The organism is Bacillus sp. ILBB4, assembly GCF_035064545.1.
GTDB lineage: Bacteria > Bacillota > Bacilli > Bacillales > Bacillaceae_H > Priestia.
In genome coordinates, this window is the sequence record NZ_JAIQVD010000001.1 from 518,652 (window position 1) to 633,994 (window position 115,343).

115 protein-coding genes and 1 other annotated feature (2 of these 116 cut by a window edge) are annotated in these 115,343 nt (G+C 39.6%); of the genes, 6 read left to right on the plus strand and 109 right to left on the minus strand.

What is annotated here, in order from left to right:
- The 10 genes from fabG to LAV82_RS02855 form a co-directional block, all read right to left on the minus strand.
- Positions 1-608, minus strand: the 5' portion of a protein-coding gene (gene fabG / locus LAV82_RS02810; protein ID WP_013058906.1) for a 3-oxoacyl-[acyl-carrier-protein] reductase. The gene continues 133 nt to the left of window position 1, outside the view; only the first 608 of its 741 coding nucleotides appear in the window; it begins with the start codon at positions 606-608; its stop codon lies beyond the left edge, outside the window.
- Position 609: 1 nt separating this feature from the next.
- On the minus strand, positions 610-1,554 hold the full coding sequence (gene fabD / locus LAV82_RS02815) for an ACP S-malonyltransferase (RefSeq protein ID WP_098901226.1): 945 nt from the start codon (positions 1,552-1,554) through the stop codon (positions 610-612).
- A 3-nt stretch (positions 1,555-1,557) separates the two neighbouring features.
- Positions 1,558-2,562: a phosphate acyltransferase PlsX gene (gene plsX / locus LAV82_RS02820; protein WP_028410795.1), complete on the minus strand. Its 1,005-nt coding sequence runs from the start codon at positions 2,560-2,562 to the stop codon at positions 1,558-1,560.
- A gap of 20 nt (positions 2,563-2,582) precedes the next feature.
- Positions 2,583-3,146, minus strand: a complete 564-nt coding sequence (fapR, locus tag LAV82_RS02825; RefSeq protein WP_013058909.1) for a transcription factor FapR — start codon at positions 3,144-3,146, stop codon at positions 2,583-2,585.
- A gap of 501 nt (positions 3,147-3,647) precedes the next feature.
- A complete protein-coding gene (gene recG, locus LAV82_RS02830) occupies positions 3,648-5,696 on the minus strand; it encodes an ATP-dependent DNA helicase RecG (protein ID WP_029320554.1) in 2,049 nt (682 codons plus the stop codon).
- On the minus strand, positions 5,689-6,576 hold the full coding sequence (gene sdaAA / locus LAV82_RS02835) for an L-serine ammonia-lyase, iron-sulfur-dependent, subunit alpha (RefSeq protein ID WP_014458410.1): 888 nt from the start codon (positions 6,574-6,576) through the stop codon (positions 5,689-5,691). The genes recG and sdaAA overlap by 8 nt, the downstream gene beginning before the upstream one ends.
- A gap of 99 nt (positions 6,577-6,675) precedes the next feature.
- Positions 6,676-7,338 (minus strand): L-serine ammonia-lyase, iron-sulfur-dependent subunit beta, encoded by a 663-nt coding sequence (sdaAB, locus tag LAV82_RS02840; protein ID WP_013058911.1) that lies wholly within the window; start codon positions 7,336-7,338, stop codon positions 6,676-6,678.
- Positions 7,339-7,552: 214 nt separating this feature from the next.
- Positions 7,553-8,581: a PTS sugar transporter subunit IIC gene (locus LAV82_RS02845; RefSeq protein WP_016765419.1), complete on the minus strand. Its 1,029-nt coding sequence runs from the start codon at positions 8,579-8,581 to the stop codon at positions 7,553-7,555.
- Positions 8,582-8,776: 195 nt separating this feature from the next.
- Positions 8,777-10,444: a DAK2 domain-containing protein gene (locus tag LAV82_RS02850; RefSeq protein ID WP_029320552.1), complete on the minus strand. Its 1,668-nt coding sequence runs from the start codon at positions 10,442-10,444 to the stop codon at positions 8,777-8,779.
- Positions 10,445-10,460: 16 nt separating this feature from the next.
- Positions 10,461-10,823 carry an Asp23/Gls24 family envelope stress response protein gene (locus tag LAV82_RS02855; RefSeq protein ID WP_013058913.1) on the minus strand — a complete coding sequence of 121 codons (363 nt, stop codon included), beginning with the start codon at positions 10,821-10,823 and terminating at the stop codon, positions 10,461-10,463.
- 314 nt (positions 10,824-11,137) lie between these two features.
- Between LAV82_RS02855 and rpmB the strand changes: the two genes are divergently transcribed.
- Positions 11,138-11,326 carry a 50S ribosomal protein L28 gene (rpmB, locus tag LAV82_RS02860; RefSeq protein ID WP_013058914.1) on the plus strand — a complete coding sequence of 63 codons (189 nt, stop codon included), beginning with the start codon at positions 11,138-11,140 and terminating at the stop codon, positions 11,324-11,326.
- A 57-nt stretch (positions 11,327-11,383) separates the two neighbouring features.
- Here rpmB and spoVM read toward each other — a convergent pair whose 3' ends face one another.
- From spoVM to LAV82_RS02945, 17 genes are all read right to left on the minus strand, one after another.
- Positions 11,384-11,464, minus strand: coding sequence for a stage V sporulation protein SpoVM (gene spoVM / locus LAV82_RS02865; protein ID WP_016765421.1), 81 nt, complete (start codon positions 11,462-11,464; stop codon positions 11,384-11,386).
- A gap of 79 nt (positions 11,465-11,543) precedes the next feature.
- Complete coding sequence (locus LAV82_RS02870; RefSeq protein ID WP_013058915.1) at positions 11,544-12,191, minus strand: thiamine diphosphokinase; 648 nt, start codon at positions 12,189-12,191, stop codon at positions 11,544-11,546.
- Between the two features lie 116 nt (positions 12,192-12,307).
- Positions 12,308-12,964 carry a ribulose-phosphate 3-epimerase gene (rpe, locus tag LAV82_RS02875; protein WP_013058916.1) on the minus strand — a complete coding sequence of 219 codons (657 nt, stop codon included), beginning with the start codon at positions 12,962-12,964 and terminating at the stop codon, positions 12,308-12,310.
- 2 nt (positions 12,965-12,966) lie between these two features.
- A complete protein-coding gene (gene rsgA, locus LAV82_RS02880) occupies positions 12,967-13,848 on the minus strand; it encodes a ribosome small subunit-dependent GTPase A (RefSeq protein ID WP_013058917.1) in 882 nt (293 codons plus the stop codon).
- 13 nt (positions 13,849-13,861) lie between these two features.
- Entirely contained in the window at positions 13,862-15,907 is a 2,046-nt protein-coding gene (gene pknB, locus LAV82_RS02885) for a Stk1 family PASTA domain-containing Ser/Thr kinase (protein WP_028410789.1), read from the minus strand.
- A 5-nt stretch (positions 15,908-15,912) separates the two neighbouring features.
- Complete coding sequence (locus tag LAV82_RS02890) at positions 15,913-16,656, minus strand: Stp1/IreP family PP2C-type Ser/Thr phosphatase (RefSeq protein ID WP_013058919.1); 744 nt, start codon at positions 16,654-16,656, stop codon at positions 15,913-15,915.
- A gap of 4 nt (positions 16,657-16,660) precedes the next feature.
- Positions 16,661-17,752 carry a dual-specificity RNA methyltransferase RlmN gene (gene rlmN / locus LAV82_RS02895; RefSeq protein ID WP_013058920.1) on the minus strand — a complete coding sequence of 364 codons (1,092 nt, stop codon included), beginning with the start codon at positions 17,750-17,752 and terminating at the stop codon, positions 16,661-16,663.
- Between the two features lie 2 nt (positions 17,753-17,754).
- On the minus strand, positions 17,755-19,095 hold the full coding sequence (gene rsmB / locus LAV82_RS02900) for a 16S rRNA (cytosine(967)-C(5))-methyltransferase RsmB (RefSeq protein WP_499715642.1): 1,341 nt from the start codon (positions 19,093-19,095) through the stop codon (positions 17,755-17,757).
- Complete coding sequence (fmt, locus tag LAV82_RS02905) at positions 19,088-20,026, minus strand: methionyl-tRNA formyltransferase (RefSeq protein ID WP_013058922.1); 939 nt, start codon at positions 20,024-20,026, stop codon at positions 19,088-19,090. Before fmt ends, rsmB begins: the two co-directional genes overlap by 8 nt.
- A 10-nt stretch (positions 20,027-20,036) precedes the next feature.
- Positions 20,037-20,510 (minus strand): peptide deformylase, encoded by a 474-nt coding sequence (gene def, locus LAV82_RS02910; RefSeq protein WP_013084828.1) that lies wholly within the window; start codon positions 20,508-20,510, stop codon positions 20,037-20,039.
- Between the two features lie 70 nt (positions 20,511-20,580).
- Positions 20,581-22,995 carry a primosomal protein N' gene (gene priA, locus LAV82_RS02915; protein ID WP_499715643.1) on the minus strand — a complete coding sequence of 805 codons (2,415 nt, stop codon included), beginning with the start codon at positions 22,993-22,995 and terminating at the stop codon, positions 20,581-20,583.
- Positions 22,992-24,209, minus strand: coding sequence for a bifunctional phosphopantothenoylcysteine decarboxylase/phosphopantothenate--cysteine ligase CoaBC (coaBC, locus tag LAV82_RS02920; RefSeq protein WP_013058925.1), 1,218 nt, complete (start codon positions 24,207-24,209; stop codon positions 22,992-22,994). The genes priA and coaBC overlap by 4 nt, the downstream gene beginning before the upstream one ends.
- Positions 24,210-24,389: 180 nt before the next feature.
- Entirely contained in the window at positions 24,390-24,611 is a 222-nt protein-coding gene (gene rpoZ, locus LAV82_RS02925) for a DNA-directed RNA polymerase subunit omega (protein WP_013058926.1), read from the minus strand.
- A gap of 2 nt (positions 24,612-24,613) precedes the next feature.
- Positions 24,614-25,228 carry a guanylate kinase gene (gene gmk / locus LAV82_RS02930; RefSeq protein ID WP_013058927.1) on the minus strand — a complete coding sequence of 205 codons (615 nt, stop codon included), beginning with the start codon at positions 25,226-25,228 and terminating at the stop codon, positions 24,614-24,616.
- A 13-nt stretch (positions 25,229-25,241) separates the two neighbouring features.
- On the minus strand, positions 25,242-25,502 hold the full coding sequence (locus LAV82_RS02935) for a DUF370 domain-containing protein (RefSeq protein ID WP_013084831.1): 261 nt from the start codon (positions 25,500-25,502) through the stop codon (positions 25,242-25,244).
- 46 nt (positions 25,503-25,548) lie between these two features.
- A complete protein-coding gene (locus LAV82_RS02940) occupies positions 25,549-26,424 on the minus strand; it encodes a YicC/YloC family endoribonuclease (RefSeq protein WP_029320527.1) in 876 nt (291 codons plus the stop codon).
- A 153-nt stretch (positions 26,425-26,577) separates the two neighbouring features.
- Positions 26,578-29,256: a cation-translocating P-type ATPase gene (locus LAV82_RS02945; RefSeq protein ID WP_499715644.1), complete on the minus strand. Its 2,679-nt coding sequence runs from the start codon at positions 29,254-29,256 to the stop codon at positions 26,578-26,580.
- 141 nt (positions 29,257-29,397) lie between these two features.
- Here LAV82_RS02945 and LAV82_RS02950 point away from each other — a divergent pair, with 141 nt between their 5' ends.
- The gene (locus LAV82_RS02950) at positions 29,398-31,110 is read left to right on the plus strand and encodes an Rqc2 family fibronectin-binding protein (protein WP_499715645.1); all 1,713 of its coding nucleotides are present in this window, start codon (positions 29,398-29,400) and stop codon (positions 31,108-31,110) included.
- Positions 31,111-31,159: 49 nt separating this feature from the next.
- Here the strand turns inward: LAV82_RS02950 and pyrE are convergent, their stop codons facing one another.
- The 42 genes from pyrE to LAV82_RS03160 all read right to left on the minus strand — a co-directional run bounded on the left by pyrE (position 31,160) and on the right by LAV82_RS03160 (position 77,962).
- On the minus strand, positions 31,160-31,798 hold the full coding sequence (gene pyrE / locus LAV82_RS02955; protein WP_013058931.1) for an orotate phosphoribosyltransferase: 639 nt from the start codon (positions 31,796-31,798) through the stop codon (positions 31,160-31,162).
- Positions 31,795-32,517 carry an orotidine-5'-phosphate decarboxylase gene (gene pyrF / locus LAV82_RS02960; protein WP_013058932.1) on the minus strand — a complete coding sequence of 241 codons (723 nt, stop codon included), beginning with the start codon at positions 32,515-32,517 and terminating at the stop codon, positions 31,795-31,797. The genes pyrE and pyrF overlap by 4 nt, the downstream gene beginning before the upstream one ends.
- The gene (locus tag LAV82_RS02965; RefSeq protein WP_013058933.1) at positions 32,489-33,430 is read right to left on the minus strand and encodes a dihydroorotate dehydrogenase; all 942 of its coding nucleotides are present in this window, start codon (positions 33,428-33,430) and stop codon (positions 32,489-32,491) included. Before LAV82_RS02965 ends, pyrF begins: the two co-directional genes overlap by 29 nt.
- Positions 33,427-34,200, minus strand: a complete 774-nt coding sequence (locus LAV82_RS02970; RefSeq protein WP_013058934.1) for a dihydroorotate dehydrogenase electron transfer subunit — start codon at positions 34,198-34,200, stop codon at positions 33,427-33,429. Before LAV82_RS02970 ends, LAV82_RS02965 begins: the two co-directional genes overlap by 4 nt.
- Positions 34,197-37,409, minus strand: a complete 3,213-nt coding sequence (gene carB / locus LAV82_RS02975; RefSeq protein WP_499715646.1) for a carbamoyl-phosphate synthase large subunit — start codon at positions 37,407-37,409, stop codon at positions 34,197-34,199. The genes LAV82_RS02970 and carB overlap by 4 nt, the downstream gene beginning before the upstream one ends.
- Entirely contained in the window at positions 37,409-38,494 is a 1,086-nt protein-coding gene (locus LAV82_RS02980; RefSeq protein ID WP_499715647.1) for a carbamoyl phosphate synthase small subunit, read from the minus strand. Before LAV82_RS02980 ends, carB begins: the two co-directional genes overlap by 1 nt.
- The gene (gene pyrC, locus LAV82_RS02985; RefSeq protein WP_499715648.1) at positions 38,479-39,768 is read right to left on the minus strand and encodes a dihydroorotase; all 1,290 of its coding nucleotides are present in this window, start codon (positions 39,766-39,768) and stop codon (positions 38,479-38,481) included. Before pyrC ends, LAV82_RS02980 begins: the two co-directional genes overlap by 16 nt.
- A complete protein-coding gene (locus LAV82_RS02990; RefSeq protein WP_499715649.1) occupies positions 39,731-40,669 on the minus strand; it encodes an aspartate carbamoyltransferase catalytic subunit in 939 nt (312 codons plus the stop codon). Before LAV82_RS02990 ends, pyrC begins: the two co-directional genes overlap by 38 nt.
- Before the next feature lie 148 nt (positions 40,670-40,817).
- Positions 40,818-42,125: a uracil-xanthine permease family protein gene (locus LAV82_RS02995; RefSeq protein WP_025750364.1), complete on the minus strand. Its 1,308-nt coding sequence runs from the start codon at positions 42,123-42,125 to the stop codon at positions 40,818-40,820.
- 156 nt (positions 42,126-42,281) lie between these two features.
- Positions 42,282-42,824: a bifunctional pyr operon transcriptional regulator/uracil phosphoribosyltransferase PyrR gene (gene pyrR, locus LAV82_RS03000; RefSeq protein WP_013058940.1), complete on the minus strand. Its 543-nt coding sequence runs from the start codon at positions 42,822-42,824 to the stop codon at positions 42,282-42,284.
- A 191-nt stretch (positions 42,825-43,015) separates the two neighbouring features.
- Positions 43,016-43,930: an RluA family pseudouridine synthase gene (locus tag LAV82_RS03005; RefSeq protein ID WP_013058941.1), complete on the minus strand. Its 915-nt coding sequence runs from the start codon at positions 43,928-43,930 to the stop codon at positions 43,016-43,018.
- Positions 43,927-44,394, minus strand: a complete 468-nt coding sequence (gene lspA, locus LAV82_RS03010; protein ID WP_013058942.1) for a signal peptidase II — start codon at positions 44,392-44,394, stop codon at positions 43,927-43,929. The genes LAV82_RS03005 and lspA overlap by 4 nt, the downstream gene beginning before the upstream one ends.
- A gap of 80 nt (positions 44,395-44,474) precedes the next feature.
- On the minus strand, positions 44,475-44,762 hold the full coding sequence (locus LAV82_RS03015) for a conjugal transfer protein TraR (protein ID WP_013058943.1): 288 nt from the start codon (positions 44,760-44,762) through the stop codon (positions 44,475-44,477).
- Between the two features lie 170 nt (positions 44,763-44,932).
- Positions 44,933-47,698, minus strand: a complete 2,766-nt coding sequence (gene ileS, locus LAV82_RS03020) for an isoleucine--tRNA ligase (RefSeq protein WP_499715650.1) — start codon at positions 47,696-47,698, stop codon at positions 44,933-44,935.
- 70 nt (positions 47,699-47,768) lie between these two features.
- Positions 47,769-47,989: a binding site (T-box leader), on the minus strand.
- Between the two features lie 69 nt (positions 47,990-48,058).
- Positions 48,059-48,553: a DivIVA domain-containing protein gene (locus tag LAV82_RS03025; protein WP_013058945.1), complete on the minus strand. Its 495-nt coding sequence runs from the start codon at positions 48,551-48,553 to the stop codon at positions 48,059-48,061.
- A gap of 84 nt (positions 48,554-48,637) precedes the next feature.
- Positions 48,638-49,411, minus strand: a complete 774-nt coding sequence (locus LAV82_RS03030; RefSeq protein ID WP_499715651.1) for a YlmH family RNA-binding protein — start codon at positions 49,409-49,411, stop codon at positions 48,638-48,640.
- A gap of 51 nt (positions 49,412-49,462) precedes the next feature.
- A complete protein-coding gene (locus LAV82_RS03035; RefSeq protein ID WP_013058947.1) occupies positions 49,463-49,732 on the minus strand; it encodes a YggT family protein in 270 nt (89 codons plus the stop codon).
- Positions 49,733-49,735: 3 nt separating this feature from the next.
- Positions 49,736-50,200, minus strand: a complete 465-nt coding sequence (locus LAV82_RS03040) for a cell division protein SepF (protein ID WP_013058948.1) — start codon at positions 50,198-50,200, stop codon at positions 49,736-49,738.
- Between the two features lie 16 nt (positions 50,201-50,216).
- Entirely contained in the window at positions 50,217-50,900 is a 684-nt protein-coding gene (locus tag LAV82_RS03045) for a YggS family pyridoxal phosphate-dependent enzyme (protein WP_053487709.1), read from the minus strand.
- A 7-nt stretch (positions 50,901-50,907) separates the two neighbouring features.
- Positions 50,908-51,729 (minus strand): peptidoglycan editing factor PgeF, encoded by an 822-nt coding sequence (gene pgeF / locus LAV82_RS03050; RefSeq protein WP_029320498.1) that lies wholly within the window; start codon positions 51,727-51,729, stop codon positions 50,908-50,910.
- A gap of 74 nt (positions 51,730-51,803) precedes the next feature.
- Positions 51,804-52,058: a YlmC/YmxH family sporulation protein gene (locus LAV82_RS03055; RefSeq protein WP_013058951.1), complete on the minus strand. Its 255-nt coding sequence runs from the start codon at positions 52,056-52,058 to the stop codon at positions 51,804-51,806.
- 349 nt (positions 52,059-52,407) lie between these two features.
- Complete coding sequence (gene sigG / locus LAV82_RS03060; protein WP_013058952.1) at positions 52,408-53,187, minus strand: RNA polymerase sporulation sigma factor SigG; 780 nt, start codon at positions 53,185-53,187, stop codon at positions 52,408-52,410.
- Positions 53,188-53,335: 148 nt separating this feature from the next.
- A complete protein-coding gene (gene sigE, locus LAV82_RS03065) occupies positions 53,336-54,055 on the minus strand; it encodes an RNA polymerase sporulation sigma factor SigE (protein ID WP_013058953.1) in 720 nt (239 codons plus the stop codon).
- A 30-nt stretch (positions 54,056-54,085) separates the two neighbouring features.
- Entirely contained in the window at positions 54,086-55,009 is a 924-nt protein-coding gene (spoIIGA, locus tag LAV82_RS03070; protein ID WP_053487710.1) for a sigma-E processing peptidase SpoIIGA, read from the minus strand.
- 276 nt (positions 55,010-55,285) lie between these two features.
- Positions 55,286-56,443 (minus strand): cell division protein FtsZ, encoded by a 1,158-nt coding sequence (ftsZ, locus tag LAV82_RS03075; RefSeq protein ID WP_013058955.1) that lies wholly within the window; start codon positions 56,441-56,443, stop codon positions 55,286-55,288.
- Between the two features lie 41 nt (positions 56,444-56,484).
- Complete coding sequence (gene ftsA / locus LAV82_RS03080; protein WP_013058956.1) at positions 56,485-57,780, minus strand: cell division protein FtsA; 1,296 nt, start codon at positions 57,778-57,780, stop codon at positions 56,485-56,487.
- 425 nt (positions 57,781-58,205) lie between these two features.
- On the minus strand, positions 58,206-58,964 hold the full coding sequence (locus LAV82_RS03085; protein ID WP_029714594.1) for a cell division protein FtsQ/DivIB: 759 nt from the start codon (positions 58,962-58,964) through the stop codon (positions 58,206-58,208).
- A 153-nt stretch (positions 58,965-59,117) separates the two neighbouring features.
- Positions 59,118-60,023, minus strand: a complete 906-nt coding sequence (gene murB, locus LAV82_RS03090; RefSeq protein WP_098622908.1) for a UDP-N-acetylmuramate dehydrogenase — start codon at positions 60,021-60,023, stop codon at positions 59,118-59,120.
- 540 nt (positions 60,024-60,563) lie between these two features.
- Entirely contained in the window at positions 60,564-61,664 is a 1,101-nt protein-coding gene (gene spoVE / locus LAV82_RS03095) for a stage V sporulation protein E (RefSeq protein WP_013058959.1), read from the minus strand.
- A gap of 61 nt (positions 61,665-61,725) precedes the next feature.
- Positions 61,726-63,075 carry a UDP-N-acetylmuramoyl-L-alanine--D-glutamate ligase gene (gene murD, locus LAV82_RS03100; RefSeq protein ID WP_499715652.1) on the minus strand — a complete coding sequence of 450 codons (1,350 nt, stop codon included), beginning with the start codon at positions 63,073-63,075 and terminating at the stop codon, positions 61,726-61,728.
- Positions 63,076-64,050, minus strand: a complete 975-nt coding sequence (gene mraY / locus LAV82_RS03105) for a phospho-N-acetylmuramoyl-pentapeptide-transferase (protein WP_013058961.1) — start codon at positions 64,048-64,050, stop codon at positions 63,076-63,078.
- 61 nt (positions 64,051-64,111) lie between these two features.
- The gene (locus tag LAV82_RS03110; protein WP_074677357.1) at positions 64,112-65,575 is read right to left on the minus strand and encodes a UDP-N-acetylmuramoyl-L-alanyl-D-glutamate--2,6-diaminopimelate ligase; all 1,464 of its coding nucleotides are present in this window, start codon (positions 65,573-65,575) and stop codon (positions 64,112-64,114) included.
- Positions 65,576-65,786: 211 nt separating this feature from the next.
- Complete coding sequence (locus LAV82_RS03115) at positions 65,787-67,703, minus strand: stage V sporulation protein D (RefSeq protein ID WP_013084856.1); 1,917 nt, start codon at positions 67,701-67,703, stop codon at positions 65,787-65,789.
- A 69-nt stretch (positions 67,704-67,772) separates the two neighbouring features.
- Positions 67,773-70,031, minus strand: coding sequence for a penicillin-binding protein (locus tag LAV82_RS03120; protein ID WP_074677359.1), 2,259 nt, complete (start codon positions 70,029-70,031; stop codon positions 67,773-67,775).
- A 5-nt stretch (positions 70,032-70,036) separates the two neighbouring features.
- Positions 70,037-70,396 carry a cell division protein FtsL gene (ftsL, locus tag LAV82_RS03125; RefSeq protein WP_028410764.1) on the minus strand — a complete coding sequence of 120 codons (360 nt, stop codon included), beginning with the start codon at positions 70,394-70,396 and terminating at the stop codon, positions 70,037-70,039.
- Positions 70,397-70,429: 33 nt separating this feature from the next.
- Positions 70,430-71,365, minus strand: coding sequence for a 16S rRNA (cytosine(1402)-N(4))-methyltransferase RsmH (gene rsmH, locus LAV82_RS03130; protein ID WP_028411477.1), 936 nt, complete (start codon positions 71,363-71,365; stop codon positions 70,430-70,432).
- Positions 71,366-71,698: 333 nt separating this feature from the next.
- Positions 71,699-73,324, minus strand: coding sequence for a bacillithiol biosynthesis cysteine-adding enzyme BshC (gene bshC / locus LAV82_RS03135; protein ID WP_499715653.1), 1,626 nt, complete (start codon positions 73,322-73,324; stop codon positions 71,699-71,701).
- A gap of 90 nt (positions 73,325-73,414) precedes the next feature.
- The gene (locus LAV82_RS03140) at positions 73,415-73,798 is read right to left on the minus strand and encodes a DUF3397 domain-containing protein (protein WP_499715654.1); all 384 of its coding nucleotides are present in this window, start codon (positions 73,796-73,798) and stop codon (positions 73,415-73,417) included.
- 1 nt (position 73,799) lies between these two features.
- The gene (locus LAV82_RS03145; protein WP_499715655.1) at positions 73,800-74,681 is read right to left on the minus strand and encodes a 2-dehydropantoate 2-reductase; all 882 of its coding nucleotides are present in this window, start codon (positions 74,679-74,681) and stop codon (positions 73,800-73,802) included.
- A gap of 158 nt (positions 74,682-74,839) precedes the next feature.
- Entirely contained in the window at positions 74,840-76,381 is a 1,542-nt protein-coding gene (locus tag LAV82_RS03150; protein ID WP_078082151.1) for an acyl-CoA carboxylase subunit beta, read from the minus strand.
- A 19-nt stretch (positions 76,382-76,400) separates the two neighbouring features.
- Positions 76,401-76,613 carry a biotin/lipoyl-containing protein gene (locus LAV82_RS03155; RefSeq protein ID WP_013058971.1) on the minus strand — a complete coding sequence of 71 codons (213 nt, stop codon included), beginning with the start codon at positions 76,611-76,613 and terminating at the stop codon, positions 76,401-76,403.
- On the minus strand, positions 76,610-77,962 hold the full coding sequence (locus tag LAV82_RS03160; protein ID WP_013058972.1) for an acetyl-CoA carboxylase biotin carboxylase subunit: 1,353 nt from the start codon (positions 77,960-77,962) through the stop codon (positions 76,610-76,612). The genes LAV82_RS03155 and LAV82_RS03160 overlap by 4 nt, the downstream gene beginning before the upstream one ends.
- Before the next feature lie 313 nt (positions 77,963-78,275).
- Here LAV82_RS03160 and LAV82_RS03165 point away from each other — a divergent pair, with 313 nt between their 5' ends.
- Complete coding sequence (locus tag LAV82_RS03165; RefSeq protein WP_013058973.1) at positions 78,276-78,746, plus strand: N-acetyltransferase; 471 nt, start codon at positions 78,276-78,278, stop codon at positions 78,744-78,746.
- A gap of 81 nt (positions 78,747-78,827) precedes the next feature.
- On the opposite strand, the gene LAV82_RS03170 is transcribed toward LAV82_RS03165, so the two are convergent.
- From LAV82_RS03170 to LAV82_RS03185, 4 genes are all read right to left on the minus strand, one after another.
- On the minus strand, positions 78,828-79,430 hold the full coding sequence (locus tag LAV82_RS03170; protein ID WP_013058974.1) for an RsfA family transcriptional regulator: 603 nt from the start codon (positions 79,428-79,430) through the stop codon (positions 78,828-78,830).
- A 178-nt stretch (positions 79,431-79,608) separates the two neighbouring features.
- Entirely contained in the window at positions 79,609-80,376 is a 768-nt protein-coding gene (locus tag LAV82_RS03175) for an enoyl-CoA hydratase/isomerase family protein (RefSeq protein ID WP_013084864.1), read from the minus strand.
- Between the two features lie 177 nt (positions 80,377-80,553).
- Positions 80,554-80,727 (minus strand): 50S ribosomal protein L32, encoded by a 174-nt coding sequence (gene rpmF / locus LAV82_RS03180; protein ID WP_013058976.1) that lies wholly within the window; start codon positions 80,725-80,727, stop codon positions 80,554-80,556.
- 65 nt (positions 80,728-80,792) lie between these two features.
- Positions 80,793-81,311, minus strand: a complete 519-nt coding sequence (locus LAV82_RS03185; RefSeq protein WP_013058977.1) for a YceD family protein — start codon at positions 81,309-81,311, stop codon at positions 80,793-80,795.
- 179 nt (positions 81,312-81,490) lie between these two features.
- Between LAV82_RS03185 and LAV82_RS03190 the strand changes: the two genes are divergently transcribed.
- Entirely contained in the window at positions 81,491-82,690 is a 1,200-nt protein-coding gene (locus tag LAV82_RS03190; RefSeq protein WP_499715656.1) for a nucleotidyltransferase, read from the plus strand.
- Positions 82,691-82,717: 27 nt separating this feature from the next.
- Here LAV82_RS03190 and LAV82_RS03195 read toward each other — a convergent pair whose 3' ends face one another.
- Together LAV82_RS03195 and LAV82_RS03200 are read right to left on the minus strand one after the other, a co-directional pair.
- A complete protein-coding gene (locus LAV82_RS03195) occupies positions 82,718-83,734 on the minus strand; it encodes a SepM family pheromone-processing serine protease (protein WP_499715657.1) in 1,017 nt (338 codons plus the stop codon).
- The gene (locus LAV82_RS03200; protein ID WP_211077352.1) at positions 83,724-84,521 is read right to left on the minus strand and encodes a patatin-like phospholipase family protein; all 798 of its coding nucleotides are present in this window, start codon (positions 84,519-84,521) and stop codon (positions 83,724-83,726) included. Before LAV82_RS03200 ends, LAV82_RS03195 begins: the two co-directional genes overlap by 11 nt.
- Positions 84,522-84,987: 466 nt before the next feature.
- Between LAV82_RS03200 and spoVV the strand changes: the two genes are divergently transcribed.
- Positions 84,988-86,196 (plus strand): dipicolinic acid transporter SpoVV, encoded by a 1,209-nt coding sequence (gene spoVV, locus LAV82_RS03205; protein WP_499715658.1) that lies wholly within the window; start codon positions 84,988-84,990, stop codon positions 86,194-86,196.
- 59 nt (positions 86,197-86,255) lie between these two features.
- Here spoVV and coaD read toward each other — a convergent pair whose 3' ends face one another.
- Positions 86,256-86,750, minus strand: a complete 495-nt coding sequence (gene coaD / locus LAV82_RS03210; protein ID WP_013058982.1) for a pantetheine-phosphate adenylyltransferase — start codon at positions 86,748-86,750, stop codon at positions 86,256-86,258.
- A gap of 35 nt (positions 86,751-86,785) precedes the next feature.
- Positions 86,786-87,355: a 16S rRNA (guanine(966)-N(2))-methyltransferase RsmD gene (gene rsmD / locus LAV82_RS03215; protein ID WP_013058983.1), complete on the minus strand. Its 570-nt coding sequence runs from the start codon at positions 87,353-87,355 to the stop codon at positions 86,786-86,788.
- Between the two features lie 612 nt (positions 87,356-87,967).
- Between rsmD and LAV82_RS03220 the strand changes: the two genes are divergently transcribed.
- Positions 87,968-88,354 carry a DUF7147 family protein gene (locus LAV82_RS03220; protein ID WP_014458362.1) on the plus strand — a complete coding sequence of 129 codons (387 nt, stop codon included), beginning with the start codon at positions 87,968-87,970 and terminating at the stop codon, positions 88,352-88,354.
- Positions 88,355-88,433: 79 nt separating this feature from the next.
- On the opposite strand, the gene LAV82_RS03225 is transcribed toward LAV82_RS03220, so the two are convergent.
- From LAV82_RS03225 to spoIVA, 32 genes are all read right to left on the minus strand, one after another.
- Positions 88,434-88,709 carry a YlbG family protein gene (locus LAV82_RS03225; RefSeq protein ID WP_013058985.1) on the minus strand — a complete coding sequence of 92 codons (276 nt, stop codon included), beginning with the start codon at positions 88,707-88,709 and terminating at the stop codon, positions 88,434-88,436.
- A gap of 397 nt (positions 88,710-89,106) precedes the next feature.
- Complete coding sequence (locus LAV82_RS03230) at positions 89,107-89,553, minus strand: YlbF/YmcA family competence regulator (protein WP_013058986.1); 447 nt, start codon at positions 89,551-89,553, stop codon at positions 89,107-89,109.
- A 100-nt stretch (positions 89,554-89,653) separates the two neighbouring features.
- Positions 89,654-90,040 (minus strand): carbohydrate-binding protein, encoded by a 387-nt coding sequence (locus tag LAV82_RS03235; protein ID WP_048019818.1) that lies wholly within the window; start codon positions 90,038-90,040, stop codon positions 89,654-89,656.
- A 99-nt stretch (positions 90,041-90,139) separates the two neighbouring features.
- Positions 90,140-90,376 carry a YlbE-like family protein gene (locus tag LAV82_RS03240; protein ID WP_013058988.1) on the minus strand — a complete coding sequence of 79 codons (237 nt, stop codon included), beginning with the start codon at positions 90,374-90,376 and terminating at the stop codon, positions 90,140-90,142.
- Between the two features lie 5 nt (positions 90,377-90,381).
- Positions 90,382-90,792, minus strand: coding sequence for a YlbD family protein (locus LAV82_RS03245; protein WP_013058989.1), 411 nt, complete (start codon positions 90,790-90,792; stop codon positions 90,382-90,384).
- Between the two features lie 82 nt (positions 90,793-90,874).
- A complete protein-coding gene (gene lhaT / locus LAV82_RS03250) occupies positions 90,875-91,462 on the minus strand; it encodes a lipoprotein heptaprenylglyceryl N-acetyltransferase LhaT (protein WP_013058990.1) in 588 nt (195 codons plus the stop codon).
- A 133-nt stretch (positions 91,463-91,595) separates the two neighbouring features.
- The gene (locus LAV82_RS03255) at positions 91,596-92,363 is read right to left on the minus strand and encodes a menaquinol-cytochrome c reductase cytochrome b/c subunit (RefSeq protein WP_013084877.1); all 768 of its coding nucleotides are present in this window, start codon (positions 92,361-92,363) and stop codon (positions 91,596-91,598) included.
- Positions 92,364-92,473: 110 nt separating this feature from the next.
- Entirely contained in the window at positions 92,474-93,148 is a 675-nt protein-coding gene (qcrB, locus tag LAV82_RS03260; protein ID WP_013058992.1) for a menaquinol-cytochrome c reductase cytochrome b subunit, read from the minus strand.
- Between the two features lie 3 nt (positions 93,149-93,151).
- Entirely contained in the window at positions 93,152-93,652 is a 501-nt protein-coding gene (locus tag LAV82_RS03265) for a QcrA and Rieske domain-containing protein (RefSeq protein ID WP_013058993.1), read from the minus strand.
- A 204-nt stretch (positions 93,653-93,856) separates the two neighbouring features.
- The gene (locus tag LAV82_RS03270) at positions 93,857-94,315 is read right to left on the minus strand and encodes a YpiF family protein (protein WP_335390941.1); all 459 of its coding nucleotides are present in this window, start codon (positions 94,313-94,315) and stop codon (positions 93,857-93,859) included.
- A gap of 117 nt (positions 94,316-94,432) precedes the next feature.
- Positions 94,433-94,978, minus strand: coding sequence for a ReoY family proteolytic degradation factor (locus tag LAV82_RS03275; RefSeq protein WP_013058996.1), 546 nt, complete (start codon positions 94,976-94,978; stop codon positions 94,433-94,435).
- Positions 94,979-95,075: 97 nt separating this feature from the next.
- On the minus strand, positions 95,076-96,338 hold the full coding sequence (locus LAV82_RS03280) for a tetratricopeptide repeat protein (protein WP_199866381.1): 1,263 nt from the start codon (positions 96,336-96,338) through the stop codon (positions 95,076-95,078).
- Positions 96,339-96,672: 334 nt separating this feature from the next.
- Positions 96,673-97,962 carry a 3-phosphoshikimate 1-carboxyvinyltransferase gene (aroA, locus tag LAV82_RS03285; protein WP_029320453.1) on the minus strand — a complete coding sequence of 430 codons (1,290 nt, stop codon included), beginning with the start codon at positions 97,960-97,962 and terminating at the stop codon, positions 96,673-96,675.
- A gap of 21 nt (positions 97,963-97,983) precedes the next feature.
- Positions 97,984-99,084, minus strand: a complete 1,101-nt coding sequence (locus LAV82_RS03290; protein ID WP_013058999.1) for a prephenate dehydrogenase — start codon at positions 99,082-99,084, stop codon at positions 97,984-97,986.
- Positions 99,085-99,156: 72 nt separating this feature from the next.
- Positions 99,157-100,260: a histidinol-phosphate transaminase gene (gene hisC / locus LAV82_RS03295; protein ID WP_211077348.1), complete on the minus strand. Its 1,104-nt coding sequence runs from the start codon at positions 100,258-100,260 to the stop codon at positions 99,157-99,159.
- A 4-nt stretch (positions 100,261-100,264) separates the two neighbouring features.
- On the minus strand, positions 100,265-101,080 hold the full coding sequence (gene trpA, locus LAV82_RS03300; protein WP_013059001.1) for a tryptophan synthase subunit alpha: 816 nt from the start codon (positions 101,078-101,080) through the stop codon (positions 100,265-100,267).
- Positions 101,067-102,281 (minus strand): tryptophan synthase subunit beta, encoded by a 1,215-nt coding sequence (gene trpB, locus LAV82_RS03305; protein ID WP_013059002.1) that lies wholly within the window; start codon positions 102,279-102,281, stop codon positions 101,067-101,069. Before trpB ends, trpA begins: the two co-directional genes overlap by 14 nt.
- Positions 102,278-102,904: a phosphoribosylanthranilate isomerase gene (locus tag LAV82_RS03310; protein WP_499715659.1), complete on the minus strand. Its 627-nt coding sequence runs from the start codon at positions 102,902-102,904 to the stop codon at positions 102,278-102,280. The genes trpB and LAV82_RS03310 overlap by 4 nt, the downstream gene beginning before the upstream one ends.
- Positions 102,894-103,661 carry an indole-3-glycerol phosphate synthase TrpC gene (gene trpC, locus LAV82_RS03315; RefSeq protein WP_499715660.1) on the minus strand — a complete coding sequence of 256 codons (768 nt, stop codon included), beginning with the start codon at positions 103,659-103,661 and terminating at the stop codon, positions 102,894-102,896. The genes LAV82_RS03310 and trpC overlap by 11 nt, the downstream gene beginning before the upstream one ends.
- Positions 103,651-104,676, minus strand: coding sequence for an anthranilate phosphoribosyltransferase (gene trpD, locus LAV82_RS03320; protein WP_013059005.1), 1,026 nt, complete (start codon positions 104,674-104,676; stop codon positions 103,651-103,653). Before trpD ends, trpC begins: the two co-directional genes overlap by 11 nt.
- Positions 104,669-106,183, minus strand: coding sequence for an anthranilate synthase component I (trpE, locus tag LAV82_RS03325; RefSeq protein ID WP_013059006.1), 1,515 nt, complete (start codon positions 106,181-106,183; stop codon positions 104,669-104,671). The genes trpD and trpE overlap by 8 nt, the downstream gene beginning before the upstream one ends.
- 283 nt (positions 106,184-106,466) lie before the next feature.
- Entirely contained in the window at positions 106,467-107,549 is a 1,083-nt protein-coding gene (gene aroB / locus LAV82_RS03330) for a 3-dehydroquinate synthase (RefSeq protein WP_499715661.1), read from the minus strand.
- Entirely contained in the window at positions 107,549-108,721 is a 1,173-nt protein-coding gene (gene aroC / locus LAV82_RS03335; RefSeq protein ID WP_013059008.1) for a chorismate synthase, read from the minus strand. Before aroC ends, aroB begins: the two co-directional genes overlap by 1 nt.
- 134 nt (positions 108,722-108,855) lie before the next feature.
- Positions 108,856-109,638 (minus strand): CheR family methyltransferase, encoded by a 783-nt coding sequence (locus tag LAV82_RS03340; RefSeq protein ID WP_211077342.1) that lies wholly within the window; start codon positions 109,636-109,638, stop codon positions 108,856-108,858.
- Positions 109,639-109,848: 210 nt separating this feature from the next.
- Positions 109,849-110,298 (minus strand): nucleoside-diphosphate kinase, encoded by a 450-nt coding sequence (gene ndk, locus LAV82_RS03345; protein ID WP_013059010.1) that lies wholly within the window; start codon positions 110,296-110,298, stop codon positions 109,849-109,851.
- Positions 110,299-110,413: 115 nt separating this feature from the next.
- Positions 110,414-111,379 (minus strand): heptaprenyl diphosphate synthase component II, encoded by a 966-nt coding sequence (hepT, locus tag LAV82_RS03350; protein ID WP_013084891.1) that lies wholly within the window; start codon positions 111,377-111,379, stop codon positions 110,414-110,416.
- Positions 111,380-111,460: 81 nt separating this feature from the next.
- Complete coding sequence (locus LAV82_RS03355; protein ID WP_013059012.1) at positions 111,461-112,165, minus strand: demethylmenaquinone methyltransferase; 705 nt, start codon at positions 112,163-112,165, stop codon at positions 111,461-111,463.
- 4 nt (positions 112,166-112,169) lie between these two features.
- The gene (locus LAV82_RS03360) at positions 112,170-112,961 is read right to left on the minus strand and encodes a heptaprenyl diphosphate synthase component 1 (RefSeq protein WP_244856518.1); all 792 of its coding nucleotides are present in this window, start codon (positions 112,959-112,961) and stop codon (positions 112,170-112,172) included.
- Between the two features lie 281 nt (positions 112,962-113,242).
- Positions 113,243-113,473, minus strand: a complete 231-nt coding sequence (gene mtrB / locus LAV82_RS03365; protein ID WP_013059014.1) for a trp RNA-binding attenuation protein MtrB — start codon at positions 113,471-113,473, stop codon at positions 113,243-113,245.
- Positions 113,474-113,498: 25 nt separating this feature from the next.
- Positions 113,499-114,065 (minus strand): GTP cyclohydrolase I FolE, encoded by a 567-nt coding sequence (gene folE / locus LAV82_RS03370; RefSeq protein WP_013059015.1) that lies wholly within the window; start codon positions 114,063-114,065, stop codon positions 113,499-113,501.
- Between the two features lie 148 nt (positions 114,066-114,213).
- A complete protein-coding gene (hbs, locus tag LAV82_RS03375; RefSeq protein ID WP_013059016.1) occupies positions 114,214-114,486 on the minus strand; it encodes a non-specific DNA-binding protein Hbs in 273 nt (90 codons plus the stop codon).
- A gap of 373 nt (positions 114,487-114,859) precedes the next feature.
- Positions 114,860-115,343, minus strand: the 3' end of a protein-coding gene (gene spoIVA / locus LAV82_RS03380; RefSeq protein WP_013059017.1) for a stage IV sporulation protein A. The gene runs 995 nt beyond the window's last position; only the last 484 of its 1,479 coding nucleotides appear in the window; its start codon lies beyond the right edge, outside the window; its stop codon occupies positions 114,860-114,862.

Genomic DNA, 115,343 nt, shown 5'->3' on the forward strand with positions numbered 1-115,343 from the left:
ATTTCCGCCTGCACTTCTTCATTCAATTTATCCGTCATGTCTGTTGCAATGAAACCAGGAGCAACTGCATTCACTGTAATATTGCGGCTTGCTAATTCTTTGGCAGTTGTTTTTGTTAAACCAATCACGCCTGATTTTGCTGCTACATAATTTGCTTGTCCAGCATTACCGCTGACGCCGACAATTGATGAAATATTAATGATACGTCCTGCGCGCTGCTTCATCATTTGACGAGTAACCGCTTTTGTACACAAAAATACGCCTTTTAAGTTTGTATTAATAACATCATCCCATTCGTCTTCTTTCATACGCATAAGAAGATTATCACGTGTGATGCCCGCGTTGTTCACTAAAATATCTACTGAACCAAATGTAGAAATCGCTTCTTTTATCATTGCTTGTACAGAATCACTTTCTGCCACATTTGCTTGTACAGCAATTGCATCCGTTCCTAATCCTTTAATTTCATCCACAACTTCAAGAGCTTTCGCTTCGCTGCCAGAATAGTTTACAACTACTTTAGCACCAAGCTTTCCCAGCTCAATTGCAACGGCACGACCAATTCCGCGAGAAGCGCCTGTTACAACCGCAACTTTCCCTTGTAACATGTTATTCTCCCCCTTTTAGTGCGTCAATCGTTGATTTTAATGATGTAAGATCATTAACAGCATACACAGTCGCACGGCGATTTACTTTTTTCACAAGACCTGATAATACTTTTCCTGGTCCAATTTCAACAAATGTATCTACACCTTCTGCAAGAAGTGTTTCAACTGTTTCTTCCCATCTCACTGGAGAATACAATTGTTCCACTAGCTTGTTTTGAATATCTTGACTGTCAGTAACCGGCTTTGCTGTTACGTTTGCTATAACTGGAACCTTCGCATCGCTAAAGCCCACTGTTTCTAGCGTATCACGTAGTTTTTCAGCAGCTGGCTTCATTAAACTAGAGTGAAACGGACCGCTTACCACTAGAGGAATCACGCGTTTTGCACCTTTTTCTTTGGCAAGAGCTCCTGCTTTTTCTACGCCATTTACCGTACCAGAAATAACAATTTGACCCGGACAGTTAATATTTGCAAGCTGAACAGCGTCGCCTTCGCTTGTAATTTGAGCGGTAACGGCTTCTAGATCTTCCGCTGACATGCCAAGCACTGCTGCCATTGTACCTTGACCTGCTGGTACAGCTTCGTCCATATAGCGACCTCTTTTGTGTACAGCAATAACGGCATCTTTAAATGATAAAACCTCAGCAGCCACAAGCGCACTGTATTCTCCTAGACTGTGACCCGCAACAAAATCGGGTGTAATTCCGCTCGTTTTAAATGCTTCAAGCAGCATTGTACTCGTTGTTAAAAGAGCAGGTTGAGCGTGATAAGTTAAAGTCAATTCTTCTTGAGGCCCTTCAAAAATAATGTTTGAAAGACTGAACCCTAAAGCTTCGTCAGCTGTATGAATCAGCTTTTTCGCTTCCTCTGTTCCATCATATAAATCTTTTCCCATACCAACAGTTTGTGACCCTTGGCCTGGAAAGATAAAAGCAATTTTCCCCATTTCTTATCTCTCCTTTTCTTCATTAGCAGTTTGTTCGATTGCTTTTTGAATAGTGGAAGACACATTGTTTTCCACCATATTCACAGCTTGCTTAATCGCGCTAAATACTGCATTCGCATCCGACGAACCGTGCGCTTTGATAACAGGCGCATGCAATCCAAACAGCCCTGCTCCTCCATATTCACTGTAATCCATTTTCGCTTTTAAGCCCTGCAGCTGAGGCTTTAGCACCGCTGCGGCTAACTTGCTTTTTAACGTGCTCATTAATTCTTGTTTAATCATAGAAAACAATGAAAGCGCCGTTCCTTCAATGCTCTTAAGAGTCATATTCCCTGTAAAACCATCTGTTACAACCACATCCGCTACGCCGTTTAGCAAATCACGGGATTCCACGTTGCCTACAAAATTGAGATCAGCATTCTTTAGCAGCTGAAAGGCTTGCTTTGTTAAATCATTTCCTTTTTTATCCTCAGTTCCAATGTTCAGCAGCCCCACTCTAGGAGCTTGAATGCCGCGTACTTTTTCGGCATACACAGACCCCATCACAGCATACTGGAGCAAATGTTCAGGCTTGGCATCAACGTTTGCACCAACGTCTAGCATTAAAAAGCCTTTTCCATCTAGTGTCGGAAGCGTCGGAGCAAGTGCTGGACGTTCAATGCCTTTGATGCGACCTACAATAAAAAGTCCCGCTGTCATTAACGCCCCTGTATTTCCTGCTGAAATACAAGCATCAGCACGACCTTCGGCTACTTCATTTGCCATTAATACCATAGATGCTTGTTTTTTACGGCGCACAGCTCGCACTGGCTCATCAGTTGCATCAATGGTTTCTTCTGTATGAATAATCGAAATACGATCTGAATTTGTTAAATACTTTTTTATTTCTGATTCGTTTCCAATTAACGTAATATGTAATTCTTTAAATTGAGCAGTAGCTTTTTCTACACCTTCAATAATGGCTTTCGGTGCATGATCTCCGCCCATTGCATCAATAGCTAGTTTCATGTTGCGTCTCATCCTTTTTATTATTTATCCTTTGTAGAACGATACATTTTAAAAGTACCAGAGAACACTTGCTCTTGCCCTACATAGCTGTTTACCTCAACGGTGGTTCGCACTTCACTAGTTGACAGAACTTTCGCTTTTGCTATCACTCGTTCATGAAGCTTAACAGGGCGATGATAACGGATCGACGCATCTGCTGTGAGCGCTAGTTCGTTGTTAATAACAGCGACAGCTAACGAATTAGCTTGCGCAAAAAGGTGGTGACCACGAGCAATTTGATTACGCTGAAACACATGCTCTGTTTTCACATCAAAAATAGATATCGCTGATTGATCTAGTTCAATGTCGATAACTTCTCCAATTACTTCTTCAATCGGAAGCGAACGCACTTCCTCGTCTAGTTGTTTTGAAGCTACATGCTTAATGCGTTCTCGCAGTTCAGGAATCGACAACTCTAGGCGGTCTAATCGAATTGTTTGAACGCTCACTGAAAAACGGTCTGCTAGTTCTTCATCCGTAATAAATGGGTTTTCTTCAATTGTCGTTTTTAATAGCTGCTGTCTTTCTTTTTTACTGCGCTTCATTCTCCACCATCCGAACTTTTAATACTAGGTACTAATAGCAGTATATAATCATTACCTTCTAATTGCAACATTTTTCACATGCTGGATTCTGCGCATTAACGTAGTATTAATGGCCACCAGCCGCTAACTCTTTCACTCTAAGCCGTTTTTTATCTTTATAGACGAAAAGAGATTGAGACATAACTAGATCACTTCAATCTAAAGATGAACAAATGGGATAAAGGAGCTCGTATAGATTGCTTGTTACACCGCTGCTGATTTCCGTGCAAGACTTTGCTTTCCGCGGCCGGCCGGTGATTCTCCTCGTCCCTTACGCTTCTGCGGGGTCTCATCTATTCGGCTTTCCCCGCAGGAGTGCCTTGCCCTTCACTCAACAGTTAAAAGCACCTGCATACCCATCACATACATGAAATCTACGTTCATCATCACAATGAAAAAAATCCGAACGATTGATCGTTCGGATTTTCCTTCAACTAAAATACTTTGTTTCAGTCTCTTTTACTAATCAAATTTTTCTCCAGTTAATACGCCCGTTGCTTCTAGTTGTATTCTCAGCAGTGCAAACTGATCTTCTGTCCAAAAGCTGTCGGAATTTACAAGCTTAGCAGCATCTTCTCGAGCTACTTCAAGCGCACGGTAATCGTGCACCATATCGGCTACTTTAAACTCAGGCATCCCGCTTTGTTTTCTACCAAAGAAATCACCAGGTCCACGAAGCTCTAAGTCTCTTTCTGATAATACAAATCCATCGTTTGTTTCCGTCATAATGGTCATTCGTTCTTTTCCAACTTCTGATTTTGGATCCGCGAGCAGAATACAATACGACTGTGCATCTCCTCGTCCTACGCGTCCTCTTAGCTGATGAAGCTGAGATAACCCAAAGCGCTCTGCATCATAAATGACCATCACGGTTGCATTCGGAACGTTCACTCCTACTTCTACAACCGTTGTTGATACTAAAATCTGCACGTCATTTACGCTAAACTGTTTCATCACTTCTTCTTTTTCATCAGGTGACAATCTTCCGTGCATGAGACCAACGCTTGCTTTTCCATTAAAATAGTGAGTGAGTGTTGCATGTACATCAATTGCATTTTGAACATCCAGCTTGTCCGATTCTTCAATCAACGGACAAATAACGTAAGCTTGTCTGCCGTCATGTATTTCTTTTTCAACGAAATGTAAAATACGTTCAAGCATATCATGTTTTACCCAGTATGTTTCAATTGCCTTACGTCCTGCTGGCATTTCATCAATAATGGACACATCCATTTCCCCAAACACCGTAATAGCAAGGGTTCTTGGAATAGGAGTCGCCGTCATAAACAGTACATCCGGACTCTCTCCTTTTTCACGTAAAACCCGGCGCTGCCCAACTCCAAAGCGGTGCTGTTCATCCGTAATGACGAGCCCTAAACTATTATATATAACTTCGTCTTGAATTAAGGCATGTGTACCTACTAATACATGAACATCTCCGTCTTTCACTCGCTGAAGCAGCTCTCTTCTTGCTTTTCCTTTAACAGACCCTGTTAGCAAGCCTACGCTGATTCCTACCTTTTCAAGCATCGCAGTCAATGACTCAGCATGCTGTTCAGCTAAAATTTCAGTCGGTACCATTAAAGCACCTTGATGCCCTGCTAAAACAGTAGCGTATAAAGCAACCGCTGCGACGACTGTTTTACCTGACCCTACATCACCTTGCAGCAAGCGATTCATGCGATAAGGCGATTTCATATCGTGCGTAATTTCGTTTACTACACGTTTTTGAGCGTTTGTTAACGGAAACGGCAGCAAGTTCGTGAAGTTTACCAGCTCAGTTGAATCAAATACTTGCTTCATTCCAGGCGTTTCTTCTCTTTCGCGCTTTCTAAGCGCCTGCATTTTTAATTGAAAAAGTAGAAATTCTTCATAGACAAATCGACGTCTTGCTTGTTTTAAATCTTCATGATCACGAGGTAAGTGAATACTTCTAACCGCTTCTTCACGCGTTACTAGTTTGTATCTAGAACGAATAGAGGCCGGGAGCATATCCTGAATGCTACTGCCATAATTCTTCAACGCAAGAGAGACAAACTTCCTCATTCCTTTGACCGTTAAGCTGCCTTTAACTGAGTAAACAGGCTCAATCGTTTGATTTTTAACAAACGGAGAAAATTGAAGCTCCTGCAAGTTAATCGTTTGCCGATGCTGATCCCATTTCCCCGTAACCGTAACAGTTTGATCGATTTCTAACTTTGATTTATAGTAAGGGCGATTAAAACAAGTAACCGTAATTAAATAGCGGTTTACTAGCAGCCGAAACGTAAGGCGCGAACGTTTTTTTCCGTAATACGTAAGCGAGGGGACGCTGTGAACCTTTCCTTCTACGGTGACCTTTTCGTCATGCTTTGCTTCAGCCAAATCTTTTAACTCATAATCTTCATAGCGGTATGGGAAATGTTCTAACAAGTCATGCACACTGTGAATATGCATATCCTCTAATGCTTGTGCTGTTTCCTCTCCAATACCTTTAATGGTTTTAATTGAAATAGTTGTTAGTTCATTCACTTTTATTTAATGCAATACCAAAGATCTTTGCTTCAAGCTCGCGACCTGTTGGTGTTGCCGCTAAGCCTCCTTGTGCAGTTTCTCGTAATGCAACCGGCATTGTTTGACCAATTTTATACATAGCATCAATGACTTCATCACATGGAATACGACTTGTAATGCCTGCTAAGGCCATATCTGCTGCAATCATTGCATTCGCCGCTCCCATTGCGTTTCGTTTCACACATGGAACTTCTACTAGCCCCGCTACTGGGTCACATACTAATCCTAGCATATTTTTGAGAGTAATTGCCATTGCTTCAGCTGCCTGACTCGGTGTACCTCCTGCCATTTCAACAATCGCTGCAGCTGCCATACCTGAAGCTGAACCAACTTCTGCTTGACATCCGCCTGCTGCTCCTGAAATAGACGCATTATTGGCTACAACAAACCCAAAAGCACCTGATGTAAATAAAAATTCAATCATTTCTTTACGAGTTGGGTTTAGCTTATTTTGCACTGCAAACAGCGTTCCTGGCACTACTCCCGCAGATCCAGCAGTAGGTGTTGCACAGATTGTCCCCATTGCCGCATTTACTTCGTTTGTCGCTACAGCTTTGCTGACTGCATCTAAAATTAAATTTCCAGATAAAGATTTTCCACTTTGAATATAGTTTTGAAGCAGCACTGCATCTCCGCCTGTTAAACCTGTAACAGACTGTACCCCTTTTAATCCGCGTTCAACCGCTTCTTCCATAACCGTTAAGTTCCGGTCCATTTTTTCCATGATTTCTTCACGAGTAACTCCCGTGATATCTATTTCCTGTTGAATCATAATCTCTGCAATTTTTACATTTTGACTTTCTGCTAATTCTACTAGTTCTGCTACGTTTCGAAACATAGTAACCTCCGCTATCATTCTGTCTTATTTTCACTTTAGAATCATATACAATCACTCGGCCTCTGTTATTTTTTGCAGGCCGTTCACGTTCGTTCTATCCTATTCAACCATTCTTGTTACTTGAATAATGTGAGGCAATGTTTTTAACTCTTCAATGACATCATCTTCAATATTCGTATCCATTTCAATTGCCATAAGCGCTACTTCTCCGCGCTCTTTACGAGATACTTCCATATGTCCGATATTAATTGAATGTTTCATCAAAATATTCGTAACGGTCGCAATGGCACCAAATCGGTCATTATGCACAACGAGAATAGCTGGATTCATGCCTGATAAATTTAATTCAAATCCGTTCAGCTCCGTAATTTGAATTTTCCCTCCGCCAATTGAAATTCCAACAACTTCAATTTCCTTTAATCCGTCGCTCATTTTGATGCGAGCAGTATTCGGATGATCTGTGATTGCCGCTTCCTCAACAAATGTGACGTCCATTCCTTCTTTTTTAGCTAAGTCCAAAGATTGCGGAATACGCTGGTCGAACGTATCAAAATCTAAAATACCGCCAATCAGCGCTACGTCTGTTCCGTGCCCTTTATACGTTTGAGCAAAAGAACCGTACAGTGAAACCACAACTTTTGTGGGCTGCTTGCCAAAAAGCGTTCGGGCAACGCGTCCAATACGCGCTGCACCAGCTGTATGTGAGCTAGATGGTCCAATCATTACCGGACCAATAATATCAAAGACAGATTTATATTTCATAAGGATTTTCCCCCTGCTATTTAGACATTGTTATTACTTATATGTTACTTGAGCTTTTGACTTTTTGGAAGCTTTGTTTCACGCTCTTAAAAAATTTAAAAATTCTCATTTTTATTAGGGATTCACGCATAAAAAAAGCGGTGTATTTATCCATAAAAAATAAGATAAGCACACCGCTTTTTTTTGCTATATTATGCAGGAAAAGATGAATTACTTAAGCTGCTTCTTGCTCGGAAGCTACATCGTCTACTGTTTTAATTTTAAAGTTTTTAAAAACAACTGAACCTATAAACCCAGCTAATGCTCCCGCTAGTGCGCAAAGTACTGCACAAATTGTGACCTTCATAGGGTCATTAAACCCAAACATCACTGCAAGTCCTGCGATTGGCGTTGCCGTGCCTGCAGCATCATTTACCAATCCGAACAGAGCCACAACTACACCGGCTAGTGCACCTCCAACAAAGTTTGTAATGTAGATAGGAATCGGATTTGCTGAAATAATATTCGCTTGTGTTAAAGGTTCAACTGCAACTGAAATAGTTGTACGACGATCCCCAATTTTTAATCGATCAAACAGCACATAGTTCATGAAAGAAGAACCAAACACAGCAAGAGCTCCAATCGCCATAGGCAATCCCGTTAACCCTAGCATAGCCGTTAAAGCCATTGAGCTAAGCGGAGCCGTTGCTACTACTGTAATCACTCCCCCTAAAATAATTCCCATCAAAATAGGGCTAGCACTTGTTGTATCTTTGATAATTCCTCCAATATTTAAAAGCGTCGCATCTACAATAGGTGAGAATGCATTACCAATTAACCTTGTTAAAGGTGCTGCAATTAAGATGTTGCCTAATAAGTCTAGACCAGCAGGTGCCTTTTTCTCAATAAATTTCACTACAAATGCCATGAGGTATCCCGCAAAAAATCCAGGGAGCAAGCCTAGCCCTGAACACACCACCCCCATCATAAGAGCATATACAGGAGATACTCCTAACGCCAAAGCAACTAGTGCTGCCGCCGCAACTCCTCCCATTCCTCCTGCAGCCTTTCCTACTTCACCTAGGAATGAAATACCTAGTAAATCTCCTCCTACATATGACTGAAAGGCCTCTACGAGAAACGCAGCTACCGCTCCGCTTGCCAGAGCCCCCATTGCTTTCATGCCATAAGGTGCCTTGTTGCTAAACAACCAAAATAAAAATAAAACTAATAATAATAAACCTGTTCCTTTTAAAATATCCACTGTTGTCTCCCCTCTCATGCTGTTTTCTTTCACATTTGACTCAATCAGTTTTCAAAACTACCATACAAACGGGTTCTTTTCAACTAATATACCTAACATACCGAACAATTACAACATTTAAAAGTAAAATAGTTCGTATTTAACTTAAAAAACACAAAAAATAAGCACCCCTCAGGAGGGATGCTTCTTTTTTTGTTATTCAATTGCAAAAATGTAAGAATATAAAGGTTGATCTCCTTTATGAAGCTCTACCTCAACTTCTTCAAACGTTTCTTCTACAAACGATGTTAGCGCTTCAGCTTCATCATCTGAGACATCCTCTCCTTGAAGAATCGTAAGGATTTCCGCTTCGTCATCAATCATATAAGTCAAAAGCTTTTTCGCTGCTTCTAATTTCTCTGAATCTTTTACGACGATTTTCTTTTCGGCAATACCCATAAAATCACCTTTAGCTAATTCAAGACCATCAATATTTGTATCGCGAACTGCATACGTTACTTGTCCTGTTTTCACGTGCTGTAGAGCTTCTGTCATTACTTCCTCGTTTTCTTTTAAGCTTTGCTGAGGATTAAATGATAGCAGCGCTGTCATTCCTTGAGGAACCGTTTTAGACGGGACAACCGAAACGTGACTGCCGGCAACAGCAGCCGCTTGGTTAGCAGCCATCACAATATTTCCGTTATTAGGTAAAATCAGTACCTGTTCAGCATTTGTTTCTTCAATCGCTTTGACAATATCCTCCGTACTTGGATTCATTGTTTGTCCGCCTTCAATGACAACCGTTGCCCCAAGGCTCTTGAACAATTCAGCAATTCCTTTTCCCATTGACACAGTAACAATGCCAAAGGGCTGTTTTTCAGCATTTTTTACTGCAGGCTTTTCTTCACCTGAAACAATGCTGCTATGCTGTTCTCTCATGTTTTCAATCTTCATTTTAATTAAACTTCCATATTGCTGCCCGTAGTTTAACACTTCTCCAGGATGCTCAGCGTGAATATGAACTTTCACGATTTCATCATCAGATACTACAAGCAATGAGTCGCCCCATTTACTTAAGTCTTGACGAAACGTTTCTTCAGAAAATGTTTTAGCTGCAGGCTTATCCTCTTCCAGCCTTACCATAAATTCTGTACAATAGCCAAATTCAATATCTTCTGTATTCATATGGCTTTGCGCATGCTTATGATGCTCAGCATTTACGAGTTCATTCATCGAAGGAGCTGACATGGGTACACCCGGAAGTTTTTCACCTTTTAATTCAGCTAAAAACCCTTCATAAATTAAAACAAGCCCTTGACCTCCGCTATCCACTACGCCTACTTCTTTTAACACGGGTAAAAGATCTGGCGTGCGATTTAACGAAGCATTAGCTTCCTTAAGTACTTCTTCCATGAACAGAATCATATCAGATTGCTTTTTAGCAACAGCCGCTGCTTTTTTAGCAGTATCCTTAGCTACTGTTAAAATAGTTCCTTCGATTGGTTTCATAACAGCTTTATAAGCAGTTTCTACCCCAAGCTCAAGAGCTTCAGCAAACTCAACTGTTGTAATCGCTGACTTTTGCTCAACCGATTTCGCAAAACCGCGGAATAATTGAGATAAAATAACTCCTGAATTACCCCGCGCCCCCATCAATAAGCCCTTAGACAAAGCTTGACTCACTTGGCCGATGTGATCAGATAGTTTATTTTTCACTTCTTTAGCACCAGACGTAATCGATAAGTTCATATTTGTTCCAGTATCACCATCTGGTACAGGAAAAACGTTCAGCGCATCTACATAATCTGCATTGTTAGATAGATGCTGGGCTCCTTGAAGCACCATTTCTCTAAACCGCTTTCCGTCCAACGTTGTCATTGACACGAATCTTCCTCCTTAATTAAACGTTCGTTACACGAACACCCTGCACATAAATATTTACTGAATCAACCGTTAAACCAACCGTTTGTTCCAGTGTGTATTTTACTTTTGTTTGCACATTATGAGCAATTTCAGAAATTTTTGTTCCATAGCTTACGATAATGTACATGTCGATATGTACGTCATCCTCTTCTTGTCTTACCACAATACCTCGTGTAAAGTTTTCTTTGCGAAGAATTTCTGTAAGACCATCTTTAAGCTGATTTTTTGAAGCCATTCCGACAATCCCGTAACAATCAACAGCTGCTCCTCCAGCAATTGTGGCAATTACATCTGTAGAGATATCAATTTGACCATATTTCGTTTTCATTTCGATGGACATACTCGTTCCCCTTTCTACTTTCATAGGTTATAAATATTCTACTATAATCAATCTCGTTTTAAAAGAGGCGTCCAGCTTGTCCCTTTTAAAGATGACAGTATTAGGTATCAACTTATCTTAAAATAAGTAATAGCCCAGGTTATACCTATTTCTACTCTCTATATTATTGAACATAGATTCATTTTATATGTCAAGGAAAATTTCTTGAAAGCTTTTCTCCAGAACTATTGCATTCTCTGTAAGGCTGTGATAAATTAATATAGTATTTCTCAAAACAGAATTGAGTAGTTTTTTTGGTGTTAGGAGGGAAAATCATGGCACGCAAATGTGTAGTAACTGGTAGAAAAGCTCGTTCAGGTAACGCACGTTCTCACGCAATGAACGCTACTAAGCGTAAATGGGGTGCTAACGTTCAAAAAGTACGTATCTTAGTGAACGGTAAACCAAAACGTGTGTACGTTTCAGCTAGAGCCCTTAAGTCTGGTAAAGTTCAACGCGTTTAATCTTTATAATGAAAAAGCACCATATTTTATGGTGCTTCTTTTATTATTCCGGCGTTGTTAATCTTTTTTGAACGAATTAAGCATGACCTTTACGATGCCACCTAAAAACTTTGGAAGTTTGATTGTATAGAATTTCATACTGTCCCTCCTAACCGTCTCCACACTTTATCTCCTTTTAAAGAAAGCCCTATGTCCTGCTCTCATTTTCCATACTTCATCACAAGCAACGTTTATCATTGCTTCTTACCATCATTAATATGCCTTTTGTAAATGAAAAAGTACCTCTTTGTTGAATAAGTTCATTGCTAATACATAAAGTTGAGCCGAGTTCTACTTCATGCTTATTGAGCGGATATTTGAAACCTTCTAGCGTAAGCTCTTTTACACCGCCTGCAAAAGGAACGAATGAAATATAGTGAAACTCCTTTAAACGATCAACATGATAAGTGCCTGGTTCAAACAATTGAATGATATTTTGATTGTCAATCATTTGTACATTCGCTTTCTTTTTTAACCCTTTGTACAGAAGCTGAATGCTTCCAAACATGTGGTCAAGCCTTCCACCTGTTGCTCCAAAGATACAAATACTGTCCGGTTTTTGCCCTATTGCCCACTCAAAAGCAAGTTCCAAATCCGTTGCATCTTTTTCTGCAGGATACAATTCAACATCTTGTAATGCTTCTCTCACTAGCTTAAGCTGCGCATTTGTAATGGAATCAAAATCTCCGAATGCTTTTACGGGCAAAATGTCTTGTTGAAGAAGAAGGAATACGCCACGGTCTACTCCTACCCACTTTACATCATTTGATTGGTGCAGGGGTGGCATATGTTCATCCGGTCCCCCTGCTAGAATATGAATTTTCATTATGTATATGCTCCTTTTCTATTAAAAAATGGACGAAATAAATATGTTTTCTTTATCCTAAAAGAAAAAGCTGCTGTGTACAAGTTCTACTCGTTGTACACAGCAGCTTTTATTACTTACGCTTGAACAGTTGTGCGAATTTGACTAATTGCGCCAGCTCGATCTTCTTGATTATAAATAGCTGAGCCAGCCACTAAGACATTCGCTCCTGCTTCCACACATTTTCTTGCTGTTTCTTCATTAATTCCTCCATCAACCTCTACTTCAATAGAAAGGTGACGAATTTCAATAAGCTGAGAGATTTGCTCAATTTTTGGCAATACACTTGGAATAAAGTTTTGTCCTCCAAAGCCTGGGTTCACCGTCATTAATAAAATAAGATCGATATCTTCTAAGATATGCTTTACCACGTCAATTGGCGTTGCAGGATTTAAAGCAACGCCTGCTTTCATGCCGTGCTCTTTAATTAATTGAATGGTGCGATGCAAATGAGTACACGCTTCAGCATGTACCGTTAAAATATCAGCACCTGCCTTTGCAAACATTGGAACGTATTGATCTGGGTTTTCAATCATTAAATGCACATCTAATGGCAGTGTTGTGACAGGGCGTACAGCCTCAACGATAAGCGGTCCAATTGTAATATTAGGAACAAAATGGCCATCCATAACGTCTATATGGATGTAGTCTGCTCCACCTGCTTCAACTTCACGAATTTCTTCAGCAAGCTTTGAAAAATTAGCAGATAAAATGGAAGGTGCGATTTTTGTCATTTTTAATACCTCGGCTTTCTTTGCTTAATTTCCTCAATAAATTGCAAGTAATGTTCGTAGCGATAACTCGGAATTTCTTTTTGTTCGTATGCTTCTTTCACCGCACATTTTGGTTCTTTCACATGCAAACAACCTCGAAATTTACACTGTTCACTCAAACGCGACATTTCAGGAAAACAATCGGTTAACTCTTCTACTTCTAATGTTAAAAATTCTAGTGAGCTAAAGCCTGGCGTATCGGCTACTAAACCTTCACCAAACGAAATCAGTTCTACATGACGTGTTGTATGCTTTCCTCTTCCAAGTGACATTGAAATATCATTTGTCTTTAATTCAAGCTCTGGTTTAAGTGTATTTAACAGTGAAGATTTACCTACACCTGACTGTCCGGCAATAACCGTTACGCGATCTTCAAATAACGGCTGAATTTGTTCCATGCCTTTTTCTGTGACTGTCGACGTTAAAATGACCTCATATCCTATTTTACGATATTCTTCGGCATATTGCTCGATTTCTTGCTTTTGCTGCTGTGATAAAAGATCTACTTTTGAAATACAAATAATAGGTTCAATATGATTAGACTCCACTAACACTAAAAATCGGTCAAGAAGCATTGTGCTAAAATCAGGTTCAATCGCTGAAAAAACAAGCAGCGCCTGATCAACATTTGAAATAGGGGGACGAACTAATTCATTTTTACGTTCTTTAATTTCAAGTATATATCCTTCAAGCTTATTTTCCGCCTGAAATACTACATTGTCACCGACTAAAGGCGTTACCTTCTTTTTACGAAAAACACCTCGTCCTCGACATTGCGTTACTTGTCCGTCATGAAGAACATAATAAAATCCGCTAAGGGATTTAATAATTCTTCCTTCTGGCATAACCTCACTCCTATCACTCTGGATATTCAACGTCTTTTTCTTCAATAACTTCCCCGTCTCGGACAATTTTATAAGACGCTTTTTCATTTTCATCAACTAAAACATCGAACGATTCTTTTGTTGTTTCAGTAATCGTTAGTTCTTTAGCAGGAACGGACATATCGTTATCTGCATCTTCGATATAAATTTGTACTTTTTGCGGCTTTGGCTTTTCTTCTTCTGTTCCGGTGGCATCGCCTGTTTCTGTTGCGTCGCCTTGTTCCGTACTTGCTTCGGTGTCAGTCTCTTCTTTATACGGAATAGTCACATCCACTGACACCGTTTGAGGAGCTTTTGGCTCCTTGCCCATTGAGACTGTAATGGTGAGCTTATCACCTTGCTCGATACTCTGCTCCGCTGCAGGCTTTTGAGACATCACAAGACCTTTTTCAACAGTGTCGGAATACGCTGTTTTTACGTCCACTTCAATATCTTCATCTGATGCATAATCTTTTACGCTTTTTTCCGTCCAGCCCGAGAAATCCTTTAATGTAATCTTCGGCGGACCCTTACTTACCCATAGCGTAACCGTTGTATCTTCCGGCACGACTTGTTCGGTTTCTTTAGGCGTCTGATCTGTAATATTGCCTTTCGGTTCTGTGCTTTCAACTTCGATGGATTGGATATCTTTATAATTCTGCTTTTCTAACAGACTTTTTACTTCCGTAAAGCTTCTTCCAATGTACCGGTTAAATGCTTCTTTTTTCTTTCCTGTACTTCGATAAATAATGACATTAGATCCTTCTTTGATAACGTCTCCGGCTTCTGGCATCGTTTTAACCACGTCGCCTTCTTCCACCTCATTATCGGATATATCTTTAGGATTCTTCACTTTAAAGCCTAAAGAAACTAAATCGGTTACTGCTGATTCATAATCTTGATTATGTAAATCAGGAACCTTTACGTCTTTTGGCAGTAATAAAGCCGGAATAAATGTAACAGCGGCTACACTAGCAGCTGCCAGTAGCAAAAAAATTAAAACAAGCGTTACAATCAGCTTGCTTTTGCCTTTTTTCTTTTTCTTCTTTTTTTTCTTCGGCTTTAACTCTTCTTCCTCTTGTTCTTCCCGCTCTAAGTGAGGTGGTTTTCTCACAGGTACGTGCGTTTCTTCGGATTCAACAAAATCCTCCTTAATAACTGGAATGGCTTTTGTCACTTCTTCATCATCAGGCACCGTAAACCTTTGTTCATTATAACGATTTGGATGAACAGCAGACTGTAAATCCGCTTCGAGTTCTTCGACGGAACTGTATCGGTAAAATGGATCTTTAGTTGTTGCTTTTAATACAACATTCTCCACGCTTTGAGGGATAGATGGATTCCATCTTTTTGGAGAAGGTGTTTCTGTCTGTAAATGTTTTAATGCAATTGACACAGCCGATTCCCCAGAAAAAGGGACTCGACCCGTTAGCAATTCAAATAGGACGATGCCAAGCGAATAAATATCAGACCGCTTATTCGCAAGCCCTCCCCTTGCCTGTTCAGGAGATAAATAATGAACAGAGCCCAAAACAGAATTAGTATGCGTAATGGTTGTAGAACTTAGTGCTACGGCAATGCCGAAGTCAGTAACTTTAATGGTATCATCATGATCAATTAAAATATTTTGAGGCTTAATATCCCGGTGAATAATTCCGTACTGATGAGCATGGGCAATAGCTGATGTAATCTGCGTCATAATATGTATGGCTTTATCAAGAGATAGTGGTGATTCTTGCAGAATGTATTGCTTTAATGTCATACCCGGTACATATTCCATGATGATATAGTAAATATCTTCTTCTTCTCCAACATCATAAATGCTGACAATATTAGGATGAGCAATACTCGTAGCAGATTGTGCTTCTCGATGGAAACGCTTTATAAACGCATCGTCACTTGCAAAGTCTAAACGAAGCACTTTAATTGCCACATCACGATCCAAAATCATGTCGCGACCTAAATAGACGTTTGCCATTCCGCCTCCACCAATTACTTGCAATACCTTATAACGGTCGTTTAGCCGTCTACCTATTAGCAACACTCTCACCCACTTTCAGATGTAAAGTCCACAATTGCAAGTGTAATATTGTCTTCTCCACCAAGCTCATTTGCTAATTGAATCAGGCTCGTACCCTTTTCGTGAAGTGATGAACTTGTTGATAACGTTTCGTTCAGCTTTTGTTCCGTTACCTTATTTGTCAGTCCATCTGAACATAATAATAATCGATCTTCTTTTTCCACTTCAATTGTTTTTACATCTAAACTAACATTTTCTTCGGTACCTAGTGCTCGCAATAAGATATTTTTTCGTGGATGATGCTCAGCATCTTCTTTTGTGATTTGACCATTTTTTACGAGTTCATTCACAAGAGAATGATCTTCTGTTACTTGTTGAAATCCATATTCATTTGAAATATAGCATCTGCTGTCTCCTATATTACCAATCGCACAAAACGTATCGGCGCATAGAGCAAGTACAACTGTTGTACCCATACCTTTACACTCTTCATGCTCCTGAGCATACTGATAAATATCTTGATTAATTTGCGAAACATGCGTACGAATCCACTGCGTTGCCTCATCAGGAGACGTTACTTTGTCCGCTTCTTCCCACGCTATTTGCAATTTTTGAACCGCCATCTCACTGGCGACGTCGCCAGCTCGATGACCTCCCATACCATCAGCCACAATTGCAAGCAGCTGATTGTGTTGGTTCAAAAATACCCCTCCGTTATCTTCATTGTGTTGTCTAACTCTCCCTCGGTCTGTCATGAAGACAGTTGCCATACAATCACCTCGTCTCTTCTTTACGCTCCTTCGCACGTAATTGGCCACAAGCTGCATCGATATCATGACCTTGCTCACGTCGAATAGTCACGTTAACGCCACGCTTTTTAAGCGTACGTTCAAATGCAAAAATCTGTTCACGCGGTGTACGAACATAATCACGCTCAGGCACATAGTTTACCGGAATCAAGTTCACGTGACATTTAACGTCTTTAATCAAATCCGCTAATTCCTCGGCATGCTCTACTTGATCGTTTACTCCTCCGAATAGACCATACTCAAAGCTAATACGTCTTCCCGTTTTATCCGTATAATATTTAATAGCTTCCATCAAATCAGGAAGTTTGTACGCACGGTTAATTGGCATTAAGCGTGAGCGGATGTCATTGTTTGGAGCGTGAAGTGAAATTGCAAAATTGATTTGCATTTTTTCATCAGCAAACTTATAGATTTTCGGAATGATTCCACTTGTCGATACTGTGATATGACGTGCACCAATATTTAATCCATCATCACTGTTAATTGTTTTTAAGAAGCGCATCATTTCATCATAGTTATCAAACGGCTCCCCAATACCCATAATTACGACAGAGCTCACGCGTTCTCCTTGTTCATCTAGCGCTTTTTGTACTTTTACTACTTGCGCTACGATTTCTCCAGCTTCTAAATTACGCTTTAAACCTCCAAGAGTAGACGCACAGAACGTACAGCCGATACGACAGCCAACTTGAGTCGTTACGCAGACAGAATTTCCGTATTCATGACGCATAAGCACTGTTTCAATCGTATAACCGTCATGGAGTTCGAATAAAAACTTCATCGTGCCGTCCCCAGACGTTTGCTGAACAACTGTTTTTAATGTCGTTAATGCAAATTTGTCTTTTAATTGTTCACGTAATCCTTTAGATAAGTTTGACATATCGTCAAAGTCCGTTACGCGTTTAACATATAACCAGTCAAAAATTTGTTTAGCACGGAACTTCTTATCTCCGTGTTCTACTAACCAATTTTCTAGGTCGTGCATTTCTAATGAATAAATAGATGGTTTTTGCGGTTTTTCTTCTGCTTTTGCTTTTCTTTTAGCTACTTCTTCCATTTTTACACCTTCTTCTGTAAACATGCAATATAAAATCCATCGCTTTGTGCATCTGGCAGCAATTGAATTTCACCATGTTTTACGTTTTGTTTAAGCCTTTGCGGCATCCGTGCAGCAAGTGTTTCATCTTTTTGGAAATCAGCATGATCTGTTAAAAATGCTGCTACAACATCCCCATTTTCATCTCGGTCAATTGTACATGTACTATATACAAGGGTCCCACCTTTTTTTAATAAAGGCGCAACCGCATTTAAAATATCTTGTTGAATACGCGCCAGCTGCTTTACATCTTGCTCAGTTTTTGTATATTTCAAATCAGGTTTTCGTCTCATTACACCAAAACCTGAGCACGGGGCATCTACTAAGATGCGGTCAAACATTTCTTTATCAAACTGTTCGCCCGCTTTGCGGCTGTCTTGAACCGTCGGCTCAATATTGGTAAGATGCAGACGCTCTGCCTGCTGGGCAATCAGCTTTACTTTATGGTCATGAATGTCCAAGGAAATAACTTTACCACTGTTTTTAAGCTGCTCTGCAATATGAGTTGATTTTCCTCCCGGTGCAGCACAGCTATCTAAAATTAGCTCTTCTGCCTCTGCACCGAGCGCATGAGCCACTAACATAGAGCTTTCATCTTGAACGGTAAACATTCCTTCACGAAATGCTTGTGTATGAGCTGCATTTCCTTTTTGAACTTCTAGCGCTTCTTCTACAAAATGGCCTGGTTCTACAACAATCCCTTCTTTTTCAAGCGCTTCTTTTACTTCATTTTGCGTAAAGCGTGCACTGTTTACTCGGATTGTTTGTTTGGGGGCCATTAAATTAGCTAAACAGATTCCGCGTGTTTTGTCCAATCCATATTGTTCCACCCAGCGTTTTACAAGCCACAATGGATGACTCGTTTCAATCGCCAAGCGCTCCACAGGACTTTGTATTTCTTCTAAAGAAGGCGTGCCGCTGCGCTGAATATTTCGTAAAACGCCGTTTACCATTGAGGCAATTCCTTTGTGACCGCGTTTTTTGGCAATTTCTACTGCTTCATGAAGGATTGCCCGGTCCGGCACCCGGTCTAAATATACCATTTGGTAAAGAGATAAACGAAGCAGCACTCGCACCCAAGGCTGAAGCTTTTTTGGATTTTTCAAGAAAGGCGCTAACCCGTAATCTAACGTATCACGTCTTTGAATCGTTCCATACACAATTTCCGTTAACAGTCCTGCATCTTTTCCTTGAATACCCCGTTTTTGTATGCTGTTATTTAACAATAGATTGCTGAATGCCTGATTTTTTTCAATAGCTAGTAAAATATCTAAAGCTATGTCTCGAACGTTGTACTTACTCATTGACATCCCCTAATACTGTTCCGACTTCAACGGATGTACCTCGTAAATACTGCGCTGCATCCATACGTTTTTTTCCAGCCGGCTGAAGTTCCGTCACTTTAATAGCTGTTTCATTTCCAGTTGCTACTATAAATCCATCCTCTTCAAGTGATAAAACGGTACCCGGTTTGCCTGATGCGGATACTTTCTCTCCCCACCAAATTTTCATGACCTGACCGTCTGCTGTTGTATAAGCAACGGGCCAAGGGTGAAGTCCGCGGATATGGTTATAAATTTCTTCTCCTGTACGGGCCCAATCAATTTTCTCTTGTTCACGCTTAATGTTAGAAGCAAATGTCGCTTCGTCATCGTTTTGTTTAACCGGCGTAATTTCACCTTTTACAAGAGAAGGAATGGTTTCTGAAAGCAATTTTGCACCAGCAGCGCTGAGTTTATCATGAAGTGTGCCAACGTGATCACGTTCTTCAATCGGAACTTCTACCTGTGTTAAGATATCACCTGCATCTAATTTTTCTACCATATACATAATTGTAACACCAGTTTTCGGCTTACCTTGTAGAATTGAATAATGAATCGGCGCGCCTCCGCGCAGTTCAGGTAACAGAGAAGCATGCACGTTAATACAGCCGTATTTAGGCGCTTCTAAAATAGGTGTTGGTAAAATTTGACCAAAAGCCGCTGTTACAATTAGGTCAGGCTCATACGCTAACACTTGCTGATATTCTTCTTCTAAACGAATCTTTTCTGGCTGCAGTACAGGTATTTCATGCTTTAACGCCTCAACTTTTACAGGAGGAGGTGTTAATACGCGCTTGCGTCCTTTTGGTCGGTCCGGCTGTGTAACCACTGCGACCACTTCATATCCATCTTTAAGTAATGTTTGTAAAACCGGCACTGAAAAATCCGGCGTTCCCATAAATACGACTTTCATCGTGTAAAACCTACCCTTCTAGTTCATCCTCTTCGTAATACTTTGTTACTTTTTCCGTGAACAATACACCGTGTAAATGATCAATTTCATGCTGAATTGCTCGTGCTAAAAAACCTTTTGCTTCTATAAAATAAGGTTTTCCTTTACGGTTTTGCGCACGTACTTTCACATAATCAGCTCGAGCCACGTCACCAAAAAGGCCCGGAAAACTTAGGCAGCCTTCTGGACCGATTTGTTCGCCTCGTTGCTCAATAATTACCGGATTAATTAACTCAATTTTACCGTGTCGGTCATCCACGTCTACCACTGCCACTTGCTGCAGAACTCCTACCTGAGGAGCAGCTAGACCCACACCGTCTGCTTCAAGCATTAAATCATACATGCCGTTTAGTAATTTCGCTAATTTATTATCAAAGTTTTTAACGACTTCACATTCTTGTTCAAGTACTTCATTAGGATGGTAAACAAGCTTAAGCTTAGCCAAATAGGCACCTCCTTTATTCTTTCTATTTATATCCAAAAAGCTTCTTCTTTAACGCCATCAAGACGACTAGTTACATCATCGAGTATGGATTCAAATCAATAGTGATCGTTAAATTCTCCTTCTGCATTTCCGCTTGATAACGTTCTAATATATATTTCAACAGCGGAATCAGGCTTGGTTCCAGCTTGTATTTTAACATGCATTGATAGCGATATCTATCTTTTATCTTAGCAATCGGAGATCCGACTGGCCCTAAGATCGTTGTTTGCGGCGAAAGTTTCTGACTCAGATACTGCGAAATTTTGTCTGTAACAGACACCACTTTTGCAATATTTTCATGAGATACCGTTACAAGCGCCAAGTAAAAGAAAGGCGGATATTTATGCATTTTACGAATTTCCATCTCCTGCTTATAAAACGCATCGTAATCATGCTGACTCGCAAGTTGAATGCTGTAGTGTTCAGGCGTGTACGTTTGAATCACTACTTCTCCTGGAAGTTTGTGGCGTCCTGCTCTTCCGCTTACTTGTGTTAAAAGCTGAAACGTTTTTTCAGATGCACGAAAGTCAGGTAAATTCAGCATCGTATCTGCTGTTAAAACGCCTACAAGCGTGACGTTTGGAAAGTCGAGTCCTTTCGCAATCATCTGAGTCCCTAATAAAATTTGCGCTTCTCCACTTGCAAACTTATTCAGGAGCTTTTCATGCGCGCCTTTTCGGCTTGTCGTATCAACATCCATTCGAACGACCCTAGCCTCGGGCAGCACTTTTGTTAATTCTTCTTCCACTTTTTGTGTACCAGATCCGAAAAAGCGGATATGTTCACTGTGGCATTCTGGGCAATCAGTGTGGACATGTTCTTCGTGTCCGCAGTAATGGCATTTTAATTTATTTTGATAGCGGTGATACGTTAGTGAAATTTCACAGTGCTCACATGTCGGAACGTAACCGCAGTCTCTGCACATAACAAAAGAAGAATGACCTCTTTTATTTAAAAATAAAATGATTTGCTCCCCTTTTTCCAAACGGTCTTTCATCTTTTCAAACAGCATAGTTGAAAACATAGAGCGATTGCCGCTGCGAAGCTCTTCTCTCATATCAACGATATCCACCGACGGCATTGATGACTTATTCATTCTTTGCTTTAACGTCAGTAGCTTATACACACCTTTTTGCGCTCTTGCAAAGGACTCAAGCGTTGGGGTTGCACTTCCTAAAATGACTGGACACTGATGATGCTGCCCTCGGTAAATGGCTACATCTCTAGCATGATAACGAGGGTTTTCTTCTTGTTTGTAACTCGTCTCATGTTCTTCATCGATAATAAGAAGGCCCAAATTTTCAAATGGCGCAAATACAGCAGAGCGGGCCCCTACTACAACGGATACTTCTTTTCGCTGAATTTTTCGCCATTCATCGTATTTTTCTCCAGTAGACAAGCCGCTATGGAGCACAGCAACTTTTGAGCCGAATCGCTCTTTAAAACGCTTGACCATCTGAGGGGTAAGTGAAATCTCCGGAACAAGCATAATCGCTTCTTTCCCTTTTTTTAGCACTTGATCAATTGATTGGAGATACACTTCTGTTTTTCCGCTTCCGGTTACTCCGTACATTAAAAACACATCGTGAAGATTTTCTTCGATGTCATGCAGAATCGGTGCGATTGCCTCAGCTTGTTCATCGGTCAATTGAAATGGCTGTGATGGTGTAAAGTATCGATCTTGATAAGGATCACGGTATATTTCAATTTCCGTTTCCGCTAAGAGTCCTTTGTTAATCAGCGCTTTTATAGGAGCGGAGGTAATCTGCAAATCTTCCGCTATTTCTTTTATAGCTACTTCTTCATTTCGATTCAGCATAAAAGACAGCACTTGTTTTTGCTTTTCTGCCTGCTTATTTAACTCGCTCATAAACTGCTGAATTTCTTCAAGGCTTTGATTCAGTTTTACGCCTTTTGCCGTTTTTTTGTTTCCTTTGTTTTTAACGACGTAGACGACTTCAATTAGACCTTTTTGAATATCACGGTGAAAAGCAGGAGCAGCGGCTGTTTTTTCTACTTCACTCCACTTCAGCGAGGATCTTGACTGAAAAAACGGCTTTACTTGCTCATGAAGCTGTTCGTGTGCCTCTTTTGAAAGGAGTGACAGTTCTTTATCATATTTTGCTTTCATCGCCGCAGGCAGCATAACTTGAAAAGCCGATATCATAAAACAAAGCGTTTTTTCGGTTAGCCAGTGCCCAATCTCTAACAGTTCGGGAGTCAGAACCGGCGTTAAATCAAGCAGGTCAGCGATTGGTTTAACACGCTTAACTTCAGCCTCTTCTTTAAGAGCCACCACAAACCCTTGAACTTTTCTAGGACCAAACGGAACGACAACTCGCATACCCGGAACAATAATTCCTTTCCATTTGTCGGGAATAGCGTAGTCAAAAGCTCGATCTGTTTGCTTAGCAGCCACGTCCACAATTACACTAGCTACACTCATTTTTTCAGCCCTTCTAACATTTCCTTCACTTCTTTTAACACCTCGGTAGCTACATCGTGTTTTGAAAGAATGGGAAGTTCTTTAGACTCTCCGCTTCGCTTATAGAGCGTTACAATATTTGTGTCCGTCCCAAAACCTGCTCCTTCTGTCGTCACGTTATTGGCTACAATCATATCCAAGTTTTTAGATGCAAGTTTCTTTTGTGCATATTCATCCACTTGTTCTGTTTCTGCTGCAAAGCCGACTAAAAGCTGGTGTTCTTTTCGCTCTCCAAGCGTGCGTAAAATATCTGTTGTTCTCTCTAGCTCTAGTACTGCTTCACCAGGCTGCTTTTTCATCTTTTGATCAAACACATGCTTTGGTCGGTAATCTGCCACTGCGGCTGATTTAATGACAACATCTGCTTCATGATAACGCTGCATAACAGCTTCAAGCATCTGCTGTGCACTTTCAATTTGAACAACCTGCACTCCTTTTGGATACTCTAAATTCGTCGGTCCCGTTACAAGTGTTACGGATGCGCCTAATTTAGCAGCTTGTTCTGCAAGGGCATAGCCCATTTTCCCAGTAGAGCGATTGGTAAAAAATCGGACGGGATCAATGCGTTCTACCGTAGGTCCTGCTGTAACCAATACATTAACACCTTCAAGGATCTTTTGTGTATGTGATGCTTGTGAAAAATAAGATCCGATTAGTGAAACAATTGTTTCTGGCTCTTCAAGACGACCTTTTCCTACATAACCGCATGCCAAATACCCTTCTCCAGGTTCTACAAAAGAGTAACCAAACGATGAAAGAGTGCTCATATTTTTTTTAACAGCTGGATGATCGTACATATGAACATTCATTGCAGGTGCAATCCACACAGGTGCAGTAGCAGCCAGCAGCGTTGTGGAAATCATATCATCTGCAAGACCATTTGCTATTTTCCCTATCATATTTGCCGTAGCAGGAGCTACTAAAATTAAATCAGGCCAATCTGCTAAATCAATATGTGCAATCACAGATGGATCTTTTTCATCAAACGTATCTGTATAAACTGGGTTTCGAGACAGAGCTTGAAACGTAAGCGGCGTTACGAACTCGCATGCTGAAGCAGTCATCATTACTTTAACTTCCGCTCCCGCTTGTACTAATTTACTTGTTAAAGCTGCAGCTTTATATACGGCGATTCCGCCGCTAACACATAATAAAATTCGTTTTCCCTTCATCATTATGCCCCCATCTATTTATCCCGCTCAACCAGCATCCGCTTGTTTACTCGGGTAACTATCTAAAGCTTTTCAATTTAATTATTATACCATTTTTGTAGTGAGACATTCACTATCCTGCTTGAACACAGATAAAAGCACCAAAAAAATAACAACCTATAAAGTAGGTTGTTATTTTTTCACTTACTGATGTTTAGAATCTTCTTCTGCTACACCTTGCTTATAGCTTAATTGTTCAGCATTAATTTCTTCTAAAGCACAGCCTACAAACTTATAAGAAACCGGCTTTTCAATCGGCGTATCATTGTGAAGCTGTAATTGACGTGCACGTTTTGCAGCTACTGTCACAAGCGTGTACTTAGAATCTAATTTTTCCATTAGGGAATCAATTGATGGATAAAGCATGTTTATTCTACCTCCAGCATTCTTTTATAGCGCGCAGAAATACGATCACGACGGCAGTGTTCAGCCGTTACGATAGCACGGATGCGAGCACAAGCATTTTCTACTTTGTCATTTTCTACAACATAATCGTAGGCGTCCATAAGTTCAATTTCTTCTTTTGCCACGCGCATACGGTTATTGATTAAATCTTCTGTTTCAGTACCGCGGTTTACGATACGACTTTTAAGCTCTGACAAACTCGGCGGTGCCAAGAAGATGAACAAACCTTCTGGAAACGCTTCTTTCACTTGAAGAGCACCTTGCACTTCAATTTCTAGAAATACGTCTTTTCCTTCAGATAACGTTTGTTCTACATAATCAACCGGGGTACCGTAGTAGTTACCTACGTATTCAGCCCACTCTAATAATTTCTTGTTTTCAATCATGCGCTCAAACTCTTCGCGTGGTTTGAAGAAATAGTCAACACCGTCTACTTCACCTTCGCGGGGCTTTCTTGTTGTTGCAGAGATAGAATACTGCAATTTAATGTCTTCTTGCTCAAACAATGCTTTTCGTACCGTTCCTTTTCCAACACCTGATGGTCCGGAAAGAACAATTAATAAACCTCTTTCAATCATCGGTTCAAGTGACCTACCCTTCTAATAATTCTTCTTTGTTTATAAGTCGCTGTGACACAGTTTCTGGCTGTACAGGAGCTAAAATAACATGATCGCTATCCATAACAATAACAGATCGTGTTTTACGTCCTTGCGTTGCATCTATTAAAGAGCCTCGATCTTTTGCATCTTGAATAATGCGTTTGATTGGAGCTGATTCAGGATGAACGACAGAGATTATACGATTAGAAGAAATAAAATTTCCAAATCCAACGTTCACTAATTTACCGCTCATAAGAAGCCTCCTGCTATACCAATATAATCTTTATCTTACACGAAGGCTATTCAATATTTTGAACCTGCTCTTTTATGCGTTCTAATTGTGCTTTCATACTAATAACATACTGAGCAATAGTACCATTATTTGCCTTCGCACCGATTGTATTCATTTCACGATTCAGCTCTTGAACAAGAAAATCCAGCTTGCGTCCTACTGAATCAGGTGTATTTAATGCTTGAATAAATTGTGAAACATGACTTTGAATTCGCGTAAGTTCTTCGCTAATATCTGCTTTTTCAGCAAAAATAGCTACTTCAGTCAGCACTCGCTGCTCATCGAAAGTACCTTCTAAATAGTCGCTCAGCTTTCTTTTAATACGCTCGCGATATTGTTCAGCTACTTCAGGAGCAAGCTGTGTAATTTTTTCGCGAATGTCTTGAATGTCCTGTAAGTACCCCATCAAATCGTGATACAGCTCTGATCCCTCTCGTTTCCGCATATCCACTAACTGATGCACAGCAGCGTCAACGGCTTCAAAGATTGCACCATGAATACTCGTCTGATCAGCTTCTTCTTCATAAGTTGTCATCACTTCAGGCATGTGTAAAATGTCTTGAATTTGAACAGATTGTGACAGCCCATGCTTTTCTTGTACTTGCTGCAACGCATTCATGTATTCCTCAAGCAGCTGCCAATCCGTCTGCAGTTTCTTTTTTGCCATTTCTTCACCTGAAATAGTAACAAATACTTCTACTCTACCACGTTTTATGTATGTTTGAACGATTTTTTTTATTTTATCTTCAATTTCAATTAATTGTCTTGGCATACGAATAACAATTTCACAAAAACGATGATTAACAGACTTCATTTCCACTGTCACTGATCGATTTTCCACTTCCGCTTTTCCGCGGCCAAAACCAGTCATACTTTTTATCATTATCATCACATCCACTATGTACATCTTACATAAAAAGTATCATAAAAGAAAGTGTTAGCAAAAAAAAGAAATCTCTCTTCTTTATTCAACCTGTAAAGGCTGCCTTCATGAGTTTTCTCATTTGGGACAGCCTGTATTAAAGTATAGCACAATTTATGAAGGTTTTCTTGTTAAAAGTGAACCGGCAAGTAAAAAAGTTGGAAGGCTTGCAAGTCCTAAAATAACGAGCCATTCCCGCGGTGCAATGGCCATTGTATGAAAAATAGGCTGCAGCGGCGGATAGTAGATGGCCACCAGCATAAGGATAATAGATGAAATAACGGCTCCTACAAGATATAAGTTCTGAAATGGATTGCGATCAAAGATTGATTTTTCACTTCGACAGTCAAATACGTGAATAAGCTGTGCCATAACAAGTGTGGCAAATGCAATCGTCTGTGCATACTGCAGCCGATCTGGGTCATTGTCATAAACAATCATGAATGCAGCAAGTGTAGCAGCTCCAATTAAAAATCCGCGGCTGACTACTTTCCACCCTAACCCTCTTGCAAAGATACCTTCACGCGGATGCCTTGGATGGCGCTTCATCACGTTATCTTCTGGCTGGTCTAAGCCAAGAGCCATCGCAGGCAAACCGTCTGTTACTAAGTTTACCCATAGTATTTGAATGGGCACTAGCGGAAGCGGAAGTGCTAAAATCATCGCAAAGAGCATAACTAAGATTTCTCCTACATTTGATGCAAGCAAGTAACGGATAAACTTTCGAATATTTTCATAGATGTTTCGTCCTTCTTTGATTGCTGATTTAATAGTAGCAAAATTATCATCAAGCAAAACGAGTGAAGACGCTTCTTTTGCTACGTCTGTCCCGGTGATGCCCATCGCGATGCCTATGTCTGCTGCTTTAATAGCAGGTGCATCATTTACGCCGTCACCCGTCATGGCTACAATGTGATCTTTTGCTTGAAGAGCTTTAACAATTTTAAGCTTATGCTCAGGTGATACCCTGGCATATACGTAAACATCATCCACTACTTCTTCTAGCTCTTCCTGCGTCATTTTGGATAAATCCGTTCCTTCCAAGACTTGACCGTTTTTCGGTAGAATGCCTAGCTGTTTTGCAATCGCCTGTGCTGTAATGACGTGGTCACCTGTAATCATAACGGTTTTGATTCCTGCGTCTCGGCATTCTTTGACCGCTTGCTTGACTTCTGGTCTTGGCGGATCAATCATTCCTTGAAGCCCGAGGAAAGTCAGGTCTTTTTCCGCTTCGTTCTCTGTATGAACGCTCTCATGGTCTCCTAACGGACGATAAGCAATAGCAATGGTTCGAAGCGCTTGGCTAGCTAACTGATCAATCGCTCCTTTTACTTCATTATGAACCGTTACCGACAGCGTTTGTTTTCTGCTTTCCCACAAAATATTTTTGCTGTTTACAAGCAGCACATCGGGAGCACCTTTTGTTATGACATAGCGCTTATTAGATGCGTCTTCAATGACTACACTCATCATTTTACGCGTTGAATCAAATGGAAACTCTTCAATAATCGTAAACTGCTTTTGAATGTTTTCTTTTGTCAGCCCCGCTTTCATTGCGGCAACAAGCAAAGCCGCTTCAGTAGGATCCCCGTCGATGACATATTCTTTATCTTTTCTCGAAATGGACGTTTGATTGCAAAGCAGACCAAACACCAAAAGCTGCTGAAGCGGTTTTTCACTCCGTGTATCAACTTCTCTTTCCTCTCGCGAAAATACGCCCGTAGGTTCATACCCTGTCCCTGATACCCTCCACGTCATTCCTCCTGACCAGAGGTGAGTAACTGTCATTTTATTTTGCGTTAATGTGCCCGTTTTGTCTGAGCAAATGACTGACGCGCATCCTAGTGTTTCAACAGCAGGAAGTTTGCGAACAATGGATCTTTGCTTAATCATGCGCTGTACACCAAGAGATAGCGCCACGGTTACGATGGCAGGAAGACCTTCGGGTATGGCAGCAACAGCTAAGGAAACTCCCGCTAAGAACATACTATATAAATCATGGCCTTGCAGCACGCCAATCCCGACCACTAATACAGTAAGTGCAAGCGCTACAACGATTAAAATTTTACCTAATTGCTCTAACTTCCGTTGAAGAGGGGTAATCATGACTTCAGCATTTTGAAGCAAATCAGCAATTTGCCCCATCGCTGTTTTCATTCCAATCCCTACAACGATACCTGTTCCGCTTCCTCGCGTCACAAGCGTACCCATAAAAGCCATATTGTCCTGATCTCCAAGCGGCACTTCATCTCCTGGCAAAGCTTTTATTTGCTTGGCAACTGGCAAAGACTCTCCCGTAAGCGCTGATTCTTCAATTTCTAGACTTTTGGCTTCCATAATCCGAAGGTCAGCCCCGATGCGGTCTCCGCTCGAAAACTTTACAATGTCTCCTACTACCAGCTCTTTAGATGGCAACTTAACCCATTTCCCTTCACGCATAGCTGCTACTTGAGGAGCAGAAAGCTCTTTTAATGCATGAAGAGATTTCTCTGCTTTTCTTTCTTGAAAAAAACCTAGAAATCCATTAATTACTACAATGGCAATAATAGCAATCGCATCGATGTATTCGCCTAAAAGACCTGAAATAAGCGTAGCAGCTAGTAAAACCAGCACCATAAAATCTTTAAACTGCTCTACAAACACAAGAATGGCCGGTTTTTTCTCTCCTTCAGTCAATTCATTAAATCCTTGCTGCTGCTGACGTGCTTTTACTTCTTTGTGTGTAAGACCATGCTGTCTGTCTGTTTTTGTTACTTCTACTATTGCTTTTTCACCTAATTCATACCATTTCATTGCATCTTTTCACACCCTTTTATTTGTAAATGCACCTATTAGATTGTTACAATCTTATATCGTATGCTTATTCAGACTCGTCCTAAAAAATGCTATACTTTTCTATAGGACAATTTTCAATTACTTAAGGATGTGAGCACTATGTCATTTGATGGTATTTTTACATATGGCATTTTACAAGAATTATCTGAGACCTTGGTTTCAGGACGAATTTCAAAAATATATCAGCCGTTTCCAAACGAGTTGATTTTACAAGTACGCGCTAAAGGTGAAAACCGCAAACTTTTAATCTCAGCTCACCCTAACTATTCACGCGTTCATTTTACAAATGAGCCTTATGAAAATCCATCTGAGCCTCCTATGTTTTGTATGCTTCTTCGCAAACATTTAGAAGGAAGCATTATTGAACAAGTATATCAGCTTGGATTAGACCGCATTTTAGTCATTGAAACAAAAGGACGAAATGAAATTGGCGACGTGACGTACAAGCAGCTTATTATTGAAATCATGGGAAGACATAGTAATGTTGTGCTTGTAGATAAAGAAAAACAAACGATTATCGACAGCATTAAACACGTTCCAATGGCCTTGAACAGGCACCGTACGCTTCTACCTGGAGCACCTTACGTACTGCCTCCTAGTCAAGATAAGCTTCATCCATTTGAAGCGGATGAAGAAACCGTGGTTAAAAAAATTGATTTTAATAGCGGAAAGTTAGCCACCCAGCTAGTGCAGACCTTCTCGGGGCTTTCTCCTTTAATTGCAAATGAAGTGGTGTTTCGCTCTGGCTTAGCGAATCGTTCTACCCTCCCAAAATCATTCGTCGAAACGATGACGCTGATCAAAGAAGGTCAGTTTACACCAACTCTGACAACCGTTAATCAAAAAGACTACTTTTATTTACTGGAATTAACGCATTTAGAGGGTACGAAAAAAACGTATGCAACCATCAGCGAGCTTCTTGACCGCTATTACTACGGGAAAGCAGAGCGAGATCGTGTAAAGCAGCAAGCGCATGACTTAGTACAGTTTATTTCTACCGAGAAAAAGAAAAATGAGAAAAAAATAAAAAAACTTGAGCAAACGCTGCAAAATGCAGAAAAAGCATCTGATTATCAGCTAGCCGGTGAACTCCTTACCGCAAATTTACACCTTGTCAAAAAAGGAGATGCGAAAGTGGATGTTATTAATTATTATGATGAAAATAGCGGTACACTTACGATTTCATTAGATCCGCAAAAATCACCGTCTCAAAATGCTCAAAGCTATTTCACAAAGTATCAAAAAGCGAAAAATTCCGTTTCGATTGTAATCGAACAAATTGAAAAAGCAAACGAAGAAGTACAGTATTTTGAATCACTTATTCAGCAAATGGATACTGCTACTCACAAAGACATTGCAGAGATTCGTGAAGAGCTTGTGGAAGAAGGATATTTGCGCAACCGTCAGCAAAAACAAGCGAAAAAACAAAAAAACACCACGCCTACACTTGAACAATACGTTTCAAGCGACGGCACGAAGATTTTAGTTGGAAAAAACAATAAGCAAAATGAGTATTTAACAAATCGCCTTGCTGCTCGTGATGACGTTTGGTTTCATACAAAAGATATACCGGGTTCTCACGTTGTTATCCGCAGCCAAGAGCCTTCAGAAGAAACAATTTTAGAAGCGGCTCATCTTGCTGCTTACTTTAGTAAAGCCAAGAATTCAAGTTCAGTACCCGTGGACTATACAAAAATTCGCCACGTAAAAAAACCAAGTGGTGCCAAGCCTGGTTTTGTGACGTACGATAACCAGCAAACGGTGTACGTAACGCCTAGCGAAGAACTTGTACTGAAGCTGCGTCAGTCATAATAAAACCCCCTTTCTCTATAGAAAGGGGGTTTTATTATATAGATCTAGTTTAGTTCATCCACGAAGGGTCTGAAGGATTTTCACGCCATTTAAATAGTTTGTCCATAGCTTCTTCTTCAATGTATCCCGCTTCGTTTGCCGCTTCTACTAGCGTAGAGTAGTCTGTTAGCGAATAAACTTGAAGTTCTTTTTCTTTAAACAGCTGACGCGCTTTTTCCAGCTCATATGTAAAGATAGACACAACTCCCAGCACTTCACACCCCTGCGCTTTTAATGCATCGACTGCGGTAAACACACTTCCGCCAGTTGAAATCAAATCTTCAATCACAACAACTTTTTGACCTTTTGTTACTTTTCCTTCGATCTGATTTCCTTGGCCATGTTCTTTTGCTTTGCTTCGCACATAGCACATTGGAAGCTCTAGCGCTTCACTTACCCATGCTGCATGAGGGATACCAGCTGTAGCGGTACCAGCAATCACTTCTGCATTGGCAAAATACGTTTTAATTAAATGCTGCAGACCTTTTGCAATTTCTTTTCGCACTTTCGGGTAGCTAAGCGTTAGACGGTTGTCACAATAAATAGGCGACTTAATTCCAGAGGCCCACGTAAACGGCTCGTTTGGTTGAAGGCTTACTGCCTCAATATCAATTAATTGTTTAGCAATTTCTTTTCGTAGTTTTGTCATCGCGTAATACGCTCCCCTTTCCACTGCTGTAACATCTCATAATATGCTTTAAGCGGGTCTTTTGCTTTAGTAATAGAACGTCCAACGACAATGGCACTTGAGCCATATTCTCTCGCTAGCTGAGGTGTTGCCACACGGACTTGGTCATCTACTGAATCTGTGCCCATACGAATACCCGGCGTTACGGTCAAAAAGTCTTCTCCTGCTGCTTTTCGAATCGAAGGCACTTCATGAGTAGAACATACAACGCCGTCAAGTCCACTTTTTTTAGCAAGTGCTGCATAATGCGTAACCACTTCTTGCATCGAATGTGTAATGAGCTGCTGCTCTTTTAGCATTTCATCAGATGTACTCGTTAGCTGAGTAACCGCAATACAATCCGGGCGCTTTTTGCCGGCAGCGGTTCCTAAGTCAAGTCCTTCAACGGCTGCTTGCATCATGTTCATTCCGCCCGCTGCGTGAACGTTAACCAAATCCACTTCAAGAGAAGCTAAAGACTTCATCCCTTGCTTTACCGTATTGGGAATATCATGAAGCTTTAAGTCTAAAAAGATTTGGTGGTTTTGCTCTTTTAATGCAGAAATAATGGATAACCCTTCTTTATAAAACAGTTCCATGCCTACTTTCACAAATAATGACTCTTGTTGAAAAGGCATTAAAAACTGCTGTACATCGTTAATTGATGAAAAATCAAGAGCAATGATTAACGGTTGCTTCACGCTTTTTCCAGCTCCTTCCGATACATTCTGAAACATGCTCGTATCCTAATGATGTTAATAGCCTTGGCAGTTCGTCAATGATGGTTGGGCATACATATGGGTCAACAAAGTTTGCTGTACCAACCGCCACTGCACTTGCACCTGCATATAGGAACTCGAGTGCATCTTCAGCAGTCGTCACTCCGCCCATACCGATAATTGGAATGTTCACTTTTTGGCTCACTTCATATACCATTCGAATCGCTACCGGTTTAATTGATGGGCCTGACAGTCCGCCTGTGCCGTTCGCTAAAACCGGCTGAGCTGTTTTCAAATCCAGACGCATCCCGAGAAGCGTATTGATCATCGTTAAGCCATCCGCACCAGCTTCTTCAACAGCCATCGCCATGTCTACAATATTGGATACGTTTGGTGATAGTTTAACATAAACTGGAACATTTGAAACATCTTTTACTGCTTTCGTTAAACGAGCAGCAATGACAGGATCTACGCCAAACGCAATTCCGCCTTCTTTTACGTTAGGACATGAAATATTCAATTCAAGTGCTTTTACATTTGATACGGTTGAAATTTCTTTTGCCACGTGCACATATTCTTCAATTGAAGCACCGGCTACGTTCGCGATAATCGGCACATCATATTGCTGAAGCCAAACGAGCTCTTCATTCATTACTTTTTCTAAGCCAGGATTTTGTAATCCGATTGCATTTAACATTCCTGCAGATGTTTCCGCTACGCGAGGAGTTGGATTGCCAAAACGAGTTTCAGCAGTAGTCGCTTTAATCATAATGGCTCCAAGTGCATCAAGTGAATAAAATTGAGCATACTCACGTCCAAATCCAAAACAGCCGGATGCTGGCATAATTGGATTTTTCAAATCTAATCCTGGCAATGTCGTTTTTAGCATGCTCATAGAAGCACCTCCCCTGCTTGAAAGACGGGACCGTCGCTGCAGATTTTTTTATACGCCGTAGAATCTTCACTTTCTCTGCATACACATGCAAAACAAGCGCCGATTCCACAACCCATTCTTTCTTCTAAAGAAATGTAAAGCGGCTTGTTTGTATAATTATTTTCTAGTGCTTTCAACATCGGAGTTGGACCGCATGAAAACATAACATCATATGAAAACTGCTGCTCGTCAATCACCGTTGTGACAAAACCTTTTGTTCCGTAAGAGCCGTCTACCGTTGCAATATATGTTTCTCCTAAAGCTAAAAACTCTCGCTCATAAAATACGTCTGCTTTTGATTGAAAGCCTAAGACGTGAATAACCTGCACGCCTTTTTCACGAAGTCTTTTTGAAAGCTCATAGAGCGGAGGCACTCCAATGCCTCCCCCTACTAATAAAGCGGTTTGACCTGCCTCTATGGTATCTAATGGAAAACCGTGGCCAAGCGGACCTAACACGTCAATCGACTGTCCGGCTTGCTTTTCGGCAAGCAGCGATGTTCCCGCCCCTTCTGCACGGTAAATCATCGTAAATTGTTCGTGCGTTTGGTCAATTTCTGCAATACTGATTGGTCTGCGAAGCAGTGGCAAATAGTCGTTGTTGACGCGGATATGCACAAACTGCCCCGGCTCATTCATGAAACGAACAAGCTCGCCTTGAAGGGTTAATTCATATACATTGTGTGTTAACGGTCGCTGACTGACGACTTGCATCATTTCATGTTTGATCATACGGTTGTCACCTCTTTAGTTGGACGAACTTTTTTCATTGGTGTTGTATGGAAGCTGATCGTTTCAAGCACTCGTAAAATCGCTTCTGCTGTATCAAGTGATGTTAAGCAAGGTACACCATTTTCAACTGCTTCACGGCGAATTTTAAATCCGTCACGCGCAGGCTGTTTTCCTTTTGTTAGCGTGTTGATGACAAGCTGCGCCTCACCTTTTCGTATCACATCTAAAAGATTGTGATCTTCATGATGAATTTTATTTACTACTTTTACGCGAATGTCTTCTTTTGTAAACGTTGAAGCTGTTCCTTCCGTTGCAATCACCTGGTAGCCAATGTTAGCAAAACGCTTCGCTAGCGCTGTTGCCTCTTCTTTATCTTTATCCGCTACTGTCATAAGTACTGAACCGTACGGCTTAATGGACATACCTGACGCAATTAGTCCTTTATATAATGCTTTTTCGTACGTTGAATCTTGCCCCATTACTTCTCCAGTAGATTTCATTTCAGGTCCAAGCGTAATATCTACGCGACGCAGCTTTGCAAATGAGAAGACCGGCACTTTTACGTAGACACCTTCTTCTTCAGGGTGCATGCCTGATTCATAACCAAGCTCTCGCAAACTTGTTCCTAAAATAACTTTTGTTGCCACATTCGCCATCGGAATACGCGTAATTTTACTTAAGAACGGCACCGTACGGCTTGAACGAGGATTTACTTCAAGAACAAACACTTCTCCTTTTGATAAGACGAACTGAATGTTGAGCAGTCCAATAATGTTTAAGCCTTTTGCAATACGTGTTGTGTAATCAATGATTGTATCTTTTACATCCTGTGACAGAGTTTGCGGTGGATATACAGCAATGGAGTCACCTGAGTGTACACCCGCGCGCTCTACATGTTCCATAATCCCTGGAATAACCACTGTTTCACCGTCTGAAATGGCATCGACTTCAATTTCTTTTCCAGTTAAGTAGCGGTCGATTAACACAGGGTGATCAGCGTGTACTTTTACCGCGTGTTTCATATAGTGAAGCAGTTCTTCTTCTTTATACACAATTTCCATTGCGCGTCCGCCTAGTACATATGAAGGTCGTACAAGCACCGGATAACCAATTTCTTTTGCCACAACTACTGCTTCTTCTACGGATGTGACCGTCTTTCCAAGAGGCTGAGGTACTTCTAAACGCGCTAGCGTCGCTTCGAATTTTTTACGGTCTTCCGCTGCATCTAAGCTTTCAAGCGACGTTCCTAAAATCTTGACCCCTCTTGCTTCTAGCTCGTCTGCTAAGTTGATTGCTGTTTGACCACCGAACTGTACGACCACACCTTCTGGTTTTTCTAAATCAATGATATGCATCACATCTTCAATCGTCAGCGGCTCGAAGTATAATTTATCTGAAATACTGAAGTCAGTTGATACTGTTTCTGGATTGTTATTGACAATAATCGCCTCGTATCCAGCTTCTTTAATCGCCCACACGGAGTGAACTGTTGCATAGTCAAACTCAATTCCTTGCCCGATGCGGATTGGACCTGACCCTAACACTACAACGCTTTTACGATCTGTAACAATCGATTCGTTTTCATCTTCAAATGTACCGTAGAAATATGGTGTTGTAGATTCAAATTCAGCTGCACATGTATCTACTGTTTTGTACACTGGCATCACGCCATTTTGTTTGCGGAAGTTATATACTTCACGCTCTGTTTGATTCCATAGCTTAGCAATCGTACAGTCTGCAAATCCCATTTCTTTTGCTTCCTGTAAAACTTCTACGTTATGAATCTCTTCTTTTAACACATTTTCAAAAGCAATCACTTTTTCAAGTTTTACTAAGAAGAAGAGATCGATTTTGCTCCACTCGTGAATTTGCTGAATCGTTATGCCGCGGCGAATCGCTTCTGCGATGTAGAATAATCGCTCATCACCAGCTTTGCGAATACGTTTTTCAATAATTGCATCATCAAATTCATGCGCATCTTTCAGCTCTAAGTGATGAACGTTTGACTCTAGTGAGCGTACGGCTTTTAAAATTGACTCTTCGAACGTGCGGCCAATTGCCATTACTTCACCTGTTGCTTTCATCTGTGTACCGAGTTTACGGTTAGCTGATTCAAATTTATCAAACGGCCAGCGTGGAATTTTAGATACGATGTAATCTAGTGCCGGTTCGAAACATGCGTATGTCTTCCCAGTTACCGGGTTCATCATTTCATCTAATGTTAAGCCTACCGCAATTTTTGCTGCTAATTTTGCAATTGGATACCCTGTTGCTTTTGATGCTAAAGCCGATGAGCGGCTTACACGAGGGTTTACTTCAATTACGTAATACTGGAAGCTTTCTGGGTCTAGTGCTAGCTGAACGTTACATCCGCCTTCGATTTTAAGCGCTCGGATAATTGTTAGTGAAGCATTTCTAAGCAGCTGATACTCACGGTCGCTTAGCGTTTGGCTTGGTGCTACAACAATTGAATCTCCCGTATGAATACCGACCGGATCAAAGTTTTCCATATTACATACTACGATGGCATTATCGTTTGCATCGCGCATTACTTCATATTCAATTTCTTTAAAGCCTGCAATGCTTTTCTCAAGTAAGCACTGTGTTACAGGACTGTGTTTTAATCCACTTGTTACAATTTCAATCAACTCTTGCTCGTTGTTACAAATTCCGCCTCCCGTACCGCCAAGCGTATAAGCAGGACGCACGATTACCGGATAGTTTACTTGTTCAACAAACGCATAAGCTTCGTCTAACGAATGAATGATTTCACTTGCTGGGACAGGCTGATTTAGTTCATTCATTAGTGAACGGAACTGCTCACGGTCTTCAGCTTGTTCAATCGCCGATAATTTTGTCCCGAGAATTTCTACATTAAATTCTTCTAAAATACCCGTTTCGTGTAATTCTACCGCTAAGTTCAGTCCCGTTTGACCGCCAAGCGTTGGAAGCAGTGCATCAGGGCGTTCTTTACGAATAATTGAGCTTACAAATTCAACCGTTAGAGGTTCAATATATACTTTATCTGCCATTTCTGAGTCTGTCATGATTGTTGCAGGATTGGAGTTCACAAGAATAACTTTGTATCCTTCTTCTTTTAGCGCAATACACGCTTGCGCTCCTGCATAGTCAAACTCTGCCGCCTGTCCGATGACGATTGGTCCTGATCCGATTACGAGAATTGTGTTAATATCTTGACGTTTTGGCATTAGCAATTACCTACTTTCTGATTGTTTTTCATAAGATCCATAAATTCGTTGAACAATCCGTTTGCATCTTCAGGTCCCGGTGATGCTTCAGGGTGATATTGAACCGTAAATGCCGGATATTCTTTATGCTTTACTCCTTCAACTGTTCCATCGTTAAGCGCAACGTGCGTCACTTCTAATGGCGTGTTGACAAGAGATGGCTCACATACTGTATAGCCGTGGTTTTGAGATGTAAGAGCTACTTTATTGGTTTTTAGATCCTTTACAGGATGGTTGGATCCACGATGACCAAATTTCATTTTTTCTGTATCTGCTCCGCATGCTAGCGCAAACAGCTGATGTCCTAAACAAATTCCGAAAAGAGGAACCTTTCCTAAAACCCCTTGAATCATCTCGATTGCTTCAGGTACGTCTTTTGGGTCTCCAGGTCCGTTGCTCAACATGATGCCATCTGGATTTAATTGAAGAATTTCTTGCGCAGTTACGTTATAAGGAACCACAATCACGTCGCATTGACGAGCTGTTAATTCGCGTAAAATTCCGTGTTTCATTCCAAAGTCAACGAGTACCACTTTTTTACCTCTGCCTGGGCTTGGGTAAGGCTTCACTGTTGATACTTTTTTAACTGAGTCAGTCGGAAGTTCATGATTTTGAAGCTGTGATACCACTTCTTCTACATTGACTTCCATGTTGCACACGCGTCCGCGAAGCGCACCGTGCTGACGAATTCTTCTCGTTAATTTTCTTGTGTCGATTCCAGCTAATCCTGGAATATCTTTTTGTTTTAAAAATTCATCTACTGATAGTTCGCTTCTGAAGTTTGAAGGAGCATCACAAATTTCTTTTACAATCAAACCGTGTACAGCTGGTTCAATCGACTCAAAGTCATCGCGGTTAATACCGTAGTTTCCGATTAAAGGATATGTTAATGTCACAATTTGTGCACAGTATGATGGATCAGATAGAATTTCTTGATATCCTGTCATTCCCGTGTTGAAAACAACTTCTCCTGTCATTTCTTTGTCGCTGCCGAATCCTTTTCCGATAAATACTGTTCCATCTTCTAAAATTAGTTGACGTTGCATGCTTTAACATCCTCCCATACTCGTTTACCTTCTACTAATGTCATTACCGGCCAACCTTTGCATACCCAGTTAGCAAACGGCGTATTTTTACCTTTTGATACAAATTCTTCTGGATTAATTGCTTTTTCTGTTTCAAGATCAATGATAGTTAAATCTGCTGGTTTCCCTACTTCGATGGTGCCATAAGGAAGGTTGAACGTGTCAGCAGGCTTGTTTGTTAAATATGATACTAGCTGCTCTAGCGTCATTACTTCTTTTAATACCAAGTTTGTATAAAGAAGCGGGAAAGCTGTTTCAAGTCCCACAATCCCAAACGGCGCAAGCTCCATGCCTGCTGATTTTTCGTCCGCTGTGTGCGGTGCATGATCAGTGGCGATAAAATCAAGCGTTCCGTCTAATAAAGCTTCAATTAATGCCTGTTGATCATCTTTTCCTCGAAGCGGCGGATTCATTTTAAAGTTTGAATCAAGCCCAGGGATGTCTTCCTCATTTAGCAGTAAATGATGAGGCGTTACTTCTGCGGTTACGCGAGTTCCTGCTTTTTTTGCATCCCGAATGGCGCGAATGGATTCTTTTGTACTTACGTGACACACATGGTAGTGACAGTTTGCTGCTTCAGCAAGCAGTACATCTCGTGCAATTTGAACGGCTTCACAGATAGAAGGGATACCGTTTAGTCCATGTTCTTTTGCAAATTTTCCGTCGTGGACGCAGCCTTTGTTGATTAAATCATTATCTTCACAGTGTGCAACGATTGCTTTATTTAATGAAGCGGCTTTTTTCATCGCTTTCAGCATCATTCCTGTTGACTGAACGCCTACTCCATCATCTGTAAAAGCAAATGCGCCCGCTTCTTTTAAGCCTTCAAAGTCCGTTAGTTCTTTTCCTAATTGGCGAGTGGTAATCGATGCGTATGGTAATACGCGAACATGTGCTGTTTCTTCAATACGCTTGTTTACCCACTCCATTTGTTCAACAGTATCCGGAACTGGACGCGTGTTTGGCATTGCAGCAATTGCTGTAAAACCGCCCTTTGCCGCTGCTAGAGTACCCGTTTCAATCGTTTCTTTCTTTTCTCCCCCTGGCTCCCGCAAGTGAACGTGGACATCGATTAAACCCGGTGATAAGAAGTTCCCGCCTGCATCAATGACTTCTTCATTCTCTACGTCGATGTGTGAAGCTATTTCAGCAATTACACCATTTTCAATTTTCAGTTCGACTTTTTCAATTTTTCCTTCATTTAACCATGTAGCATTTTTGATAATTGTTGTCATTATTAAGTCCCCTTTCAATTGGTTGTAGCGCTCTTGCTAATACTGCCATGCGAATGTACACGCCATTTTGCATTTGTTTAAAAATTCTTGATCGTTCACATTCAACGAGCTCATCTGCAATTTCGACTCCTCTGTTTACAGGAGCTGGATGAAGGATAATGCTATGTGATTTCATTTTCCGCTCTCGTTCAACGGTTAATCCGAAGCGGCTGTGGTAGTTCTGTGCAAGCTCTGAAGTGTTCTCTTCGTGCCTTTCAAATTGAATACGCAGCAGCATCACAACATCGACCGTTTCGATTGCTTCATCGATATCAAGATATGTACCGTGTCTGTTCTCTTCATCTTTCCATTCTTCAGGTCCCGCAAAATATACGGTCGCCCCTAGTTTTGTCAGCATTTCAGCATTCGATCTCGCTACGCGGCTATGTCGCAAATCTCCGACTATTGCGACTTTTAATCCTTTAAACGAGCCGAACTCTTGGCGAATCGTCAGTAGATCAAGCAGACACTGAGTTGGATGCTGACCGCATCCGTCTCCTGCATTAATGATGGGAATCGATACTTTTTCCTGCAGTACTTCATAATAACGATCTTGCGGGTGGCGAATAACAACTGACTGAACGCCGATTGAAGCTAATGTTTCAATCGTGTCATAAAGCGTTTCTCCTTTTTGGACGCTTGAAGTTGTTACTTCAAACGGAATTGTTGTTAATCCTAGCTGCTGTTCTGCCATTTCAAAGCTGCATCGAGTACGCGTGCTCGCTTCAAAAAATAAGTTGGCAACAAACATTTTCTCTTCCGGTTTCCATCCTTGTTTATTCGTTCGATAGTTTTCAGCGCTGTCTAAAATCTCTAGAATTTCATTTGTTTCTAGTGTTGAGACTGTCACTAAATGTTTCATATCGATTCCCTCCATTTTTGCTTTCCTCGCATTTCTTTATAAAAAACACCCTTTCTAACTTAGAAAGGGTGTAAGAAAACAAGCTTCGTCTATAACGCGCTTTTCACACACCCTTAGAAACCTCTCTGGATTTCAATTAAAAGGCGTTCTATGAAATTTTTCGTGCTGACGTTTGTTGAACGTTTTCTGCTTCTTTTATCTTCTCTTTCGGCAGAACTAGATTCAGCAGAACTCCCATGATAGCAGACAGTGCCATGCTATCAATCTTTACATGTTCTGAGATATCTAAGTGTGCTCCTCCGATTCCTAACACTAAGATAATCGAAGCAATCATTAAGTTTCGTTTTGATCCAAGGTCTACCTTTGCATCCACCATCATGCGCAAGCCTGATGAAGCAATGATTCCGAATAAGAGAATTGAAATCCCGCCCATGACCGGCGTTGGTATACTTGAAATAAGAGCGTTGATTTTGCCGACAAACCCGAACAAAATCGCGAAGACTGCTGCTCCTGCTATCACAAATACGCTAAGCACCTTTGTGATGGCTAACACTCCGATGTTCTCACCGTATGTTGTATTTGGCGGTCCGCCGATCAGCGCAGCAAGCATAGTTGCTACTCCGTCTCCTAAAATCGATCTGTGCAGCCCTGGCTTTTCAATATAGTTTCGATCCACAATCTTATTTAAGACGAGAATGTGTCCGATATGTTCTGAGAGTGTTACGACTGCTACAGGTACCATGATAAGCACAATCCCTAATGAAATGGACGGCGTGTATGTGACGAACGGCACGTAGAAGTGAGGTACTTCAATCCACTCTGCTTTCACTACCTTTGAAAAGTCTACCAATCCTTGTGTATAAGCGAAGATGTATCCGCCGATAATTCCCATCAGTACCGGAATCAGACTGATAATATTTTTAAAGAAGATTGAGCAAGCAACTGTTATCGCTAGTGTCACAAGGGCAACCATCAGGTAAGTTAAGCTGTAATTTCCTTTTGCATCGTTCATAGCCATGCCTACTGCTGTATTAGCTAGTCCTAAGCCTATAACCATAATAACTGGTCCTACTACAACCGGAGGAAGCAGCTTCATAATCCAATTAATTCCTGTTCCTTTTATAATCAAAGCAACAATTCCATAAACAAGTCCGGCTAAGAAACAGCCAACCATCGTTTCTTCAGGTCCAAACGAAGCTTTTGCGAAAATGATTGGCGTGATGAACGCGAACGATGAACCAAGATAAGAAGGAATTTGACCTCTTGTAATGAGCAGGAAAGCAAGAGTTCCTACCCCGCTTGAAATCAAAGCAATTGCCGGGCTGAACCCGACTAGGAACGGCACTAACACCGTCGACCCAAACATTGCAAACAAATGCTGTAGACTCAATGTTAACCAATTTACTGCTTTTGGTTTATCATGTATATCAAGTACAAAATCTCGTTGTTGACTCATATGTTTTTCCTCCTATCACTATTAAAAAACCTCTTTACGCAGAGGCAAAGAGGTTTTCAGCATACAAGAAAGACGCTATACCGCAGTATAGTTTTCCTTGTATAGTGACCCCCCTTTTGCAGCCTCACGGGACTACCATTTAAAAGGGTATATAATTTATTTTTCGTAAATAGACACGTGGTCTTTTTCGTCTACTTCCATTAAATGCACCGCAATTTTTTCACTTTTAGCTGTCGGTACGTTTTTGCCAACATAGTCTGCTCGAATCGGCAGCTCGCGGTGCCCTCTATCCACTAAAACAGCCAGCTGAATGAGTTCAGGTCGGCCGATATCAATCAGTGCATCAAGTGCTGCTCGAACCGTACGACCCGTATATAACACATCGTCTACTAAGATGACGTTCTTATTTGCAATATCTGTCGGAATATCTGATCCTTTTACGAGAGGCTCATCATTGCTTGTCACTTTCGATAAATCATCTCGGTAAAGCGTGATGTCTAGTTCTCCGACTGGCAATGTATTTCCTTCAATTTGTGCAATTCGTTCTGCTAAACGTTTTGCGATATAAATACCTCGCGTTTTAATCCCCACTAGCACACAATTTTCGATTCCTTTATTCTTTTCAATAATCTCATGTGCAATTCGAGTTAAAGCGCGGCGAATAGCCTGTTCGTCAAGTACGGTAGCTTTTACGTTCACTGTTTTTCACCTCAGGTTGTTGACATAAAAAAATCCTCTTGCCTTGAGGCAAGAGGATTTGGTTTTAGACATATTTCTTCAAAAAGGCTATAAGTATGCCTTTTCTGCACCGTTTCCTTCTCAGCCTCTCTGGACTGTTCTTAAAGGTTCTTATTAAGTTAATACAAGTATGCCATCACTTATGGCAGTTGTCAACTTCTTTTTTCAATAAGCTCTAGCATCTCATTAAACTCTTTTGGAGCCGGTGCTTCAAATTCCATATATTCATTTGTACGAGGGTGAATAAAGCCTAATACGCCTGCATGAAGCGCTTGTCCGTCAATCGGAAGCGTTTTTTTCGGTCCGTACTTCGGATCCCCGGCAAGCGGAAAGCCAATATACTTCATATGAACGCGAATTTGATGTGTTCGCCCCGTTTCTAGCTTACATTCGACCAGTGAAAAATCTTTAAAACGCTGCAATACAGTAAAGTGCGTCACTGCATCACGACTGTTTTCATCAGTCACCGTCATGCTTTGACGATCTTGCTTATCTCGGCCGATTGGCGCATCAATTGTACCGTGATCGTGCGCAATTACTCCGTGAACGATAGCTTTATAACGACGCGTCACTGTTTTAGCTACAAGCTGACTAACTAATGATTCATGGGCTAAATCATTTTTTGCAACCATAAGTAAACCGGATGTATCTTTATCAATTCGATGAACGATACCAGGGCGCATAACGCCGTTAATACCGGATAAATCTTTACAGTGAGCCATTAGGCCGTTTACAAGCGTGCCGCTATGATGACCAGGAGCTGGATGTACAACCATGCCGCGAGGTTTATTTACAACAAGCACATCTTGATCTTCATAATAAATATCTAAATCCATTTCTTCCGCTACCACATCAAGCTCTTCTAGTTCCGGCACTTCAATAATAATAGCGTCTCCTGTTTTACATTTATAGTTTCCTTTGACGGTTTTATCGTTCACTTTTGCGTGACCTTCTTTAATCCACTGCTGCACTTGTGAACGTGACCATTCTGCATTTACAGTCGAAAGTACTTTATCAATACGTTCTCCTGCTTGTTCTTCATTTATAACTGTTTCAATTACATTCATTCTTTGTGCTCCTTCTTCATTTTCCCTTCAAACAGCGTCATAATAAACATGATGATTACTCCGACGACAAGTGCCGAATCAGCTACGTTAAAAATCGGAAAATCATACGTAAAGATGTATGTATTTACGAAATCAACTACTTCTTTACGGACCACTCGATCAATAAAGTTTCCAATGGCGCCGCCTAACATTAATGCTAGCGCAATACCGAACCATTTATCTTGTTTTTTGAGCTTTTGAATATAAATTATTAAACCGATTACCACAACCACCGTAATGAGATAAAAGAACCACATCTGTCCTTGTAAAATCCCCCACGCGGCTCCTCTGTTACGATGAGAGGTAATGTAAAGAAAGTTTTCAATTACGGTGATGCTTTGTCCATAATACATTTCTTTTACAATCATCCATTTTGTTACCTGATCAATAAGTATAACAGCTAAAGCGATAAGATAATAAAACACAAACGTTTTCCTCCCGCAATAAAATCAAACGAATCCATACTAAAGCATTTTAGCACATAATTCATTTTTTTTCTCGCTTCTCACCATAAAACAAATAAATCTTCGTTTGTGCGGGCCGTCGGCATTACTTTTAATTTATGAATAGACATCACTTCGCCAGTTAGTTCATCAATTCCGAACGCACCAACGTCAAGCTTTGCTAACGCGTGTTCTACATCTTTTAAATCTGCTTTAATCATTTCTATTACATAACGTTCCTTTTCATCTATATAACCAGATTGTTCTGTAGCATATCTCACTAGGCGATCTTGTAATTCTTCTTTAATAAGAGCTAATTCCTGTCCAATGGAAAGATAATTTTCATACATGCAAACGCCTCCTGTGCTGATAAGATGAAGTATTAATGATGTTAGGTTTACCGAGTTTTCCATCGAATCTACAACACAAGTTTTTCCTAAGGCTTTAAATGCTTTATACCATTGTATTTGGGAATTTCGTACAGCAAAAAACACGCCCAAAAAGGACGTGTTTTTGTTAATTACTGCTGAACGTAGTGATTTTTCACAACATCCGCACAGCGTGTACATAAAGTCGGGTGATCTTGATCTTCGCCAACTGTTGGTGATACAACCCAGCAGCGCTCACACTTCTCACCTTCTGCTTTACTTACAACAATTGAAGCATAGCTGAATTTTTGTGCTTCAGCAGGTGCTTCACCTTCCGCTACCTCAAGATCTGAAACGATGAAGAGTTGACCTACATTTTCAGAAATAGATGCTAACAGTTCTTTCGTATCTGCTGTTGGATACAGCGTTAATTTTGCTTCTAAAGACTTACCGATTACTTTTTCATTACGAGCTTGTTCTAGCGCTTTTAATACTTCATCACGAAGCCCCATGAATGCATCCCATTTTTCTACTAATTGATCTGCTCCTTCGATTTCTTGAACCTCTGGCATATCAACTAGCTGCACGCTTTCTTCCGTTACATTTGGAATGTGAACCCATACTTCGTCTGCTGTATGAGAAAGAATTGGAGACACTAATTTCGTTAACGATAATAACGTTTCATAAAGGACCGTTTGAATGCTGCGACGCTCTACATTATTTTCTGCTTCGATGTACAATACATCTTTTGCAAAGTCTAAGTAGAATGAACTCATATCAATTGTACAGAAATTATGCACTGCGTGATAAATGCTTGAGAATTCATATGAATCATAAGATTTTTTCACTTTATCAATTAATTTGTTCAGCTTCACAAGCATGTAGCGGTCTACTTCACGAAGGTCTTCAACGGCTACAGCATCAGTTGTTGGATTAAAGTCCGCTAAGTTTCCTAGTAAGAAACGGAACGTGTTGCGGATTTTACGATATACTTCTGCTACTTGTTTTAAAATGTTATCAGATACACGAACATCAGCTTGGTAATCTACAGAAGCTACCCATAAACGTAAAATATCTGCACCTAGTTGTTTCATTACTTTTTCTGGAATTACAACGTTTCCTAATGACTTACTCATTTTGCGACCTTCACCGTCTAAAGCAAACCCGTGGCTAAGTACCCCTTTATAAGGTGCTTCACCCGTTACAGCTACACTTGTAGAAAGACTTGAATTAAACCAGCCGCGGTATTGGTCAGAACCTTCTAAATACAAATCAGCCGGACGCTGTAAGTCTTCACGCTCTTCAAGAACAGCTTGATGTGAAGAGCCAGAGTCAAACCATACGTCCATGATGTCTGTTTCTTTTGTGAAGCGGCCATTTGGGCTTCCTTCATGAGTAAAGCCTTCTGGAAGCAAGTCTTTTGCTTCACGCTCAAACCATACGTTTGATCCATGCTCTCTAAATAGATTTGATACGTGTTCGATTGTTTCATCCGTAATGATTGGCTCATCATTTTCAGCATAAAATACCGGAATCGGAACGCCCCATGCACGTTGACGAGAAATACACCAGTCTCCGCGGTCACGCACCATGTTATAAAGTCGCGTTTCACCCCAAGTAGGCACCCATTTTGTTTTTTCTACTGCTTTTAATAAATCTTCACGGAAATCTTTAATAGACGCAAACCACTGTGCCGTTGCACGGAAAATTGTTGGTTTCTTTGTACGCCAGTCATGTGGGTATGAGTGGGTAATGAAACTTAATTTTAACAGCGCGCCTTCTTCTTCTAGTTTGTCTGTAATCGGCTTGTTCGCTTTATCATAGAATAATCCTTCAAATCCTGGCGCCTCATTCGTCATGTGACCCTTACTGTCGACTGGACAAAGAACTTCCAAACCGTATTTTTGACCAACGATAAAGTCGTCTTCCCCGTGTCCCGGTGCTGTATGAACACACCCAGTACCAGCATCAGTTGTTACGTGATCGCCAAGAACAACTAAAGAATCGCGCTTGTAGATTGGATGCTCAGCTACTACACGCTCAAGTTCTGAACCTTTTACCGTACGAAGCGTCTTATAGTCAGCCCATTCAATTTCTTTAGCAACTGTTTCAATCAGTTCAGTTGCCACTACATATTTCGCTCCATCTGCTTCAACTACGCTGTACTGAAGCTCAGGATTGACAGCAATCCCTTGGTTAGCTGGCATTGTCCATGGTGTTGTCGTCCAAATGATGAATTTTTCATCTTGTTCAAGCACACCTTTACCATCTTTTACGTTAAACGCTACGTAAATAGAAGCTGAACGCTTATCATAGTATTCGATTTCCGCCTCTGCTAAAGCAGACTCACTTGAAGGGGACCAGTACACAGGTTTTAACCCTTTGTAGATGTAGCCTTTTTTCGCCATGTCACCAAACACTTTGATTTGCTGCGCTTCGTACTGTGGCTGAAGCGTTACATATGGATTATCCCAATCTCCGCGTACGCCTAAACGCTTGAACTGCTCACGCTGGCCGTTTACTTGTTCCCAAGCATACTGTTCACAAAGCTTACGGAACTCAGCTACCGTCATTTCTTTGCGGTTTACTTTTTTATTTTTTGTTAAAGCTGTTTCAATTGGCAAACCGTGTGTATCCCAGCCTGGTACATAAGGTGCGCAGAAGCCTGACATCGACTTATAGCGAACGATAAAATCTTTTAAAATTTTATTTAATGCATGTCCCATGTGAATATCGCCATTCGCATATGGAGGTCCATCATGCAGGACAAATAGCGGACGGCCTTCCGTACGTTTTTGTACTTTTTCATAAATATTCATTTCAGCCCACTGTTCTTGCATTTTAGGCTCGCGGTTCGGTAAATTTCCACGCATCGGAAATTCAGTTTTTGGCATCAATAATGTATCTTTATATTCCATGTTTTACCCTCCAAAAAAAACGTAAATTTCATATCTTTTTGTACCATAACAAAAAGACCTCCTCATCCCAAAAAGGGACGAGAAGGCCTCCCGCGGTACCACCCTAGTAGATTTGCTGCACGCAAATCCTCTTTGCATTCGTAACGTGAATAAACCGCCACTGCTTACTATCATCAGTTCAGCAATGGTACTCTAGGGTGATTTTCACTTTTTTGTTTGTTATCGAGCTCACACCATCCTCGATTCGCTTTGACAAACTAAAAAAGCTACTGTCCCTGTCTCCGTACTGTTAGATATGAAATTTCATCTGTTACCAAATTATATGACAACAAAACGTGAGAAGTCAAGATGATGTCTTGACTAGTCAATTTTTTCTTCTAGCGCTGGCATCTCATAATCCATCAACTGATCCCAGTCGTCGCTGTTTAACATTTCAAGCTGTGCTTCGATTAACATTTTGAAACGTGTTCTAAATACTTTAGACTGCTTTTTCGTCTCCTCAATGTCCATCGCAATTTTACGAGACTTAGACAGTGCTTCATTAATAATACGGTCCGCATTTTTTTCTGCTTCTTTTATAATGAGCTTCGCTTCTTTTTCAGCGTTTCGCTTCACATCTTCCGCTGCTTCTTGAGCAATTAAAATTGATTTATTTAACGTTTCTTCGATGTTAGTAAAATGTCCAAGACGATCTGTTAATTCAGATACTCTTCCTTCTAACTCCTTTTTATCACGCATTACCAGCTCATAGTCTTTAATTACTTGGTCAAGAAACTCATTTACTTCATCTTCATCATATCCGCGAAATCCGCGATTAAACTCTTTGTTATGAATATCCAAAGGGGTTAAAGGCATCTAGGCCACCTCCGTGTTGTCTCATTACGTCATTAGTAATGGTTTATTCGACATAATTTTAAAATTTCCTGCTAGTAGATTTCTTTATTTCTGCTTTCCTACAACAATTCGCCATTTTTCTTTTTTTGTTTTACCTTCAAGTGAAACGATACGACTTCTGCCGTGACCACGAAGTGACAAAATATCACCTTCATGACATTCAAAAGAAGGCTGTTCAATGACTTTAAAATTTACTTTTACCGCTCCATTTGCAATAAACGGCTGGACTTTTTGTCTTGATAAATTGTGAATGGTCGACAGCAAAACATCAAGCCTCATTGAAGAAACTGTATAAACGTGTTCAATCAGCTCTTCTTTTACCACATGCAGCTGTTCCCTTTGAATAGAAGAAAGTGAAACTTTGGCTTTTCCAATTGATGTTAAATTCATCTCAATATAAGAAGAAATTTCCTCTGCAGCTACAAGCTGAATATCGTCTCCCGCGACCAAAATATCGCCAAATTTTGAACGGCGCAGTCCTAAGGACATCGCCGAACCAAGAACTTGAGGGTGTTCAATCGCCACAAACTTTTTAGGATAATTGAGCTCGTACATACGCAACTGAAAATCCTCGCTTTCAGGTACATAGTAATCCGGATATAGCAGCGCACGCTTGCGTTCAGCAAACGGTTGTCCACCATCAAATGAAACTTGAACCTCTCCTTCAGTCCCGACAATAGCCGTCACAATCTGCTGCTCTCTTGGATCTAAAAAGTCCGTTAGCTTTGGGCTGTATTGATGTAGGACATCTTCTTTCCACTGAAGAACCTGGTCAATAAATCCATGTTCTTCTTGCCTAAAATGTTCATAAATAGACATATTATTACTCCTACTATTGGTATGTAAAAAAGGAATCCAGCGATTCCTTTTTTAAATAAACCCCACCACATTATTAAGTGAATACACGCCTCTTTCCGCAAACCGCAATAAAAAGATTGCGACAAGAGGTGAAATATCAATCATGCCAATAGGCGGAATGATTTTACGAAAAGGCTCTAAGTAAGGCTCACAAATACTGCCAAGCAGCTGACCAAACTTAGACGCCCTTACATCGGGTACCCAAGACATCAAAATGTAAATAATCAGTGCCCATGAGTAAAGCCCAATTAATTTTCCAAGAATCCCAAAAACGATGTCCAAAAACTACCACCTCTTTACGTTTGTTGTATCATGTTCTCCCATCATATCTGAAATGCTTCCGCTTACGTCTACATTATCAGGTGTACATAAAAAGATGTCGGTTCCAATTTTTTGAATGTCCCCGCCTAAAGCATAAACTGTACCACTTAAAAAGTCGACAATTCTCACTGCTTGATCTCGTTGAATGCGCTGTAAATTCACAACTACGACTTTACGATTTTTTAAATGATCCGTAATTTCTTGTGCTTCGGCATAGACGCGAGGTTCGCAAAGCATCATTTTTGATGATTTTTGAACGCTTTGCAAGCTAATCACGTTTTGCTGCTGATTCGGCTGCTGACTAGCTTTCGCTGGTCTCGACTGCTGTACAGGCTCTTCTACCGACTCTTCTTCTTCGTAATGTTCTTCTACATATTCAGTATCGTCATCAAGAGCAAAAAAACTTCTAAAGCGATTTTTCATACTCATCTTGAATTACACCTCCTTAACGTTCATTCCCAACTAACGTGGTTCCTAGTCGAATGAATGTTGCTCCTTCTTCAATTGCAATTGCATAATCGTTTGACATTCCCATTGATAGCTCTGTACACGGTGCATATGGCAAGTTTAGTTCTTGTATGCGATTCTGCAATTTCTTTAGACCTTTAAAACAGCTGCGAAGCGTAGACTCATCATCTGTGTGAGGGGCCATTGTCATCAATCCGACCACTTGGATATTTGCAAATGCTTCAAGAGATTGAATAAATGGAATTACATCTTCTACAGCAAGGCCATGCTTTGATTGTTCTTCGGCAACATTAACTTGTACAAAACATTTTATACGATGTTCTGCACGTTTATCAATTTCTTTTGCTAAAGATAATCGGTCTAGTGAATGAATATAGTCAACTTTATCAATCACATTTTTTACTTTTCTTGTTTGTAAGCTTCCGATAAAATGCCAGGTCGCTTTCTCACCGATTGATTCATACTTTTCTAGAAGACCTTCATCCCTGTTTTCTCCGAGATGTAAAATACCTGCATCCACTGCTTCTGCTGCTCGTTTTGTGGAAACGTATTTTGTTACAGCAATCAGCTCTACATCTTCTCGATTTCGATTAACTTTTTTACACGCTTCAGCAATTGTTTGTTGAACTGCTTCTAGATTTTCACTTACGCTAGCTGTCACTATGTAATTACTCCTCCTTAAAGCCTATGAAGTTAAACATGCGTCCTGTTTTCCCTTGGTCGCGGCGATGTGAGAAGAACAGGTCATCTTCACAGCTTGTACAATACGACGATGTTAAAATTCGTTCCGGCAATACGCCTGCGTTTTGAATCAGCAGCTTATTGACTTTTTTTAAATTAAGCGCGTATTGTCCAGGGCTTACTTCTTGATATCCATTTTGGCCAACTACTTCGTTTACTTGTGTAATGACGCGGTTATCGACAACATAACAGCAATCTTCAATCGAAGGGCCAATCGCCACGTAAATATCTTCAACCGGAACATTTTCTTGCTCTACCCAACGTCGAATCATATTTCCTGCAATATCTTTCACTGTTCCCTTCCACCCAGCATGAGCAAGACCAACTAAATGGTGATCAGGCGCATAGAAGTACAGCGGAACACAATCTGCATAACATAAAGCTAACAAAATATCAGATTCATTTGTATAAATGCCATCCGTTGCTTTTATGCCCTCTTCATACTTGTAGATTCCTTTTGCACAGTCGGCTTTTGTTACTTTTTGAACAGTTGCTTCATGTACTTGTTCAGCACATACAAAGCTTTCAAAAGACATGTCTAGTTCGGCTGCTAAAATTTTTCTATTTGTAATAACATCTTCTACGTTATCGTTTACGTGAAGCCCTAGGTTAAAAGAAGCAAATGGAGGTTTACTCACACCACCATTTTTTGTGGTGAAACCAGCAACAAGCATATCATTCTTTTCTACCCAAGGGCTCAGCCACATAAACGACTCGTGATGACTTTTTTTTAATGGCTCAGGATTCATGTATGTGACACATCCCTTGTTTCATTTGTTCTCACATATTGTACCACAGATTGCTAGGTGCTGTTGACAAAAAACTAATTCTCTTCAGGCTGAAATGCGTCTTTATAACGTACTAAAATGACATCAGAACCAATTTTCACAATATTTTTCCACGGAATCACAATTTCATCATCTTTTCCAAAGAAGCCCAATACACGAGAGCCTCCGATAATGACGGCCTGTATTTTTCCCGTTGTTAAGTCAATATCAATATCCCCTACATTTCCAAGTTTTTTGCCATCAGCTACATTCACTACATCTTTCAGCTGAAATTCTGAAATCTTTAACATGCTCTCTCCTCCTATAGCCAACTTTATTCCTTAGCCTATATATATTTTCAAATTTTCATTTCATGAAGGAAAAGCTTATTTTTTTCTCTGCCATTCTCTTTCTATAGGCATTTTGTTTACTAATTACACAGTTTTTTAGCAAGAGACATTCTCAATGAGTAGCTAGAAGTCCTCACAGCAATAGGAAATCTGATATGAACATCTTTTGGTCATGTATTATACATCGATACATACAAAATAAGCACCGTGTCTGTTTTTATAGACACGATGCTTATTAAGTTGAACATCAAATAAAGTGGATGGTATTAATTGTATGAACGCGAGCAGCTGCCAGTTTAGATAGCTTTTGTTAACTTTGAATATTTTTATTCATCTGTTTAATAGCAGCTTTTTCTAAACGAGAAACCTGCGCTTGAGAAATACCAATTTCTTCAGCCACTTCCATCTGTGTTTTACCTTGAAAGAAGCGCTTTCGTAAAATTAGTTTTTCTCGCTCGTTCAATCTTCTCATACCTTCTTGCAAAGCAATTTCTTCAATCCAAGTTGAATCACGGTTGCGTTCATCGCTTAGCTGATCCATGACATAGATTGGGTCTCCACCATCATTGTAAATAGGTTCAAATAGAGAAACCGGATCTTGGATAGCATCTAAAGCAAACACAATTTCTTCATGCGGTACTTCTAGGACTTTTGAAATTTCCTCAGCTGTAGGTTCCTTGGATGTTTCACTCATAAGTCTTTCACGAACTTGAAGAGCTTTATAAGCAATATCACGAAGGGAACGAGAAACACGGATTGGATTATTGTCACGTAAATAGCGGCGAATTTCCCCTATAATCATTGGGACAGCATATGTAGAAAACTTCACGTTTTGACTTAAATCAAAATTGTCAATGGATTTCATTAATCCAATACATCCAACCTGAAATAAGTCATCAACAAATTCTCCACGATTGTTAAAACGTTGGATCACGCTGAGTACGAGACGTAAATTTCCGCTTACTAGCTTTTCTCTTGCTGTTCCATCTCCAGCCTGCATTTGTTTAAACAACTTTCGCATTTCTTCATTTTTTAATACGGGAAGTTTCGAAGTATCTACTCCACAAATTTCTACTTTATTTCTTGTCAACTCTTTCCCTCCTAACAGGAGATGATGTTCTGAATTCAGTATCTCCTCAGAAGGAAAAAATATGCACTTTTACAATTCTGACAATTCTCCACTAAAAAAGCTGATTGTATAAGATGCTTCTCAGCCCTTATACAATCAGCTTTTTTACTTAAACCATTTTATTAAATTCTTTTCGCAGCCGTTTAATAATTCGTTTTTCAAGCCTTGAAATATAAGACTGAGAAATGCCTAGCATATCAGCTACATCTTTTTGCGTTTTTTCTTCCCCGCCGGCTAGCCCAAAACGCAGCTCCATAATTTGCTTTTCACGATCATTTAATTGGTGCAGTGCTTTCAACAAGAGTTTTCGATCTACATTGGCTTCTAGGTCTTTTGTGATGATATCTTCTTCGGTTCCCATCACGTCAGACAATAACAGTTCGTTTCCATCCCAATCAATATTTAACGGCTCATCAAATGAAACTTCAGATCGAATTTTATTGTTGCGGCGCAAATACATTAAAATTTCATTTTCAATACAGCGAGAGGCGTACGTCGCTAGCTTAATTTTCTTTTCAGGATTAAACGTGTTTACTGCTTTAATTAAACCAATGGTGCCGATGCTAATTAAATCCTCAATATTGATTCCCGTATTTTCAAACTTGCGGGCAATATAAACAACAAGTCGCAAATTACGCTCAATCAACAGCGAACGTGCTGCTTCATCTCCTGATGGAAGTTTTTTTAAGAGCACTTCTTCTTCATCTTTTGTTAAAGGGGGTGGAAGAGCTTCACTTCCTCCTATATAGTACACTTCATCTGTTTTTAGCTTAAGTTTAATTAATAATTTGTACCACCATAATTGAAATCGAATTCGATATGTAGCCATTCTGTATCCTCCTTTATTTGTTCACACCTTTTACGATGCGGAACTTACTTCTCCAATAACAATAAGCTTCGGATGAACAATACACTCATATTGCTTCTCCACTGAAAGCGTTGTATGACTAATACCTACTAATACTTTAGTGACTTCAATCGTATTGGACTGATGCACAAGCCTTACCATATCTGGCTTTAGAGCAAGCAGCAGCTGATTGGCTTGGCCCACGCTTCGATAAGGGACAAAGCGGACTTTTGAATACCACTCTTGATCAATATCTTCGCTGTGTGAAAAGGATTGGACATTTTTGCTTAATTCCATTAAGCCTTCAGGCAATATTTCTTTTAAAGAATCTGCTGTAACAATCATAACCGGGGTTTTCGTCAGCGGATCTACAAGCTGGTTTCCACTATCAATAAGTCCTTTCATCGACAGCGTCTGTTCGTTTAAAATAATTTCCACATCTACCAGCTGATCAAATGTAATATTTTTCATTCGCAAATCATCAACTCGTGTTTTTGAAAAATAAGATAATAGCGGAAAACCGATAAGAACAAATATCCAGCTAATAGGATCACCAAACTGTGGAGATTTCGTATCAACCATTTGATTAAGAACAAGGAACTGATCTTGAAATAAAAAGTGAACGCCCATTAATCCTCCACCCACAACAAAGGTTGCAAAATAAAACGTTAATAAATTCTCAAAGAAAAAGCGCAGTCGTTTATAACCAAACGTCATCAATACCATAAAAAAAGAGAATAAAATTTTAATAGCAGGGTGAACCATAAGATGAGAAAAAGGCGTAAACATAAGAAGGACAATCAATGAACCGATAAAGCCCCCAAGCAAAAGCCGCCACCACTTGTAATTCCGTTTAAGTACAACTGCACATAACATTAGTAAAATCGTATCTAACCCAAAATTCAGCATCCATATTAAATCTAAATAGATTGGCAATGTTTATAACCTCTCCATTCTTTCTGAATTTTTCTGTTAAAAATTAGTATATAGTACATCCTATTAGAAAGTCTGTCAGTTCATGCCGAGAAACAAGCAGTATTTTTGAGGAAATCATTCGATATTTGTCACACCACTTTTAGAAAGAAAACACAAACCCTTTGAAGGCATCATATTGACCATGTCGAATGTTTTTTATATTCTTTTGGAGTTTTCTAGCTTCATGGCATAAAAAAAGACCTCTGTATAAAACAGAGGTCTTGGCTTTTTATTTTCTTAGCGTCTACGATTACGGTTTCGTAAGAATGTTGGAATATCTAGCGCATCTTCAGACTGTGGCTGAGATGGACGCGTATATTCTTGCTGTACAGGTTCTTCACGCTTTACTTCACGCTTCGGCTGTGGGGCCGGCTGCTGTGTCGATTGCTGCATGCGATTCGCCGATAACGAAGGACGACCTGGTTTTGGCTGTGATAAATCTTGGTCACTAAAGCCAGTTGCAATAACTGTAACAACAATCTCGTCTTTTAGGTTTTCGTTAATAACAGATCCAAAGATCATGTTCACTTCTTGGTCAGAAGCCGAAGCAACGATATCTGCAGCTTCTTGTACTTCGTAAAGACTTAGGTTTGTACCGCCTGTGATGTTCATTAATACACCTTGAGCTCCATCGATAGATGTTTCAAGAAGTGGACTTGAAATAGCTTTTTTAGCCGCTTCAGCAGCGCGGTTTTCACCAGTTGCAATACCGATCCCCATAAGTGCAGATCCTTTGTTAGACATAATTGTTTTCACGTCAGCGAAGTCTAAGTTAATTAATCCAGGAACTGCGATTAAATCTGAAATACCTTGCACACCTTGTCGCAATACGTTATCCGCTTCACGGAACGCTTCTAGCATTGGCGTGTTTTTATCAACGATTTCCAATAAGCGATCATTTGGAATAACAATCAGCGTGTCCACTGCTTCTTTCATTGACGCAATGCCGCCTGCCGCTTGAGTAGAACGCTTACGGCCTTCAAATGTAAACGGACGAGTAACAACACCTACCGTTAGTGCTCCTAGCTCACGAGCAATTTGGGCAATGACTGGAGCTGCACCAGTTCCAGTTCCTCCACCCATACCAGCTGTTACGAAAACCATATCTGCACCTTTTAGTGCTTCTTGGATTTGTTCCTTACTTTCTTCAGCTGCTTTTTTACCAACTTCTGGATTAGCACCTGCACCTAATCCTCTTGTTAATTTAGCGCCGATTTGCATTTTTGTTTCAGCTTTTGATAAATTTAATGCTTGTGCATCTGTATTAACTGCAATAAATTCTACACCTTGGACGCCATGTTCAATCATTCGGTTAACCGCGTTGTTACCGCCGCCTCCGACACCGATTACTTTAATCGTCGCTAATTGGTCTACACTTGTATCAAACTCCAACATGATAGTTCCTCCTAATTCTTCGAAATTACCAATCCGTAACGTTAATCAAAGAAGTATCCAAAAAACTTCTTCATTAAATTTTGGTCATTTTTCTTTTTCGGCTGCTCAGCTGATTGTTGCGGCTGCTGTGGTTTCGGGCTAGGTTTGATCATTTCTTGCTCAATCGGCTCTTCTTCCACAACTGGCGCTCCAATTTCCCGGCCTTGTATTTTAGCATTTTTGTATGCAAATTTTATTAATCCTACGCCTGTTGTATAATGCGGCTCACGTACTCCAATATAATCAGGCACTGCTATGCGCACGTTATTCTTTAAAATTACTTGAGCTAGCTCAAGAATACCAGGCATCGCTACTACTCCGCCTGTTAAAACAAACCCTCCTGGAATATCTTTGTATCCTAGGCGATTTACCTCCTGCGTAATCATATCTAAAATCTCTTCTAATCTAGCTTCAATAATATCAGAGATTTCGAGCTGATTAAACTGCTGATGCTGATCGCTTCCAATGATCGGTACACTAAATACTTCTTCTTCAGAAGCATGATCGTAGAAAGCATGTCCATGCTTTATCTTAATATTTTCCGCATCTTCAGTCGATGTGCGAAGGCCAATCGATAAATCCTTGGTAATGTGCTCTCCGCCAACAGCTAGTACATTTGTTACTTTCAAATGTCCTTGGTCAAAGATCGCAACCGTTGTCGAACCTCCACCGATATCTACCAGTGCGACACCTAAGTTTTTTTCATCACGAGATAATGCAATTGAACCAGCGGCTAGAGGCTGTAAACAAATATCACTGATTTCTAAACCAGCTCTTTCTACACAGCGTAATAAGTTATGTAAAACCGTTCTAGATCCCGTTATGATTGTGCCTTCCATTTCTAAACGTACCCCAATCATACCTCTAGGATCATTAATACCTTCTAAGCCATCTACAATAAATTGCTTTGGAATAACATCAATGATTTCACGATCTGGCGGGATAGACATGACTTGAGCAGCATCAATTACTCGATGAATATCTTCGTTTGTAATTTCACGATTCTCGCTTGACACGGCTACTACTCCGTGACAATCCTGTAAAAATACATGATTTCCGCTTATGCCCACTACAACCTTTTTAATTGTAATACCTACCATTCGTTCAGCTTGTTCTACTGCTTTTCTAATAGATTGAACTGTTGCATCTATATCAACGATAGAACCTTTTTTTAGTCCGTGTGATTTAACATTCCCTACACCAATGATATTCAATGAATCGTTACTCATCTCTCCGATGATTACTTTCACACTGGATGTACCGATGTCTAAACTAACGTATATTTCATTGCTGTTCATTCTTTGGCACCTCCTTTTTCTTTCTGCACATGTCATCTTAATAAATTAAGAAGAACAACAATATTAATTTTTTATTATATGAAAATATTCCACAAATACATCTGTTTCCCTTTTGTAAAATCAATTTTTTTCAAGTTTTTCACAGACTTTATCTCTTTCAAAGAACAAAACGTTCTGGTTTTGACTTTTTTTTAGATTTAAGCCTAAAATTCACTGAAAAAAGCTATTTAACTACAAGTCTACACTAAGATGTACACTGAGAAAAGCGAAACTTACCTAGAACAAATATTACATTTCCATTTCACAGCAACGGAGAAGAAAATCATATGTATGCAGAATACTTGCATGTGATTATACAATGTACGAGGGCTAGTTTGCCAGTCTCAACTCATCTATTTCCTTTAATTAACACTTATAAAAAATAATTACTGCTTGCTCTTTTTATAAGGTTTAAATGCATATCCTTCTTCTAAATCAATAATACCTTTTTGATCCTCACTCAATTTACTTGCAATAGCTGGGTAATGAACAATTTTATCAGAGAAAGTGCTAATTTTCCCGCTTACTTCACGCGTATCGTTCATAAACACCTCGATGTGAAGAGGTTCTGATTTTGTCGGCGCGTAGTAAATCTCAGAAATAGCCCCTTTTATGCTCTTAGGCGTTTTAGCTAATTCTTGAACCATGCTTTGTATAGCGTCTCCGTCTTTCCAGTCAATTAGCAGCGGAGCGTCGGATGACACTTTCTTAGCACTTACTTCATTTAAAACTTTTCCATTTTCATTCACAGGGAAATATTTATTCCCCGAGGTTACATATGCAATTCTTGCGTACTCTTTTACGTCGATTACGACCTTATTAGGAAATGTTTTGTGAATGACAGCTTCCTTTACCTCAGGGTTTTTTTCGACTTTTTCTTGAATTTGATCAGCATCAGCTTTCCAGTAGCTGGTTTTTTTGGACAGACCACTCGCTTTGACAATATCCTTATCACTTACATGTTTATTCCCTTGTACTTCAATGTTAGAAACATTACTCAGAGAAGATTGAGAATATACAATAAATAAAATAAGGATGAAAAAGAGTGATAAATACAAAATAAGCCGTCTATTTGCTTTTTGCTTTCGCTGTTCTTGCAACTTCGGTACCCGATCTTCTAAAACAATTAACTTACCTTTTTCCATTTTTTTCACCCTTATCCATTTGAGAAAATAAACGAAGAATTACCATCTATTTATTTCCAATCTTTGCTTCATGAGAATATCCCCATTATAGCATAGAATAAACACATAAAAGCTACCTTTTCACGCATAACCATACAGCGACGGGCTGAGTAATTAGCGGCCGATAATCTCAACTTCTGTATGAATATCAATATCGAATTTCTCTTTAATTGTTTTCTTAACATGAGCAATTAAATTCAGCACGTCTGAAGCCGTTGCATCTCCTGTATTGACAATGAAGTTCGCATGCTGCTCACTAATTTGCGCACCGCCTACTGAAAAACCTTTTAAGTTGGACTTTTCAATTAAGTCTCCCGCATAATTTGGAAGCGGATTTCTAAAAATACTTCCCGCACAAGGGAAATTCCAAGGCTGTGTTTCGCGGCGATAGTCTTTATTTTTCTGCATGACCGCCACAATATCATCTTTCGTTCCCTTTTTCAAACGCAGCACGGCTTCTACACATACTCCAGGACGGTCTTTTTGTAGAATTGAATGACGATACGAAAATTGAAGCTCTTCATTTGTCAGCCACTCAAGAGTGCCATCTTCAAATAAAATCAGCGCTTTTTCGACTACATGAGACATATCAGAACCATGGGCACCTGCATTCATATAAACAGCGCCTCCCACAGATCCAGGAATTCCACTTGAAAACTCCAGTCCAGACAGACCTTGTTTTGTAATAACTGTTGCAAGCTTGATGCTAGGGTATCCCCCACCTACAGTAACCGTCTCTCCATCTACTGTTAAATCATCTAATCCGGCTCCGAGCTTAATGACCACGCCTTCAATTCCCTTATCAGAGACAAGAAGATTAGATCCTCGACCAATCGCTCTCCATTTCACGCTATGTTTTTTAATAATATCCATTGTAACTTTTAAGTGATCAACAGAATCAGGTTCTACAAGCACATCTGCTGGACCACCAATTTTCATTGTTGTATGTTTTGCTAGCGGTTCATTTTCACGAACCTTTCCAATATTCGCTTCGACTAACTCTTTTACTAACGCTTCCATAAGAACCTCCTAAAACCCTCTTTGCTGTTATAAAACTTTCATGTCAATGCGCCCTTACTTCTAATGCATAAGAATAATAAGAACAGATTCATAACTAAGCAGCAGCACCTTGTAAGATACATTTTTTCTACGAAGGCACTCTATTCTGTTGTCAATTTCATCATTTTTATTTATCGTATGACATTCACCCATAGAATGTACGTTCATCTGCTATATAAAGTAATTTTGATTGTTTTTTTATCGTTTTTCATTTAGAAGTTAAACACATGCTGACAGTCATAAAAAAACGCTACGCTCATAAGTGCACATACGTTCACCTACTCACTAAGATAAAACATTTAACCTTACACATCATACCATAGTTGGACTCAAAATTGGTTATCACAACATTACATTTTAAAAACATTTCATACAAAAATATCATCTACCTGTAAAAAATCGAAAATAAACCGCCAACAAAATCCGGCGTGCACTTGGATTTAAGATGACGGTTTACTTCAGTAGACCATTGCCTACTTGACATTATACAATTTTTTTCAATTAATAGCGAGAATATCTACTAACATTTAACAAAACTCCAACTGCTGCCAGCATGAGCGTCAGCGACGATCCGCCGTAACTTAAAAATGGAAGCGTAATTCCCGTAACAGGCATAAGACCCGTTACCACGCCTATATTAATCATAACTTGAATCGCAACCATTGAAATAATTCCTAAGGCTAAAAACGTTCCGTAAAGATCAGGTGCTCCGAGCGCTACTTTAATTCCTCTCCAAAGCAATAAGCTAAACAGAAGTAGAACAAGTGTTCCGCCGATGAAACCGAGCTCTTCTGCCAGAATAGCAAAAATAAAATCAGTTTGAGGCTCCGGCAGATAAAAGAACTTTTGTCTACTTTGCCCTAACCCTAATCCAAGCAATCCCCCCGGCCCAATTGCATAAAGAGATTGAATGATTTGAAATCCGCTTCCAAGCGGATCTTCCCAAGGATTTAAAAATGAGGTGATGCGTTTAATCCGATAAGGAGCCGATAAAACAAGCCCTACAAAACCGGCAACGCCAAGCAACCCAAGACCTGCAAAGTGACTTACTTTTGCTCCTGAAACAAAAATCATGACTAAACAAGTTCCAACAAGCACCGTTCCAGTTCCTAAATCCGGCTGCATCATAATAATGCCAAACGGTAAGAAAACCAGTAATAACGCCGGTAACATTCCTTTTCTAAAGGATGTAATTTTCTTCTGGTTTTCTGATAAATATTTCGCTAAAAATATAATCATAGCAAACTTCATAAATTCTGAAGGCTGAATCGAAAACGCTCCAACTCCTATCCAACTTTGCGACCCATTCCGTACTAGCCCTACTCCCGGAATTAATACAAGTACCAGCATAACAAAGCAAATGATTACAATTGGCTTTGCCCACGTACGCCACATCCAATAATCAATATTCATGATAACAAACATCGCGCATACTCCAAGCCCTGCAAATAAGAGCTGGCGTTTAGCAAAGAAAAAAGAATCATTAAACTTGTATGTAGCCCATACCGCACTTGCGCTGTATACCATGATAAGGCCGATGGTTAGCAAGGAAAGCGTAACGATTATGAGAAAAAAATCTGGGGTAGACCTTTTTGTCGACACTGTCACACACCTCTAAAAATAGATTAGGGCTAGTGTATTTTCTAGGTGTTTAGACAAGCCCTTATTTCAGTTTATGCACAGATTCAATAAAGATGTCACCACGTTCTTCAAAAGTTTTAAATTGATCCCAGCTTGCACAAGCAGGAGATAATAAAATAACATCTTCTTCATCTGAACAAGCATATGCTTCTGAAACTGCTTGTTTAACATTATCGACACGTTTTACAATTTGTATTCCCTCTTCTTTGGCTACGCGTTCAATTTTAGGAGCCGTTTCACCAAACGTAATAACAGCTTTCACATTTTTAAACTCTTCTTTTAAATCATCAAACTCATTGCCGCGATCGAGTCCGCCTGCAAGTAGAATCGTCGGCTGCGAAAAAGCGGAAAGAGCCACTTTTGTAGCAAGCATATTCGTAGCTTTAGAGTCATTATAAAACTTACGTTTATTAATTGTCGTGACGTATTGAACGCGGTGTTTAACACCAGCAAACGTTGTGAGCACACGGTAGATAGCTTCATTCGAACAGCCGTACAGCTTCACAACGGATACAGCTGCTAAAATGTTTTCTTGATTATGTTTGCCTGGCAGCACTACATCTTTTAACGACATCACTTCTTCATCTTTAAAGAAAATCGTTTCGTTTTTAATATACGCTCCTTCTGTCGTCTGAGCTGTAACCGAAAAAGGTACTTTTGTAGCTTTAACATCTGCACTAGCTTTCATCACTAGCTCATCATCCGCATTAATAACGGCAAAGTCTTCACTTGTTTGATTGTTAAAGAGATTTGCTTTCGCTTTGATATATTCCTCTTTTGTGCCATGATAGTCTAAGTGAGCATCAAACAAATTCAATAATAAAGAGATTTTCGGACGGAATTTTTCAATTCCCATCAGCTGAAAAGAAGAAAGCTCCGTTACAATGACATTGTCCTTTGTTGCTTTTTGCGCCACTTCACAAGCTACTGTTCCAATATTTCCAGCAATCAACGGCTGTTTTTGGTCTTCTTCTAACATTTTATAAATTAGCGTTGTTGTTGTTGTCTTCCCATTGCTTCCCGTAATTCCGATAAAAGGAGCTTCGCTAATTTCATAAGCTAATTCTACCTCTGTTAAAATCGGAATATTTCGCTTTAATGCTTCTTGCAATAGAACATTTGAATACGGAATCCCAGGGTTTTTTACAATAACATCCGCTTTGTCTAACAGCTCAAGCGGATGATGTCCACAGACAACTTCAATGCCCGTATTTTCTAATTCCTGTGCTGCTGCGTTCTCTTCGTACGGTTTTTGATCATTAACGACTACTTTAGCACCAAGCTGTTTAACTAGCTGAGCGGCTGCTAAACCGCTCTTGGCTAATCCTAAAATAAGTACTTGTTTACCTTGATACGTATTGACTGATTTCATTTAAATCCACACCTCGATATAAATTCCAAGCATTGCAAATAATAGTCCTACAGCCCAAAAAGTCATAACTACGCGCCATTCCGACCAGCCGCTTAGCTCGTAATGGTGATGAAGCGGGCTCATTTTAAACACACGTTTTCCTGTTGTTTTGAAAGATGCGACTTGAATAATAACCGATAGTGTTTCAATGACAAACACACCACCGATAATAACAAGCAAGAATTCCATTTTCATTAAAACTGCTACCGTAGCGATAGCTCCTCCTAGCGCTAAAGAACCCGTATCTCCCATAAATACTTTTGCAGGATGGGCATTAAAAACTAAAAATCCTAACACAGCTCCCACTACAGCAACTGAGAAAATAGATAGTTCAAACTGCTCTGCATTCCATGCGAGAACTGCAAATGCACCAAAAGCAATCGCACTTGTACCAGATACAAGTCCGTCTAATCCATCCGTTAAGTTGACCGCGTTTGAAAAACCAACAAGCCAGATGATGAGGAAAACAACATAAAACCAACCTAAATCGATTGGGTCTTTAATTCCTGGAATCGTCACTTCAGTTGAAAACTCAAACTGTCTTGCAATAAAGTAAAAAATAATTGAAATGACAACCTGACCTAAAAACTTTTGTTTAGATGTTAATCCAAGGTTACGCTTTAACACTACTTTTATAAAATCATCTAAAAATCCTAATAAACCAAATCCAATTGTGACAAATAATAATAGAAACGTCTTATATGTAAGTTCTGCATATTGATTGACCATAATAAGAGTTGCCACAATAATAGATAATAAAATCATGATACCGCCCATTGTAGGTGTACCTGATTTTTTCTGGTGAGATTTCGGGCCTTCATCACGAATACTTTGACCAAACTTTAATCTTCTTAAGAAGGGAATAAAAATCGGCGACAATACAACCGTAATCAAAAAGGCTACGCCGATTGTCAATAAAATTGATTGTTCTAGCACGATGTCCCCTCCTTAACTTCCAACTCATTCCGACTCATTTTGTTCTCTACCCATTTCATTACTACTTTCGCTCCTCAATCATTTTGCGTGCTACTTCTCGATCGTCAAAATCAAATACTTTTTTACCAATAATTTGATAGGTCTCGTGCCCTTTTCCAGCAATGACAATAACATCATCTGCATGCGCTGCTTCCACTGCATAGCGAATCGCTTCTGCCCGATCAGCAATCGTCACATAGTTATCTGTACCCAAACCTTCTTCCATATCTTTTAAAATAGCCAATGGATCTTCACTTCGTGGATTATCAGATGTCAAAATAGCTTGTGTACTGTATTCAGCTGCAATCCGAGCCATGATTGGTCGTTTTGTACGATCTCGATCTCCGCCACAACCAACAATAACATATATATTGCGTTTTGCGAATTCTTTTACAGTTTTTAACACGTTCTCTAAGCTGTCCGGCGTGTGAGCATAATCAACGATAACCGTAAAATCCTGCTCCGCATCGACCACTTCAAAACGCCCAGACACACCTTCTAACACTTTTATTTCCTCGACAATAACTGACAGAGGAATACCTGACACTAAACATGAAGCTGTAGCCGCTAATACGTTGTAGACGCTGAATTTCCCAATAAGCTTCATTTCTACGCGAACCGTTTCTGTCGGTGTTGTCAAGTCGAACGTTGTGCCGCTGTTTGTAATTTGAATATTTGTTGCACGAATATCACTGTCACGGTCAATACCATACGTAATCACTGTAGCAGCCGTGTTTTTAATATATTCCTCGGTTGCCGCATCATCAGCATTAAGAACAGCAAATTTAGGACGGTTATGGTTATAAGCGTTTCCTAACTGTGCAAATAGCAACCCTTTCGCACGACGATAATCTTCCATTGTATGATGATAGTCCAGGTGATCTTGCGTTAAGTTACTAAATACCGCCACGTCAAAGTCGCACCCGTGTACGCGTCCTAAGTCAAGCGCGTGAGATGATACTTCCATCATCGCTACTTCTACATTCTCCTCCACCATTTGATTAAATGTTTTTTGAAGAGTCAGCGATTCAGGCGTTGTGTTTTTCACATCATAAGACGTATCACCAATACGAATTTCAATCGTTCCAATTAGACCCGTCTTTTTACGTTGTGATTTAAAGATATGCTCAATTAAATGTGTAATCGTTGTTTTTCCGTTTGTGCCCGTTACACCAATTAAATGCATTTTTTGTGTGGGCTGGTTGTAGAAAGCATCCGCTAGCACTGCCATTGCTCGCTTTGTACTCTTCACGCGTACAACGGGCACTTCTACATCCACAGGTTTTTCTGCTAAGATTGCTACTGCCCCTTTTTCCACAGCCATCTGTGCAAAGCTATGACCATCAACCGTATAGCCGTCTATACAAATGAACAATGCTCCGGGCTTAACTTCTCTTGAATCCATTTCAATTGACGTAATATCAATATTCTGTTCAGGAAGCTGAACAAAATCATGTAAATGTGTTAGTAGTTCTCGTAAATCCATTCCTACCATGTCCTCTCTATTTGTAAAGTGAAACGTTTGTTATAAGACGCTATGGCAACTATTCTTCTTTTTCTAGCACCTAACCTATTACATTTTACAGAAAAAGAAGCCCGGAGGGAACACCCCCAAGGCTTATTTGTTGATTTCATGTTCACACGCAGAGTAACCTGCTGATTATCATGCAAGGAAGAATAATGGTTTATAGAGATTTTTATTTTCCCATATAAATTCTAACCGTTTCGCCTTCTTTAACTTTCGTTCCGGCTGCAGGAGACTGCTTGACCACTTTATCTCCTTCGCCACTCACATCTAATTTTAAATTAAGTAGCTGTTCTTGTAACTCTTTTTTTGACATTCCTACGACATTTGGTACTTTTATCATTGGTGTGTCCAGCCACGTTAACTCTTTTTCAATTTGTCCTTTACGCGGTTTAACGTCCATCACACGCAAACTGTCTTCAATCATTTTACCTACAATCGGAGCTGCTACAACTCCACCAAACTGAATGGTGCCTTTTGGATTATCAACCGCAACATACACGACAATTTCAGGGTTATCTGCTGGTGCAACACCGATAAAAGAAACGATGTGATTGTTTTTTAAATACTTTCCATTTTGAGCTTTCTGCGCAGTACCCGTCTTTCCTCCAACGCGGTACCCTTCCACAAAAGCTCCTTTTCCGCTTCCTTGTGCTACTACACTTTCAAGAGCAAAACGCACTTGCTTAGACGTTTCCTCGGAAATAACTTTTCGCTTAGCAACCGGTTTATGACTGCTTACAACTTTTCCGGTAGTTGGATCCACCCACTCTTTTGCAATATAAGGTTCATAAAGCGTTCCACCGTTTACGGCTGCTGAAACAGCAGCTACTTGTTGAATAGGCGTAACAGCAACCCCTTGCCCAAAAGCTGTTGTAGCTTGTTCAACCGGACCTACGCGCTCAAGCGGGAACAAAATTCCTTTTGCTTCCCCTTGTAAATCAATACCTGTTTTTTGACCAAAGCCAAATTCTTTAATGTATTTGAACAATTTCTCTTTTCCTAAACGTTCCCCAAGCTCCACAAAGCCAGGGTTACATGAGTTCTGTACAACTTCTAAAAAAGACTGCTGTCCATGTCCGCCTTTTTTCCAGCAGCGAAGTCTCGCTCCTCCAACTTCCGCGGCTCCATCATCGTAAAATTGATCTTTTAGTAAATCCACTTTCTTTTCTTCAAGAGCAGCTGCCAATGTAATAATCTTAAACGTTGATCCAGGCTCATATACGCTCCAAATTGGAAGATTGCGATTATACACCTCGGGCTTCACATTTTTAAAATCCGTCGGATCAAAGCCCGGACGACTTGACATACCTAAAATTTCACCGTTTTTAGGATTCATGGCAATGGCAATCATACCATCTGGATTATAAGCTGTCTGAGCATTATCCAACTCACGCTCCATGATCGTTTGAACACGTGAATCAATGGTCAATCTCAAATCCAGCCCGTCCACAGGCGCTGTGTAGTCATCGGCTATATTGGGCATCTTTTTACCTTTAGCATCAGAATACAATTTAACTGAACCTTTTTGTCCTTTTAGCTCTTTATCATAATATAATTCAAGGCCCGTTAACCCTTGATTATCTACTCCCGCAAAGCCTAATACATGCGACAAATAACTCCCAAACGGATAGTACCGCTTCGAATCCTCAGCTATATATACGCCTTTTAAATTTAAATTTCGCACTTCATTTGCTTTCGCATGTGAAATTTTTCTTCCTTCAGGACGCAAATATACGCTAGAAGAAGCTTTTGTTATTTGTTCATATACTTTTTCTTTTGATGCTCCCAGCACTTTTGCTAACTTTTCAGCCGTAACAGCTGGATTTTCAACTTGTCTTGGCATAACTAAAACAGTCGGTGCACTTTTATTTGTAGCAAGTGCCACATCATTGCGATCTAGTATCTTTCCTCTTTCAGGTTCAAAAGGAATATTCCGACTCCATAAGTCTTTGGCTTTTTCAGTTAGCGTATCCCCAGTCAGCAACTGTACATATCCAAGCCTTGTATCAATAATCAAAAACACAATAAAACCGACAAACAAAACAATGGCTAGCCTTTTACGAACTGTGACTCCTGATACCCGCATATATTAGAACCTCCTCTGAATCGGCTCGTTCCAATATATGCTTGTACAGGATTCACTAGAACTTATTTTCTAGTCAAGCTGCTTATCGTCTTTTTTACTGTCAGATTCACTTTTTTCCGTTTCTTTTAGCTTATTTAACGTGCTTGAAAATTCTTTAGGCGTTTCAAGTTCCACTTTCAGGTACGTTCCTGCTTTTAGCGGATCTCCTGCTTTAATACTTTGACTTACAACATAACCATTTTCAAGTGCGCTAGGTCGAACGTTGACAAATTCACTAAAACGAATAACGTCACGATGTGAAAAACCTGTTAGATCAGGCATTGTGGCTTTTCCGTTTGTCTTAATGAACACGCGTTGACCAGTAACAATGGTATCAGAAGTCGGTGATTGGCTTTCTACCGTATCTCCTTTACCTATTACAACAGGAACAAGCCCTTTTTGTTTTAAGTCTTTCACGGCACTATCAACTGATTCATTAACGTAAGATTTAAGCGTGATTTCTGAATCCACTTTCTTTTCTTTCGTTTCTTTTCCGTCTTCATCCGTTTTTTGAGGCTCCACTCCTAAATACTGCAGGCTATTTTTCATCACCGGATTAAATACAGCTGTAAGCGGCGCAGTACCCGTCTCTTGAGGCGTGAGAGTTGGATTTTTAACGGCTACATAGACAAGGAGCTTTGGATCCTTAGCAGGTGCAAAGCCCATAAAGGAAATGAAATTTTTCCCGTGTCCATGCAGGTAACCTCCGGTAGGCCCAGGAATTTGAGCTGTTCCCGTCTTTCCAGCGACATCGTATCCTTCAATCGCGTAAGGTTTCCCTGTTCCATCATCAGAAGAAACAACGGTTTCTAAAATACCTAGCGTTTCGTTCGCTGCTTTTTTAGAAATAGGCTGGCCTACTACGGTAGGTTTTGTTTTCTTAATCGTTTTCTTATTTGTTTCATCAACTACTTGTTTAATCACGTAAGGCTTCATCATTTTCCCGTCATTTGCAATCGCCGTAGCCGCTTGAATTTCTTGAATAGGCGTAAAAGCAGACGCCTGTCCAAACGCAGTGGTTACGCGGTCTCTCGGGTACTTCGTCACTAACTTGCTAGAAGCTTCATTTGGCAAGTCAATTCCCGTCTTATCCATAAAGCCAAACTTGTCCAAGTATTTATACAAACGGTCGGTACCTAATTTTTCGTTGGCTAAAATGGCAACTGCTACATTTGAAGACCTTTGAATTCCTTCATTAAATGTAATAGCTCCCCAGCCGACTCCGCCGTTGTGATCGTTAATCGGAACGCTGTTTTTCGTTACTTTATAAGATCCCGACTGATAGCGGTCTTCGCCGTTATAGACGCCTGCATCAATCGCGGCTGCTAGCGTAAAAATTTTCATCGTTGAACCAAGTTCATAGCTGTTTTCAACAAACGGATTACGATAAGAAGTGATATCACGAATATTCGGGTCAAATGAAGGTCGGTTTGACATCGCCAAAATTTCACCGGTTTTCGGATTCACTACTGTTGCCATTAGCTCTTCTGGTTTATATTCTTTAGCAGCAGCTGTCATCGCATCCTCTAAAAACGTTTGAATTTTTTCATCAATCGTAAGCGTAACGCTGTCTCCGTTTTTAGGAGCTACAATTGACTCTTTTGGATCCGGAAGCTTAATTCCATTTTTAGCAGCTTCGTATTTTACATATCCATCTTCTTCAGAAAGCTGCTTATCAAATACTTTTTCAATTCCCATTTTCCCTACGATTTTACCCGTATCATCTTTTTGCGCGTATCCTAAAATACTTGAGGCGAAGACACCGTTTGGATAGAAGCGCTTCGAATCGCGTAAAAACGTGATGCCCGGGAGATTTAGTTTCTCAATTTTTTGCTTTAGCACGTTATCAATATCACGTCCGCCTGGGCCAAGTTCGACTTGGAAGGTACCACGTTTAATTCCTCTCGTTAACATGCTTTCAATTTTCGATTCGTCCATATTTAATAATGGGGCTAATTTTTCAGCCGTTTTTTCTGGGTCTACCACATGTTGCGGGTGATCTTTGTCTTTTGTTTGTTTTTTATCTAAAATCGCCACAACCGTATAAGCACCCGTGTCTTGGGCGATTGCCTCTCCGTTTCGATCGTAAATCGTACCGCGCTGTCCTTCAATTTTAGACGTTCGCGTATGCTGTTTTTGTGCAATTTCGGCTAAAGCTTCTCCGTCTGCTTTGCCCGTCGCTTGGATGTAAAAGAACCTGATGGCTAATACAAAAAAGAGCAATGCAAATATTAAAATTAATATTGCTGCTCCTGTACTAATATTGCTATTTTTTCTTGGCGTAGTCATCGCAATTAATCGTTAACGACTTTTACGTTATTTTCATTCAATTTTAGTCCAAGTTCTTTTGCTTTTGTCCAAATACGATCGTATGCACTTAATTCTGTTACCTGTAATTTTAACTCATTGTTTTTTGCTTCTTGCTTGTCAATCTTTCCATCGAGTGATTGCACTTCTTCACTGATGCTATAAAGCGAAGATTGATTTGAAATGATTTGCACAGACCCAAACAGCATGAGTGCGACAAACCCAGAATACACAATCTTTTCACCAACCGTGATTTTTCTTTTTGTCTTTCGAACAACTTGACGTACCGTCTTTTGCTGCTTCTGCTGCTGATCTTGCTCTCTTACTTTGTATGCTGCATTGTTCATTCTCGTCCCCTCCTCTTTGATTAAACCCTTTTATTAGACTAATTTCTCAACAATTCGAAGCTTTGCCGAACGCGCTCGCTTATTTTCTTCTACCTCTTCTTCTGAAGGTAAAATAGGTTTTCTTGTAATGACTTTCATTTTAGGTTTAAATTCTTCTGGAATAACCGGCAGTCCATGCGGAAGCTGCGGAACCGTGCTTGCATTTTTAAACGCTACTTTACAAATTCGGTCTTCAAGTGAATGGAAGGTAATAACACTTACACGTCCACCTTTTTTGATCACATCCATAGCCTGTTCAATTGCATCTTCAAATACTTGAAGCTCATCATTTACAGCAATGCGAATAGCCTGGAAAATTCGTTTTGCCGGATGTCCGCCCGTTCGTCTAGCTGGCGCTGGAATACCATCTTTAATAAGATCAACCAGCTCTAGCGTTGTTTCAATTGGTTTAGACTCTCGATATGCTTCAATTTTGCGGGCAATTTGTTTCGAAAACTTTTCTTCTCCGTATTGGAAAAAGATTTTTACAAGTTTTTCATAAGGCCATTCATTTACTACGTTGTACGCAGAAAACTTTGAGTTTTGATCCATGCGCATATCAAGCGGGGCCTCATGATGAAAGCTGAACCCTCGCTCTGGTGTATCCAACTGAGGAGACGAGACGCCTAGGTCAAACAATACTCCATCTACTTCTTCAATTCCATGTTTCATTAGCTGCTCTTTTAAATAGCGAAAATTACTTTTGATTAGAATAACTCTGTCTAGATACGGGGCTAATTTTTCTTTTGCATTTTCAAGAGCAACATCGTCTTGATCAAACGCAATTAATTTCCCTTTTTCTGATAGCTGTTTTACGATATATTCACTATGACCTGCTCCGCCAAGCGTGCAGTCGACATATACTCCATCCGGCTTAATATTTAAGCCTTCCGCTGCTTCTTTAAGCAAAACAGTTGTGTGATTAAACATTATGACACCTACTTCTTTCTAAACTACTTAGTTATGTATACAAAAAGCAAAAAACGGTGTTTTTCTTTGATATATATACACGTTTATATTATATATCAAAGTTCAACATTATTTCAGCTATTTATATAAGAATTAAGTAGAATTTTGTCTTTTTGTCACAAATAGTGTCATTTTGTTAAAAGTAGGACATATTCGTAGAATAAAATGTAAGGAATATAAGGTTTTTTGTGTAATTAGAAATAAATACCTTATAAGGATTCAATTGGTTGACATTCACCTTGTAAACTTGTTCTCTTTTCCAAAATAAAAATCCTGCTTTTCAGCAGGATTTTATTAGACATAGCAGACTTTTAACTGGTGATTTAATTCGACTTCAGCACTTAGTAAATCTGACACAAATTGCATACCATAGCCATTTAAATAATACATAATATTCCACATGCGTTCTTGTGGAGCATTGTAGGGACGAAGAGCAAGTTCAATTTGAGCATATTTTGAATGCTTCACATCGTGCTTAATTAGCTGTTTGGATTCGACAATCTTTTGAATGGTTTCAAACTGCTTTTGAATAATCGCTCGATTTTTAAGCATGACTTCATCAAATGTTTTGTCTTCTTTTTGAATATTTTCACGAAGAGTTTTATGAATTTTTTCAAAATCTTCTTTCGCTTTTTCAAAATACATTTCGTACGGGTTGTGAACTTCTGTCTTAAGCCAGTGCTCCCTCTCTGCATCTACGCCTTCGTTCATTACGTTCGAAAGGTCTAACTGAAGTTCATCCATATACTTTTCGATATGTCTTTCTACGATTGCATAGGATAACCTCGGAACCACGGGAGGCATTTTAAAGCTAAATAAAGAAAATGCTTTTTCAAGCTCTGCCCAATACGCTACTTCCCCTGGACCTGCAATAAACGCAAGGGTAGGAAGTAAGTACTCCTGCATAAGGGGTCTAGTCACAACGTTATTACTAAGAAGCTCTGGCGTTTGTTTAGCAATTTGAACCAGCTCTTCTTTAGACAGCGCAAGTTCATTTTGCTTTCCAACAAACTGCTCTTGCTCTGCATCTCTTTCTAAAAGTACTCTGTTTTCGTTGTGTGAATAAAAGAGATGAGCCGTTTCTTCTCCCACTTCAATCATTCGTTTGTACTGTTTTTGAATCTCTGTTTGCTGTTCCATAACCGCTGACGATAATTTGTCATTTTGTTCAATTAACGTCACAAAGAAAGAAGATTCAATGCTGCGCACTTCTTTAGAAGCTGCATCCATTAAAATAAGACCTGACTCTGCGAATATTGTGGTAACCAAATGAGCAAAGAAATCGACATAGGTACGTGATTTATCTAACGCCTCTAAAACAAAGTGTAATACCTGGTTTGTATGCGCCGTTTCGTTAAACGTTTGAAATACATCACGAACCCAGCTTCTACAGGCTTCATGGTCTAGTTCGATTTGAGAAACCATTTGCTTTTTCTTTAAAGAATGCTTTAGCGTTTTCTTTAAAAGCTGGTTTTTATGCTCTGTGTATACATGGTTGATCTCAGCAAAATCATGATCTTCTCCAGCAATCCAAAACACCGGAAGCACGGGCACGTTTAAAGCTTCCTCTTGTTGTTTAGCTAGGAGCACAATTGAAATCACTTTATGAATGGTGTACAAAGGACCCGTAAGCAGCCCCGCTTGCTGACCTCCAACGACCACTACGCTGTTAGGATCTTTTAGCTTTTCAATATTTTCAATCGTCTTAGAAGATGCTTCGTAGCGCTTATTAAAATCAAGTAGATACTCAGCAAGCTGTTCTCTTGGATAAGACTGCTTTTGAACATCCGCTAAACGTTTTTCATATACGTCTTTTTCGTGTATATTATAATGAAAAAAGGAAAGTGCTTGCTTTTCACCTTTTATGTAATCGTTCGTTAGTTTGTTTCCCGCCTTTAAAGAGACGTCTGTAATCTCCATGAAAGAACTTCCTTTCTTTTCCTAATACTTATATTCTCTACATATAGCTTCATTATCCATAATGTAACTGCTCACGTCTAGTAACATGCTTTACAGAGAGGAAATACGAAAAGCGATTCCACCTATATTTAATACAATATGTGCAATAAGAAACAAAACAAAATTCATCCGAAAGAACCCTTTCGCAATAAGCTTCATTTCTAAGTCATGTTTGACTTTCCAATGTACAAACATCATAATCATTGCTACAACTAAAAGGACTAACGCAATCAACCACAAAAAAGAGTGCCCGAAAATTTCCACAGCTGCATAATGCACGGATAAAATAAGAAAAACCGTAGTAATGTACGTTGCTATGTGGACAGATTTCTTTTTATTTTTCGTCAGTTTGCGGAAAAGCATGTATAGAATAAAAAAACCAACGAGCGGCAGAGTGACAAACGTCGCAAAAACTCCAGCAATAAAACTTCCCATGTTAATCACCCTTTTCTTCTTCGATTCCTTTTATTGACCCATATAAAAAGTCAACAATAGGCGTCGACGTTCTTTTTTCAGCAGCTTGTGTTTGGATATAGCCTAAAATAGCATCAATTTCTGTTTGCCGCCCCTTCTGTATATCTTTTAGCATAGAAGATTGATTTGTACTCGTGCGTGAACAAACCCCCAGCGCATTTTCCCAATAATTAAAAGCTGAATCCAGTTTTAACACAGACGCAATCTCTTCAAACAATAGACGCATCGTTTTATAAAAGTAGCTGTTGTGAATCAGCTGCCCGTTTTTCACCCGATACAGCGCCGTAAGAGGATTGATGAGCGCATTTACAACTAATTTCTTCACCAGCATCGCATACCAATCTGTTTCAATCATCCAAGGAAAATTCACAATTGGCAAGATAGACTCCATTTCTCCTCTGTACGAAGCAATACGGGTTGTTCCTATTCCTGTATGATGGACGCTATCCATATTTGTACGCATTGCCCCGTGTTCAACTGTACCCAAATAGAGAGTGCGCTGCGGGAGATTTTTGAGAATTTCAATATGGCTCATACCGTTTTGGATAAACAAAAGGGGAGTATGTATAGTAAGGGTTTGGATAAAAGGAATTATCTCTTTTAAATGATACTGTTTTACAGTAATAATGATTAAATCTGCTTCTTTTATGTTTTTTTCCAGAGGGATAGCACTGACTTTTTTAGTGTGATGTTCCCCTTGTCTATGTAAGGTAATTCCATTTTCGTTAATACACTTTGCTTGAGTTTTTGTTTTGGTGTACAAGGTTACATCATAACAGTCTGATAAATACGCGCTAAACAACAGACCTAATGATCCGCCTCCAATAATACCTATAGTTTTCATCGTATTTTTTGTTCCTCTTTCTATTATTGAGTTTCATTTTAGCAAAAAAATGCTTTGAATTAAATGCATTCTTTAAATTTCACCTATTCATATAGCCCGTGTGATTAAAAATCACCGGGCTTGTTGTAAATTATTTAGAGTGATCCCGTTTTTTTCTATTATACGGGATACACCGGATGTTTACGACGGCTAAAGGTCACATTCTTTGTTTCATATAATCGAAAGCGATCAATTAAAGTTTGACGCAGTTCGTTAGCAGGAACGATGTCGTCAATAATAAGTTCAGAAGCCAGCGTATAGATATCGATGTGTTCTTTATACTCCTGCTGTTTCTGTTTGACAAACATAAACCGCTCTTTAGGATCTTCAATTTCATTAATTTTATTAGAATAGACGGCATTTACTGCAGCTTCAGGACCCATTACGGCAATTTGAGCAGTAGGCAATGCAAGGCAGCAATCCGGTTCAAAAGCTGGCCCAGCCATGGCGTAAAGCCCTGCGCCATAAGCTTTGCGCATGACTACGGAAATTTTAGGAACTGTAGCTGAACTCATCGCTGCAATCAATTTTGCTCCATGTCTAATGATGCCTGCTCTTTCTACTTTGGTTCCAATCATAAATCCAGGTACATCCGCTAAAAATAGCAAAGGAATATGGAAGGCATCGCACAGTTGAATAAATTTTGCCCCTTTATCTGCTGAATCTACAAACAGCACTCCTCCTTTGACCTTCGGCTGATTGGCAATAATCCCTACTACTTTTCCATCTATTCGTGCAAGCCCTGTTACCAATTCGGCGGCAAACAGTTTTTTCACTTCAAAGAAGCTCCCTTCGTCAATAAGGGTATCAATTGCTTCATAGATATCAAATGGAACATTTTGATTCTCCGGAATTAGTTCTACTAAATCCTTTGTCTGCTTAGGCTCTTTAGCTTTTTGTACTTTAGGCTTCTCTTGATAGTTTTGTGGAAAGTAGGTTAAATAAGATTTGGCATACGAAATAGCTTCTTCTTCAGAATAAGCTAACACATCTCCACATCCGCTAATGCTGCAGTGCATATGTGCTCCTCCCATTTCCTCTAGCGTAACCTTTTCTCCAATAACAGCTTCGGCCATACGCGGCGAACCTAAGTACATAGAAGCGTTTCCATCTACCATCACAACAATATCACAAAATGCAGGGATATATGCCCCTCCAGCTGCTGACGGACCGAAAAGCAAACAAATTTGAGGAATGACGCCGGAAAGTTTTACTTGATTGTGAAAGATCCGTCCAGCGCCTCGGCGGTTTGGAAACATATCTAATTGATCCGTAATACGTGCTCCTGCAGAATCCACTAGGTACAGCAAAGGCACATGCAGTTTTTCTGCTACTTCTTGAATCCGAATAATTTTCTCTACTGTTCTGGCCCCCCAAGACCCTGCTTTTACAGTAGAGTCATTAGCCATTACACATACCGTTTCACCGTTTACTTTTCCAATTGCAGTTACAACACCGTCTGCCGGCAACCCTTCGGCTTTATTATTTGCAAACATGCCGTCTTCTTCATATTTCCCGTCATCAAATAAAAGCGCTAAACGATCTCTTACAAAAAGCTTCTGTTGTGTTGCAAGTTTCTCTTTGTACTTCTCCGCGTTGCCACGCTCTACTTTTTGACGATTTTCATCATATTTTTTCTGAGATTCACCTGTATGTATCATGATATCTCTCCTTTATGAGTTATGAAATAGTCACCAAAACGTCGCCTTCGTTCACAAAATCCCCCACGGCTATATGGACAGTCTCTGCAATACCAGCTTGATCGCTTTCAATAGGAATTTCCATTTTCATAGATTCTAATACAACAACAACTTCTCCTTTGGCTACACTTGCACCTTGCTGAACAAACACATTAAATACCATGCCTGCCATTGTCGCTTTGATTTCACTCATTGTGGTGCTCCTCCTTTATTTAATACTGTTGATAATAACGATGTGTTATAGGTGCCTTTTTCATATAACTCTTCATTTAACAACTGCTTAAATAGAGGAATATTCGTTTTGATTCCCTCTACAACAGCTTCCGTAAAATATGATTTAGCTAGTTCAATTGCATTTGAACGCGTACGACCAGTAATGATAACTTTTGCAATCATTGGATCATAAAAAGGTGTAACCGCATTCATATCACTGTAGCCGCTGTCTACGCGCGCATAGGTTCGCTCCGGCAAGTGATAACCCGTAATTTTTCCTGGAGCCGGTAAAAAAGTAAACGGATCTTCTGCATAAATTCGAAATTCAATGGCATAGTTATTTGCTGCTATTTCCTCTTGCACACGAGGAAGCTTTTCTCCGCGCGCAGCTAAGATCTGCCACTTAACTAAATCGACCCCTGCAATTTGCTCGGTGATCGGATGCTCAACTTGCAGCCGCGTGTTCATTTCAAGAAAATAAAAATTTTCGTCTTCATCCACGATAAACTCCACCGTACCTGCATTATAATATCCGATTGCTTTAGCCGCTTGAACGGCTTGGTTTTGCATGGCTTGTCGCGTACTTTCTTTTAAAGAAAGCGCAGGGGCTTCTTCAATCACTTTCTGATTTCTTCTTTGTACGGAACAATCGCGTTCAAAAAGATGAACGACATTACCATGCTGATCTCCAAACACCTGTACTTCGATATGTTTTGCATTTGTGATAAGCTTTTCAATAAACATTCCTTCTTGACCAAAATATGCTTTTGCTCTTGCTTTTGTTGAGGCATACACTTGTTTTACTGCTTCTTCGTTATCGCAGCGCACCATCCCAATTCCTCCGCCGCCTCCGCTTGCTTTTAACATAACGGGATATCCAATTAGACTCGCTACTTTACAAGCCTCTTCAACTGACGTCACATCGCCTTGGCTGCCGGGGACAACAGGTACACCCGCTTCTTTCATCGCGGCACGAGCAGCAATTTTGTCGCCCATCATCGAAATGATTTCGGGAGAAGGACCGATAAAACAAAAACCTTCATCAATCGCTCTTTTAGCAAATGCACTATTTTCCGATAAAAATCCATATCCAGGATGAATGGCATCTACCTTTTCTTCATGACTAATTCGCAGCAATTCTTCTACATTCAAATATGACTTTTGCACAGGAGGCTCTCCAATTCGACGTGCTTTTGTAGCCGCTTGAACATAAGGAAGTTCTGCATCTGCATCGGAATAGACAGCCACCGTTTCAATGCCCATTTGTTTGCATGTATGAATAATACGAAGAGCAATTTCTCCTCGATTTGCAATCAGTATTTTTTTCACCTTTCTCTCCCCTTTCCTCAAATTTCTACTTTCTCCCATATAATTCTACAATAATTTTAAAACTCCTCTACAATTTTTGAAAACGCTTTCTATTTGAATCTCCCTTTCCTTTTGCTTCCTTTCTAAAAATTGATGCTTATAATAATGTATTCTTCGTATTTAACTGAAAGAATTCATTTTTCTTTATGCGCATTGAACATTCGTTCACCAATCATGAAAACAGAATATTTTGTATTTTTGTTATATAATATTAGATGAACGAACCAAGCCAGTTCGTTCGCCTAGCAAGGAGACATAACAAGGGGGATATAGGATGAATTACGAAGTGAAGCATTTAAAAATTAATTTTAAAACGCTAGAAGAGTTCAAGAAATTCAAAGAATATGGCATTCAAGAACTTTCAATGCTAGAAGAATTACATGCTAAGATTTCCGATAATGAAATAAATTCTCCGTTTTACGGCATTTATTTTGGAAATAGCTTAGTGGCTCGTATGAGTCTCTATAAGCGAAACAAACAGTACGATCAATATTTCGAGCCGCCTCAAACGTATATTGAAGTGTGGAAACTTGAAGTGCTCAGTGATTTTCAGCGCAAAGGATTAGGTCAAACGCTCGTTGAATATGCCAAATCCTTTCAATTACCTATCAAAACAAGCCCACGAGTAAAATCGAGTGATTTTTGGTCAAAAATGGGGTTCGTACCTGTAACGTATGATATCGATCGCGATTTGGGAGAAAACCCTCTTATTTGGCTACCAAATGGTGTAAGCGAACAAAAATAAACAGCTGATTTCCAGCTGTTTATTTTATATCTATGTGGTATATATGATCAACATGAAGTAGGGAGCATTCAAACTATCGCTTTACTTTTGAACTTTTTCTAAATTTAAATTTTTATCCACTTGAAATTTCACTTTTCTACTTTTTTCATCCTCTTTTAATACAACCATTTTACGAGCCCTCTCCATAATTTCAATAAGAGCTTTATAGTCATCCTCCACAATTAACAAGTTGTTTTGCAAAGCTTTTTTTTCTTTTTCCAAAATCGTTACTTTCTCTTGTAGACGTTCAATCTTTTGCTGCAGTTCTTCATTAGCTTCGAGAAGCTCTGACGAGTGTCTTTGCCCTTGATCTACATTTTCTAAATATTTAATTACCTCATTAAGCGAAATATGTTTCTCTGCTTCCATATATGATAAGCGTGCAGGCTGCTCGTCATCTTTTGAAACAGTTCTTGCTTTTAATTCTTTTCTCTGTTTTTTCGCAAGATCAATACCAGTCTTGTATTGTTTGCGCACAAAAGAATTCCAGCGGAAGCCACAAGCTGCTGATGTTCGTGTAAGTTTCTTCCCCACTTCTTCAAATGCAGCTAGCTGAGTGCCACCTTCACGTATATGACGCAGTACAATTTCTGCGAGTAATAAATCTTCATCATGAGTCCATGCATCTTGACGAGAAGAAGTCATTTTTCTATCCCTCCTTATCCGTACTTATTAAATGAATATGCACCTACTAGATAAGATAGACTATTGTTCCTCTTCTCAATCAAGAAAATCTTTCATATACTTTGAAGCAAAATGGGAAACCCGTGATTCTTTCATCTTTCGCTTATTAACTATATTGCTATGGAAATGCAGTTCATAACTATGTTTTTTTAACGATGACCTTTTGAACCGCTTCTTCATGCTCAGGCGACTCCCACAATATCGAACAGCGGTGAATTTCTTGTTCCATCCGATTCCAAACCCGGCTTTGCTCCCATTTCTCAATAGCGATTTCTTTGTAAGCTTGCAATACCTGGGTCGGTTTATGAGTGATAGGCGCTAACCACTCCTCACACCTCATAGTCAGCTCTTTAAACGACGTGACATAGGAAAGAAATCCAATTTGCTTTGCTCGTTCTACTCCATACAGCTGAGCACTGTAGATCATTTCCATCGCTTCTTGATAACGCAGCTTTTCAAGAAGAATGGTTCCTCCTCCCCAGCCTGTTGTAATTCCTAAATTCCCTTGAATAAAGCCCATTTCGCTATGTGTTGCACTTATACGGAAGTCACATGCAATCGCAAGCTCACATCCTCCTCCAACCGATGTTCCATTCAAAAGAGCAACTGTTGGTTTTGGGAGTGTTAAAATCTCATAAAGAATTTTCCCCATTTTCGTTAACATTTGAGACGCCTCTTTCGAAGTCTTTAGCTCATGAAATACGCTTAAATCTCCTCCACTGCAAAATGCATCTGAACCAGCACCTGTAATTACAAAAGCTTTTACTAACTGATCATGTTTCACATAATCTACAGCTTGCTGCAGTTCATTCATAACATCATAATCAATGGCATTACGCTTTTCAGGACGATTAATCACAAACGTAGCAATGCCTTGGCTTGTAGTAAACAGCTCGCTTTTTTTCATGCTTTTTCCTCCCTATAGACAAGGTATGAATCCTTTTACAACAGTAATTGTTTATTTAAAAAGAGTTCTTGTTCTATAAGAAAAATCCTTCTCTTCCAAAGGGCAAAGAAGGAAAAAAGGCAAAAAGGCAAAAAAAAATAAAAGACCCTTAAGAGGGTCTTTTATTTAAATAAGCAATTATTTGCTTACTACGTCATTTCCTTTGTAAGTACCACAAGCTTTACATACGCGGTGTGATAGTTTCATTTCACCACAATTTGGGCACTCTACCATACCAGGAACTTGTAATTTAAAGTGCGTACGACGCGTTCTTTTCTTCATTTTAGATGTTCTTCTAAAAGGTACAGCCATTATTCCCACCTCCTTAAAAGAATTTTAAAATCATATGAAGGCCCGAAAGCCGGATCTTCGCATTTTTATTTCTTTTTGTCTTTAAAGAAATTTTCGAGTACGGCTAAGCGGGGATCTACTTTTTCCTGCTTTTCTTCTTCGGTAACAACTTCCCAGTCTTTTCCTGACTGTGGAGCTGCTCCTGCCGCTTGCTGATTTTCACTAAATACCTGCAGAGGAATTTCAACAATAATTAACTCTTGAATCAAAGGTTGTAAATCAACCGTTTCTCCCTCTACAATGCGTACTTCAGCATCTTCTTCATAATCAGCATTCACATTCAATAAAAACGTTTCAGTTGCGTTAATTTCAAACGGATACGGAACGTCAACTAATGTACGAGCACAAGGCAACGTCATTTCTCCTGAAATTTTAAGGTGAAACGTTACTTTCGAAGAGCTAATGTCGGCTCTTCCTTTCACGTTTACATCTGACATTCTACGAATTTGAGGATCAGCATTCATAAACTCTTTGCCGTCAATCACTTCATCAAATGTTAGACCTTTATTTTGCAACTGATACAATTGATGTATTGTCCATTTCATTGTTAATCACCTCAAGGCAACAAAGGTTATTATAGCTTTCACAAGATTATTTGTCAATATTTTTTCTTTACACTATAATGTACTTAAATATGCTTTTTTGTAAAAATTTCTTACTTTCATAAAAAAATGTTTTTAAAACAAAGAGCTAGACTAAAAATAATAAATTAAAAGGAGACATTATGCAAGCAGTTGGAATAATTGTCGAATATAATCCTTTTCATAACGGACACGCTTATCATTTGCAGCAAGCGAAACAACAAACCGGAGCAGATTGTGTGATTGCTGTGATGAGCGGGCACTTTTTGCAGCGCGGAGAGCCTGCTCTTGTATCAAAATGGTCCCGCACAAGAATGGCTTTAGCCGCTGGTGCAGACTTAGTCGTTGAATTACCCTATGCTTTTTCTACTCAAAAAGCTGAAACATTCGCAAGCGGCGCTATTTCTATTTTAGAATCCTTTCACGCTGACTTTGTATGCTTTGGCAGCGAAAATGGCAATATTGACTCATTTACCCGCACCGCTGATTTGCTCGAAGCTCATGAATCAGAACTATCCGCTTTAATTCAACAAGAGATGAAAAAAGGGAACAGTTATCCAAAAGCAGCTTCCAATGCTTTCTTACAGCTTTTCGCGGAGGCTCCTATTGATCTATCTCAGCCAAATAATGTGCTTGGAATGAGCTATGTAGCTGCCATTAAAAAACAGCATGCATCTATTAAACCATATACAATCACTCGAATTCAATCACATTATCACGATGATTCCCTGTCTTCCTCTTTTATTTCAAGTGCTACAAGCATACGTAAAGCTATTTTTGACAGCAGCAGCCATGGGGACCTGAGCAAGCACATGCCAGTTAGTACGGCAAATGAATTAACAGCTTACAAGCAAGCACACGGACAGTTTCATCATTGGGAGCATTATTTCCCATTTTTGAAATACAAATTATTAACTACTCCGCTTTATGACTTACAGCGTATTTATGAAATAGAAGAAGGTATTGAACATCGGCTCCTATCTTATATTTCTTCAGCTACTTCATTTGAAGATTTTTTAACAAATGTTAAAACGAAGCGATATACGAGAACCCGTTTACAGCGCATGTGCGTTCACCTTTTAACCAATACAACAAAAAGTGAGATGCAACAAGCTGATCCTTACATTCGCTTATTGGGAATGTCAAAGACAGGACAAGGCTATTTAAAAACAATTAAGAAAAAGCTGTCCCTTCCTATTGTATCCACTGTATCGCAATGTAAACTAAAAGAAATTGATACCGATATTAAAGCGACACATGTTTATAGTATGCCGTTTCAAGAGCCTCTGCGCTCTCAATTTATGAAACAAGAATACACGCAGCCTCCTATCATTTGGCCATAAAAAAATCGTCTGCAAGAGACGATTTTTTTATAGTTTCAGCTTTTCTAAATACGTTACGGCATCCGAAAATGAATCTACGGGTACAATTTTCATATCACTGTCTATTTTTTTAGCTGTCTTCACTGCTTCTCGGTAGTTAGAGCCCGCAGCCCCTTTTTCATTTGGTGCAAAGAAAATCTCTGCTCCTTCTTTATCTGCGGCTACAATTTTTTGCGAAATACCTCCGATTGGCCCTACCTCTCCTTTATCATTGATAGTCCCTGTACCTGCAACGCGATGGCCTTTTGTCATGTCCTCTTTAACAAGCTGATTATAAATTTCAAGCGAGAACATCAGTCCCGCTGAAGGCCCTCCTATTTTTTCAGTATCAATATGTATATCGGGCTTAACTTTTAGTTCTTGGTTCGTTTCTAAGGCAATTCCTAGGCCTACTCGTTTCGGCTCGTCAGGGAATGCTTTAACTTTTAGAGTATGTTTGCTTTCTTTGCCATCTCTTTTTACATAAATTGACACTGAATCTCCTGCTTTTTTAGTCGATACGTAGTTGATTAAGTCCTCAGCAGTTTGAATTTTTTTCTCGTCTACTTTCGTCACTACATCTCCAACATGAAGTTTTCCATGTGCAGGCATATTTTCTACGACATATGTAACATATACGCCTTTATTGAGATAGGAAACGCTCTTTCCAGCTGCTTCGTATGCTACTGAAATAGCGGCATTTTTCGACGTATCCATCATATGTAATTGCCTTGTCGAGTAATCTTCATCGCTTTCACCTTGCTGCAAAATTTGCTTTGTAGGGAAAATTTCATGAAAGTCCTGTATTTTCGCAAGACCATATGAAAGAGGAGTTGCTCTGCCCATTCTTACAGTTGTAAGCATAAACGTCCCTTTTTCATGGTATCCATCTTCTACCTTAATAATAGGCGCAAGTTCTTCTGCCATTCCAGGCTTTGTAATGTAGTACGGCAAAGGATAAAAACAAAGCATTGCCACCACTGCAATAACAGCCAAATATACCAAAATTCTAATTCTAGATTTCACTTTTTTTGTTCTCCTTCCAATGATCAATTGTTTGCAGGATAGAAGGCAACTGCTCATGTGCTGCTTGTTCACCAATTGAAATCATTTCTTGAATGTTTGTAAACGCTCTGGAACTAAAAGTATCGAGATTAGGACGAATCATAATGTCTGAAGCAATGGTCCGATGAGCTACTAGCTCATCTTGCAAAATATCTAAACTTTGCATAATGACATCAAAAATAGAGCTGATTTCTGCATTCACTTTCGCTTTTGATACATCGACTCCAATGACAATATCAGATCCCATTTCTTTTACAACTGACACAGGAATACGGTCCACTACCCCGCCGTCTACAAGCAATCGTCCATCAATTACTTCGGGAGCAAAGATTCCTGGAATTGAAATACTTGCTCTGACCGCTTCAGCGATAGGTCCTTTTTTAAACACCACTTTCTCTCCTGTTTTTAAATCTGTCGCTACAATGGCAAACGGTATAGATAGCTGTTCAATAGTTCTATTTTGCGTAAAGGTGCGAACCAGCGATTTTACTCTGTTGCCCGTAATAAATCCCATTTTAGGCACGGTAAAATCCAAATAATACTTTCGTTTGAACGTTAGCGCCATTTTATAAAGAGTTGCCAGTTCAATACCTGACGCATATAGTGCACCAACTAAAGCTCCCATGCTGCTGCCAGCTAGAAAATCAATAGGAATGTTATTTTCTGTTAGCGTTTTGATTACTCCTAAATGCGCAAAACCTCTAGCTCCACCTGAGCCTAACGCGACTCCTATTTTTGGGCTTTCCACTTTACCTGCCCCCTCGTTTTACCTTATAGACTTCTAAAAATGTAAAAACATTTGATGAGCTTCTCTATCATTGTTGCCCTGTATTCGGTAGGACTATTCTTCATTTTCTATTTGTTCATTTAGTATGAAGCTAAAGATATGTTTTACTCAATACACGGTGGTTATTAAGCATTATACTATACTAAAGGTTGTTTTAAGAAATTCTTACTCTTCGCTTGCTGCGTACACGTTTTTTTACTCCTTGACTATCCTAGAAGTGCATTGATTTATGTATATGAATTGTATTTCCAAATGTGACAAGACGCCTTTTTATTCAATATGAATTTATTTTCTCCTTACTCATAGGCATAAAGTCGATGCATAGCTTCGTATATTGATATATAGAAGAACTTGTACATTTGCCTAAAACTCCTCATTTCATTCATATCAAGATGACGTGAGCTTAGAAAAGGAGATGAATCGTTCGTTGAATAAATCAATGGTGAAAACATTTCTGCTCGGGACGAGCGTAACGCTTCTCGCTATTGCGCTTATTGTATATCCAAAAGAAGCGCTAGAAGGTTCAGTAAGAGGTCTCAACACATGGTGGAAGGTCGTCTTTCCTTCTCTGCTGCCTTTTTTTATTGTTTCAGAAATGCTTATTGGGTTTGGCGTAGTGAAGTTCATTGGGATCTTATTAGAGCCGTTTATGAGGCCTTTATTCCGAGTACCTGGAGTAGGGGGTTTTGCTTTAGCAATGGGTATGGCTTCTGGGTTTCCTTCAGGTGCAAAAATCACTTCCCGGCTGCGTCAAGAAAAGCAGCTAACAGCTATCGAAGCTGAAAGACTCGTATCATTTACTAACTCATCTAACCCTATTTTTATTTTTGGAGCTGTGGCAGTTGGCTTTTTTCACAATCCAGCTGTCGGTATCATATTAGCTCTCTCTCATTACATAGGGAATATTTGTGTAGGGCTGGTGATGCGTTTTTATGGATCAGCAAAACCGAAAGGACAAGTAACTCAAAAACCTTCTTTATCGTTAGCTTTTCATGAAATGCATAAAACGCGTTTAAAAGATAAGCGTCCTATCGGGAAGCTTCTAGGAGATGCGGTTACTTCTGCTGTTCAATCTCTCTTAATGATTGGCGGTTTTATCATTTTATTTTCTGTATTAAACAAACTTTTATATGTTACTCATATCACGGCCGTTTTAAGCAGCGGTCTAGCTTATTTATTTTCCCTGTGTCATATAGGGACTGAACTGAGCCTTCCCTTTATTTCAGGGCTTTTTGAAATCACGCTAGGAAGCCGTCTAGCAAGCGAAGCTCCAGACACGCTGCTGTTTCATCAAATTATCATCGTTAGCTTTGTATTAGGCTTCAGCGGTTTCTCCGTTCAAGCACAAGTGGCTAGCATACTCGCCGAAACAGATATTCGATTTTTCCCATTTTTTATTGCACGCATTTTTCACGGCTGTTTTGCGGTAGTATTCACTATCTTTCTATGGGGTCCTCTTCGAGAATCCATTACTACTTTTCAAGCATCTGAAGGAGCACTGCCGGTTTTTTCTCACTTGGAGTCCGTTACGATTCTATCGCAGTGGCTAAACGTGTACGGTCCGCTCTTAACGATTTTTACGCTGTGCTGCTATATTTATATATATTCAAAACGAACGTTTCTTCATCGTTCCTAGTAAAAAAAAGAACGTGACGTTTTCTTATCGGCAAAGAAAACGTCACGTTCTTTTTTATCTTATTTTTGAGACAGCTGTTCAAATTTTTCCGCAAGCGCTTCTCTAACAGGGGGAGGAACTAATTCAGAAATATTCCCGCCATATTTAGCTACTTCTTTTACAATACTAGAACTTAAAAACGAGTATTGATTATTTGTCATCATAAATAACGTTTCGATTTCTTTATCTAATACGCGATTTACAGATGTGATTTGCATTTCGTACTCAAAATCCGATACTGCACGCAAACCTCTTAAAATGGTTTTCGCCTGCTTTTCTTTTGCATATTCCATTAATAATCCGCTGTACGACTCTACTACCACATTAGGAAGTGATTTTGTTACTTCTTTCAGCAAAGCTACTCGCTCTTCCCCTGTAAATAGAGGACTTTTTGAAGAGTTATTTAAAACAACCACATAAATCGTATCAAATACATTTGCGCCTCGTTTAATAATATCAAAATGCCCATTTGTAACTGGATCAAAGCTTCCTGGACAAACAGCTATACTGCCCATACGTATCCCCTTTCTACATCTAACAGCTCATTGATTTAGTCAACTGATTCTTCTTTTTTGTATGTATAAATAGAAACACCAATGATACCGTACGTTTCGCTTTTTATTTTTTCAAATAAACCAATCTCATTATCTAACTGTACATCATGAGAATGCTCCGCTACAATAATTCCTGTTTTTGCTAGAAGGTTTTCTTCACTTACCGTTTCGATAAGCGCTTTCAACTTTTGTGCTTTATACGGTGGATCAAGCAAAAGTAAATCGACAGTCAGCTCCCTTTTCTTTATCGCTTTCAGTGCGCGTTCTGCATCATTTCGATACACTTCAGCGCGGTCTTCTAACCGGCAAGATGCTAAGTTTGCTTTAATCGTCTGAATCGCTTTGCCATCCCGATCCACAAAAATGACTTTATCTATTCCTCGGCTTAGAGCTTCAATTCCCAAGCCACCGCTTCCACCGAACAAATCAAGAGCTGTTCCACCTTCAAAAAACGGTCCAATCATATTAAAAATAGCTTCTTTCACCTTATCTGTTGTAGGGCGGGTTGAGTATCCTGGAACCGCCTTTAACGCATGGCCTTTATATAAACCTGCTACTACTCTCATCCTTATCACTACCTTACTTTTACTTCCTTATTCTTCATTATCCTAACATATTTTGAATTACAAAGACTAGCAAAAATCCTCAATTTATTCAATGCTGTATACATTCTGTGCAATAACCCAGCAGCTTGCTTTTATGCTGGACTTTTACGACCGTGTCCCTAGATACACTGATTCTCTTCTAAAAGATACACCTATGAAGATCATTCGGCATTTCGTTCACAGAAGAATTCCTTTGCTTTAATATGTCATAATAAACGTAAATTCACCCTTTTTCTCTGTCATGTTATCAGTCTTTTATGTATTAAAAAGTGAATTTCACAAGACAGGTATATGAACGTTTAAAACGGACATACTTACTAGTAACAACATCATCTAACCGATGTTGTTGCCAACCGCGGAGAAGACTTACGTTTCCCCATAAGTTCTTCCTCCGGTTTCTCCTCTCCCTTTGCCTTCATCAAGGTGCTTGTAATCGCAGAGGTGATTACACCCCTTTATTGAAGGGCCCTACAATGAGTAGTTGTAGGGATTTTTTTATTTACTCTTAAAATATTCAGTGATACATTAAACTACGTGAGTTTGCTTTTTTAATACATAAAGGGGGAAATACATATGATTCAGCGTTTTATTGAGCTCGGAGAAGGGTATTCAGATATTTATGAGCTGTTAGAGATTGTCAAAAGCAACAAACACCGTCTTGCTCATCTTATTATGCTGCGAACAGTAAAAGAAGATCGACAAGTAGCTTCTTTTGTCGCTGTCTTGCATCCAACAGCTGAAGGGAATTTCCAACCGCTTTACGTTTGCCGAGAAGGAATTGTTTTAAAACAAAACGACAGCAAGCGCGTTGAGTTATTTAAACAAGCTGCTGAGGAAGCGGGAAAAGAAATTGTGGTACTCGATGTCAAACCATCTACTACATTTCCAGAAACAGCACTATACTATCAGCACCTTATTGGCATTTTGCGAATGAACCGCTTTATTCCGCCAATGCAATAATCTCATCTCATCCCTGCCTATTCGTTTACTAAGGGCAAGTAAAATAAAAAAAGGAATGTACATCACATTCCTTTTTTGTTTAAATTCCTATCTTATAGTCATATTCCTTCGCCTTATCCGGCTTTGAATTTTCGAATTCTGTTTTTAAAAACGGCCGATAAGAAGGATCTACTTTCTTCACAAAAGGTAGAGACTGAAGTTTATGGATTGTTTTTTCAATGCCATCTTGGTTGCAATATAAGACAACATACTTTAATTCTTTAGATACGTAATGTACATTTCCGTACTTTCGCAGTGCTTTTGCTTGCTTGACAGAATGCACATACGCCACAATTCCTTGACGTTCAACAAACATATTTAGTTCCCCTTTTGCATACGTTATATTGGTTTTCTTTATCATAAATTCTTTTATATGAAGTAGGTGCTTTATGTATGAATTTAGATGATATCTGGATGCTCTTTCTTACTCATTTTAACGAGCAGAGAGCTATTGAACAAGTCATTTTCAAAAAAATCACAAATATACCCTTTTTGTATATAAACACATCAATTAAGCGTAGAAAAATAGATGAGCTTCTAGAAGCTTCATCTATTTTTGCTACATCCAATACAAATGCTACGTGGCGCTCGACTTTTGTCAGAAGTCAGCATCTTACTTATGTCTATCAGCACAGGTTTTACGTTCCACAGCGTAAAATGGCCTGCTGCGGAAATTCCTGTGCTGATTGCGTTCGATTTATACAGTGAACGGCTTATGCGCTGCACCCACAGCTTCCACCAGATCCGCAGCCACCGCCGCAGCTGCTTCCCGTATCAAAAAACGGATTTCCCGTCGGTACTTTCACGTGCTCTGAAACAGCTTGACCAAGGATAACGCTAATTTCATCAAGCAGCTTTTGTAATTCATTTTCTGCTTTTTTGAACGCAGCGATTGTCGCGTGTAAATCAACTTCACGCTTTACATCACGTACTTGTCTCGTAATGGTTTTATAATCAGGATGATATTTTCCAAATCGCTGAACATCCTCATACTGTTCCTTTATTTTCACAAATTCAGCAATTAATGCCTGTGCATGTGAATCTTTATTTAATCTATATAAACATTGACGATAGTTCTCGGCTACGTCTGATTGTAGCACCATGTTCGCTACGTGATCAGACTCATCGAGTAATTCAACAGTTCTCATTGTTGTCAGCATGGCTGTGCACCTCCGTTTTTATCTTATCACGTTTTGGATCTAAAGAAAAAGAACTTGCTAAAACAGCTTACACTGATTTACTACAAGTTCTACTTTTTAACTATATAATTTCAACCGTAAAGGTATTCCTCACTTGATAACTTTCTTCTTTAGATTTCATCAGTTCAATCGTAACAGTATGAGAGCCTTTTGGAAGATCACTTAAAACAAAGGCTGCTTGCTTCATTTCTTTAAATGGTTTTCCATCTACTGTAATTTGAAGGAATCCACTCTCTGTTGAAAATGAAAACCCGCTTAGAATACATTCGACGTATACATTCTGTCCTTTCACATGCTGGTGTACCATCAGTGAAGGTTTTGTATTCATTGCACCAAACGTTTCAGCTGCCCGCGGTTGAGAGGAAATTTTAGTTTCAGGTTTTGGTTTATCATGGTTGCATCCTAGCAGAGAAACTACACATAAGGCCGTCGTTAATAGTAAGCGCATAATACCATTCCTTTATCATTCGTTTCTCCATAGTGTTTACAAACTCTTTGTTTTTACTCATGACGTGCAAAAATCTCTGCATCGCTATGTATGCAGAGATCATTGATTTTTCATGGACTGAAACATATGAAACATCATGTTTGCCATTTGAATCGAATTCGAAAACTTTTCGACTTTATGAGGAATCGTTTGTTTGTAGTAGTGCTTGGATTCTAATTCAAATTTCTCCAGTTCTTCAGGATTTCTAGATAAACGCCGGTACCACATTGGCTGTTCACGAACGAAGTCGTTGAGTTTAGGACGCGACTGCATATACTCGTATATATCTTTTCTCATTGCGTTTAATCTTTCCTAAAGCCAAATGGATTCCCTGGCCCGGAAGCTGCTCCTCCACCGGATGGCTTAGATGGCTGAAATTGCTGCAGTACTTGTTGAATATTGGAAATAGCTGAATTTACATTTGTGATATGATTTTGCATTTGATTCAAGTCCATGTTTTTCAGCGAGGATACAATTGTACCCATAATATCTTTTTTCTCCTCTGTTGCAGCAGCTGGTTCAGCCTTTGCACTTTCTTCTGAACGATATGCCTCCCACATTGGATCTTCTGCACCGAATAAATACCAATCTTCATAAAGCTCTTTCCACGTTTTTTGCTGCTTTCGAACCTGTTCTACTAATTTGGGATGTGATTTTACAAATTGTTTAAATTCCACAACGGACGGATGAAGCTCTCGTTTGGTTTCCTTCACAGTCACTCACCTCATACTTAAATATAGCCTACTATATCTTAGAAAAAGAGAGCTCGTTTCGTGCGCCTATTTCAAAAATTTTTTATAGCTGTTTTTTTGAAGAAGCACGAACTGTGAACCAGTATGTAATGAAAATAGATAAAATGCTTAGCCAAAATGTAAAATAGCCAATTTCAGACATATACGCATTGAGCATGCTGTATCTTGGCATCATAGAAAAAACGTAATCAATGATATCATTATGTACAGCCCATACAGCGGCAACAGCTACATGCCATAATTTAATCCGGTAAAACGGTACGTATAAAAGCCCTTGAAAAGCCATTGCTGCATGAGAAGCCATTAACATAAGCATCATCCAATCAATGTATCCTGTTAACACATAGACCAATACATTCATTACGACGGCCCAAATCCCGTATTTAAACAGCGTGATCATTGCTAAAGCTTCAAACAGTGAAAAATGCTTTCCAAGTAAAAGACCGATAAGTACAATAACAAAAAACAAGCTTGCCGTTGGACTGTCAGGCACAAATAATAAAAACTTCTTAGGTGTTTCAGCTAATTGACTTCCATACCAAATATATCCGTAGATTGTTCCTAGTATATTCACAATCAGCAAAAGCGTTAAAAAACGCTTATCTTTTAAGGTATACCATAACCAAGCCATTTAGAAAGTCTCCTTTACATTTAATCTCTTCTTTATTATGTACAGTTTTTGAACAATAGCAAGCCTCTATCTCCTTGATGTGAAACACTACATTAAATAAATTCAAAAAAACCAGCCCTTTGGCTGGTTTTCACTATTCTTTTCCTAAGTTGCCGACAAATTCCGAGAGCGTTTTCAATTCTTTATCTGAACCTTTGAAAACACCTTTTGGCATATTGCCTCTACCATTTTTTGCTATCTTGGCGATTTCTTCAGGAGATAAATCAATTCCTGTTAAAGCTGGAGCCGCAGGGCCTCCCTGCAAGTTATCACCATGACAGGTTAAGCACGTTTGCTCTTGCATGATTTTGTAACCTTCTGAATTTTTGTCAATCGCTACTTCTTCTCTAATTTTCCCTTGCTCTTCACGTGCTTTCCAGTCCACCTGTGTCGCTGATTGCCACGTTAGGAAATAAACTGCTGCTATAGCCAAAAGCATAAATCCTGTTGCAAACGGCCTCTTAGCTGGTCTTCTTTCTGGTCCTCGATCAATGAACGGAGCAAGCATTAATGCGCCAAATGCAATCCCTGGAATAATAAATGCACCTATAATATTATATGGACCAGAAGCAAATGAATATTTAAGCAATTGATATAGGAACAAAAAATACCAGTCAGGAAGAGGCAAGTACCCCGTATCAGTCGGATCGGCAATACGTTCAAGAGGAGATGGATGAGCGATGGTTAAACATAGATAACCGATTAAAAAAACTGCCCCTACCATCCATTCTTTTAGTAAAAAGTTTGGCCAGAATGCTTCTGTTTTCCCTGGAAATTCAGAGTAATCTTTTGGAATATTGGGTTTTCGTTCTGCAGGAACACGTGAATCTCCAACAAACTTCATCCCTTTACCACGATGCATGTTCTCCCTCCTTTTTCTCACTGTTCTAGTGAAAGTACTAACAACGGAGTATGTGCTTGATGCATATAATGACTAGTGTGATTGAATACTTGAATAAAGCGTATAAAATTTTATAGTGGTCCTGAAATTCCTTGTTTACGAATCATTAAGAAGTGGGCACCCATTAAGCCAAGTAGGGCTCCGGGTAAAAAGAATACGTGAATGGCGAAAAAGCGAGTTAGTGTTTGAGCACCAACGATGTCTGGATGTCCTGAGAGTAATGTCTTCACTTGCTGGCCTATAATTGGTGTGGATTCAGCAATTTGCAAACCTACTTTCGTTGCAAATAGCGCTTTCATATCCCACGGCAACAAATAACCTGTAAAACCTAAACCTAACATAACAAAGAAAATTAACACACCCACAATCCAGTTTAACTCGCGGGGTTTTTTGTATGCTCCTTGGAAGAAAACACGAAGTGTATGTAAAAACATCATGACGATAACCAAACTTGCTCCCCAGTGATGCATACCTCGAACAATTTGTCCGAAAGCGACTTCATTTTGCAAATAATAAACGGATTCCCATGCATTTTTTATATCTGGTACATAATACATGGTTAAAAACATGCCTGATAAAATTTGAATAACGGTAACAAAAAACGTTAATCCACCAAAACAATACACAAATGCTGAAAAGTGATGTGCAGGATTTACGTGCTCTGGCACTTCATGATCGGCCACATCTCGCCATAAAGGAGTAATATCTAGCCGTTCATCCACCCAGTCATAGATTTTATTCAACATTTTCTATGCCCCTCCTTGTGGTTTGGCTTTTCCTAGATATAACGTACCGCCTTTTACTTTTTGAACGTATACATCTAACGGTCCCATCGGTGGTGTCCCCGGTACATTTTTACCGCTTTTTTCATACATTCCCCCATGACAAGGGCAGTAGAAACGGTGTGGATAGTTTTTGTCGCCAGCCCAGTTAACCGTACAGCCTAAATGCTTACAAATTGGTGACAGCGCGACGATTTCACCTTTATCAGTTTTGTACACCCAAGCCGATCTTGGCTCTTCTGATTTATGCCACGCATCCACTTGCTTGATTTTAAAATCGACACGTTTCGGCTCTTTTGTAATGTCTTTAACCTGCGCTACAGCTACTAAATCCTGACCCGCTTCTTTTTCTAAAATTGGATCTACTGCAAAGCGCACCATTGGCATTAACATTCCAGCAGCCATGAATCCCCCTACACCAGTGAGCGTATAGTTTAAAAACTGTCGTCTTGATACCCGATCACCCATGCTTTTCCCCCCTTTAAAAAAGTTCAGTCCAGAGAATTTTGGACACATGATGGACCATTCTATTAAACTAGGACATAATCATGATATATTAATATTTCTGGAAGGTCAATACAATAAAAACCTAAAACATGGAAATAATCTTTATTTTTCTAAATTTTTTGTCATTATTTTGTTTGCGCTTCCATTACTTATTCTACAGTCTTTTTAAACACTCCATTTCTCTATAAAAATCGGTAAGAGCTGTTGAACTTGTTCATGTATGAGCGTATACTTATGCGACTCATCTATATGCTCAAGCGGTAAAGCAGGTATCCAAATGCAGTACGCCCCTATTTCTTTTTCAAACTGCAGCCAGTCTCGGTCGCTAGTAAGCACAAAAAGATGTTTGACTTCATTGTCATTTATATGCTCATTCCAACGAAGTAATGTTTCATAAACAGCAGCTACTCCATCTTTTTTTAAGTATGTAAAACTAGGTGTTAAAATCACTCTTCCTTTAAATTGCCTCTCTAACTCTCCAGTAAGAGCAGTCGTATATTCACTCATAGATGCAGTAAGCTTTAAATCTTCTCCGAAATCAATCGGAATGAGTGGAACCAATACGGTATCAACATAACTTTTGGATTGTAGATACACATCCATTTCCTTGGCCTGAAGCTTCAACTTCCTTCTCCTCTCAGCAAGCCTGCTAAAGCTTGTCTTATTTATTTTCCAAAATGAATAAGGAGATAAAAAAAGAGATTGACCTTTTTCTAAGAAGCTAGCCAATCCCTCATTTATCTACTGTACATAATGGTTATTTAAATATTCGCTTAAGCGCTGAAATTCCTCTTTATCGTTTTCATCTAATGCTTTATCAATTAGTTCCATGATTTTTGATCGCTGAAACTTCTGAATAGATTCTTCCAATATTTGCTCAGCTAATACTCTGTCTTTTTCATTTGTTTGATTAGCTTTTGGCATATACGGATTGTCTTCCAGTACAGCCACATATTGAGGCGATGAATACAACGATCGGAAGTTTAATTGAATATAAATGTCTTCTTCTCGATTCAAACGAATATCATGAAATGATTTTTCTGCATCGGTTGTCATGATATTTTCTTTATAAAAACGAAATGGAGGGTCTTCCACACAGTGCGTAGACATCACCATCCCGCGAGGACAAAACTGTGCTTGCTCAACGAAGTGAACTCGTTTCATCAATTGATCATGGCTCATCAAATAATTTAAAATCCATACACATTCTCTTCGCTTCAGCTGATAATTCGTTAAAAACCAGCGAACAAATTCTTTTTTCTCGTTGACAGTAACAGGGGTCGTCATATTCTCACTTCCCTCCTCTGTGTTTAAACTCTCAGTTAAAACACCTTTTACAGTTATTTATTCCACACGGCAGCAATAAAATCCTCTGAACTATTATTTATTCTTCTAATTGAAATAATATGTCTTGAATTTCATCTACTGTTGGATCCATTGCTAATAAGGCTTGGAAAATCCCCTTCGCTTTCGAGCGCTGTCCTTCTTCTAATAAGAAGTAGCCATACTCTTCTAAAAACGCATACTCTTCTTTAAAAACAGTGTATGCAGATTCGTAGTATTTTAGCGCTTCTTCATAATTTTCTAATTCCTGGTGAGCTTTTGCTAAATCCCATTCAAAATGAGGGTCATGCTCATTATATTCTTTGGCGTGCTCGATATTCTCTACTACATCTTCATATCTCTCTTGACTCATATAAAGTTTAGAGAGAGTTAAAATGGCTTCAATGTACCCTGGATCTAGTGCAATCGCTTGTTGAAATGCCGATTCAGCCTCTTCTTCTAGACCGCGCTTTAATGCTATCTTCCCTTTAAAAAAGTAAAGTTCTTTTTGAAATTCATCCTGGGCAATACCTTCGTTGACAGCCACCGCAGCCTCTTCTAGCATCTCTTCATGTTCATATGATTTTGCTAAATATAAATAAAGAGAATGGTACTCACGGTCTAGCTCTTTTAGTTCTGTGAACTTTTCAATAGCGGTCTGATAATGACCTGCTTGATACGCTGAAATCGCATATTCAAATAGTGTGTTAATCTCAAGCTTATCTTTTAGCGCTTGATCAAAGTAAGGAAGCGCTTCTTCGAACTGGCCGATACCCGCTAAACTTTCAGCTAATCGCTGACGAAGATCCGTGCCGTTAAATTCTTTTTCTGTTTTTAGCAGCGTTTGATAAAAAGGAATCGCCTTTTGATAAATTCCTTGACTGCTGTAAAATTCACCGAGCCCAAAATCTATAACCGGCTCATTTGGAAGCATTTTTTTCGCTTCCATTAGCTTTTTCTCACTTACTTCACTAAGGCCTTGCATTTGATATAAGTCAGCTACAAGAAGCAGAGCTGGCACGTAGTTATCATCTTCGCTACTAATTTGATTTAAAATATGAATTGCTTCTTCTTCTTCTTCTAAATCGATAAGCATTTCAGCTTTTAATAAATACAGCTCGCCTTCTTCTGGGTATTTAGCGATGAGCTCGTCTATTAAAGGCAGCGCATCATTTACTAGTCCCCACTCCTGAAGCTGTTCAGCCATTAAAAATTTTTCTTCGTCTGTAGCTTTATCTTTCAATTCATGAATAAGGGCAAGGCCTTTTTCAATTTCATTGGATTCTACGTAACCTATCGCGCGGTCTAGTTCTTTCACACACAATTCTCCTTTATTATTACATTCACTTTTTATATACAAATAAAACGAATTAATTTTCTATTTTTTCCAAACCGAAGCAAGAACTCATGCTTCTATACACCATGATAAAATAGTTTGAGCGTTTGTTCAACAAATCAATTTGAATACGCTTACATTTTTCGAATAAAAACAAGATTGAGGCATGACTACATTAATCAACAGCTAGAAGCACCTACATACATGAGACCTACGTTCACCCTAACAATAAAAATCCGAACGAGTTTGATTCTCTATCAAGAATATCAATTCATCGTTCGGATTTTCCTTCAACCAAAATGCGTTTGTTCCAGCCTCTTTCTTATTCGCTTAGTTTATCAAGATCTTCAAAGAAAGTAGGATAGGATACGTGAATAGCTTCACTTCTCATTAGTGTTACCTCTCCCGTTGCAATGGCTGCTGCGACCGCAAGCATCATTCCAATTCGATGATCTCCATAGCTGTCTACTTCACCGCTTTGTAGGGCCGTCTTGCCTTCAATGATGAGGCCATCAGCTGTTGGAGTAACAGAGGCACCGAGCTTGCTTAACTCCGTTGCAACCGTATCGATACGGTTCGTTTCTTTTACTTTTAATTCTTCGGCATCTTTAATAACTGTTTTCCCATTCGCCTGAGTCGCCAAAAGAGCGATCACTGGAATTTCATCAATTAAACGAGGAATTAAATCCCCCCCAATTTCAATCCCTTTCAACTGAGACGTTTCAATCGTCAAATCGCCAATAGGCTCTCCATTTTGAATACGTTCATTAGAAATCGTAAGGCGTGCTCCCATTTGCTGAAGCACATCAATAATACCTGTTCTTGTAGGATTGAGTCCGACGTTTTTCAAAACGATTCGGCTGTTTGGAACAATGGCTCCTGCAACAAGAAAGAACGCGGCTGAAGAAATGTCACCAGGTACGTATACATCCGTTCCGCGCAGAGATTGTCCTCCTTCAATGCTTACAGTCGTTCCATCTACCTCTACGTCTACTCCAAAGGCGCGAAGCATACGCTCTGTATGGTCCCGTGATGTAAAAGGCTCGGTTACTTTTGTTGTGCCTTCCGCATGAAGTCCCGCAAGTAAAATCGCTGATTTCACTTGTGCACTTGCTACAGGAGAATGGTAATGAATTGCTTTTAAAGCTCCTCCTCGAGTGGATAAAGGCGTATATTGGCCGTGCTCACGCCCATCAATCTTTGCACCCATAGAGCGCAGGGGCACCGTAACGCGGCTCATAGGACGCTTGGCAATCGACTCATCTCCAATTAGAGACGTATGAAATGGCACACCTGCAAGAATCCCGAGCATTAAACGAGTAGTCGTTCCTGAATTTCCTACATCTAGGATGGAAGTAGGTTCACTTAACCCTTCGATACCTTTACCTTCCACTTCGACATACTCGCCTTCTCTTTTAATCGATACGCCCATCTTTTCAAAACACGAAATTGTACTTAAGCAATCTTCCCCTGCTAAAAAATGATTAATCGTTGTTTTCCCTTCTGCCATCGCTCCGAACATCACAGCTCTGTGAGAAATCGATTTATCTCCAGGAATAGAAATTTCTCCTTGGAGAGATGAAAGATTAGTTTTTAATTGTTTTCCACTCATTTCATTCACACCTTTCGTACATTAAGAAATAAACGTCTGATATTGATGCTGATGGAGACACGCTCTTGCCCGCTTTCTATCTTCCTCTGTTTGAAAGCTCAAACGTAATACTCCGTATATGTCTTCTCGTGTTTCTAAAATTCGAATGTTTGTAATACTGATTTCATCTTCTGCTAAATAACCCGTTACTTCTGAAATAATCCCCGGATAGTCAGGAACATCCACATAGAGATCATAAAAGGATGGAATCGCGCCTTTGGTTCGTACAGGAAGCTGATCTCTAAATTGTTTTGCTTGTGAAAAATATGTATAGATATCGTTCGCGTCTTTTCGTTCGATCATATTTCGCACGTCATTCATTTCTTCAAGCCAGTGGTCAAACATTGAAAGAAGCGCATCCTGGTTATGAAGCAAAATATCTCTCCACATCGCTGGACTGCTTGAAGCAATACGTGTAATATCACGAAAACCTCCAGCTGCAAGCTGCGAAACTAGCTGGTTGTCTTGTTGGTAATATTCTGCTTGATGAACAAGGCTTGCAGCAATAATATGAGGAAAATGGCTGATGACACCCGCTAATTTATCATGTTCTTTTGGTGACATCACAATAATTTTAGCTTTTGTACCACTTAGCAATTCCTTTAAACTGTCTAAAGCCTCCGAAGAAGTAGAAGATGAAGGTGTCAATACATACATTGCATTTTCAAATAAATGAGCTTTAGAAGCAGCTACTCCGCTTTTATGAGACCCAGCCATTGGGTGACCGCCGATAAACTCAATGCCTTTAGCGATAAGAGCTTCCGCTGTCTTCACTACCTCTTCTTTTGTACTCCCTACGTCTGTGACGATAACAGACTGTTTGAGCGTAAAATGTTCTAACTGTTTTAGCACTTCAGCTGCTTGAGTGACCGGAATGGCAATAACAATATAATCCGCTTGCTCCGCGCCTTGTTGTAAAGAAGAAGCCGCTTGGTCAATTACACCTAGGGTTTTGGCAAGCTCCAGCTGCTCTTGATTAATGTCAAAACCTATTACATCAAGATGATGGTGCGTCTTTTTTATATTAAGTGCCAGCGATCCTCCAATTAACCCCAAACCTATAACAAAAACATTTTCTTTCACTTTCCTTCACCTCATTGTACATATGAAGATGAGAGTGTGAAATCACACTCTCATCTTTTACTATATTAGGTATTAAGCTTTCGCTGCTGCTTGGTCAACAAACTGCTGAAGCAATTCAATGATTTGTTCATTTTGTTCTTTTGTTCCCACTGTAATACGAACGGAAGTTGGGAAGCCTAATGCATTCCCTGAACGAACAATAAATCCGCGTTGCAATAAAAATTGAAACACTTCATCGCCTTGACGACCAAAATCAATTAGAACAAAATTAGTGAAAGACGGATAATAGTTTAAGCCATTCTTATCACAGAAAGCATAGTATTGCTGCAAACCTTCTTCATTTTTCTTTTTACACTCTTCAATGAACGCTTGGTCTTCAAGAGCAACGATTGCTGCTTTTTGAGCCATGCGGCTTGTATTAAAAGGTTCACGAGCCGGCTCAATTTTTTGTAGCAATGATTCGTTTGCAATACCGTAACCAATGCGCAAAGAAGCTAAGCCGTATGCTTTTGAAAATGTGCGAAGTACAATTAAGTTTTCGTATTCATTCAAAAACTCTACCGTATTCGGATAGTCGGCTTGATCTGCTGCATACTCAAAATAGGCTTCATCCATAACGATTAATGTATGCTTAGGAACTTGTTTCATAAAAGAAATTAACTCATCACCCTTCACATACGTTCCCGTTGGGTTATTAGGACTGCATACCCACACAATTGTCGTATTTTCATCAATTGCACGAAGCATAGCATCTAAATCATGATCTCCGCCGCGCAGCGGTACTTCACGAATTTCTGCACCTTCAATTACGGCATTGTGCTTATATTGAGGAAATGACGGCGTCGGCATGACAGTATTTGTATCAGCCGATAGCAAAGCTCGGCAAATAATTTGAATGACTTCATCAGAGCCATTTCCAAAAATCAGCTGATCTTGCTCTACGCCTACGTGCTTTGCTACTGCTGCACGCAGTTCAGCTGCATAGCCGTCTGGATAAAGCGCCATATTTTCGATTTCTGCAGCAATCGCCTCTTTTACTAAAGCAGAACTGCCGTAAGGATTTTCATTAGACGCTAATTTTACGACGCGATCTAAATTAAATTCACGCTTTACTTCTTCAATTGGCTTACCTGGTTTATATGGAGATAAAGTTAGTAATTGTTCTTTTACCTTCAACGTGTTACACCTCGCATTTTTGTATAGGCGAAACGATGGATGCAACATACTCCTCAATTTGATTTAATCCGTCTCGGCGTGTATCCTTATTTAAAAGAACTTGTTCAAGCTGGCCAATTTTATTAACAATTGCACTTCCAATTACAATGCCGTCGCTATGTTCTTTTAACACCTCTACTTGTTCACTTGTTGAAATCCCAAAACCCACGGCAACCGGTATAGAAGCTGCTGCTTTCACATCTTCTAAAAAGGTGCCAATATCAGCTGGCAACGTAGAGCGAACCCCAGTAACGCCTAAAGACGACACGCAGTATAAGAAGCCCGTTGCATCTGCAGCGATTTTTTGAATACGCTCTTTAGATGTAGGAGCAACCATCGAAATGTACGCAACTTCATTTTCAGCGGCAAGCTCCCGGATACGGCCACTCTCTTCGTACGGTAAATCCGGAATTAGCACTCCATCTATTTCATTTTCTCGCATTAACGCGAAAAAGGATTCTAAACCTAATTGTAACACAGGATTAAAATAGGTAAAGAGAATTACCGGTATTTTCACACCTTTTTTTCTCATCACCGATACAAGCTTAATGGCTTTTGAAATAGACATACCGCCAGATAAAGCTCTTTTGGACGCCTCTTGAATAATTGGACCATCTGCTAAAGGGTCGGAATATGGTACGCCCAGCTCTAAAATAGAAGCACCTTGCTTTTGCAAAGACAAAGCAATATCCACCGTTGCATCTTCATGAGGATCTCCTGCTGTAATAAATGGAATAAACAATGTTTCATGTTTAGGTAGTCTCGCTTCAAACGTATTCATGTTCTTCTTCCTTCCCTTCTAGCAAGTTTACTAATGTATGAACGTCCTTATCTCCTCGACCTGACAAGCAAATTAAAATTGTTTCTTCTTTCGTCATGCTTTTAGCCAGTTCAAATGCTTTTGCCAGCGCATGGGCGGACTCAATAGCCGGGATGATTCCCTCTGTTTTCGCCAGCAGCTGAAGAGCTTCGATTGACTCATCATCCGTTACACTTTCGTATTCCACTCTTCCAATAGATGAAAGGTGAGAATGCTCTGGACCGATACCTGGATAATCCAAACCTGCTGAAATAGAATACGGTTCTGTAATCTGACCATTTTCATCTTGAAGTAAATACGTGAGCGTTCCGTGAATAACACCTTTTGTGCCTTTAGCCATTTTAGCAGCATGAAGGGCTGTATTTAGTCCTTTCCCTCCTGCTTCTACGCCGATCAAGCGTACATTTTCTTCTTTAATAAAATCATAAAACATTCCGATTGCATTACTGCCGCCTCCGACGCATGCCACGACAGCATTCGGAAGTTTGCCTTCTACCGCTGTAAACTGTTCTTTTGCTTCTTCTCCAATAATTTTTTGGAAATCTCGAACCATTTTAGGATAAGGGTGCGGTCCAATGGCCGAACCAATTAAGTAAAAATGATCTTCACAATGTTGAACCCAGTAGCGAATTGCTTCATTTGTTGCATCTTTTAGCGTTTTTGTTCCAGAAGTTGCGGGAATGACTTCCGCTCCTAGAAGCTTCATGCGAAAAACGTTCAACGCCTGACGTTCAATATCTTCTTCTCCCATGAATACTTTACATTCCATTCCGAACTTTGCAGCTACTGTAGCTGTGGCTACCCCGTGCTGACCCGCTCCTGTTTCAGCAATAATTTTTGTTTTTCCCATCCGTTTAGCAAGTAAAATCTGTCCAATGGCATTATTGATTTTGTGAGCACCCGTATGATTTAAGTCTTCACGCTTTAAATAAATTTTTGCCCCGCCGAGCGTTTCGGTAATATTATCAGCATACGTTAAAGCTGTTGGTCGCCCAGAGTAGTTAACAAGTAAGGATAGATACTCATCTTTAAATGCCGGATCTTTCATTGCTTGATTCAAAGCTGCTTCTACTTCTTCAAGTGGTTTCATTAATGTTTCAGGTACGTATTTTCCGCCAAATTCACCAAAGCGGCCAAATTCATCAGGATGATTGTATGTCATAGTATGATCTTCCTTTCAATCTCTATAATTTTTGTATAGTCCTTCGTTCCATTTGTTTCAATACCGCCAGAAATATCAATCGCCCCAGGCTGGTAGGATAACAAGTTCTCAATGTTACAAGCATTGATTCCTCCAGCAATAAAGCATTTTTTACCTAAACTTTGGGCAGCTGATTCATACTGAGGAACGAAGCTCCAATCAAAAGCGACGCCTGTTCCTCCAAATTGTTCTTTAACCTTGCTATCAATTACATACCCGTCAGCCTCTTCATATACATGCATTTGCTGCAGCGTTTCTTTATTGTGAGGGAGCGCTTTCCACACTTCATATCCACGCTGCTTTAACTGACGTACGTCCGCAGCTGTTTCTTGCCCGTGGCACTGAATTACATCTAAATTTGTTACGGAGGCAATTTCAAGTATTTGATCTACCGGTGTATTAACAAATACCCCTACTAGCGAGACTTGTTTTTTTATTTCATCCGTTACAAACTCATTTACTCGTTCAGGCTTTACATATCGTTTACTTCTAGGATAGAAAATAAAGCCAATGTGAGTAGCAGCCGACTTTTCGATTAAAGCTATATCTTGTTTTGATCGAATACCACAGTACTTAATGAGCATATTCACTTTCCCCAAACAGCTTTTCAATCGCTTTGGTTTGATTATCCTGCCTCATAAGCGACTCCCCTACTAAAATAGCTTTTGCTCCCGCTTCTTTTACGTAGGAAACATCATCGTATAAGTAAATTCCGCTTTCACTCACTAACAGCTGATCTTTCGGAACATGCTTGGCGATTTCTTTTGTCTGCTTCAAGCTGGTTTCAAACGTGTGAAGATTTCGATTATTAATTCCAATAATCTTCGGGGTAAATACAGCTAGCAGCTTTTCAAGCGTTTCTAGAGAATGTACTTCTACTAAACAATCTAACTCTTTTTCAGCAGCTTGAAGATAAAGCTCTTGCAATTTTAATGGTTCAAGTGCTTCTCCAATGAGTAAAATAGCATCAGCACCGATTCTTGCACTTTCTTCCACTTGAATGGAATCAATGATGAAATCCTTGCGAAGCACAGGGACAGAGACATGCTGTTTAATGTCACTTAAAAACGTTCGATGTCCTTGAAAATAGTGCTGATCTGTTAACACAGACAAAGCATCTGCTTTCCCTTTCTCGTAGGCTTTAGCAATTTCCACAGGCTGAAAATTCTCTTTTATTAATCCTTTAGAAGGCGAGGCTTTTTTCACTTCTGCAATAAGAGCCAGCTCTCGATTCGGATTTGATAAAGCGTCTAAAAACGATCGTTTTGCAACATTTTGCTGTTCGGGTAACTGTAGGTTTTGAATTTCTTCTTTTTTTGTTTCAATAATTTTATTGAGCATGTTCAACCACCTTTTTCGATTTCAATCGTTGTAATTGCGTGTATGCAGCACCTGATTCAATTGTTTCTAAAGCTACAGCTACTCCTTCTTCAAAAGTAGAAACGTTTCCGCTAACGTAAATAGCTGCAGCAGAGTTTAATACGACTGCGTTTTTAGCAGTTACATTACTTTTATTTAAAAATAGCGATTCAATAAGCTCGGCACTCGATTTCGCATCTTCTACCACTAAGTCTTCAAGCTTCCCTCTCTGTAAGTGTACATCCTCTGGTGCAAGCGTATATTCTGTAATGACATTGCCCTGTACTTCTACAACATCCGTTACATCCGTGGCACTAATTTCATCTAAACCGTCCCTGCCTGCAACCAGAAGGACGTGGTTAGCTCCCAGTACAACAAGCGCTTCTGCTAATTTTCGTGCAAGCTCAATGGAATAAACGCCAATTACTTGCTTTGTGCAGTTAGTAGGGTTTGCTAATGGACCTAATGCATTAAAAACGGTTCTAAACCCTAATTCCTTTCGAGTAGCAGCAACGTGTTTCATAGCAGGGTGATAAAGCGGCGCAAATAAAAAGGACATGTTGAGGTCAGCCACCGCATTTTTCACTTCTTTTTCATTTCCTTGAATCCATATATCCAGATGTTCTAACACGTCTGCACTTCCGCTTTTAGAAGATACGGCGCGATTTCCGTGTTTCGCAACCTTTACTCCCGCAGCAGATGCCACAATCGCACTAGCCGTCGAGATATTAAACGTAGAGGCCCCGTCTCCTCCCGTACCGCATGTATCTACTACGTTTAATTCTTCTAGAGAAATAGCATTCATATTATTTTTCATACCTCGGACAAAACCAACAATTTCATCGACGGTTTCTCCTCGGTACGTTAAGATGGTTAGCACGCTAGCAATTTGAGCTGCCGGGACTTTGCCGTTCATAATATCATTCATAATTTTTTCTGCTTCTTCCGCTGAAAGTGACTCACCGCGCAAACACTTTTTTAACAATTCTTTAAACATATACATCCTCCTTTTTATCGTAGATGTCTTGGGCTAATTGAATTGTTTTGATTAAAGCGCTAGCTTTATTGCGGGTTTCTTTCCACTCAAGCTCCGGTTTTGAGTCAGCAACCACTCCTGCTCCGGCCTGGATATAAGCGGTCTGGTCTTTCAAAAGAATGGTCCGAATCGCAATGCACGAATCAATGTTTCCATCAAATCCGAGATATGCTACGGTTCCTGCATATACATTTCGCGCAACTGGTTCAATTTCATTTAAGATTTGCATCGCTCGCACTTTTGGAGCGCCAGATACGGTACCCGCTGGAAATGCAGAAAGCAGCGCATCAATGGGATGTACTTTTTCGTCAAGGCGCCCTGTCACTTTAGAAATCAAGTGCATGACGTGCGAAAAGTTAACCTGCTGCATTAATACTGGTGTTTGGACACTTCCATACTGTGCAACTCGGCCGATGTCATTCCTTGCTAAGTCCACGAGCATATAGTGTTCTGCCCGCTCTTTTTCATCGTTAATTAAGTCTTCGTATAAGCGCGCATCTTCTTCTGCATCTCTGCCACGTCTTCTCGTTCCTGCAATCGGATGAATTTCTAAATGGCCGTTTTCAATTTGAATCAACCGCTCAGGAGAACTTCCAATTAACTCCACGCCTTTTACTTTCACGTAAAATAAATAAGGAGACGGATTAACTAATCGCAATACTCTGTAAATATCAAATCCAGCTACGGTCGTATCAATTTGAAATCTCTGCGACAATACGGCTTGAAAAACATCTCCACTTTTAATGTATTCCTTAATTTTTTCCACATCTTGCACAAATTTATCTTTTTGGTATGACGATGTCACGCCTTCAAAGCTAACTTCGCGCTGCTCGCTTTCAAACATCATTGGCTTTTCTTTCACCGTCTGCGCTATTCTTTCAACATATCTATTGATCTCTGCTAAAGCTTCACCGTATTTTTCTTTTTTCTGCTGCTCTTTGTCTTGCTCATTAAGCTGAATGTAGTGAATCACCATAAGCTCTTTTGTTCGATGATTGTACGCAAGCATCGTTTGACAATAGATAAAGTGAAAAGTAGGCATGTTCAAATCATTTTGGGCATGTACGTTCACTTTTTCAATTTGCGATACTGCGTCGTAGCTGATAAACCCTACTGCTCCTCCTTTAAAAGGAAGTGCAAGGTCTGGTACTTTCACTTTCAGCTCTTGCTGAATTTTACAAAACACCTCTTTAAAGCTATCTCCTTGCAGCATAGGCTGAAGCTGCTTGTTTTTTGCTAGATAGGTTCCGTTTTCTTCCTCAACATACAAAAATGGATTTAAGCCAATAAAAGAATAATTGGACCATGGTGATGATTCATCGTTACTTTCAAGCAAATATACAGCTTCATCTTTTACTTGTTGAAAAAGATCAACAGGTGTCATGCTATCGATAAATATTTTTTTTATAATTGGAATGGTTAAATACTCTGTAGAGTCTTCTAAAAAAGAAGTATACGTGTTCGTCATATCTTTCAATCCTCCATTTCATGGAGAATGAGAATAGATGAGGTTATATAAAAGAGGATATAATAAATAAACCCAAAGACACATCAAAAATGGGCCTTTGGGTATACGAATGGTAAAATTCACTCAACTAAACTCTGCTCAACTGTCTCATTCTCGTCTACCCTAATCTCAACTAAACTGTCTATTGTTTTCTCATAACTAAAATCTCTAAACTAACTTGTTACCAATTGTAGTACGTTTCAAATTCATTTGTCAACTACTATCTACTTGGTTTTAGACGAAACTAAGCTTTAAGCTCTTCATTCAGCAGTTTAAGAATCACTTCATCTTCTACTTGTTGAACAAAAGGTTTGCCTATGCCTTCAAGCAGTACCATGTGAACATTGCTTGATTTAGACTTCTTGTCCGCTTTCATTCTTACGAGCAGTTTTTCAGCTGAAAGGTGGTTTGGAACAGACGTCTCATAGCCAAATTTTTCAAACCATTTCGCAATTTCAGCTACAGGGAACTCGCTTTTCCCAAGCGTATTGCTGACTTTCATAGCAAACAGCATCCCAATGGCTACGCCTTCTCCGTGGCTGATTTGTCCATAGCCGCACTCTGCTTCGATCGCATGTCCTAGCGTATGTCCAAAGTTCAGATGAGCGCGAACGCCAGCTTCTGTCTCATCTTCTTTTACAACAGATGCTTTGACTAAAATACCGTTTTGAATAGCATAAATTAATTTTTCATCTTGTAAATCAGTCAGCGATTGTATATTTTGCTGAAGCCATTCATAAAATACTTCATCGTGAATAAAAGCGTGTTTAATCACTTCTGCAAAACCGGAACGCCATTCTCTTTCGGGAAGCGTTTTAAGAAGATCAATATCATAAATAACCGCTTCAGGCTGATAAAAAGCACCAATCATATTTTTTCCAAGCTCATGATTAATGGCTACTTTACCGCCTACAGCACTATCGTGAGCAAGAAGCGTCGTTGGCACTTGAATAAAAGAAATTCCTCTCATATAAGTAGCGGCTACAAATCCAGCTAAATCGCCTACTACCCCTCCGCCAAAAGCAATAACGAGTGCATTGCGGTCAAGCTGCTGTTCGAGCGCAAATGTCTGACAATCGTAGTAATGTTGAAATGACTTTGCATGTTCACCGCTTGGCACTACGTATTTAGCCACTTTAAACTTTGTCTCAATCGCTTTTACAACCGCTTCTCCATAATATGAATCTACAGCTGAATCGGTGATGATTAACACGGACGACAGATTAGATTTTACACTCTCGATAATAGAAGGCAGCTTTTCAATTAATCCATTGCCTAAATAAAGAGGATATGTTTTGGATAAAGTTTGAATATCAATTTGCAACATTAAAACTCCCTCGCATGTGCACGCATTTTCTCAATATTTTCAGCAATTAAATCAATTCGGTCTTGTCCAAACTGTTCGATTAGCGCATCAGCCAATTCCCAAGCTACAACAGCTTCTGCTACAACGCTTGCAGCCGGCACAGCGCAGCTGTCTGAACGTTCAATGCTTGCCTCGAAGGCTTCTTTTGTTTCAATATCAACACTTTTTAACGGCTTATAAAGCGTTGGAATAGGCTTCATTACACCGCGTACTACAATTGGCATACCTGTTGTCATGCCGCCTTCAAAGCCTCCTAAGTTGTTTGTTTTACGGGTATACCCATTCTTTTCATCCCATAGAATTTCGTCATGAACTTCGCTTCCTGGTCTGCGAGCCGCTTCAAATCCAATCCCAAACTCAACGCCTTTAAATGCATTAATGCTCATAACAGCTGCAGCAATCTTCGCATCTAATTTACGATCGTAATGAACATAGCTGCCTACTCCTGCTGGCACGCCTTCAATAATAACTTCTACTACGCCTCCGATAGAATCGCCATTTTTCTTAGCATCATCGATTGCTTGCATCATGTCTTTCTCAACAGCTGAGTCAAAACATCTTACTGGAGAAGCTTCAGTGACTTCTTGAAGTTCCTCTAAGCTTTTGTATTGAGGCGGATTTGCCTGTACGCCGCCAATTTCTAATACATGTCCAGCTACAGAAATCCCGAACTGAGCAAGGATTTGACGAGCGACAGCACCTGCTGCTACCCTTACAGTTGTTTCGCGAGCTGAAGAACGTTCTAATACATTTCTCATATCGCGATGACCATATTTAATAGCGCCGTTTAAATCGGCATGCCCTGGTCTTGGTCTTGAGATTTTACGCTTTACTTCTTCTGATTCTTCTTCAGAAATTGGCTCGATGCCCATAATTTTTGTCCAGTGTTTCCAGTCGTTATTTTCTACCGCTAACGTAATAGGAGATCCTAGCGTATAGCCGTGGCGGACACCACTTAAAATTTCCGCTTGATCTTTTTCAATTTGCATACGTCTTCCGCGACCATGACCTTTTTGTCTTCGCGCTAAATCTGTATTGATGTCTTCGGCTGTTAAAGGAAGCCCTGCCGGAACACCCTCTAAAATAGTAGTCAACTGTGGACCATGTGATTCTCCTGCTGTTAAATATCGCATAATCGTACCTCCGCTTAATATGTATTATTCGTCAGAATTTTTCCATTTTTAAATATGACTATACCATACTATAACATAAGAATGTACAAAAAGTTTCACCCTAGCTTTTAAGAAACCGCTTCAGGTTATCTCGATTAAATGGTCTTTACTTTTCTGTAAAAAAACGTATCAGCCGTTTCAAATCCATACTTTTGCGGAGTAAAAACCTGTTCTGTGCTACCTACAAATAAGATGCCGCCAGGTGCTAAAGCTCTGCTGAATTTTTCATATAAAGCATGCTTAGCTTCATCTGTAAAATAAATAAGCACATTGCGACAAACAATCAAGTCAATGTTTTTTGGAAAAGAGTCTGACAGTAAGTTATGTTTTTGAAAAACAACTGTTTTTTTGATTTTTTCATCTAATAAGTACCCGGTTCCTCTTTGTTGAAAGTACTTATTTTTCATCGAAACAGGCATTTCCTGAAGTGAACGTTCATCATAAAAGCCTATTTTTGCTTTTTCTATCACTTTTTCATCCAAATCGGTCGCCAATATAGAAATACGCGAAAGAGGAAAAAATGTCGATAAAACCATCGCTAGTGTATATGGCTCTTCCCCTGTTGAACAGGCAGCACTCCACACTTTCAGCTCTGTTTTTCCTTTTACAAGAGTCGGTAAAATTTTTTGCTCCAATATATCCCACCGCTGATAGTTGCGATAAAACTCTGACACGTTAATCGTCATCCGATCTAAAAACTCCTCAAGCAGTTCGTTGTTACTGTTCATTGCTCGATAATATTCAAAAAAACTAGAAAAACCTTTTTTTTCATATAGGGAGGTAAGGCGGCGTTTCATTTGAGACTGCTTATATAGTGATAAATCAATGCCTGTTTTTATTTTTATTTTCTCCACAAACGCGTCGTATTCATCTATCATTTTTGACTCTCCTTTCTCATTTCTATACGTTGATGTTAGACGTATAAAGAAATAAAACCTTTATATACGCTTATCTCCTTACTAATATATCGGAATACATTGTGAAAATGTTTATGTAGAGAGATATTCGCAATCAATAGCTTAGGACCTATGTATAAACACAATAAAAAAGACGAATGAAAATTCATTCGTCTCCTTGCGCTATCTAAATTAGTAAATCCAAGCGTCTGCGTCTTTTTTATAGAAAGTCAGCTCTTCACTTTCAAAGAATAAGCTGATTTCACGCTCCGCACTTTCTGGTGAATCTGAGCCGTGAATAATATTCTTATCGACAATCAGTCCATAGTCACCTCGAATAGTTCCAGGAAGCGCTTCTTGAGGGTTAGTTTTCCCCACCATTTGACGTGATACTGAAATCACGTTTTCACCTTCCCATACCATAGCAAAAACTGGACCTGATGTGATAAATTTCACTAACTCACCGAAGAAAGGTTTCTCTTTATGTTCACCGTAGTGTGTTTCAGCTAATTCCTGCGAAATATGCATAAGCTTAGCTCCGACTAATTGAAAACCTTTTTTCTCAAAGCGAGAAATAACCTCACCAATAATGCTTCTTTGTACCCCGTCTGGTTTGACCATTAAAAACGTTTTTTGTATCATTTTACTCTCCACCCCTGAAGTTCATGATATGTAAACAAGTTTTGAAAGCGCAATCACACCTCATGAAGATATTAACATTGTTTCGAGCAGTTTACAACTTATGAAAGTAAATAAATCAAAATTTCCGTTTTCCAATGTACTTCGCAATTTGATGCAGCGTTTTTTTCGCCTTGTTTGGCGGCAGTTCTTCTAAAATGCTCATCGCTTTTTGCAGATAACGATCGCTCATCTCAAATGAACGTTCAATGGCGTTAGAAGATTTAATATCAGAAATAATTTCATTGATCAGCTCTTGCTCATATTCCCTCTCGAAAAGCTGTTCTACTTTATCTCGAAACTCAGCATTTTCAATGGCATACAAAACTGGCAGCGTAATATTTCCTTGCAGTAAGTCGCTGCCAACTGGTTTCCCGAGCTGTTCTTCTGATGAGATAAAATCTAAAATGTCATCGGTAATTTGAAATGACATTCCCACGTAATATCCAAACCAAAATAAACGTTTATGTATATCTTCAGGAGCTCCCGCTGCAATTGCGCCTAACTGACAGCTTGCAGCAATTAGCAGTGCCGTTTTACGTTTAATTCTACGCAGATACACGCGTAAGTTTTGGTTTAGGTTGTATTTGTCCTTAATCTGTTCAATTTCACCGAGCGTTAATTCCACCATCGTATTAGATAAAATTTTATGTGCTTCCACATCTTTAACCTCGCTCATAACTTCAAGCGCACGAGCAAAGATGTAATCCCCTGTATACATAGCAATACGATTGTCCCATTTTGCCTTAATTGTTGGTTTTCCGCGTCGCTTATCAGCGTCATCAATAACATCATCATGAACAAGAGACGCCATATGAATCAACTCAAGCGCTACTGCCACGTGTTTGATTTGGTCGATGTTGTAATGCCCAAATTTAGCTGCCAACAAAACAAATACAGGGCGAATTCGTTTCCCCCCTGCTTGTAAAAGGTGAAGAGAAGCATCTGTGATAAGTGTTTCATCGGTATGAACAGTTTGTTCAAGTTCTTTCTCAATAAGGGTAATATCCGTATTCAAAAAAGCGTACATCATTTTTAGTTTCATTGGACTCACCTTGCATTATATATTCATTCTTTACTCCTTATCCTACAGGCTGTTGCACCTGTAGGACAAGCTTTTTCTCTTTTATCGTTTGTACCCTAGATGCATCGCTGCTACTCCACCTGTGTAAGATTTCACTTCAACATCTGTCAAACCGGCTTCACGGAACATATCAGCCAATTGCTTTTGACCTGGAAAGTCCCTTGCTGACTCTTGAAGCCATGAATATTCATCATAGCTTTTAGCGACCATCTTTCCAAGCGCAGGCATAATATACTTAAAGTAAAGCAAGTACATTTGTCGGTAGCCGATCATCGTGGGCTGAGACGTTTCAAGGCAAACCACTTTTCCGCCAGGCTTCACGACGCGCTGCATTTCCTTTAAAACTTGAAGGTAATCGGGCACGTTGCGCAGTCCGAATCCAATCGTTACATAGTCAAATGAATTATCTTCAAAAGGAAGTTCCATCGCATTGCCATGTAGTAAGGTAATATTTGAAAAAGGTGAGTTTTTTACTTTCTCTTCACCAATCTTTAGCATATTTTGACTAAAATCCAGGCCAACTGCCTCTCCTGTTTCTCCAACTGCTTCAGCCATAGCTAGCGTCCAATCCGCAGTTCCGCAACAAACATCTAAAGCTTTTGTTCCTTTTTGAACATTCATTCGCTTCATCGTATCTTTGCGCCATGCCTTATGACGCTGAAAACTAATAACAGAATTCATTTGATCATAATTTTTGTATATTTTTTCAAATACGCCATGGACACGCTGTTCTTTTGATTGCTGCATATCTCTATCCTTCTCCTACGACATTTTTCAGCACTTCTAAGCTAGATGTAAGTTCATCTAAGTGCTCTCTTAAAAACTCATTCATCACAAATTCACTTCGTAAGTATCCTCTAACAATGTTTACAGACTGTTGAGTATACGAATAAAGGTATTCTTTTATTTGCTCTTGATTCATGCCAATTTGTTTGCAATAGTTTAGCAAGAGAGTAGGCTCTTTATGCTGTAATGACTTTAATTGCTTTAATATCCCGTTCAAATACGCTGCATGTTTTAAAAGTTCTTTCCACTCTTCACGTTCAAAATAGTCACATAAGCATCTTACAAACGATGATTCTGCTGCTAAAAAACTATTCATAACGTCGTGTGGATTAGTAGAGCGATTGTTATAAATGTGTATCTTAGCGATATTAATTTCTTTAATAGCAGATGCTATAACTTTCATTAAATTCAGCTGGTTGCTTTGAGCTAAATAGTAATAGTACAGGCCGCTGTAATAATCTCCGGCCAAAACTACCAGCTGCCGCTCATGCAGCTTTCCTTCATTTCCGCTAACATTTTGAGTGGAGACTAGATCGTGGGTATCAAGTGCGGTTTGAACGAGCATCACAGATAGCACAGAGCTGTTCTTTTTTTCTTCTTCCATTGAAAGAGTATCTAAGAACGAACACATGTACAGTAATCTATTTTCATCAATACGCGGATGATGAATATATTTTTTTACATATGGATGACTTAATTCAACATGAAGCTGTTCTTTCATGTTGGCCACAATATCATAGATGGTTTTTACGCTCATCATCCTTGTCTCCCTTTCCATCACTATTTGTTTAAAGTTCTTTTAACTCCAAATCGATAGTGTCAATTATAACATAATTACATTATAAAATACCCTTTAAATTCTTTTGAAGCTTTTTCATGGTTTAAATCATTTAGCTGCTCATCCGCTTGAACACCGTTCATCTACATACCATCTGGATTTCTCAGACAGTAATTTAAGATATTGCTTTTAGTTTCACCATGTTTTTCCTGTTCTTATTCATTTATTTTAAATATAAATAAAAGCAGGAAAATCCCTGCTTATTTTTTCGTATCGGATTCAATTTCTCCGTGAACAGTCTGAATGACGGCTTTGCCACGAATTTTAATTGCGGATGTATGCTCAGTAAACTGCGCAATCATTACTTCGCCTTTATCTAGTTTTTCTGAATGATGAAATCGCGTATCTGCTCCTCGCGTTAATCCAATTACGTTAACTCCATCTTCGACCGCTTTAATGACAATATACTCGGGCGTTCCTTTTTGTGTCATATTCTCTTCTCCTTCATCATCCACATTATGATTTAATCAGTGATAAAACTTCAGCTCTAGAACTTGCATCGTGTTCTAACACTCCACGTACAGCAGAAGTGATTGTCATAGCTCCAGGCTTTTTAATGCCTCGCATGGTCATACACATGTGCTCTGCTTCCACTACTACCATTACCCCGTGCGGCTCTAATGTTTCTACAATAGAATCCGCCACTGTAGATGTAATTCTCTCCTGAAGCTGAGGACGCTTCGCAACAGCTTCTACCGCTCTTGCCAGCTTACTTAAACCGGTCACTCGTCCGCCTTTTGGAATATACGCAACATGAGCTTTTCCATAAAAAGGAACTAAGTGATGTTCACACATAGAGTAAAAAGGAATATCTTTTACAAGCACTAGCTCTTCATGGTCTTCTCCAAAAACTGTTTTAAAATGCTCTTTTGGATCTTCATTCAACCCGGAAAAGACTTCCTCATACATTTTAGCTACTCGCTTTGGGGTATCTAATAATCCTTCACGGTTTGGATCTTCGCCAATTGCTTCTAAAATTAGTCTCACGGCTTGTTCGATCTGTGGTTTATTTACAGATGACATGTTGTTGCCCTCCAATTCGTTGCATTACGACTTTATGAAAAAAATTCTAGCATATGTATATACCAAAGGCAAAAAAGAAAGGTCGCAAATGTGCGACCTTTCAAAGCTCTTCATCAACGGCTATGAATAAAGCCATTTTATGTAGATATTATTTTACAGCATCTTTAAGAGCTTTACCTGGTTTGAATGCAGGAACTTTGCTAGCAGGAATTTCGATTTCTTCGCCAGTTTGTGGATTGCGTCCTTTACGAGCAGCACGTTCACGTACTTCGAAGTTACCAAAACCGATAAGTTGAACTTTGTCCTCAGCTTTTAAAGCTTCTAAAATTGTATCGAAAACAGCATCAACTGCTTTTGTAGCATCCTTTTTTGAAAGCTCACTTGCTTCTGCAACAGCATTAATTAATTCTGTCTTGTTCATGCCATTCACCTCCTCCCAAAATCGGATCATATAATAACTAAAAACCTTGTTAGAAAAGGAATCTAGTAATTCGTTATATCTCATTCTTTAACAAAACAAATGGATATTATACATAACCTATGTATCGACAAGCCTAATCATAAACGATTGAACTAAATAATTCAATGTTTTTCATTCATCTGCCGTATGTATGTAATGAAAACAGTATGATCGATCGATTTCTGTTAAAAGATTAACATATTGAACAAGGCATAGCAAGCAGAAAATAACGCAGGAATAAGATAACCACGCGATCTATCACAATATATGTAAAGTTTTGTATGTTCTATCCAAAAAGAAGAGGCTCCTTTATGAGGAGCCTAACGTTACATTCTTATAAAATAATCGCGATTAAACCTCCAGATCCTTCGTTGATAATCCGTTCTAGCGTTTCTTTTAACTTATATCGCGCATTTTCAGGCATCAGCGACAGCTTTCCTTGAATCCCTTCTCTTACGATTGAACTTAGAGAGCGGCCAAATATATCTGAATTCCAAATTGAAAGCGGATCATCTTCAAAGTCTTGCATCAAATAACGAACTAATTCTTCGCTTTGCTTCTCCGTTCCGATAATCGGCGCAAATTCTGATTCTACATCCACTTTAATCATGTGTATAGAAGGTGCCACTGCTTTTAAACGAACCCCAAAACGCGATCCTTGGCGAATAATTTCAGGTTCATCAAGGCTCATATCCGAAAGCGAAGGTGCAGCTACACCATAACCCGTTTGTTTAACCATACGAAGGGCATCAGAGACTTGATCATACTCGGTTTTTGCATGCACAAAATCTTGCATTAACTGCAGCAAATGATCTCTT

What these genes read in the sequence shown, in the direction of transcription:
- fabD (WP_098901226.1), bottom strand. Translation starts at nt 1,554, where the DNA reads ATGGGGAAAATTGCTTTTATCTTTCCAGGCCAAGGGTCACAAACTGTT.
- plsX (WP_028410795.1), bottom strand. Translation starts at nt 2,562, where the DNA reads ATGAAACTAGCTATTGATGCAATGGGCGGAGATCATGCACCGAAAGCC.
- fapR (WP_013058909.1), bottom strand. Translation starts at nt 3,146, where the DNA reads ATGAAGCGCAGTAAAAAAGAAAGACAGCAGCTATTAAAAACGACAATT.
- sdaAA (WP_014458410.1), bottom strand. Translation starts at nt 6,576, where the DNA reads ATGTTTCGAAACGTAGCAGAACTAGTAGAATTAGCAGAAAGTCAAAAT.
- sdaAB (WP_013058911.1), bottom strand. Translation starts at nt 7,338, where the DNA reads ATGAAATATAAATCTGTCTTTGATATTATTGGTCCGGTAATGATTGGA.
- LAV82_RS02855 (WP_013058913.1), bottom strand. Translation starts at nt 10,823, where the DNA reads ATGTCCATCGAAATGAAAACGAAATATGGTCAAATTGATATCTCTACA.
- rpmB (WP_013058914.1), top strand. Translation starts at nt 11,138, where the DNA reads ATGGCACGCAAATGTGTAGTAACTGGTAGAAAAGCTCGTTCAGGTAAC.
- spoVM (WP_016765421.1), bottom strand. Translation starts at nt 11,464, where the DNA reads ATGAAATTCTATACAATCAAACTTCCAAAGTTTTTAGGTGGCATCGTA.
- LAV82_RS02870 (WP_013058915.1), bottom strand. Translation starts at nt 12,191, where the DNA reads ATGAAAATTCATATTCTAGCAGGGGGACCGGATGAACATATGCCACCC.
- rpe (WP_013058916.1), bottom strand. Translation starts at nt 12,964, where the DNA reads ATGACAAAAATCGCACCTTCCATTTTATCTGCTAATTTTTCAAAGCTT.
- rsgA (WP_013058917.1), bottom strand. Translation starts at nt 13,848, where the DNA reads ATGCCAGAAGGAAGAATTATTAAATCCCTTAGCGGATTTTATTATGTT.
- LAV82_RS02890 (WP_013058919.1), bottom strand. Translation starts at nt 16,656, where the DNA reads ATGGCAACTGTCTTCATGACAGACCGAGGGAGAGTTAGACAACACAAT.
- rlmN (WP_013058920.1), bottom strand. Translation starts at nt 17,752, where the DNA reads ATGGAAGAAGTAGCTAAAAGAAAAGCAAAAGCAGAAGAAAAACCGCAA.
- rsmB (WP_499715642.1), bottom strand. Translation starts at nt 19,095, where the DNA reads ATGAGTAAGTACAACGTTCGAGACATAGCTTTAGATATTTTACTAGCT.
- fmt (WP_013058922.1), bottom strand. Translation starts at nt 20,026, where the DNA reads ATGAAAGTCGTATTTATGGGAACGCCGGATTTTTCAGTGCCGGTTTTA.
- priA (WP_499715643.1), bottom strand. Translation starts at nt 22,995, where the DNA reads ATGAGTGTAGCTAGTGTAATTGTGGACGTGGCTGCTAAGCAAACAGAT.
- coaBC (WP_013058925.1), bottom strand. Translation starts at nt 24,209, where the DNA reads ATGATGAAGGGAAAACGAATTTTATTATGTGTTAGCGGCGGAATCGCC.
- rpoZ (WP_013058926.1), bottom strand. Translation starts at nt 24,611, where the DNA reads ATGCTTTATCCATCAATTGATTCCCTAATGGAAAAATTAGATTCTAAG.
- gmk (WP_013058927.1), bottom strand. Translation starts at nt 25,228, where the DNA reads ATGATTGAAAGAGGTTTATTAATTGTTCTTTCCGGACCATCAGGTGTT.
- LAV82_RS02935 (WP_013084831.1), bottom strand. Translation starts at nt 25,502, where the DNA reads ATGAGCGGTAAATTAGTGAACGTTGGATTTGGAAATTTTATTTCTTCT.
- LAV82_RS02940 (WP_029320527.1), bottom strand. Translation starts at nt 26,424, where the DNA reads ATGATAAAAAGTATGACTGGTTTTGGCCGCGGAAAAGCGGAAGTGGAA.
- LAV82_RS02945 (WP_499715644.1), bottom strand. Translation starts at nt 29,256, where the DNA reads ATGAAATGGTATGAATTAGGTGAAAAAGCAATAGTAGAAGTAACAAAA.
- LAV82_RS02950 (WP_499715645.1), top strand. Translation starts at nt 29,398, where the DNA reads ATGTCATTTGATGGTATTTTTACATATGGCATTTTACAAGAATTATCT.
- pyrE (WP_013058931.1), bottom strand. Translation starts at nt 31,798, where the DNA reads ATGACAAAACTACGAAAAGAAATTGCTAAACAATTAATTGATATTGAG.
- LAV82_RS02965 (WP_013058933.1), bottom strand. Translation starts at nt 33,430, where the DNA reads ATGAGCATGCTAAAAACGACATTGCCAGGATTAGATTTGAAAAATCCA.
- LAV82_RS02970 (WP_013058934.1), bottom strand. Translation starts at nt 34,200, where the DNA reads ATGATCAAACATGAAATGATGCAAGTCGTCAGTCAGCGACCGTTAACA.
- carB (WP_499715646.1), bottom strand. Translation starts at nt 37,409, where the DNA reads ATGCCAAAACGTCAAGATATTAACACAATTCTCGTAATCGGATCAGGA.
- LAV82_RS02980 (WP_499715647.1), bottom strand. Translation starts at nt 38,494, where the DNA reads ATGCAACGTCAACTAATTTTAGAAGATGGAACAGTATTTATCGGAAAA.
- pyrC (WP_499715648.1), bottom strand. Translation starts at nt 39,768, where the DNA reads ATGACAACAATTATCAAAAATGCTACATGGTTAAATGAAGGAAAAATT.
- LAV82_RS02990 (WP_499715649.1), bottom strand. Translation starts at nt 40,669, where the DNA reads ATGAAACATTTAGTGACAGTCTCAACACTAGAAACAAATGAAATTCTA.
- LAV82_RS02995 (WP_025750364.1), bottom strand. Translation starts at nt 42,125, where the DNA reads ATGAGTCAACAACGAGATTTTGTACTTGATATACATGATAAACCAAAA.
- LAV82_RS03005 (WP_013058941.1), bottom strand. Translation starts at nt 43,930, where the DNA reads ATGAATGTAATTGAAACAGTTATAAATGAAGAACAAGCAGGAGAACGT.
- LAV82_RS03015 (WP_013058943.1), bottom strand. Translation starts at nt 44,762, where the DNA reads ATGTATGAAAATTATCTTTCCATTGGACAGGAATTAGCTCTTATTAAA.
- ileS (WP_499715650.1), bottom strand. Translation starts at nt 47,698, where the DNA reads ATGGAATATAAAGATACATTATTGATGCCAAAAACTGAATTTCCGATG.
- LAV82_RS03025 (WP_013058945.1), bottom strand. Translation starts at nt 48,553, where the DNA reads ATGCCTTTAACCCCTTTGGATATTCATAACAAAGAGTTTAATCGCGGA.
- LAV82_RS03030 (WP_499715651.1), bottom strand. Translation starts at nt 49,411, where the DNA reads ATGTCTATTTATGAACATTTTAGGCAAGAAGAACATGGATTTATTGAC.
- LAV82_RS03040 (WP_013058948.1), bottom strand. Translation starts at nt 50,200, where the DNA reads ATGAGTATGAAAAATCGCTTTAGAAGTTTTTTTGCTCTTGATGACGAT.
- pgeF (WP_029320498.1), bottom strand. Translation starts at nt 51,729, where the DNA reads ATGAATCCTGAGCCATTAAAAAAAAGTCATCACGAGTCGTTTATGTGG.
- LAV82_RS03055 (WP_013058951.1), bottom strand. Translation starts at nt 52,058, where the DNA reads ATGTTAAAGATTTCAGAATTTCAGCTGAAAGATGTAGTGAATGTAGCT.
- sigE (WP_013058953.1), bottom strand. Translation starts at nt 54,055, where the DNA reads ATGGCTACATATCGAATTCGATTTCAATTATGGTGGTACAAATTATTA.
- ftsZ (WP_013058955.1), bottom strand. Translation starts at nt 56,443, where the DNA reads ATGTTGGAGTTTGATACAAGTGTAGACCAATTAGCGACGATTAAAGTA.
- ftsA (WP_013058956.1), bottom strand. Translation starts at nt 57,780, where the DNA reads ATGAACAGCAATGAAATATACGTTAGTTTAGACATCGGTACATCCAGT.
- LAV82_RS03085 (WP_029714594.1), bottom strand. Translation starts at nt 58,964, where the DNA reads ATGGAAAAAGGTAAGTTAATTGTTTTAGAAGATCGGGTACCGAAGTTG.
- murB (WP_098622908.1), bottom strand. Translation starts at nt 60,023, where the DNA reads ATGGAAGCGTTAGTAAAAGAGTTAGTCGAAGCGAATATTGGAAAGGTT.
- murD (WP_499715652.1), bottom strand. Translation starts at nt 63,075, where the DNA reads ATGAAATCAGTCAATACGTATCAAGGTAAACAAGTACTTATTTTAGGA.
- LAV82_RS03110 (WP_074677357.1), bottom strand. Translation starts at nt 65,575, where the DNA reads ATGGATTTACGAGAACTACTAACACATTTACATGATTTTGTTCAGCTT.
- LAV82_RS03115 (WP_013084856.1), bottom strand. Translation starts at nt 67,703, where the DNA reads ATGCGGGTATCAGGAGTCACAGTTCGTAAAAGGCTAGCCATTGTTTTG.
- LAV82_RS03120 (WP_074677359.1), bottom strand. Translation starts at nt 70,031, where the DNA reads ATGACTACGCCAAGAAAAAATAGCAATATTAGTACAGGAGCAGCAATA.
- ftsL (WP_028410764.1), bottom strand. Translation starts at nt 70,396, where the DNA reads ATGAACAATGCAGCATACAAAGTAAGAGAGCAAGATCAGCAGCAGAAG.
- rsmH (WP_028411477.1), bottom strand. Translation starts at nt 71,365, where the DNA reads ATGTTTAATCACACAACTGTTTTGCTTAAAGAAGCAGCGGAAGGCTTA.
- bshC (WP_499715653.1), bottom strand. Translation starts at nt 73,324, where the DNA reads ATGGAGATTACAGACGTCTCTTTAAAGGCGGGAAACAAACTAACGAAC.
- LAV82_RS03140 (WP_499715654.1), bottom strand. Translation starts at nt 73,798, where the DNA reads ATGGGAAGTTTTATTGCTGGAGTTTTTGCGACGTTTGTCACTCTGCCG.
- LAV82_RS03145 (WP_499715655.1), bottom strand. Translation starts at nt 74,681, where the DNA reads ATGAAAACTATAGGTATTATTGGAGGCGGATCATTAGGTCTGTTGTTT.
- LAV82_RS03150 (WP_078082151.1), bottom strand. Translation starts at nt 76,381, where the DNA reads ATGATACATACAGGTGAATCTCAGAAAAAATATGATGAAAATCGTCAA.
- LAV82_RS03155 (WP_013058971.1), bottom strand. Translation starts at nt 76,613, where the DNA reads ATGAGTGAAATCAAAGCGACAATGGCAGGCATGGTATTTAATGTGTTT.
- LAV82_RS03165 (WP_013058973.1), top strand. Translation starts at nt 78,276, where the DNA reads ATGAATTACGAAGTGAAGCATTTAAAAATTAATTTTAAAACGCTAGAA.
- LAV82_RS03170 (WP_013058974.1), bottom strand. Translation starts at nt 79,430, where the DNA reads ATGACTTCTTCTCGTCAAGATGCATGGACTCATGATGAAGATTTATTA.
- LAV82_RS03175 (WP_013084864.1), bottom strand. Translation starts at nt 80,376, where the DNA reads ATGAAAAAAAGCGAGCTGTTTACTACAAGCCAAGGCATTGCTACGTTT.
- rpmF (WP_013058976.1), bottom strand. Translation starts at nt 80,727, where the DNA reads ATGGCTGTACCTTTTAGAAGAACATCTAAAATGAAGAAAAGAACGCGT.
- LAV82_RS03185 (WP_013058977.1), bottom strand. Translation starts at nt 81,311, where the DNA reads ATGAAATGGACAATACATCAATTGTATCAGTTGCAAAATAAAGGTCTA.
- LAV82_RS03190 (WP_499715656.1), top strand. Translation starts at nt 81,491, where the DNA reads ATGCAAGCAGTTGGAATAATTGTCGAATATAATCCTTTTCATAACGGA.
- coaD (WP_013058982.1), bottom strand. Translation starts at nt 86,750, where the DNA reads ATGGGCAGTATAGCTGTTTGTCCAGGAAGCTTTGATCCAGTTACAAAT.
- rsmD (WP_013058983.1), bottom strand. Translation starts at nt 87,355, where the DNA reads ATGAGAGTAGTAGCAGGTTTATATAAAGGCCATGCGTTAAAGGCGGTT.
- LAV82_RS03220 (WP_014458362.1), top strand. Translation starts at nt 87,968, where the DNA reads ATGATTCAGCGTTTTATTGAGCTCGGAGAAGGGTATTCAGATATTTAT.
- LAV82_RS03225 (WP_013058985.1), bottom strand. Translation starts at nt 88,709, where the DNA reads ATGTTTGTTGAACGTCAAGGAATTGTGGCGTATGTGCATTCTGTCAAG.
- LAV82_RS03230 (WP_013058986.1), bottom strand. Translation starts at nt 89,553, where the DNA reads ATGCTGACAACAATGAGAACTGTTGAATTACTCGATGAGTCTGATCAC.
- LAV82_RS03235 (WP_048019818.1), bottom strand. Translation starts at nt 90,040, where the DNA reads ATGCGCTTACTATTAACGACGGCCTTATGTGTAGTTTCTCTGCTAGGA.
- LAV82_RS03240 (WP_013058988.1), bottom strand. Translation starts at nt 90,376, where the DNA reads ATGAGAAAAGATATATACGAGTATATGCAGTCGCGTCCTAAACTCAAC.
- lhaT (WP_013058990.1), bottom strand. Translation starts at nt 91,462, where the DNA reads ATGGCTTGGTTATGGTATACCTTAAAAGATAAGCGTTTTTTAACGCTT.
- LAV82_RS03255 (WP_013084877.1), bottom strand. Translation starts at nt 92,363, where the DNA reads ATGCATCGTGGTAAAGGGATGAAGTTTGTTGGAGATTCACGTGTTCCT.
- qcrB (WP_013058992.1), bottom strand. Translation starts at nt 93,148, where the DNA reads ATGTTGAATAAAATCTATGACTGGGTGGATGAACGGCTAGATATTACT.
- LAV82_RS03265 (WP_013058993.1), bottom strand. Translation starts at nt 93,652, where the DNA reads ATGGGTGATCGGGTATCAAGACGACAGTTTTTAAACTATACGCTCACT.
- LAV82_RS03275 (WP_013058996.1), bottom strand. Translation starts at nt 94,978, where the DNA reads ATGACGACCCCTGTTACTGTCAACGAGAAAAAAGAATTTGTTCGCTGG.
- aroA (WP_029320453.1), bottom strand. Translation starts at nt 97,962, where the DNA reads ATGAGTGGAAAACAATTAAAAACTAATCTTTCATCTCTCCAAGGAGAA.
- trpA (WP_013059001.1), bottom strand. Translation starts at nt 101,080, where the DNA reads ATGAATACGTTTGAAGCGAGACTACCTAAACATGAAACATTGTTTATT.
- trpB (WP_013059002.1), bottom strand. Translation starts at nt 102,281, where the DNA reads ATGACATACAATCATCCTGATGAATTTGGCCGCTTTGGTGAATTTGGC.
- LAV82_RS03310 (WP_499715659.1), bottom strand. Translation starts at nt 102,904, where the DNA reads ATGCTCATTAAGTACTGTGGTATTCGATCAAAACAAGATATAGCTTTA.
- trpC (WP_499715660.1), bottom strand. Translation starts at nt 103,661, where the DNA reads ATGCTCAATAAAATTATTGAAACAAAAAAAGAAGAAATTCAAAACCTA.
- trpD (WP_013059005.1), bottom strand. Translation starts at nt 104,676, where the DNA reads ATGTTTAAAGAATTGTTAAAAAAGTGTTTGCGCGGTGAGTCACTTTCA.
- trpE (WP_013059006.1), bottom strand. Translation starts at nt 106,183, where the DNA reads ATGACGAACACGTATACTTCTTTTTTAGAAGACTCTACAGAGTATTTA.
- aroB (WP_499715661.1), bottom strand. Translation starts at nt 107,549, where the DNA reads ATGTTGCAAATTGATATTCAAACTTTATCCAAAACATATCCTCTTTAT.
- aroC (WP_013059008.1), bottom strand. Translation starts at nt 108,721, where the DNA reads ATGCGATATTTAACAGCAGGAGAATCACATGGTCCACAGTTGACTACT.
- LAV82_RS03340 (WP_211077342.1), bottom strand. Translation starts at nt 109,638, where the DNA reads ATGATAGATGAATACGACGCGTTTGTGGAGAAAATAAAAATAAAAACA.
- ndk (WP_013059010.1), bottom strand. Translation starts at nt 110,298, where the DNA reads ATGATACAAAAAACGTTTTTAATGGTCAAACCAGACGGGGTACAAAGA.
- hepT (WP_013084891.1), bottom strand. Translation starts at nt 111,379, where the DNA reads ATGAAACTAAAAATGATGTACGCTTTTTTGAATACGGATATTACCCTT.
- LAV82_RS03355 (WP_013059012.1), bottom strand. Translation starts at nt 112,165, where the DNA reads ATGCAGCAATCAAAAGAACAGCGTGTCCATGGCGTATTTGAAAAAATA.
- LAV82_RS03360 (WP_244856518.1), bottom strand. Translation starts at nt 112,961, where the DNA reads ATGAGCGTAAAAACCATCTATGATATTGTGGCCAACATGAAAGAACAG.
- mtrB (WP_013059014.1), bottom strand. Translation starts at nt 113,473, where the DNA reads ATGACACAAAAAGGAACGCCCGAGTATATTGTCATTAAAGCGGTCGAA.
- folE (WP_013059015.1), bottom strand. Translation starts at nt 114,065, where the DNA reads ATGTCATCTGTAAATAAACCACAGATCGAACAAGCCGTGAGACTAATT.
- hbs (WP_013059016.1), bottom strand. Translation starts at nt 114,486, where the DNA reads ATGAACAAGACAGAATTAATTAATGCTGTTGCAGAAGCAAGTGAGCTT.